The sequence below is a fragment of the Sphingobacterium sp. xlx-130 genome (assembly GCF_011007405.1).
Lineage (GTDB): Bacteria > Bacteroidota > Bacteroidia > Sphingobacteriales > Sphingobacteriaceae > Sphingobacterium > Sphingobacterium luzhongxinii.
Map to the genome: position 1 here is coordinate 461,371 of NZ_WFKN01000004.1, position 115,343 is coordinate 576,713.

The window sequence follows — 115,343 nt, forward strand, 5'->3', positions numbered from 1 at the left end:
AAAGCACAAAAAGAGTTGGAGGTATTTTCTTATGGTCATAAGCTTAGTTGCTTTAAGCGAGTGAAATTTTGGTATAAAAGTCTGTCGCTTTATTTTTTAAACAGAACCTTTAAGGTAGAAAGCGGCTACGATTGCCGAGAAGATCAAGACCGGTAACGCTATATTGAGGATTGCCTTCCAGATCGAGAACTTCTGCGTTACCGCGATTCCAATGATAAAAAAGAAAACAACATTAATTGCCAGAATACTCTGGACGACTTGGTATACCATTTTAAACGTATTTATACCCTGATCTGTACTTACTGCCCAGAATGCTTTGGTAAAATAAGATGGGCCAAATAAGGAGACACCGACTATATGCAAAACAAGGAGCCCTATGCCCGGTATTATAGCATAGCACATGATACGGAATATATCTTTGCTTTGGGCAGATCCCGAGATCCATTTTCCTGTTAACGAGAGTATAAATGCAAATAGTTGATAAAAGATTATGGTGAGGATGGCGTTTACAAGAAAAACCTTTATGAAGATAGACATTGGTGTAATGTTGTCAACCTCAATCTCTCTAAATCTACTGAGATTTCCTGCCAGTACGCCGAAATAGAAAAGAATCCACATGTACTTTTCAAAACGTTGATCTGTTATATAGTTGAAAAACCAGCGCGGTTTGGTCCATATATTCGATATTATAAAACGTAGAGTACCTTTTTCTTCAATTTGTTGTTGCATCGGTTTGTATTGTTTTTTTTTTAAGTTTACAATTATGTTTAAATATACAAAATATTTAGATTTTTGAAGTTTTATCTCTGCTTTGCTCTCTGTAAAAGCCATTATTCTGTTATTTTGCTTTTTACAAAGAGCAAAATTTGATATATTTGTTTTTTGTAGAGAGCAATATGGACACCTTATTTGAAAAGTCTTACCAGAAATTTCGACGTATCAACGTACAGCACAAGCGTTATTTAATGGACGGAATTGATTGGAATAGTAGATTAATTGGGATTAAAGGGGCTCGTGGAGCTGGTAAAACGACTTTAATGCTTCAATATGCAAAATTGAATTTGCCTATTGGCAAGGAGACTTTATATACTAGCCTAGATAGTCTTTATTTTACTGCTAACACCTTAGCCGATCTAGCTGACCAATTTGTTAAAAAAGGCGGTAAGTATCTCTTATTGGACGAGGTGCATCGTTACAGCAATTGGTCTCAGGAGATAAAAAATATCTATGATGATCATCCTGAACTTAAGGTGATTTTTACGGGTTCTTCAATCATGCATATCAATCGTGCAAAAGGAGATTTAAGCCGTAGAGCTGTGATGTACGAGCTGTTTGGTTTGTCTTTTAGGGAATATCTTAATTTCGTATTGGAAGAATCTTTCAAGCCGATATCCTTCGATGATTTAATACATTCTCATACAGCTGTAGCTATGGATTTTGTCGAAAAAGTCCAGCCACTTGCTCATTTTAGTAGCTATTTAGAACATGGGTATTATCCTTATTTTTTGGAAGGAACTTCCGTATATCCTCAAAAGTTATCAGAAACAATATCACTTGCTATCAACATCGATCTTCCGGCATTTCATGATATTAATCCGGGGAGCGTTGAGAAAATTAGGCTTCTCTTATACATCATTGCGCAGTCGGTCCCTTTTAAACCCAATATTTCAAAATTGAGCGAGCGAATAGGAGTGAGTCGCAATAGTTTGGTTCAATATATCCGATACTTAGAAGATATGCGTATCATTAGAGGGCTTTACTCGGATGCCAAGGGAATTGGGATGTTGCAAAAGCCTGAAAAGATCTTTCTTCAACACCCTAACCTCCAATTTTCATTAGCAAAAGAAAACAGCAATCTTGGCAATGTACGCGAGAGTTTTTTTATCAGTCAACTGTCCAACCTTGGAGATGTGAACTACACGTCCGACGGCGATTTCGCTTTTAGAGATTATGTTTTCGAGATAGGTGGTAAGAATAAAACCAATAAGCAGTTAAATAATATAAAGAATGGATATGTCGTGGCTGATGAGATGGAGATCGGACACCTTCATAAGATTCCTTTGTGGTTATTTGGCTTTTTGTATTAAATGAAAATAGCTCGTTTTCAGCTCTCTTTAGTAGCTTAAGCATATACACTATTAAGCTCTTTTTTAATATCATCCCAAGTTTTGGCAGTAGATTTTCCCTCTAAAAACTCTTTTTGCGTCTTTTCAAAATCAGCAATCTGAGCTTTCGAAAGTTTATAATCTTCAGGGGATTCATTGACGACATACGATATACCGAAGCGTTCTAAGATTTCTCTAAGAACTTTTACATCTTTCTCGTTCGATATTTTTGCAGTACTTGTAGTCATACTCTGTTGAATTTGAGTAGTATAGTGTAAATAATATACAGATTATTTCTTGAACTCTTCCCACACTGTGGTAACGACCGCTACCTCTTCAGGATTCTTGCTGGTCACTGCCAAATGCTTCAAAAGTTCTTTTATATCTATCAGCACATAGGCTTTGGGACTTGCGTGTATTCCAGCTATGACTTCTCGCGCAAATGCAGGATCAGTAAGGGATACGACGACCTTGTCTACTTTCTCATGCGAATCACTCACCTGCCAATCATTCGGAGGGGGGATATCGGACACGAGTTAAAACTTAAGCGATTTCGTCAGATTCAACCATATCCTTTTGAATATAGACTGATCTTCGGTGATTATTTCGGCATCTGCCATTATTCCCGGCTTTAGCTTGATGACCGAATCCTGATCGGTACGTATCAGCGTCACCCTAGAAAAGAACAAACTGTCTTTGACCGGTATATCCGATATATAATCCACCTTACCTTTCAGATAGCCGTATTCCTGATGCGGGTAGCTCCGTACCTTGATCAATACCTCCTGCTGCGCTTTCACTCTGGAAGACGCCTGTTGCGGTATCAGTATCTCTCCATAATAGTCGTCCTTGCCTGCATTGATATAGAATAGGACGTCTCCCGTCTTTACCAATTGGTTTTCCTGCAGGAAGTCCCCATAGACCAGTTGACCGCTGGAGGGCGTGCTAATCACATATTGTTTTTTCCAGTTTTCGGCATCGGATATAAACGTGTTCAGCGACTGGAAGAATTTTTTCTCTTCCTCTATCATCTGGTTGTTGATTTCCGATAGCTCCTTGTCTTTGGCCAGTAAGCTGCTCTGGTTGCCGATCAGTGTGTTTTCCATCTGCGGTATGGCCTGTCTCTTGGCCAGGAGAATAGCCTCCTTCTGCTGCAGTTCCAGTGGACTTATGATTTTCTTGTCGGCCAGTAACCTGTATTTTTCATATTCCGCTTCGGCCAGCGCCAGTTCCTTTTTCTGAAGCTCATAGGTCTGCTTGATACGGCTGTTCTGATCATTGACATACTGCACCTCATGCTGGATAAAATCCTTTCTTTTCTGAAATATACCATCCCGGTTTACCGCCTTATAATTCAGGTAGGAGAGGTAGAAGTTCTGATAGCTGCTCTGCAATTCGCCCAGATCAAGTTCGGTAGGAGAGACCAGATCTTCCAGATCCCGTACGGAGGAACCTTCATTACGGATGGTACGTAGACGTTCCAGTATATCGATGACCTGCTTATGGTCTGCTATACTTTCCAGATAAGCGACATCCGTTCCTTTCTCGATCCATTGTCCTTCTTTAACCAGTATGCCGACCAGATTTCCGTTGACCTTGCTGACCAAGGCCTTTGGGGCATTGCTGGTGTTGAATTTCATGGATACCGGAACCATCTCCGGATAGCGGATAAATACCGAAAGGCCGATGATCATCAGGATCGTCAGCAGGACAAAAGAAATTCCCCTACGCAAAAGCCAGGAAGGTGGTTTTGCAATGATTTCCTGTAGATCTTCCGAGTGTATATCTTCGTCTATATAATTTTTCTTAGCCATGCTCCTAGTTTCCTAATTCCAGTTGGTTCTTTACCAGTTCATAATATTTACCCCGTTTTGCGGTCAGTTCAGTGTGTGTACCCTGTTCGACCACATTACCTTTTTCCAGTACGATGATATTGTCCGCATTGCGCACGGTGCTGAGACGGTGTGCTACCACAATGACGGTACGCTGATCAAAGAACCGGTCCAGTTTCTCCACGATTTCCTTTTCGTTGTTGGCATCGAGGGAGTTGGTCGCTTCATCCAGAAAGATAAATGCCGGATCCTTATATACCGCACGGGCTATCATCAGACGCTGGCGTTGGCCCTGACTTATGCCCTTGCCCGCAGTCCCGATCTTGGTGGTCAGTCCAAAAGGTTCATCCTGTATGAACTCTTCCATATTGGCAATGTGTACCGCATTCTGCACCTTCTCTTCATCCGGAAACTCGTCATTGATAGCGATATTCCGCTCGATGGTATCGGCATAGACAAAGTTTTCCTGTAGAACCGATCCACAGCTATCCCGCCACAGTCCGAAATCGATCTGATCCAACCGCTTGCCACCGACCAGTATCTCCCCCTCTTCGGGGTTGTAATAGCGGAGCAGGAGCTTGAGTATCGTCGTCTTTCCACTACCACTGGCACCCACGATCGCGGTGGTACGTCCTGAAGGAAAGGATAGATTTAACTTGGAGAAGACCGGTTCATTACCGGCACCGTAGTACCGGAATGTCAGATTGCGCAGTTCAATGGTTCTATCCTCCGGCAGTTTGGTCAGGTAATCTTTTCGGATGTCCTCTTCTTCCTCGGTTTCATAGATCTCATTCAGCCGTTCCAGACTGATCTTGGCATCCTGATAGGACTGCATAAATCCAAGCAGGGATTCTACCGGATTGGATACCATACCCACGATATATTGTATAGCCATCATTCCACCGAGGGTAATGTCGCCATCGATTACTGCTTTCGCCGATATGTAGGTGATCAATATCCCCTTCACCTGGTTGATCGCCATGGATCCCACAGATTGATATTGGGATAGGGCGAGGCTTTCCACCTTGAATTTAAATAGTTTGGCCTGTAGGGCTTCCCATCCCCAGCGCTTTTGTTTCTGCGCATTATTGAGCTTGATATCCTGCATGCTCTGTATCATCTCCACCATGTAGGTCTGGTTTTCCGAGGCGATTTTGAAGCGTTTATGGTCCAGCTCCCTTCTATACTTCATAAAGGCCAGTATCCAGAGCGTGTACAGGGCTGTTGCGATAAGGAACACCATGAAGATGGTTCCGTTATAAACGATCAACAGCGACCCGAATATCAGCATATTGACCAGCGAGAAGAGCGTATTCAGCGTACTGCCGGTCAGGAAAGATTCTATGCGCTGCTGGTCGGACATACGCTGCATAATATCCCCGTGGGTCTTCAGATCAAAGAAATTCATGGGCAGCTTCATAATCTTGATCAGTAGGTCGGTCAGAATGGATATATTGACCCGGGTACTGATATGCAGCATGATCCAGGAGCGGATAAAGGACACGGCTGTACTGCCTACAAAAAGCATCAGTTGGGCGATCAGTATGAGGTTGATAAAACTGATGTTCTTGGTATTGATACCGATATCGACAACGGATTGGGTCAGGAACGGTGCGATCAGCGATAGGAGTGTGCCTAGCACCATGCCCAGTATTAGCTGGACAAAGAGCTTTCTGTATTTGTAGAAATAGGTGAACATTTTACTCCAGCCTAGTTTTAGATCAGGCTCCTCTTCATCGATCTGATAGAAATCGGGGCCGGGGCTCAGCAGGAGTGATAGCCCTTCATGCAGCTCTTTGGTGGAGAACCAGTTCTTGGCAAACTCTTTTTCATCATAAGACACGAGGCCAGATGCGGGATCGGAGATATAGTACCGACCACGCTTGATTTTATAGAGTACCACAAAATGGTTCTGGTTCCAATGGAGTATAGCAGGTAGTTCGATCTGGTTGAGCTGTTCGAGAGACAACCGTACGCCATAGGTACGGAAGCCAAGCTTTTCAGCCGCTTCGGATATACCAAGTAGGTTGACCCCATTCTTAGTCGTTTGGCAAAGCTTACGGATTTTATGGATGGATACCTGCTGCCCATAGTATTTGAATACGATACGGAGACTTGTGGCGCCGCAGTCCATCTGGTCCATCTGTTTATAATGGGGGAAGCGTTTTAGCATGTTGTTTCAAAAGAACAAATAGACTTAATAGAATACAGTTATATACGATTTTAAATTATAGTGTTAAAAATGTAGTTGTTTAAACTAAAATTGGAGCACTACATTTTAATTTTTTTTATAAAAACTTCTAAATATTCAAAACTCAGGTCATCGAGTTGTTTGTCATCGTAAATAATTTTTCCTGACTCATCTATTAAAAAGTAATTTGGAATGCCTCGAATATTAAACATCTTAGTAGTTTCAATCATATTTGTTTCAAGTAATTCGGAGACATTTATCCAACTGTTTATATTTTTATCGTGGATCATTGTTAACCATTTTTCTTTGTTTGTATCTAGACTAAAATAAACAACTTGAAGTCCTTTGCTTTTATATTTATTATGAAGAGCTTTTAGTTTTGGTAAGCTTTGCATGCAGGGGCCGCACCATGAAGCCGAAAATGCTAATATGTAAGGTTGCCCTTTTAATGACTCATTTGTAAAAGATGAACCATCAGCTTTGGAAGCTTTAAATATTGGAACCTTTTTCCCAATTTTGTAGATGTCGTTATAATTGATTTTTTTTTGTATCATATTTTCCAAAGCTTGGCTTTTAGGGTCATTTTTTATGAATTCAGGAGAAATCGATTTAAATGTTTCTAAATATAATATCATATTTTCTTTAATATCCAAAAATGATTTATCTTGGTTAAAAATATCAGTTAGATATTGTATTTTAAAGTTATTTGTAACGTTCGAGTTTTTTAAAGTTGATAATATAAAGGGATAACAGCTATAGATAAGTGAGTTAGGGATATATCCTTTAGATGAATCACTTGCTAAATATTCTAAAATTAAATTACTTTTCTTACTTTCCCATTCCGCGTTTAATTTATTTGACAAAGAATTAGAGTAATCTACGTTATCTGTTGAGTTAGGTTGCTGAATTGAGTCGATAGCACTAAACAAAATCTGATTCATTTCAGGATCAACAACAAAGGGTATCCATGCAATCCTTTGATTTTCAAATGTATCTATTACTATGATTTTGCCTTTTGAGTAATTTAAGTAAGATGGAGTTTTGATTACGAAGTCCTGTTTTATGATAGTATCGATATTTAAATTTTTGTCGAAGTTCTCTCCATCGTAGACAGTTACAAGAAGCTTTGCATTTTCTAATGTAGTGATTGATCGTAAAAGAATATCCGTTGTTTGTGCTCTACTGAAATTTAATATAAAAGTTAGGAAACTTATGATTATTAATTTTAGATACATTAGTCAAGATTTTATTATATATACGTTGTTCAAAAAACAACGTATATATAATTAATTAAAACGAAGGTTTTTATACACTACCTTTTTTTACACATGGTTGATGAAGGGCCTGGCCGCTGCTAGCTTTACACCAACATTGACCAGTCTGGACATTTTCTACACATTTACCTGTTTGTTCCCCTACAGTACTATTTACATAGATAGTACACGATTCACCTGTGTAGCACCGACTTTCTCCAGCACCTTCATCGCTTCCATCAGGACAGTCTATTATTCCATCCATTTGTAAAGCGGCATCAATGCACATTCCATTTCCACATTGAAACTCACCAGGTCCACAGGTATTTCCGCCTTGTGTCATTTTTAGAATTTCCCTAGACAGTGTTTTAATGCCCAAAGCATCTAGATCATTTACTGTAATCTTTTTCATAAGTTTTTAATTTTTTTGTAGTCTTAAGAATTGTCTATGACATTTCATTTTGATTACATTTGTTTATTAATTTTTGCATTCCGCTCACTTCGGATTGCTTGGTTAATAAATAGAGAGAATTGTGAGCTCTCTTTTGCCCGAGTACATTTCGAACTGGCTCGGGCTTTCTTTTCTGACAGAATTTGTCTTTTATAGACAGAAAGAATCTATCGGATTTTTCTAGAAAAAGTTCTTAAGGTCTGCTATATTGTAATTGTCTGGTAATTCTCTACCGTTGATGTAGATAGTAGGAGTAGCTCTGATCTTCATGTCATTACACCAGTCTCGCATAGCTTGTATTTTTTCTGTCTGTTGCTTTAATTCGCCATTCATTGGATATTTTTTAGCAAAGGCTTCATAATCTTTGCTAGGAGCCATATACCAATCGTCTAATGCGGTGTGTACCGTTTCTACTCCAAGTTTCTGCTGTATAGCCAACAGGTGTGCTACAGGTGGTGTTTTTATATCTTCTTCTTCTCCTGAGGCTGTGAATATAATACGTACTTTAACATCGTTATTTGAATTGACAATATGTTCCAACTCAGGGTGTGCCTTTGCACAAGGCCCACAGTACGGGTTACACACTTTTATGATTTCATTTGTAGCATTTGGGTTTCCTACTACAATACCGAGATTTTCTACCGAATAATTAACAGTCTCAGCTTTGTCTAATAAAGCGTTGAATATCTCCGGATTATATCTTAGGTTTTTCCATTTCTTTTCATAAGACTTACTGTCGTTTGCACTTTTGAAAATAGGAATGGCTTTATAAGCTGCGAATAAGAGAGACGATCCCAACAACAGAACTATTATGGTGCTATAAGGTGTTATGGCCGTTAAAGCATAAGTCCCGCTTACCATAAATACAACTGCTATAAGCGCGTTGACAGCTAATACAGCCTGAACAGCAATACATAGCGGACACCATTGTTTTACTATTTTCCCTTGATAATATATGGAAAATAGGATGTATGGCGCAGCTATGATTGATAGAGTTGACCATAATGCTATAAAAGATATATTAGCTGGAAACAGGATTTGCGTCACAAAGAAGCATGCAAAATAGGCGAATCCCCATGTCGACCAACTCAAGCCAAGGAAGGAAGCTTTGGATGAGGTTAATACCGCATTGCAGTTCATCTTTTTGGCGTTACCACCACAGACCTCTTTAAGAAAGGGATTGTGTGCGTCTATATCGTGCCATAACAGTAGAGACGATGCAAGAAGCCCAATGAAAGAGGTTAGAATATATCCTATTCCTATTCCGTTCTCTATTCCAAAAGGGGAGGATAAACTAAAACCAACTGAGGTGATAAGTGCTAAAATTGTCAAATAGACTGGAACTCGCTTGGATACTTTACGTGCGCGTTCTTTTGTTCTATTTGTTTCCAAATTTGGCTCATCCTTGGCAGCGGATGTGTCCATCAAGAGGATAATGTTCTTGTCTATCTTTTCAAAATCTTGTAAGGAGATGCTTTGAATTGAATTTGATAGGGGTTCAAGGTATTCTATACCGTTATCTTCTGCCTTAGTGACTATGGTAAAGCTTGGTTTTGACCATCCTTCTTTTTGGATCGAACAGATAAAAGGCGTTTCAAAATCACTATAGCTATATTCTCCTTTTCTAATAGCAGCAGATTCGATACTATAGTCGAAAAGAATATCTTTTAAAGAGAGTAATGAAGGGTATTCCGCGTGGTTGACTAATTTGTCGGATAAGTTTTTGCTTGTGAATTTGACATTCAATCCCCGAAGCAGAAATTTGCTGATGTTTAAAATGTCATTCTCTTTTTTAACAGTGAACAGATTTAGTATGCTCATAACAGTTTCTTTGATTTCTGGTTATTTTGTATTCAATCTGAATAAGCAAATGAATCTTCTCAAATTATTTTTATTAATAGAAATAATGTTTTTGGGATAAATATTCCTTTAATAATGTTTACTATGATTATTTTTATAATTTTTAAAATTTGCTTGCCAAATTGTTATTTGATGTAGTTTAGGTCGGGAGTTAGTTGTTATTCCTGACCTAAACTACATCATCTCTTACCCCATGACACATCCATCACATCCAACCATGTACCAAGAACCGCTCTGCCCAGGGTACACTCTCTCACATAGAGAGGAAGGGGAGTCTTTTGTGAACCAACAACTTGACATTCCACTTTCGGAGACACAAGCAATACAGTTGTCTTTAGTATCACCATCATCAATAGTTCCAGTGCCAGGAGTATTACCCCCCATAATTCCTTTTAATTCATCTCTTGTCAATGTTTGTTCGTTTGACAAGCTTTTAAAACTAATTTTTTTCATAAATTTGAAAAATTAAATTAAGTATTGATATCCACTCACTCTTGGATATCTTAAGAGGGCCTTTTACAGAGAGCCTTCTGCTAGTCCAAGATCGTTTGCAACCGGCTTGGACTTTTTTATTCGAATTTTTATAAACAAATTCTATAGTTCTATCGTGAGTTCTATCTTGGGAAAATTTTTATATTACAATTGGGTTCTATTTTGACACAGCTAAATCTTTGATCGTTTTGAAACATGACAATTTTTAATAGTATTTAAAAGAGCAATAGCCAATGAAAAACTCTTATGTTCCCAAATAAAAACTTTGATGCTTTCATAGATGTTTGTTTATAAGAAGGTTATTAATTCTAAAATTATAAAATATTTTAAATTATTCAAATTTTTTTTAATTTTTATTGTGAAATAATTTCTTTTTGAAGAAAAAGCACTATATTGAAATGTTTCTAAAAAATTATAAACCGAGAATACTGTTCAAGTAAACCAAAAGACAGAAAAGCAACAGATGCCCAAAAACCTATTAATAATCCTTTTATTTTCTTATTTAACCCAGTTTGTACAAGCGCAGACTAAGCTTACCTTAGATCAATGCCTCGACCTGCTGCAATCGCAGAATGAAGATATCCGTCAGGCCAATATCAATATCTTACTGGCCGAGGTCGATGTAAAGGATGCGAAGAATGCCTATATTCCTACGCTTTCGTTCGGGGCGGGGCATAGCTATAATCTAGGTCTTGCCTTTGACCAGGTGGCGGGGCAGCTGATAACGGGCAATAAATGGTCCAATAATGCAAATGCCAATATCAGTACCCGTGCTACTTTATTTCAAGGATTTGCATTACGGAATAAACTCAAACAGTCGCTCATAGGGCTAGAGAGCAAAGAGGTGCAGAAGAATCGGTTGGAACAATCCCTTAAACTGGAACTACTGGCCAAGTACTTCGAAGCAGCAGCCAATAAATCGCTGCACCAAACGAGTCTGAGGCAGTTGCAATTTGCACAAGAACAGTTAAATCAGGAACAGACCAAGTTTCAATTGGAGACCAATACACTCGTCGATGTAGCACAGGCGGAGAGCCAGGTGGCCAGTAGCGAATTGACTGGTATTGTGAATATGACTTCTTATACCAATAGTCTGGTCGCTCTAAAGCAGCTACTTGGATTGCCGCTGACAGATTCTGTCTCTATTGAAAATCCTAACCTCGAGTTAACTACTGCGGCATTGTTACCACCGGGACAGACGAGTGTCCTCGATGATCCGACAATCCAACTTGCCGAACTATCTTTAAAACAATCGGAACTCCATCTTAGATATGCCAAAGGACCTTACTATCCCACGGTCAGTTTTTCGGGCGGATACGGTACGAATTATTCTTCCGAGCGAAAGGACTATCTGACAGGAGCCTATATGCCCTTTTTTAATCAGCTCAACCAGAATAGGAATCTCAATTTTGGTCTATCATTGAGTGTTCCTGTATTCGATGCCTTCAAGACCAAGAATAATATCAACCGACTGAAGCTCGATCTGGAAAATAAGCAGTCCGAACTAAATAAGACAAAAGTAGAGCGGGAGAAGGTATTGACCCTGGCTGTACAGGAGTATTACAAATCGGCGAAAGAATATCAGGTGTTACAGGTGCAGTATGCTGCCCAGGAGAAAAATTATGGCGCTATGAAGGAGCGTTACGATATTGGTGTGACTACTGCTATGGAATATAACAAAGCTTTGCTGGATTACAATCTTGCCGAAGCCAATGTGATTAAAGCCAGATATACGCTGATGTACAATGGCGAGGTGATTAAAGTGTTGAGAGGAGAGAAGTGATAAATGTTTATTTGGAATTTTATTAATAATAATCGCTTTCACTTTTTATTTTTGCGGTTCTTCCAGGGTATCTTCAAAAATGGTCGCAACTTATTGTGTTTCTTTAATATGATACTTTTATCTTTGTTCATACTTTCTGTTTAAACGTAATCCAGAATTCAACAAAGATTCATTAAGCTTTTTAAATGAAGAACTTTCAACAGTTATGTCATATTTAGATTCTAATAATAGCTTATCGATATCCCTTAAATCGACTTTGGCGCCTAAAATCTTTTCAATTTCTATTTTTAAATATTCTAATCTGACCTCTCCCCAAATTTAAACAAGATGATAGAAAAAACAAATTGTATACATATGAAATCATTTTTTGCAATATTTATTACTTTATTGTCTCTTCCTTTTGTCTCTTGCGTTGAGAAAAGGCAAGCAAACCAAGATGGTGAATCTGTTGAAGAGCCAGAAGTAGAATATTTGTTCGACTCAAATTCGAACAGTTATTTAAAAACTGAGCAAACGGATTCGACTATGACGATTTTTGTCTGTAATCTCGGGGATAGCTCTTTTGTACGTAAAGTTGTTAAAAGGGAGAAGCTTTCTAAGACGCGAGAAGCATTAGCAATACTAGATAGTACCACAACAATTGATTCGAATAGATTTTACAGCTCGGTTTATCCAGTTATTGAATTTAAGGTATTCTCTTTGCCTGGCGATCGTAAGATATTAGATCAGACCTGGCATAATACAGGTTCAAAAGAATTGGTTATGAATATAGATCGAATAAAAATTGATGCTAAAAGGTTTACCCGGATGAATACAAGTTCTTTAGGATTAAAAATAAAAGTAAATAAAAAAGGCAAGATAGTAGATGCTGCATATTATTCTAAGGTCAAGGATTTAGATCATTTGTTGATCCCAATTATATCAGACGATTTATTAATCCTAATTATAAAAGAGTTGAAAACGAAGTCAATTCCCCCTTACTCACTGTTAGGTATACCGGTGGATGTGGAGATACCGATTACAGTGAAAATTATAGATTCAGTTACAGTTCCCTCGAAGACTGTTGTTCGATGAAATTTTTGAAATACAGTTCAGACTTTCTGGTAGTAAATTGCAAATAAATATAGATTCAATTACTTGGCCTTTCTTTACTCTAACGTAGAGTGCCGTCACCATCCTCGCTGTAAATGATATGCGAAAACCCTTTATACCCATCTTCGTTAATCTTTTTGGTATGATGGAGGTGTATATTGCCCGATGGTGTGCCATTGACGATGATTCTCGAAAATGCCCCTATCTCATCAACTATCTGTTTTACGGATTTTTCTGTTCTGAATAAATCGTCCTTAATCAAGGAAATCAGTTTTTCTTTTATAGCATTAGCTTTCGCTAGGGATTGTTTTGGGTCTTTTTTTGGAAGTATTTGTTGAACGGCATTTTCAGGATAAAAAAGTTGTGGAGATATATTTAGGTTAAGTGCAATTGCATTGATTTGGTCATGAGTGTACATTTCTCCTCTACCTGGATTTTCAACGTGACCAATATAACCATCACTAACATCTAGGAGCGTAGCAATGTAAGACTGTGATTTTTTCTTTATTATTCTGCATAGCGTTATTGTCCCTATTGTTTATCGGTTCTTAGGCCCTCGGAAGCCTGCACGTCGGTAACATAGGGCTCGCTATAGTTGTTGTCCGATTTAGAGACTCATAGCTGATAAATTTAATTTATGAGTATGAAAAATAACTGTACAAAAATCTAATTTCAGCACCCGAGTAACTTCGGCCGCTAGGGCGGTCTCGCAGTGACAGGATGGAGGGTAATGCTGAAAACAGGGAAAGTCTTCGTTCTACTCAAGACATGCCTTTGTCCGGCCTTGATTCTGCCAAAACACGGTCGATCCCCGATGAATCCCCGGTCACCATCGGGGCGCGATCGGAGAACCATCGGAAGTTCATCGGGGAAAAGTAGTATTTGCCCAGATCCTGGCAGGTACCCAAGGGGCTAGCGCTGCTTATCTGTCGCCTAATGATGGGGTATCAGAGGGTCCACAACCAAGAATGGGCCAAGCGCCTACAAAGCCCAGAGAAAGAGCAGCAGATAGGTAATGCTTTTGCAAGCGACAACGAGGTGTCCGACAGGAGGGAGGTAGTGACTTTCTTCGCCCTTTGTTCGCCCCTTGTTCGCCCCTTGTTCGGCAAATGTCTACCTATTCTCTACAGATTGTCTACAGATTGTCTACTGTTTCTCTATGTATTCTGTAGAGAAACAGTAGACAAACATAAGACAGAAGGTAAAGCAGTTCCGAAGCTGTTGCGAAGCAGTTCCGAATAAGGTATGGACAGGGGCCTCTTCGAGCATCTTTGGCTAATACTTAAGCATTACATTAAAAGTGCTTCGGCGTATCCCCTGCTTCTAACAATAACGAGGATGTGGTAAATAATATCTATATGGATTGATTGGTTTTAAGGGTTTTTCGCGCGTTTTGTGAGGGTTTTAGGGTCAATATGGACTTGTGGTTGTATAAGAAAATAGAGGTCGGCAAATCGCTTTAAAAGAGCTTATTGGTTTTAAAGTAAAATTAAAGCTTTTTGCGGATAGCCTACAGCATCTAGTGTTTATTGTTGTTTTATTATATATTATGGCTTATGAATTAGCCTTTAACTCGATAGTCTGCCCTTTCTTTAAGGTGAAGGTATAATACCCATCTTTTTTGACGGCCCAATTTTGAGTTAATTTTAAGCCCACAAGTGAGTCTTCTTTAATCCTGAGGACGCCACTGTGTGTAGCTTTAATCTTAACGTATCGTAGTCTTCCCTTGGATTTGGCGGCACTGACCAAAAAGCCGCCTTCGGTCCTTAGGTCATCAAAAGAAACATCCTGCCAGCTGGATGGTGTAGCCGGGAAGATCTCGATATAACCGCTTTTGCTCTGTAAAAGCAGTTCGTGGATGCCTTGTGCAAAGGCAAAATTGCCTTCTAGTGTAAAAGGTCTATACGTAAAACCTGAATATTGACCGCCCTTTTGGTCGCCGTTGAGATGAAAGGAGTTGATCGAACAAAAATTGCTTGCGAAACGTTGTAGATTGGTTACCGCTTGTTCACTTTGTTTGGCCCTCGCATGTAGACAGGCCATCCATCCGAAAGAATAGCCGACCCAAGCTTTTGTCCCCAGACTTTCTAAATGACGCAGTGACCGGGTGATTAGTTCATGATCGGCGGCGTTGTTGATATCCAGTAGGGATAAGGGATAAATAGCCATATAAGGCGACATATGTCGATGCGAATGCTCCATAGCGTGATGGACAGCGACCAATATTCCGCTTTCGTCTGCCGCAAAATCAGGTAGCTCTTTTTTGATTTTAAGCCAGGTCGTTGCTTCGCTGCTTTGGTCAAGAGCTGTGCTTACCTCGGCTGCTGCTGAAAATATAAAGTGGGCTAGTCCCAGATCGAAATTGGTCCAATTGCTAAACCAGGCATCCACACGATTGTCGTTATACTCCGGGCTGCTGCTCAAAGGGATATACCGCTTCCCATCTTTTAAGTAACTGATGTTTTTCAGAAAGGTAGCAGCTTCGATGATATAAGGATAGGCTTGGCTTTTAAGGAAATCATCGTCCATGCTGTATTTCCATTGCCAATAGAAATGCTGCGCTGTCCAGGCACTTACCGTAGGAGAAAGGGAATACTGGATCCAGCCTCCCATGGGGTAGCCATTCAGGGTGAGTACGCCGGGGATATTCAGCCCTTCGACCCCAAAATATTGTTTGGTGTATTTCAAATTCTCAGGTCGGACTTTCCAAAGCCAGTCGGTAAAAGTTTTTGCTTCGGAAAGATGATTGGAAGTATAAGCCGGCCAGTAGCTCAGTTGTGTGTTTAGATCATTATGAAAGTCTCCTTTCCATGGAGGAAGTCCACCATTATCGGCCGTCCAGATGGCTTGTAAAGTGATGGCGGGGGCACCGGGTCGCGCTACGGCGCCTAGCTTGTAGATATCCAGGTAATATTGTTTTTCGAGCAACGGGTCTGGAATGGATACGCTGGATCTCGACCAGTATTCTTGCCACCAGGCTTGGTGGCTTTTGAGGAAAGATGAACCGATATTGGTCTCCAATGTAGCTGTGGTATTATTGGTGATCGTCCAAAAGCCAGTCACTTTCTTCGCCGATACCTGCTTCCACTGCAATAGCACTTCAAAGTACTTGCCGTCATAGGTCGCTTGATGAATACGTTGCTGATCAGGATCGCTTACAAGTTTTCCTTGGCTATAGCCCAGTCTGGAGAGATTTTGGCCACTTACCACCGATGCAGCACCCGCATCGTGGTGGGTAGACTGGTATTGGTGCGGAACCAACGAAGGTACCGCATGTGCGGCATGGACTCCTTCGATCTCAAAGTATCCGATAGGCGCTGTCGCATGTATGAAGCTTTTTAAAACGGTACCGTTGTCAAAAGTAAGGGTATGTGTCGCCGTATGGATATCCAATATGTTGGAGGTCACTTTGCCCAAGGCCTTTAAATCAAATGTCAAAGCAGCTGCTGGAAGCTTGGTCGGATAGGGCGAGGCATCGTAGGGGCGATCTCCCCATTGATGGACCTCGGAGTAATCATTTTTTTTAACCTGTTGTACGACCCAGTTGAAATCGTGTTCTTCAATATTAAAAGCTTTCCTTTCGTCCCACAGGTCTGCTCTGTCCAGGGAAAAGCGTAAGGTATTTTCTTTTTGCCATACCAGCGCACCCAACATCCCATTTCCTAGAGGAATGGCTTCGTCCCATCGGGAAGCTAGATGGTCAAATGTTAAATGATGTTCTTTAGCTTTTTGGGCAGAGGTAGGTAGGCAGTATATCCATATAATTACGACTAAGAAAAATTCTCTCATAATGAAGTCTATAAATGTGTCTAAAGCAAAAATAGAGAATGATTATTTTCAGGGATATAACGATGTTACCCATTGTTAGTCCAAAATTACCATTTAAGACTAGACTAGACTAGACTAGACTAGTGCCAATAACAAATGCCTGTATCAACTGCGATATATACAGTTACGACAGTGTATCTGCTAAATACAACATAACATGGCGCGCCAATAATTGGTCTTAAATTTATCTAAGATGCGAATGATCTAAAGGTTTAATTACGACAATTAATTTCGCTTATGTTAATATTGATTATCGATAAAATTTATGAAAGTCATTTTGTAGCCGATCGGCTACAAAAGTAATTATATAGAATCGTATTAGTGGCGGTGGTATTCTTTCCTTATTTACTTTTGCAACCGTTAAATATGAATATAACGCCTAGTTACACTTTTTCAAATACCTATTACGAAAAATTGTAAATCGTTATTATAAGATTTTATGAATTTATTGCAACCTATGTCTTTGCCATTATTTGAGCGAAGTTTTAAGATTTTGTTCTGCTTTATTGCTGCGCTTGCCGATAGCGTATGCTCGTTTTGCTGTAGTGATCCCAATCTATTGCGCGAAGCAGAGAGGACTGTGGTTGTATCGCTCATTCACGTATCATAAATTATATAACTATATGAAGTTGATGACTATCTTTTCGAAAGATGCAGAAAGATTGGGACAAAGTCGCTCCAGCGGATTAAATCCTTTTGTTTTATGCATGTTAACGCTTTTTCTAGGTCTTGGACAGTTGTCCGCGCAAGTAACGGGTCCGCCTATAAAAGTAGATTTGGACATACCGGCACTGAGTGTTTGTGGCGACTATGAAACGGTCAAGCTTCAGGTATTGAGTACAACTGTTAAGCAGACTGGGGCTACATTAAAAATAGCCTTACCAGCCGGCTTTCAGTTAGCACTACCTGCTGATCAGACCAAAACGGTACAGGCTACCTTTAACTCGATGGCCACGGGAACAGCTGTTCCTGGAGCTCTTACTGGACTAACGGCAACAGGTCCACCCCAGGCTAGGGAGGTGACTGTTACTCTTCCGGAATTAGAAGCAACACCTGCAGGGCAGGCGAACCCTGACTTTCTTGAAATTGAATTCAAAGTGCAGGCCTTATGTGAAGCGATCAATACATCTGGCAATGTAGCCAGCGTCGCTTACACCCTGATCAATAATACAGGAAACTTTCCTGCAGAAAGTGAGGCGTTGAATGTGATATTCGGTGTTTTACACGTTTCTGTTGTATCCTCAACTTTATCTGGGGTTAAGGGGGACGTTATAACAAGAACGATTACGATTAGGAATGATGGTAATGGCACGGTTAATACTTTTAAATTAGAACGTACACTAGGTGCTGGATTGAGTGTAGTATCTACAGATGCCAATGCGGAAAATTCCGTTTGGATCGAAGAGACCGCTGGCTCTGGTGTTTACGTATATAGAGGCGCAGCTATTCCAAATGGGCAAAAGGTTACCTTTACAGAAAAGGTGCGCATTGAAGATTGCGATATTTCTTTGATTACTAAGTATAAAGCATATTATGGTTGTGAGGGAGAGTGTGAAGTTGGTACAGGACTAGGCGAGTCAACAATCATATTGGATACCTCTATCAAACCCAGTATAAATGTTATCGATACCGACCCAACAGTAAAACTAACTTGTCTGGATGGTAATGAATTCGTGAAACTCTACGAGATTAAAAATACAGGTTCGGGGACTGCAAAAGATATCAAATTTATTATTGGTACTGAAAATCAAGAGAGAGCTGGATACGGTTCTACTTATTTTGAGCGTTTTGAATTTTCCACAACAAAAGACGGTACATTCACGCCTTTAACAACAACGTCGCTCCAGACCTGGTCTGCCGATAGAAGTGCGGTATATGGTACCGCAGGGAAAGATACTCGCGTAGAGGCAACTATTGATCAGATGTTAGCTCCTGGAGAGTCTGTGTTTGTAAGGGTCGTTCAAAAAAATAACCCACCTGTAGCGCAAGGTAATTGTACCGATTTAGAATCTAGTGTACGATTTGGTAATACCTATTTCGAAGGAAGCTATAGGCATGATAAAGCCTGTTCGGAAACAGACATCATTAATTTTGGCAAGACTAACTTTACTCCATCTAATACATTTTCATTTGATGGTATTAATATGGGGGGGCAAGAAGTTTTTCCGGGTGTATCTTATCAAACAGATTTTGTATTACGCGATCTTAGTGTTGCACATCACGGTCTAGCGCCAGGGGCACATTTAGATTTAGTTGTTGAGCTTTCACCAAATCTTACAGTTGTCTCCCCAGATGGTGTGCGTTTGTTTGACGAGAAAGGTAAGGTTGTAGGAACTGCATTTTCTTCAGACGGAAATACATATGTATTTCGCTTTTTGCCTGATCTGGACGGAAAGACTATAAATCTTAGTTCGTATCGATTATTATTTGATGCGAATATAAATTGTGGTGCCGCACAAGAAACTTACTATCGTATCAAGCCGGTATTATATCCTGAAGGAGATGGCGGTTGTAATATCGCTTTAAAATGCTATGAGCAGAAATTAACTAATAAATGCGATCCAGGGGATTGTGAAAATGGCGGACTCGTGAATGGCCCAGTAAGTTTAAAGCGGGTGAATTACGGTCTGAAGGAACAAGATCCTGACGCGGCAAATAACACGGGTGCACCGTTTCTGCCTTTGACTCAGGTCAATCCGGATGATTTCCCATTATTAAGGAGAACAGCATTCACGACAAATGATATCCTGGAAGTATCGCAGACCAATAAGGTAAAACTTATAGGTAACTCGCCGGCCTGGACTACGGGTAAGATGGTAGTGAAATTAACAGAGGGGGAAAATTTAGACTTTACGCCAGTAGCTAATTCTGGAAAGATTGTTATAACGAGAGGCGGTAATACAGCTACAATTACCGGCTTGTCGTCCTTAACTAAGGATACCGGATTAGGTGTTGCTGTGTTTGATTTTAATGCCACTACATTTAATTTAGCAAATGTTTCGGGAGATTTAGGCGAATTTTCAGGTTTTATAGATGCTGATATTGTTACACTCTCTTTTCAGGTACAGCCTAAACGGAATGGTAACAATGGACTTCGTGAATTTTCAGTAGAGTCTGGGTTTACACAAGATGGTACGAGCTACAGTTGCGGCGGAGCATCACATGCCTCAGGTTATTATGCAAAAGGTACTTTAAACTACTCGGGTGGTGGAACAGGAAATATATCTTCCTGTGATAATAATTCACCTGTTGGGGCTACTTTAGAGTATACCTTGTTGAACAATCACCGTAATGCCTTATTCCCATTTGAGTTTAGACAGTTTGTTTCACCAAAAACAGCCGTGTTCAATGTGTCGGCTGGATTAGAGATGACTGGGGTTAAGCTGGTATTGCGAAACCAATCTGAAGCTGCTCAAACTAAAGATATAGTATTAGGTATGCCACAAGGAGGTACGGTTAACTTTGATTTAAATGAGGGGTTAAAGCAATTACAGGGAGGGGCATATACGCAGGGCTATTTAAATGAAGGCTTTGTATTGGATATTTACCCAATTGTAAAAACACTTTGTGAAGCAGGAGCGCAAGAGACAGTTGAAGTAATGGTTACTTTAAATGGAACGGTTGAACATGCTTCTGTTAATTATTATGATGAAGATATAAAAACCGTTTCTCAAACATTAACGTACAATACAGGTGCAGATGCATTACGTGTCACCGCACCGGCGTCGCCACAAAGTGTAACGAATAAAATTCAGTGGATTGTTCAGGTACAAAACCGTTCATCGTTCCGTGATCTGAAAAATGTATGGCTATCAAAAACCGCTGGTCCAATCGAAATCACTTCTATTCAGAAGTTAACGAGTTCTTCGGATTGGAACGCGGTTGGTCAACCAGTGGCAGAAAGTAATGGTTTTTATCAATTAGGTGATCTTAATCATGGTGCTTCATCCTACTATTTAGTTACTGCACCTATTCCAACTACAACATGTGAGTCTAGTACATTAAAATTTGTATATGGAGAATCCTGCGAAGGATATCCTACAGACAAGAACAGCGCTTGTACTAGAGGATCAGCGACATTAGACTTGGTCTATACACCACGATCTGCCAATGTGCAGTCTCGTGTGATAGAGCAGATATCCTCGAGCGTTAGACCATTGTTATGTGAGCAATTCACTTATACCATTGAATTAAATAATGCGGGCGATGGAGCTGCGAAAGATATAAAAGTTACTGTACCATTTGTGAATGGTGATCCGCTTACTTATAAAGCAACATCTTTTGCTGTTACCGCGGCTTTCCAAGGTTCAACTGTGCCAGGTTATACAACAATTGATGATGTTCAAGTTAATATAACTCCGACTCCAAATGGTATTGTATTCACCATACCGGAAACAGCTTTGTTAGCGACTGATAAAACTTTACCTGCAGCGTATAAGATGAATGTAAAGTTTACACTGCTAGCAAACGGTTGTGAATTCCGTAGTGGTCAACGTATCGCATTTAATATAGATGCAAATAATATCTGTGGCTCCACAGCTAAACATAGTAATAGTACTTCAAACCGCGTTACCGTAAAAGGTGCTGAGAGAATAGATGCTGAACTTAAAGTGAATCAGTCAGATGCTGCTATTGTAGCAACTACTGCCCCAGGGAATGTTATCCGTGCAAAATATAGCTTCGATTTTTCGAATATTGACAAAGATGTAGTTTTAGTTGGTACAGATGGACAAGATATAGGTAACGGCCTTTATCCGCATAAATTTTCTATAAAGCTACCTGCTAACTGGGCGTTTGAAAGGGATTTGAACGATTTGTTTGCGGCTACTGTTGCTACGTTTGATTCAACAGATTCGGAAAAAGGTCATGTGTTTGTTTTGAAAGCAAACGTACCTAAAGGCCGTAAGATTTCTTTAGTAGATGCTGGAATTAAATTTACAGGCAATATTGCAGACTTTAAATGCGATGAGATAAAGCAAATCAAAGAGTCTGTATTCGGTAAATTCAAACCAGAAGGTTGTCCTACTTTTAACTGCGAAATGGAGCAGGTATTGTTAGAGCATGTTACATCGATGAGTTTAGCTGCTCCAGTAGTGGCTGCAGAAAATCAAGTATTTTGCGTTACTGACAAGGCTAAGCTGAAAGATTTGGTCGTAACAGGAGACAACTTACGTTTCTATGATCAAGCGGAGGACGGAAATCAATTAGATGCTAATACGCTATTAGGGCCTGTTGCAGGATCGAACCCTTCAGCAAACAATCTGTATACTTATTACGTGTCGGCATCGGTTTTAGCAACGGCTTGTGAAACACCAAGAATACCAGTAACGGTTTATATTCCTGTTGCTAACGCAGGTGCGGATCAATCTCGTGTTAATGGAAAAGAGTTTACATTAAATGGTAATTTTTATCAGGCACCAGCAAAGGGTAATTGGACTGTTGTTACGATAAGTGGTGCCGATATCACCGATATCGTAATTCAGGATCCTACCTCTCGCAATACGAAGGTGACTATGCCTATTGGAGCAGAGGTTATTTTGGAATGGACTTTGGCTTATGGCACATGTACCACTTCGGACAAAGTATTCATCCGTTCATTAATCAATCCAATTGTAGCTGATGACAACAACTATACGGTAACTAACAGTAAAACAGGTACAGGCTCTACGCCGTTAGAGACTGTTCTTAAAAATGATAAATTAGGAAATAACGAAGCAACAAATGGAAATGTTACGGTGACTCCGGGTGTACCGAATCATTCTGGCCTTACCATGAATCCAAATGGTCAGATTGCTGTTGCACCAGGTACACCAGCTGGAAAATATCAATACCCATATCAGATTTGTGAAATTGTAAATCCGAAAAACTGTGATGATGCGGTGGCTTACATCACGATCGTGCCTCCGGTTATTGACGCTATTGACGATGATTACACAGCTACACCTATTAATGGTATGACTGGCGGTAAGACGAGCAGTGTACTGAATAACGATAAATTAAATAATGTCGCTGTTATTCCATCGGAGGTAATTTTGACACCAGGCACTTCGAGCAATCCGGGTATTACGATGAATTCGGATGGTACGATTACGGTAGCTCCGGGTACACCAGCAGATACGTATACACATACCTACCGTATCTGTGAGGTTCTTAATCCGACCAACTGCGACAATGCTACAGCGACAGTACGGGTAACAGCAGCATCAATTGTTGCAAATCCTGATGCATTTGGTCCTGTTACCAGTACAAGTGGTAGTCCGAATGTGGGTAATGCATTGACAAACGACAAGCTTAACGGCTTGCCGGCAACGCTGGATAAAGTTACGGTAGCTGTTGTCACTCCAGCTACTCCGGTAAATGGAGCTCCAGTACCGGTCCTTGATCCGAATACAGGTATCGTGTCGGTACCTAAGGGTACACCTGCAAAAGATTATACGATTACTTATCGTATCTGTGAGGTGTTGAACCCAGCCAATTGTGCGAATGCGGATATTACGGTATCTGTTACGGCGCCACTTATCCAAGCTAATCATGATACCTATGGTCCTGTACGTGGTGACCAAGGTAACAGTAACTTGGGCAATGTTTTATTAAATGACGTTATTGACGGTCATTCTGTTATCAAAGAAAATGTAATCTTAACGGTTACGCAAGGAGCACAACCAGTCAATCCCGGAGCTAAAGTACCGGTGATAGACGCCAATGGTCAGGTGGCTGTTCCCGCAGGGACACCAGATGGAATCTACACGATCGAATATAGCATATGCGATAAGATAAATCCGACCAACTGTAGTCCAGCCACGGTTACTGTTACGGTAGCTGATGCGACTATTGATGCTATTGACGATATCTATGCACCTATAAACGGTAAAGTAGGAGGTCAGACTTCTTCGGTATTAGGCAATGACCTAATCAATGGTACAGCCGTAACATTAGGTACAGACATCACCCTTACACCGGGTACAAGTCCTTTACCAGGTAAACTTACGATGAATCCAAATGGTACTATTACGGTATCTGCAGGTACTCCTGCTGGTACGTATCAGTATCCGTATACAATCTGTAGTGTTCTTAATCCAACAGACTGTGATCAAGCGATTGCTACTGTAATCGTTACAGCAGCACCGATTGATGCCGTTGATGATAACTATTCACATACACCGGTTAATGGTAAAGTAGGAACAACTACGCCTTTATCATCGGTATTAGGTAATGATTTACTGAATAATGTAGGGGTAGTTAATTCAGATATTACGCTTACACCGGGTACAAGTCCTTTACCGGGTAAGATTACGATGAATCCTAACAATGGTACGATAGAGGTATCTGCGGGTACACCTGCCGGTACGTATATCTATACGTATCGTATCTGTGAGGTATTAAACCCAACAAACTGCGATAATGCTATTGCTACAATTGTAGTAGCAGCTTCTGCTATCCAGGCTGTCGAGGACAACTATGGCTCTATTAACGGTAAGACAGGAACGACGACAGCACTGCCTTCGGTCTTAGAGAATGATCTATTGAACGGTGTAAAAGTGGTGCCAAGCGAAGTGAAGTTGACTCCGGGCACACGTCCACATCCAGGTATTGTCATGGCAGCAGACGGTACGGTTACCGTAGCACCGGGTACACCAGCGGGCGACTATGTTTATCCATATACGATCTGTGAACTGTTGAATCCGACTAACTGTGATCAAACAGTGGCAAATATTAAAGTTGTAGCATCTACAATTGAGGCTGTAGATAACGACTTTACAAACACACCTATTAATGGTATGACTGGCGGTAAGACGAGCAGTGTACTGAATAACGATATATTAAATAATGAAGCTATTGTTCCATCGGAGGTAATTCTTGCTCCGGGTACTCCAAGCCATTCTGGTCTTACGATGAATTCGGATGGTACGATTACGGTTGCACCAGGTACGCCTGCAGATACTTACACACATGCTTACCGTATATGTGAAGTACTAAATCCGACAAATTGTGATGATGCTGTTGCTACTGTACGGGTGTTAGAAGCTGTTATAAAAGCAAATGATGAGAATTTCAAAGCTTCTAATGGAGCTTCGGGCAGTCAGAACGTAGGTAATGCGTTGACAAATGATAGGCTAAACGGTCTACCTACCGCGTTGGATAAAGTAACCATAGATATAGTTAGTCCAGCAACTCCGATGGGTAATGCACCTATCCCTGTTTTAGATCCTAATACGGGTATTGTTTCAGTACCAGAGGGTACTCCAGCAGGAGCGTACAAAATTGTTTACCGTATCTGTGAAATCCTGAATCCTACTAACTGTAGTCAGGCGACCATCACGGTGACAGTAGACAAAGCTACTATTATTGCACGTCCGGAAACTTACGGACCTGTTGCTACGGTAGATGGACATCCAAACTTGGGCAATGTATTACACAATGATGAGCTTAATCGGGAGCAAGCCTCATTAGATAAAGTGTCATTGACGGTAACAGCTACAGCTAAAGGTGCTAAACCAGTAAATCCAAATTTGATTGTTCCAGTTTTAGACCCTGCAACGGGTATAGTAAGTGTTCCAGTAGGTACACCAGCAGACACGTACCAAATTAAATACCGTATCTGTGAACTATTGAATCCAACAAACTGTGCAGAAACTGAAGTAACTGTAATTGTTACACCTTCGCAGATTAATGCGGTGAACGATGTTTACGAATCTGTATTGGGTTTACATGCTAATACTGTTGGTAATGCACTAGACAATGATAGTTTTAACAATAAAGGTGGATTGAGTGCCTTTAAAGATGGAAAAATCAAGTTTACAAATGTAACTCCAGCTGCTTCTCAACCAGGTGCACCAGCAGCGTATGCAGCCAATGTGCCTGTATTGAATACAGCGACAGGAGAGGTTACAACACCAGCGATGACTCCTGCTGGTAAATACGTAATAGGTTATGAAATCTGTGAAGTAGCTGATCCTACAAATTGTGATCAGACTTCAATTACAGTAATAGTTACTGCAGCCGAAATTGTAGCTAAGGAGGACTTTGCTGTTAATATATCCAGTGTTAGCGGAAAAGCGAACGCGGTCAACGTAATTGATAATGACAAGTTGAACAATGTTTATACGAATATTAATCAGGTAAGTATTCTTGTCAAAACGGCTGCAGAGTCATTGCCTAATGCGGTGAATACGAATGTTCCTGTATTGAATACGGCTACAGGGCAAATAAGTATACCTGCGAAAACTCCGGCTGGAGAATATAAGATTTTCTATGAAATCTGTGAATTGCTTAATCCAACGAACTGTGATCGTGCAACAGCATATATCCAAGTAGCGTTGCCGAAGGTTGACGCTGTAAACGATGCATTTGAGCCGGTAAACAGCTCAATTGGAAATGCCACATTGGGTAATGTACTTATCAATGACCGTTACAATGAAAGCGTAACTGCTGTTACCTTGAATGAGGTATCATTGAAAGTGGTGCAGCCAGCGCGATCGGTACCTAATGCGACTAATAATCTAGTTCCATTTATCGAGGCTAGTGGGAATATTAATGTTCCGGCTACCACACCAGAAGGTACCTACCAGATACAGTATGAAATCTGTGATCTGATTAACCCAACAAACTGTGACAAAGCAATAGCGACCGTAAAAGTATTTGCATCGTTAGTGGAGGCTATTGATGACCATTTCGGAACTACTATTGGAATGGATGGATCGACATCTGTTGGTAATATATTGACGAACGACCGTTTCAATAGTCAAACAGCAGGTAGTGCTACTACGGACAACGTGCGGGTTGAAGTCATGGTGCCAGGGGTACCTAACCACAACGCCGTAAATACGAACGTTCCGGTGCTTGATCCAGCTACAGGTAATGTAAGTGTGCCTAAAGGTACGCCTGCAGGGTCGTATCAGATTGTATATCGTATCTGCGACCTGATTAATTTAACACATTGTGATCAGGCGGTCGTCAACATCGATGTACGAGTGGCGCTTATAGATGCTGTTGATGATCAATTTACGCCAATTAATGGATATGATGGAGGTAAAACGGCAAGTGTTCTATATAGTAATGACAAACTGAACAATAAGTCCATTACGGCAGCTAACCAGTCTGATGTGATCTTTACGCCAGACGTTGATGGACCATATCCAGGTAAGTTGACGATGAATGCTGATGGTACAGTAACTGTAGCACCACAGACCAAAGCAGGTGTTTATAGATGGTGGTATACAATCTGTGAAGCGTTAAATCCAGAAAACTGTGACCGCGCTGTAGCAACCATCACTGTGCTAGCGGCACCTATTGATGCTGTCGAAGATCAGTTTACGACACAGATTGATCGTTCTGGAGCTGTAACATCGAGTGTACTGGATAATGATTTATTGAATGGATTAGCCGTTGTTGACAGCGAGATCAAGTTGACTCCAGGCACACCGAGTCATCCTGGATTAACGATGAATCCAGATGGATCAATCCATGTACAGCCGGGTATGAAAGTAGGTGCCTATACGTACCCTTATACGATCTGTGAGTTGTTGAACCCGACAAATTGTGATCAAGCTGTTGCTACGGTCGTTATCACTGCTGAGGATATATTTATTCCAAACGCAATAACGCCAAATGGTGACGGTAAGAATGATTTTTTTGAAATAAGAGGCTGGGAGGCTTACGAGCGTATCGAGCTGGTGGTATTCAACCGATGGGGTAATGAAGTATTCCGCAACAATACGTATGACAACCGTTGGAATGGATCAGGCTTATCCGATGGCACTTACTATTATATCCTTAAATTGATTAATGGAAGTACCGTAGAGCAACGTCAAGGATGGGTGTTAATTAACGGCGGTCGTTAATAGGAGGTACATCGTTAAGAATAGATAAAAATGAAAACAAAAGGAATAAAAACTATGGTAATGTTGAGCCTAACCCTTCTTGCTACGAAGGGTTACGGCCAGCAAAACATCCAGTTCACCCAATATATTTTTAATTCAATGAGTGTCAATCCTGCATATGCAGGATACAAGGGCGAATGGTTTGGGCAAGTGGGTTTGCGTAGTCAATGGACAGGTCTAGAAGGAGCACCAAAGACAGGCTCATTTTCGATAGATGGTGTACTGGATCCGGAAACGCAACGTCATGGCGTGGGGTTGCAGGCTACCACAGATGGACTAGGACCTCAGTCTGCGACCAGTATATTTGCGAATTATGCACTAAGACTACCTTTAGATGAAAGTAAAGACCATCGTCTTAGTCTGGGTGTAGCTGGAGGGGTAACACAGTATGGTTTGGACGGAACTAAAATATCAGTTAGCGATCCAGATGACCCTAATATTCCAGAAGGAAAACTTAGCACCTGGAAACCGGACATTCGTCTAGGCGTGTACTACAACAACACGAAGTGGTATGCAGGAGTTGCGGTTCACGATTTATTCTCCGGATCGGATAGCGGAGAAGATTTTGTATTCAATCAGAATACGCTTCAAAGTTTACGCCGTAATATTCACGGCTATCTTATGGCAGGAGCATTGTTTCAGCTAGATAGAGGTTTGCTATTACGCCCGAGTGTACTTATAAAGGATGATTTTAAAGGCCCCACCTCATTGGATGTAAATGCTATGTTTATTTTCAATGAAAAATTTTGGATAGGTGGGGGATATCGAACCCGAGCTAAATTTTTTGATCGTGATTATACCGATTATTCGGTTAATAAATTGAGTTCCATGAATTCTATCAGTGGTATCGCGCAATTTTATGTAAGTCAAAAGCTACGGATTGGATATTCATACGATCATATGCTTAACCGTTTGGGAGTGACACAAAATGGTACGCATGAAGTAACACTAGGCATCACTTTTGGAAAATTTGGACGTCAGGTTTTGAGCCCACGTTTTTTTTAGTAGAAAGTTATTCGAAGTGATCAAAGTTCTTCAGAACCTTTAAAAAATACAAGACAATGAAATTACGATATATCCTATATGCAAGCTTAACGGGCTTATTATTGTCAGGCCCTATTCAGGCACAAGAGCAACCGAGCCGGGGGCGGCAGGCCGACGAACTTTTTCAAAGCATGGATTATGCACGTGCAGCCGCGCTTTATGAAAAGTTAGTCGATATCAAACGCCCACGCACGTCAGATCTGGAACGCTTGGCCTATAGTTATTTGTACCTGAATAGGTATGATGAGGCGGAGAGTTGGTATGCAAGAGCTTTACAAGCGCCGAAAGCTAGTAAAGAAACCTATTTGAATTATGCGCGCGCACTACAGCAACAAGGCAAGTATGCGAAAGCAAAGGAGCAATATCAGCTCTATGCCTCTAAGTTTGGTTCGGATAAAGGGATTGACCGTGCTATAAAAGGTATAGATTCGGCTATAGTCTGGAGCAATAATCCGAGTGGGCATACTGTGAAAAATGAGGAAAAAATCAATACTGTTTATGCGGATTTTGGCTATTCTCCATCATCGGTTCATAAGGGATTGTTTACGACAGAACCTAATCGTGTACTCGGATCAAAAAGCGGAATGACAGGGCATTCTTATTTGCGGATGTACAGCGTAGAAAGTACGCCCGATGGTACATTAAATGTTCCTTTACATCTGTTCGGTAACTTTAATGACGCTAAATATCATGTTGGTCCGGTTTCTATCGATGCAGAAAATGATATTTATTATGTTACACGTACTTATCCAGGTATGAGTGACGTGCAACGTTTTCAGGCACACGGTAGGAGATGGGCTAAACAAAATTTAGAATTACTGATTTATACGAAAGAGGGGAATGATTGGCGTGCGGAAAGTTTCCCATATAACGATGCGAAAAGATATTCGCTGGGCCATGCTAGTTTAAGCGCAGATGGCAATACTTTGTATTTCGCTTCTGATATGCCTGGTGGTCTTGGCGGCGTAGATATTTGGTATAGTGAAAAACAGAAGGATGGAAGCTGGGGCAAGCCAAAAAATGTAGGACCAGAGGTAAATACCGAAGGAGATGAAATGTTTCCTTCTGTTTATGATTCCACCATTTATTTCGCGAGTAATGGGCATGTAGGTATGGGAGGGTTAGATCTATACAAGTCTAAAATACAGCAGCATACGTTCTCTAGGTCAATAAATCTTGGGTATCCTTTGAATTCCGCAGGCGATGATTTTTGCTTTGTGGTGGCCGATAGTAATCCGAGTTATTATCGTGGATATCTTTCTTCCAACCGCAAAGGGGGACAAGGATCGGATGATGTTTATTCTTTTTCGTTTAGAAAACCAGAGATAAAGGTTCTGCTTGAGGTGGTTGTGCGCAACAAAGCCAACGAGAGTCTTATTGAAGCAGGTACGGTTGCATTAATGGATAAAAACAGAAAAATCATATCGAGTGGGTTAACAGATGTTAAAGGTGGAATTCAGTTTAAATTGCAACCGGATACGGAATACGTGATATTGGGTCAAAAGCACGGCTTATTGCCGGATTCGCTATCCTTATCGGCGTTCCAAGCTAGCAAAGATACCACAATAAGAATTACGTTGGATCTGAAACCCGAGTTTACAAAAGGAGATCGTTTTGTACTAGAGGATATTCACTATGATCTCGATAAGTATTTTATCCGTAAGGATGCAGCAGTTATTTTGGATCGCCTAGTGAAGACGATGAAAGAACATCCTAGTCTCAAAATAGAGCTTTCAAGCCATACAGATAGCCGTGCATCTTCACGATATAATGAAGTGTTGTCACAGAATCGAGCCCAGGCTGCTGTTGACTATATTGTGAGTCAGGGTATTTCTAGAAACCGTTTGGTAGCAAAAGGATATGGCGAGACTCGTCTAGTAAATAGATGTGCGGATGGAGTGTCCTGTACGGAACAGGAGCACCAAGCAAATAGACGTACAGAAGTTGAAATCTTAGCGTTTTAATACAAGAATACAGCATGAGAAATGGGAAGAGCCGACTGAGGCCTTCCCATTTTTTCTTGAACATAATTTATCAGATACTTCTAATGGACAGGTATTTTTGTGTTTTTACCTTTATTTTTTACCACCTGTTATTCGCTTTGATATAGGTTGTCAAATAATCATTGTATTTGTCTGCTATTCGATGTGTAATTTCTTGTATTTTGTTTTATTTTTGTGGGTACAGTATCTGTCTGTTTATTAGAAGTTCATCCAATAGGAGGCAATTACCAAACAATAAATACCAAACAAAATTACCATATTATGAAATTTCTATCTAGCAGAATTGTTTAATACGAATGACCGCGAAGTAGCATGTACAACACTTTACGACCAAAAGCCGCATAAAACACGTAAGGTATTCCTTATGTCCCTTAAAGAACAAACCTATCTGTCAACTGACGGATCATGAAATAATTATATACATATGAACAGAATTATGAACAGAATACAACAGGAGATCAACATGCAACAGCTATTGTCACGGTATCTCAACCAATTAGCCTCCCTAATACAATCACGGATTGTAGGGGTGTCCTTTGCGAAATTAAAAGAAGAAAAACTCTTATCGGATATAGGCTAGTTATGACACGAGTTGTACAACCTAACCTCACAGGATGCAAAGAAATTGTATATTTCTTTGATCAGATACATCCGGTATCGCCCGATGCCGCCCAATTTTTACTAACGAATACAGATTATGTCTTTATAAAAAAAGGTAAATTTCTCCGAAGCCCAATTGATCAATCCGACGTCGTCTATTTTATTGTCCAAGGGTTGATACGTGGCTTTATCAAAGACGAGGGCGTGGAGATCACGACCTGGATCAATGAAGAACGGAATATCGTAGGTAGTATCCGTAATCTGGGACTGGACTATGAAACGGATGAATACCTCCAGGCGCTAGAAGATACGCTGCTGATAGAGATCAGTCGTGCCTCACTGGAAAAGCTCTATGATAATTTTTATGAGGCCAATATTATCGGCCGCAAAATTCTTGAACGCTATTATCGGGATGCCGAAGAGAGAGCTTACCTGTGTCGCTTGCCTAGTGCAGAAAAGAGATATCGTCGATTTGCAGGAACTCGTCCTGCGCTCTTAGGTAGGGTGTCTCTTAAGTACCTGGCGTCGTATCTAGGTATGAAGCAAGAAACGTTGTGCCGGGTCAGGGCCAAGTATCAACCTTCTGTCAAGCGGTAGTTGTAGTATAATATTGCATCGATATGGGGTCAAAAAAGTGATGTAAATCACTTTTTTAATGGTTATATGTAATTATGTATTGACATATGTCAATAAATAGATCTTGTCGTGAGAAAACATTATAGAAATAAAATACATTTATAATGTTTTAGGAACACGTCATCGATAGAGCCCGACGTGTATGCTATACCAAACTACTTATTGAAACGAATAACTTGACTATGAAAACTACTTATTGGCTATCATCATTTATTTAATGTATTAATTATTGCTATCTCAGGAACCTGATTGGTGGGTGCGGATTGGACGACTTAAGCTGTCTTTAGGAATTTTTTATATGCCTATCATTTAATGGTTTAAAGTCTATGTCTTGAAATTGTCCCCTATTTGTCCCCCCCTTCAGATAGTGGTTTTTGAAGGTTTTTAAATTAATTTTAACCACCGTAATTATTAAGCAACGTGTGTAATTCGATCAAATTCAATAGAAACTATGAAGTGGCTATGCTGCAAGAAGAGCTACAGGCTTGTGTGCAGTATAACTGGGTTCAGCATTTCAACCAGAATGATTACGAAGGTAACTGGGCGTGTATTTCTTTACGGTCCGTAGATGGTCGTAATCAAACTATCGTAGGTTTCGGTGGTGAGGGATCATATTGCGATACCCCCTTGTTGGATCAGGTTCCTTATACGCGTACGGTGATAGACAGTATTCCTGGTGCTAAAGAATCGATCCGGTTAATGGCGCTGCATCCCGGAGCAGAAATCAAACCACATAAGGATCCCGGCTGTGCATATGCGGACGGCGTATACCGGATACATATACCGATATGTACGCATCCTGCTGTAGCGTTCTATTTAGAAGGCGAGCGTATCGTTATGGAGGAGGGGAGTTGTTGGTACCTGGATTTTTCAAAAACACATCAGATTATAAATAAAAGTGATCAAGTACGGGTTCACCTGGTTGTCGATGGCATAAGAGATGAAGAGACGGATACGTGGTTTTTCGAAAATGGCTACAAAGAAACACCTAAGCCCGATTATGATAAGGCTACAAAAAGAGCGATGATAGCGCAATTGGAAATGATGGAGGGTGAAGGAGCTAGACAATTGGTGCTGCAACTCAAAAAGGAACTTCAGGATGCTTAGCAATTGGATCCCATATAAATTAGAGATAATAGACCTGGAGGTACGGGTGCTATGGCTCGATCTCGAGGATCGCTTTATAGCGGAACCGTTCTTTGATGAAACGATTCTTGAAAATAGAATATGTGCCAAAAATACAGGAAGAGGCCGACTGGTATCGCAGTCTGATATCCGGAGCCTATGCGAATGGGCGTCGCGGATTGAAGCGAGTTCGGTTACGGTGTTTATTTTTCATGTGAGTCGCTGTGGTTCTACCTTACTGTCGCAATGCTTAGTAGCAGATCAAAAATACGTAGTTATTCCAGAGGCACCTTTATTGGATGAGATATTGCAAATGGACGAGGTACTATTGCCCAAGGGAATTTCAAAAGAGCAATTCTTTAAGGCTGCATTGATCTTTTTGGGACGGAAACGCTTAGGACAGGAACAATTGTTTATCAAATTGGACAGTTGGCATATCCATAAATATAATTTATTAAGAGGGTGGTTCTCGAATACACCTTTTTATTTTTTAAGTAGGGAACCTAAAGCAATTATCCAATCGCATGAGAAGCGAAGGGGAATCCACATGATACCGGGGTACTTATCGGAGAAGGCAAATCCAGTGCAAGTGCACCCTGGGCATTATGCGGATTTTTCGCTCTTTACAGCCGATGTGTTGAGCAGCTTTTATAAAGGACTAATAGATGTTAGGCTGCAGCAGAACCCCTTGGATAGTTTTTATGATTATGCTTGGGGTATGATGGGATTATTAGCTGATTTTGATGCGCATGTGGGGACAACGCTGAGCGCGTCGGAGGCTGCTCTGGCCCGGTTAAACAGACACAGTAAATATCCCGATCAGGTATTTGCTGAAAATGAAGGGTTTCGGACTACTGATTTATATAAGCATTGTGTTGAAACTTATAAAGTGTTTCGCTCTGGCGCGAACCGTCAGGATATAGGACAGGGTAGGGATGTAATGCAAAGAGAAAGGATTTAAGTAGATGTCAATGGATTGGATAGTAAACATAGTAGCATTTTTAAATAGGATAGGTATTCCCGTTGAAGAGCGTAACCTAGATAACAGTTGTTTTCTGCCTGGGGTAGCGATAGAATTTGGAAAGTTGATATTGGACAGGTCCAAATTAAAATATCCGGGAGATCTGTTACATGAAGCGGGGCATATTGCTGTAATGACGGCTGAGGAGAGAAGATCTTGCTCAGGAAATCTATTGGAGCATATCTCATCTAGTACATTGGATGGGTATGAGTTGTCTGCAATAGCTTGGAGCTATGCGGCTGCACATTATTTGAAAATGCCAGTTGATATGTTATTTCATCCGTATGGATACAAAGGTGATTCAAGGATGCTAATTGACAATTTTACTTCAGGTAATTACTTGTTTACACCGTTGCTTCAATATTATGGACTTTGTAAGCTCAAATATGTAGACCATGAGGAAGATTATTATCCGACGATGATACAATGGTTAAGAAATTAAAAGATGATAATTCGATGGCTAAAAGAAGAGGTATAATTATCCAAATGACAGGAATGTCTGGTGCAGGTAAAACTACACTTGCCGCTGAGGTGAAAAAGAGCCTAGAAGCTGAGGGTTATAAGGTGGCCGTACTGGATGGTGATGTATATCGGCAGACTTTATGTAGCGATTTAGGATTTTCAAAAGAAGATCGGCTGGAGAATATAAAACGATTGGGCCGTTTCGCATACGCGATGGCTCCAGATTTTGATCTGGTGGTTCTGGCAGCTATAAATCCTTATGAAGAGGCTAGGCAGGCATTGAAAGAAGCTTATAATGCAAAATTGTTGTTCGTGGATTGTGCATTGGAGGAACTCGTGCAGCGAGACACAAAGGGACTATACAGAAGGGCGTTGCTTGATCTGCAAGATCCAGATTATATTCCCGCTTTTACAGGGATTTCTGATCCTTTTGAACGACCGGTAAATGCTGATTTGGTTGTGGATACGGAGCATCAAACCATAAGGGAGTGTGTAGATGCAGTAGTTGAGTATTTAAAGAATGATCTCGCAAAAAGCGACGAGGACAAGACGTTTCAGGATTTTCTCACCAAGCTGAAAGAACAGGCTTTTTTGTTCGGTGACAAGAAGGATAATTCGCGGGATTACGTGTATAAAGCCAGATTATTTAGGGGATTGTTCGAATTGAATAACCAGGAACTGTTTCAGTTTATTTTTGGTGAATGTAGGGATAGCTTACATTTTGAAGATTGGCTAAAGAATAGGATAGGTGAAGCTGCATTCGGTGAGGCAAAGCAATCATTTTTAGCTATAGATACAAGGGATGTTAGAATTTCCGAAGCCTATACCTATCAAATACTGACTGCTGACCAACTTGATTTTTGGAAAGACGAAGGATTTCTTGTCGTACCGCAGGTTGTGGATGCTGCAGATTGTGATCGGGTAAGAATGGTAATCTGTGGACAACTGGGGGTTAATTTGAAAGATAGGAATACCTGGTGTCCTTCCGTTGCCAACTGGCAAGGGATACTCTTATTTTCAGCAAAAAGTGAAGCGGAGGAAGCCATCCGGCACCATCCAACTATCAGAGCGGTGTTTGAAGATCTGTACCGTCAGAAAGATATTTTTTCGATGCGCTCTCCGTTGGGATATATGCCACCGCTCTCCACAGGTTACTCCTTTAAGGGAAGTCCTTTGCATTGGGATATAGACATGGAGATCGGGCCTCGCTATCATATACAAGGTATGGTGTATCTACATGATGTCGATGAAGAGGGCGGTGCTTTTAGCTTAATTCCTAAAATGCACGATGAATTTCAATCACTTATCGAAGAGCATAAGGGTATGCATGAAGCAGCAGAGGTGTTGCGAACCCAGAACAGGGGAGTTAAAATAGCAGGAAAGAAGGGCGATCTGATCCTTTGGGTGGAGACTATGCCCCATGCTGCTACACCGAATGAATCGGATATCCCTCGATTTGTACAGTATATAACCTATGAACAATTTAGGCTTACATAATATGGAACCAACATGATTTATTGAACCACACAATGGAACGAATAACCGAATGAAGTGAACTCATGAATGCTACTTAAACATATCCTCGATGATTAAACCTGATAGCTTCATCACAAATGAAAGAAAAATTTAAACAGATGAAAATGAATAATAAGGGACGGAGAGATTTCTTGACTAAAATAGGACTGTTATCTGGAGCGATGGTAGTTGGAAGCCGATCCTATGCGTCCGAACTAAGCCGTGCCGCCCGGTTTAATCTGCGACCTAAAATGGATGCTGTGCATATATATAGTACCGGTAATCTGAATAACCGTGCTAACTTCCTGACTGATTTACCAGAAGCTGTACAGCCTGAAAATGCACTATGGTTGAGTACGGGTAATTTTGTGCATACCAATGGCCAATATCATGCTACGGTCGCTAAAATGAATCAACAAGGCTATCAGGTGGCAGCTATAGGCGATAATGAATGGGCTTTGGGAGATAGGAAGTTTCTTGATCTGGCCAAAAAATGTGATTTTACATTCGTAAAGAGCCATGGGAAAGGGTTTACGTCCGATTGGAACACTTGGGTTAAACCATACGAAATCATCCATCTAAATCATAAAAGCATAGCGGTGGTCGCTATGGGACCAACAGAAGGTCTCGAAAGGGATCTTCAGGCCTGGAAAGAAACAGAAACTTGGGCCGAAAGATTAAAAGATGTTAGGGGCTGCGATATGGTACTCTGCCTCCTGCCGCAGGGGTATGATAAGCGCTTTGTCTCGGATTGTGTACGTGCAAGCAGATCCATAGATGTGATGAATTGTGCTAGCTTAACGGGGCAAAAAGCTTCTAATAGAATAATGAAAAATGCCAATAACGAGGATGTCGTCGTGCTAATAGGGAGTGAAATAGGGGATGCAATCGCCAAACAGGTATATAGCTTGGAGAGAGACAGATTGGTATTGCCACAACAAGTGACGCATAAAGATTTAGCAAAGAGATAAATTAACAATTCAATAAATATTAACTAAAAAAAAGATATTATGGAACCATTTATAGGACAGATTCAATTATTCGGATTCAATTTTGCGCCAAGAGGATGGGCGCAGTGTAACGGGCAGATTTTGTCAATAGCTCAGAATACGGCTTTATTCTCGCTGATAGGGACATATTATGGAGGGAATGGACAAACAACTTTTGCATTACCGGATCTTAGAGGGCGGGTGGCTATCGGGCAGGGACAAGGCCCTGGACTGTCTCCATATACTATGGGGGAAATGGCAGGTTTTGAGCATGTAACACTATTATCAACCCAAATGCCTATGCATACGCATCCATTAATGGTTTCGAATGCAACCGGTACTACGGATGTGGCTAACGGGAATTATTTGGCCAATGGTGCGGTGACTATAGCCCGAGGTAATACCGTTTCAGCAAATGTGTACGGCACTAGTCCAGGTGGGCAGTTAAACCCTGCGACAGTTAGTATACAGGGGGGAAGCCAACCACATGAAAATAGGTCGCCCTATCTGACACTAAACTATTGTATTGCATTGGTAGGGATTTTCCCGTCCAGAAACTAATTTTATTTTATACCGACTATTATTGAAAAATTGAAGATATGAAATGTCCACGTCGCATAACTGCACAAGTACAGATGAAAAAAATCTGGACATTCCATATAACCAATAAAAGACAAACCGATCCGCCAACTGGCGGATCCTGAAATAATTATTAACATATGAAATTATATTCTATTTTGCTCTGGCTGTGTTGTTTGCTCTTGCTGCCTGTAAAATCACTATTGGCTCAGACGACGGTAGACTTTGATGGGGTGGGCTTTGATCCCGTAACTGGTGATGGTTATGGATATGGTAAAGCGTTTGGTGTTATTGAGAGCGGTGATAATCCAGACGAGCTGCCGCTCGCCGCTGGGTTTGTCTTTCGTATTAATGCAACCGGCCAGTATGACTTTATTGTGGCTACAGCAGGAGAAGGCTATCAAGGTTCTAATGCTTTGTTTGATAGTAATTTTGATGTTGGTGGTATTACGCAGTGGAGCATAAAGAAAAATGATAATTCAACATTTCAGTTCAAAGGAATATTTTTAAAAGATGCGGGACTTGGAGGATCGATAAGTGGTACAGTATCGGCTTATAAAGCAGGAGCTAAGATAGGGAATTCGGTAGCAGTAAACTTTAACGGTACGTTGAATCAGTCTTTTGCAACCAACCCTGACTTTTATGACATAGACGAGGTCCGTATAGAGGGATTAGATCTCAATATCTATGTGGATCAATTTATGGCGGGACCGCCTTATAGCACGAATGTGAATGCACCTGCGCAAGTGTCCAGTATTGTGATAGAGGGATCTCCGAATTCGTCTGCAACGACCATGAATTTCTTGGTGACGTTTGACAAACCCGTAACGAATGTAAGTGCCGATGACTTCACGCTCATAGGAAGTGGTGCTACAGGGACAGTAGGTACTATTACGGCATTATCCACTTCAGTGTATAGGGTAACCATTACGGGGATTACTGGAGAAGGGTCTATAAGATTGGATCTGAATGGAGGTACTAATATTGCTACGGTGACCGGAAATATCACAGGGTCAACGTCATTTAGCGCAGGAGAACCCCATGCGGTAGGTCCTTGTGGTATAGAAAATTTTGATCAAGGGGAGATTGATAACGCAAGCTCTTTCTCGAATAATGGACTAACCTACCAACTTACTGGTAATTGGAAAGTGAGAAAGTATGGTACAGCACGTGGACTAAGTGGTTCTGACTTTCATCTCTCAGGTACGGGTACCGGTGCGATGTCATTGAAGGTTAGTACATATGCATTCAAGGTCGGTAGTTTCTATTTATTTCTATCCAGCGATTTGCTCGGAAATACACCTACTATAAATGGTTCGGTAACTGTAACTGGTAAGTTAGCGGGCAATCAAAAATTTACCCAATCGATAAGTTCTGGATTTAATGCAAATTTTGCTAGCAATAGTGGTTATACTTTTATTGATCTTGGTGCCAATGGATCCATTGCGATTGATGAATTGGAAATTCAGCTCGGTGGATCGTTCCAATACGTCGATATGGATAATATAAGTCTTTGTGCGATCCTAAATAATCCTCCGGTCAATAGCGTAGTTCCTACTATTTCAGGTACAGATAAGGTAGGTAACGTGCTTTCTGCTACGACAGGTAGCTGGACAGATGCCGACGGACATACGTTGTCTTATACCTATCAATGGTACCGGGCGGATAATGCAGGAGGAATGAATCGCGTTCCTATAAGTTCGGCAACCAATGCCACCTATACCTTAACTACAAATGATGCGCATAAACACATACAGGTGGTGGTAACAGCCAATGATGGAAACGTTGGTACTGCACAAGCGAATTCACTTTATACAGCTATTCAGAATTCTACTCCGGTTAATTCTGTAGTTCCAACGATTTCGGGCACTGCTTTAGTCGGTAATGCGTTGATTACTACAAATGGAACATGGTCTGACGTTGATGGTGATGGCCGTACGTACACCTATCAATGGTATAGAGCGGATGATATGAGTGGGACTAATGAAGTGGTTATAGCTGGAGCAAATAGCGCTTCGTATACCACAACGACTAGTGATGCACACAAATATGTCAAATCAAGAGTTACGGCCAATGATGGAAACGGTGGTATTACGCAAGCGAATTCACTTTATACAGCTATTCAAAATTCTGCTCCGGTTAATTCTGTAGTTCCAACGATTTCGGGCACTGCTCTGTCCGGTAATACGTTGAGTACGACAAATGGAACCTGGTCTGATCCTGATGGAGACAGTCGCACGTACACCTATCAATGGTATAGAGCGGATGATGCTATAGGTAGCAATGAGACGGTAATATTAGGAGCGAACACGGCGTCTTATATGCTTGTGCCAAATGATGTAAATAAATACCTTCGAGTGGGGGTAACAGCGAATGATGGCTATGGTGGAACGAAAGTTGCAAACTCTACTTATGTCTTAGTATTGAATACTGCTCCTGTTCTCAGCAACCTAAACGGTGACGCAGTTATTTATACAGAGGGGGACGCGGCTATATCTATCGATGCAGGTTCCAACGCAACCGTAACGGATTCGGACTCTCCGGATTTTGATGGAGGTAATGTGCGGGTTGCTATTACAGCTAATCGTGTAAGTGCCGACGATGTACTTTCTATTCGCAATCAAGGAACAGGTGCTGGGCAGATAGGGGTATCGGGTAGTAATGTGACTTATGCTGGTGTGATAATCGGTACTTGGTCTGGTGGAATAGGTGTTAACGATCTGGTTGTCAGCTTTAATGGTAACTCTAGTATGGCTGGTGCACAGGCATTGGTTCGTAATCTGACATATATTAATACCAATACGACGGATCCTTCCACGTCAGCGCGTACCGTAACTGTAACGGTTAATGATGGCGATGGTGGTACAAGTACTCCGGCTAACGTTAATTTACAGATTACGGCCGTAAATGATCCGCCAACACTTACTGCAACAGCCTTAAACCCGACGTTTACTGAGGGAACTGCTGATGTTTCCTTATTCAACGGAACTTCTATAAGTACGATTGAATCAGGGCAGGCAATAAGTAACCTAACGCTTACTGTAGCGAATGTACCGGACGGTAATAATGAGATATTGAAAATAGATGGTTTTGATGTTCCGCTAGTAAGTGGCACAAAGACCACAGGAACAAACGGGCTTACAGTAGAACTTTCTGTAACTGGATCATTTATGACTGTGCAGCTCAGTAAAGTTGGTGGTATCTCTCCTGCTATTATGCAGGGTATAGTTAACGGAATAACTTATCGTAATACAAGTGCTAATCCAAATACAGCAAACCGGGTTATAATGTTATCTTCTATACAGGATAATGGTGGTGTCGATATAACACCATTATCGATAGCATCTACCGTAAGTGTCGTCGCGGTGAATGATGCGCCGATAGTTACTACTAGTGGTGGCAATACAACATATACTGAAGGAACAGCAGCTGTCGTAGATGTTGCTCTTACAGTTTCTGATCCGGATAATACAACCTTAGCCTCGGCGACTGTAGCGATTATGGGGAATTTTCAAGCTGGACAAGATGTATTGGAATTTACCAATAATGGGACTACAATGGGGAACATTACCGCTGCCTATAATGCCGGTACTGGAATGTTGACACTTAGTTCCGCTGGATCCACGGCGACTTTGGCGCAATGGCAGGCGGCTTTGCGTACGGTTAAATACGATAACTCGTCGCAAAATCCGTCAACAGCAAACCGTACGATAAGCTTGAAAGTACACGATGGTGGTCTGGAATCTGTGGCCGCTACGAAAACTGTCTACGTGATCGCTGTCAACGATGCGCCGGTCAATTCCGTACCGGGTGCGCAATCTGTGGATCAGGATGCTACATTGGTATTCAACAGCGCAAATAGTAATATGATCTCCATATCGGATGTGGATGCTGGATCTTCAGATGTTCAGGTCAATTTAGTCGCAACGAATGGACGAATGACGCTTGGCAGCACTAGTGGACTTTTGTTTTCTGTGGGTAATGGTACAAATGATGCATCCTTGACTTTTAAGGGAACTATTGCAAATATTAATACGGCGTTGAATGGACTTGTATTTACGCCAACCCCAGGTTATAATGGACCGGCTTCCTTACAGATAATAACAGATGATCTGGGCAATTCGGGCTCGGGCGGCGCTAAAACGGATACCGACTATATAGCTATTACAGTCAACTCGGTTAGTCCGAAAGTAATTTCGGTCAGCGCTTCGACGGCTAATGGTACCTATAAAATAGACGATGTCATTGCGCTGACAGTGACTTTCGATCAGACCGTGATGGTCAATACAGTTGGAGGTACACCTACACTTTTATTGGAGACAGGAGCAATCGACCGGATGTCAACTTATGTAAGTGGTAGCGGAAGTAATACGTTAACGTTTAGCTATACGGTACAGCCTGGTGATATCTCTGCAGATCTAGACTATACATCGACTGCGGCACTTTCTTTGAATGGTGCAACTATTGAAAATATCCACAATGACATTGCTATATTGACTTTGCCAACTGTTGGTGGATCTAATTCAATTGCTGGCCAGCGTGCTATTGTGATAGATGGAGTTGTACCTACAGTGGCAATGGTAGCTGTGCCTACCAATGGCTATTATTTACTTAATCAGAACCTGGACTTTACGATTTACTTCTCGGAGGCTGTGCTTGTAGATGCGATAGGAGGAACGCCTCGACTATCGCTGACGATCGGAGGACAGACGGCATATGCGGATTACCTGTCTGGTTCTGGAAGCCCTGCACTCGTATTCCGATATACAGTGGCTGCAGGATTGGAAGACCATGATGGTGTTGCAGTGGGCGCTTTATCATTGAATGGGGGTACAATCACAGACGCTGCAGGCAATAATGCGGTGTTGACGCTAAACTCGGTTGGAAATACTACAGGTGTAAATGTAGATTCTAATCCGCCAGTTGTTCCTGCTAATTTTACAGCTACAGGTCAGGATGCGCAGATATCGCTGGCTTGGGAAGCGAATATGGAAACTGACTTTGAGAAGTATATACTCTATGTTAAACCTGATGGTGGCGTAAAAACGTATTTGACAGATATAGCAAAAGGAACAGAATACTATACGTATTCGGGGCTTCCTAACGGAGCTTCTTACGAATTTTTCCTAATCGCTATAGATCAGCGAGGTCATCAGAGTGGGGAAGCATTAGCATCTGCAAAAACGATGGGCGAGCAGTCGATCAGTTTTGCGGCATTGGCCAACCTAACTTATGGTCAGCAAGGGGTAGTATTGACGGCCTCAGCAACATCGAATCTTCCTGTGTCGTTCGTGTCGTCTGACTCGAATATCGCTGAAGTATACCAGGACAACAATGATGGCGGTAAATGGAAAGTCAATGCTAAAAAGGTTGGAACGGTGACCATTACAGCTGCTCAAGGTGGAAATAATGTATACTTGCCTGCCGCATCTGTTCCGCAGTCATTAACCATAGTTCCAGCTATGCTTACTGTAACAGCGGATGCGAAGACTAAGGTCTATGGCGAAGTAGATCCTGCGCTGACCTATATGGTGAAGGCTTCGGATCTTCGTAACGGCGATGCAGCGACAGTAGTAAGTGGTAGACTGACACGTGCACAAGGTGAGGCTGTGGGCAACCACGATATCACGAATGTGGATCTTGCAGCAGACAACTACGCGATAAACTATGTTAAATCCCAGTTGAGCATCACGAAAGCGGTATTAACCGTAACAGCGGATGCGAAGACGAAGGTCTATGGCGGAGCAGATCCTGCACTGACCTATACGGTGAAGGCTTCGGATCTCCGTAACGGCGATGCAGCAACAGTAGTAAGTGGTAGCTTGACACGTGCACAAGGGGAGGCTGTGGGCAACTACGATATCACGAACGTGGATCTTGCTGCGAGTAACTATGCGATCAACTATGTTAAATCAGCATTGAGCATCACGAAAGCGGTATTGACCGTAACAGCGGATGCGAAAACGAAGGTGTATGGTACAAACGATCCTGCTTTGACGTATATCGCTACCGGATTCAAACGGTCAGACAGTAAATCAATACTGATCGGAGGTCTTACACGTGTGGAAGGTGAGAATGTCGGTAGTTATGCTATCCAAAGAGGTACACTGGCGGCAGGTGATAACTATACCATCAGTTATACAGGTGCCAATCTGATGATCACCAAGGCGACCCTATCGGGATTGAGTTTTGTGAACAAGGATGTGGTCTATGATGGTGCTGTTAAATCCATCCAGCTAAACGGTACATTGCCTACTGGGGTGACCGTAGTCTACCAGAATAACGATAAGATCAATGCGGGAAGTTATGATGTGAAAGCAATTATAGCAGAAACAGCAAATTATTTTGGTACAAGTTTTAATGCGACCTTATTGATCCGTAAGGCCAAACAGACGATTAGCTTCATGGCACCTGAGGTCTTGGCCCGCGACGCTGGTAAAATCTCTCTGGATGTGCAGAGTAGCAGTAATCTTCCGGTTCAGCTGATGGTCGACGATCCTATGGTCGCCACGGTTTCGGGAACTGATCTGAATGTGTTGCGCCTTGGTACGGTTCGTATCACAGCGACACAGGCTGGTAATGAAAATTACGAAGCAGCAGCTCCAGTAAACGTATCGGTGCGTGTAGCAAATGATGCATCGGCTAAGTTGCCTATTATCGTACATCAAGCGGTATCGCCGAATGGAGATGGTATCAACGAATTCCTTATAATCGAAGGTATCCGTGATTACATAGACAATAAGGTGACCATCTTTGATAAAAATGGTGTTGTATTGGCTGAAATACAAGGGTATGACAACAGAGATCGCGTGTTCTTTGGAAAAGATCACCGTGATGGTACCTATTACTATTACATCGATGTAAAAGATGGAAATACCTGGAAACGTGAAAAAGGATTTTTTGTGATTAAGAGGTAAATTAAATGAACAAGTTATCAAGTGGAGAAGTTATCCAGCGATCTAGATAACTCGATGACATGATAACTCGATAACGTGATAACATGAAAACATTAAACATAATTATGAGCCTGTTGATCCTACTGCCCCTGTGCAGTAGGGCGCAGCACGGCGTGAGTTACAACCAGTTTGGCCAGTTGCGCAATTCATTTAACTCGTCCCTGAGTACGATGGATGAACAGGGTAATTTTTCCTTATTGGGACGTAGCCAATGGATGGGAGTCGATGGTGCGCCTCGTTCGCTATGGGCGTCGGGACATGGGATGATATCTAAATTGGGATTGGCCATCGGTGGTGATATCAAACATGCATCATTGGGAGTTGTCAAAGAAAATGAAGTGACAGCATTTGCCTCGAAAGCTGTACGATTAGATAGAGATGAGTACCTGAGTCTTTCTATGGGGGGCGGGCTATTGTTTTATCAAGGCGATTACAACCAATTGGATCCCAACGATCCGACATTCAAAGAAGATATTCGTGAAACGGCAGGTATCCTTAGTATAAGTACCTCGTATTATAAAAAAGATAAATACTACTTCGGTGTTTCGATGCCGCGATTTTCGCTGAATAGGAGTGGGGACCAGGAGTATGAATTTCGTAATGTGTATTACGTGACCGGGGGAGCATTATTCAAACTGGATAATAGCTTTTACCTCCGCCCCTCGTTTTTGGTCAGCCATATGGATAATATAACGCCGAGATATGATGTCAGTGCCTTGGTATTTATGGGTACTAAGCTTGGACTCGGTATGGGCGTACAGAATCAAGGGGATCTTTCGGGATTGCTGCAATTGAATTTTGGGTCTTTCGGGATAGGGTATAGCTATCAGTTCAGTCCTAAAAGCAATACGCTCAATCAACGTATCTCGAATAATACCCATGAAATTGGGTTTCGCTATAGAATTGGTGGTATTGGGTTGTTATAGATATAATACCAACAGCTCTAATTATAATAAATGCCTGAAGCGGAGAGCTTCAGGCATTTTAACTAACCAATTATTAACCTAAATTATGAATACTTAAATAACCACCATAACTGTGCCAAAAAATTATCCTGTGCGGTACTGTCTTTGTAATAAATCTGTTGTATACTAATTTTATCTTCAAGTAGCTTCGTTTTGTTTCGATTTTTACTTTTGATTTGCTTTATATTTGTTCAGTAACCTTAAAAGTAACTATATGAACACATTTCGTCCCTTTGTACTCTGGATAGCATTAAGCCTATTCGTCGCATCTTTTGCGATAAGCTGTTCGCAGCGTGTTGTTAAGTCTACAGATAAGATGCTTGCGGTATCCATCCCCGACAAAGAAGGAGCTACAGTAAAAGGAAGGGTTTATGCCAAAGGAAGAGGGCTGGCCAACGTTGCGGTCTCGGATGGGGTAGAAGTGACCACTACGGATGAAAATGGTATCTACTATCTGGCTTCTGGGAAAAAACAGGGCTATATCTTTATTTCGATTCCGGGCAATTATGAAGTGAATACCGTAGGCAATCTGCCGCAGTTTTTTAAGTATCTGCAAGCAAGTCGCGAAGTGGTCGAAGTTGTAGATTTTGAATTGACACCTGTTCGTAATGACAATCACAGTGTCGTGGTGATGACAGACTTTCATCTGGCTGATCGAACGGACGATCTGTCGCAGTATGCCCGATTTGTGAAAGATGTAAATGGCAGTATTCAGGAACTTCGTGCGCAAGGTAAAAAGGTTTATGGGTTGACGCTGGGTGACCTGTCTTGGGATAATTATTGGTATTCAAGATCCTTCGCCCTACCGGAATATGTCTTACAGATGAACAAACTGAATACGACAGTATTTAATACGATTGGCAATCACGATAATGATCCCTACATAGCGGGAGATTGGGATAGTGGAGCTGCTTACCGCAAATATATAGGCCCTACTTATTATTCCTTTAACATTGGAAAGATACATTACGTGGTGTTGGATAACGTGGAGTACTTGAATAAAGGTGGAAAGCTGGGCAAAATCGGCGAACGTAATTATAAAGCCCGAGTGCTGGAGGATCAGATGGAGTGGTTGAAGAAAGATTTGGAGACGGTACAGGACAAATCCACGCCTATTGTATTGGCTATGCATGTGCAACTTAATAATGCCCCTAAAGCGGACCAGTCTGCTACCCAGCGATTGGATAATGCTTCAGAATTATTGACGGTATTGGCCCCATTTAAAAGGGTTCAGGTACTGACAGGTCATACGCATGTAAACTATACAGTCGAAAATACACCCAATCTAATGGAACATAATATTGCTGCGGTATGTGCTACATGGTGGTGGACCGGCAAAAATGGCTATACTGGTAATCACATTTCGCAGGATGGTTCGCCCGGCGGATATATGGTCTGGAACATGTCGGAACGGAATATCGATTGGTACTATAAAGGAATTGACAAGTCTAGAGATTATCAATTTAGAGCCTATGATCTGAATAAAGTTAAAATTACGGCGGCTAAGTTTGCACCGAATAGTACCGATGCCAAGTTAAAGAACTACACCAACGGTTATGAGGTCGCGAGCAATAAAAATGAGGTATTGATTAATGTCTGGGGGTATGACCCGCAATGGAAAGTAAATGTAACGGAGAATGGTGTACCCCTGAAGGTGACGCGGGTACAAGCCTATGATCCATTGCATATCGTGTCTTATGCAGCGATGCGTCTCCAAGATAATGCGACCCCGTCGAAGGGTTTCGTGACTTCAAAGTCCGCCCATTTTTTTAAGGCAACGGCCTCGTCGGCAAACAGTACGCTGGATATCAAGGTGACAGACCGCTTTGGTAATGTTTATAAAGAATCTATGGTGCGACCAAAAGAATTCTCGACTAAGATGATGTAAAATAGAACTACAAAAAAATGCCTGAAGCGGGGAGCTTCAGGCATTTTAACTAACCAATTATTAACCTAAATTATGAATACGGAAATGATATCCAATAACGTGCCGAAATAGTATAAAAGGATTTTTTTTCTGTAACAAAAATATGCTGTAGTCATATCGTTAACTCAGAAAGAAAACGTTTTCGTAGTTAATGCAATCGATTGTCTACTGTTCTGTCATTTGAAAGGGCTGGGTTATGGTTTATACTTGTGTCAACATTATACACCACAATCTTATGATAAGACGTTTTATAAAGACACAGGGAAGACGGTATCTATGCCAAAATTTAATCCTGATCAGTCCCGCCTTTTTCTTGGCTGTACCTAACCTTGTACAAGCGCATAATGCTTCCTTTTTCTCGGAGTTGATGCAGGCGGTTGTGAGGGGAACCGTGAGGGATACGGATGGGAAGCCGTTGGCCGGAGTTACCGTTGTGCAAAAGGGAAATACAGCATCGACATCGACCAATGAACAGGGCGCATTCGAGATCAAGGTATCTTCGATGGACGTAATTTTAGTGTTTAAATCGATAGGTTATCAAAATCAAGAACTAAAGGCATCTGCCGCAACGAATGTAGAGATGATATCGGATACAGAAAACCTCGAAGAAGTGGTCGTTGTGGGATATGGTGCCCAGAAGAAATCGGACCTTACGGGGAGTATTTCGACCATATCAACGAAATCGTTGGAAGGTATAGGTGCTCCTAATATCGTGGATAAATTACAAGGAAGAGTTGCGGGACTTAATATCAATACCGGCAACGCTGCTCCCGGAACAACAGCAACATTGTCTGTGCGTGGTGAAAATTCTATTTCAGCCTCAAACGACCCTTTGATTATTTTGGATGGAATTCCTTTTAGTGGCTCCTTGGGAGATATTGCTTCCAATTCGATCGAGAGTATCTCCGTATTGAAAGATGCTTCTTCTACAGCAATCTACGGTTCGCGTGCAGCGAATGGGGTGATCCTGATTACCTCGAAGAAGGGAATGGCCGGGAAACCGAGGATTAATTATAACGGTTATGTAGGAATACAGAACGTCGAGAGACGTCTTAATTTAATGAATGGTGCTGAATATATTGAATACCTGAAGGATTACCAACGTGCAAAAGGTAAGACTGGAGATGATTTAAATCCTGAAAAGTACTTGTTCGCCAATGTATTGGAACAATGGCAAAAAGGAATAGAGGTAGATTGGCAAGATGAGATTTTCCAAAGAAATGCTCCAATCACCGAACATCAGCTGAGCTTTTCCGGTGCCGGAGAGAGATCGGATTACTATGCAGCTATTTCCTACTTGAATCAGGATGGAGTCGTTAAAAACTCCCCATTTGAAAGAGTCAATCTTAATCTCAATCTCAACCAACAACTGACAGATTGGTTAAAATTGGGGCTTATGATGCAAGGAAGCCAAGGTAATCGAAGTGGTGTACAGCCTGGGATAGACAATGCGATCAAGATGAGTCCTTACGGCAAAAACTATGATGACAATGGGAAGATGGTGATGTACCCGATGTATGCGCAAACATTATTTTACCATCCTTTTGCGAATCAGGAGGGTACTAAAGATTATTTAAAGCGTACAGTATATGCCAATACATTTCTGGATGTGAAACTACCTATCGAAGGTTTGAGTTTCAAAACATTGTTCGGAACCAATTATGAAAACCTGGAAGACAATTATTATTATGGATCAAATACATTCGATGGTCAAGGAATACGAGGTAAGGGAGAGATCAATAATAAAAATAGGTACGATTGGACCTGGGAGAATATTTTGACGTATGACCGTACATTTGGTGATCATAAAATTAATGTTGTCGGGTTGTATAGTGCCTCCGAGTCGCAGGAAAAATGGTCTAAACTGTATGGAGAGGACTTTGTTTCCGATGTCGGCTACAACAATCTAGGATCTGCAGCTAAGAACCAGAAAATTTCTTCAGGTATTACCAATACCGCATTGGTTTCCTATATGGGGCGTATCAACTACGGGTTGAAAGAACGTTATTTCTTGACGCTTACAGGACGTACAGATGGTTATTCCGCATTTAGCCGAAATGATCGTTACGCCTTCTTCCCATCGGTAGCGTTTGCATGGGCTTTGTCCAAAGAAGATTTCTTTCAAAGCGAATCGATCAATAATCTGAAGTTACGCGTGTCCTATGGTAAAAACGGAAATCAGGCGGTGAGCCCTTACCAAACTTATAACAGGCTATCGAAAATCGAGTACATCTTTGGTGATGGAGCACCGGTATCCAATGGTTTGGTAATGAATTACAACGGTAGGGGCAGTTCGAGCCTGAAGTGGGAAACAACCAAAGCGTTGAATGCAGGTATAGATTTTGGACTGTGGAACGATAGAATCAGTGGAAATGTGGATTTCTATACCTCTCGTACAGAAGACCTATTGATGAGCCGTCAGGTACCTGTTATGAATGGATATAATACCATAATGAGCAATATTGGTATCACCGAAAATATTGGTATTGAGACGGGACTGAATACCCGAAATATGGTGAAAGACAATTTCTCGTGGTCGAGTAGTGTCACTTTTGCCTGGAACAAAAATAAAATTGTCGAATTGCGTGGGGATGGAAAAGATGATTTGACGAACGCCTGGTTAATCGGACAACCTATTCGGGTGTTTTACGATTACAAAGTCATAGGCATATGGCAAGAAGGGGATGATATCAAAAATTCGCATCAACCTAATGCCAAGCCGGGAGACGCTAAGCTGGCTGACATAAATGGGGATAATAAGATCTCCGCTGCGGATCGTACCGTGATGGGTAAAAAGCTACCCGCATACACCCTTGGTATAGGTAATGATTTTACGTATAAGAACCTCTCTTTATCTATTTTTATGAACGGCGCATTTGACGTGACGAAAGAAGATAATTTTAGAAACATCGAACGCTTCTTACCTAATAATGGAGCCAATTATTTATCGGATATGGAGTACTGGACACCAGAGCACCCTAGCAACGAAGCACCTTCACCAGGCTATACGCCGGTAAACAACCACAGCTACTATATGAATGCATCATACTGGCGGATTAAAGATGTGTCCTTGGGATATACATTCTCAGGTGCAAAGTTGGAGCGGTTGAATATTAATTCTATCCGTGCATTTATTAACGGAAGAAATCTATACACATTTACTAAGGTACGAGGCTTTAATCCAGAAGCGATAGGTGTAAGTTCGGTAACAGGTAATCCGACAACAACGAACGTATTGTCTCCGTATCCTGTTGCTAGAACGTTCTCGTTGGGTGTTAATGTACAATTTTAATGATTTGGAAGATGAAGAAGCTTAATAAAATAACAATAATAGCGCTTGCCGCTCTGACAACTATAGGTTGTAGTGAGAATTTTCTGGATGAGGATACCAGCGGATTTCAAGCTCCTGACAATACTTACACCAATACAAATGGCTTTGAAACAGGGTTAACTGGTCTGTACGCCTTTGCGAGACTGGAGTTTCAGACCTGGAATAACCCTTTCTTCAGTCAGGGGGCTACCCCGCAAGAGGCACTTCAGGTAGGAACAGATATTGTGGCCATCAAAGGGACGGGTACCGATGCTACGTTAGCCCCTTTCTCGAATTATACGCTTAATCCGGCTTCATCGTATGTTCGCAATTATTGGAAGTTTGCCTATGGCCTTATCGGTAATGCCAATTTGATACTGGAAGCACTGAACAACACCGGTATTGATTGGAAAGATCCACAAAAGGACCCAATGTTGGTCAAAGGGACAGCATCGTATTTTAGGGCATACGCGTATAGGTATCTTATCAGCTTGTATGGCGATGTGCCATGGGTGGACAAAGTGACAAAGGATCCAAGGACTGACTTTACAAGGACTCCTAAAATGGAAGTTGTACAACACATGATTGAAGATCTGAAATCGGCGGCAGCGAACCTCCCGGAGAATCCAGCGAATGTTGCAGAAGGTAAATTGACTAAATGGGCAGCATTGCATTATCTGACCGAGGCCTATCTATGGGCGAATAAGCCCGACTCTGCTATTTGGGCGGCCAATCAAGTGATCAATTCGGGATTTTATAGACTCAATGATCAGCGGTTTGGGGTAGGAAAAGATAATGAAGGGGACTATTTTCACGACATGTTCATAGAGAACAATCAAAATAGAAAATCTGGAAATATGGAAACCATTTGGGCTATGCAATTGGAATATAATGCGCAAGGTGGGGGGGACTTATATACGGATTGGAGCAAACGGGCTTGGGTTCCTTTTTACGCGCAGCAGGCTGGTTTTCTGTTGGCAGATTCCTTAGGTGGTCGTGGATTGGGACATATAAGGCCTTATGATTGGTGGTTGAATAGCTATGAAACTAATGATGTACGTAACTCCAAATACAATATCAAGCGCGATTGGTATCATAATAACCCTAAAAGCTCTTTGTATGGAACTAAACTGAATATCACAAATGCTATTAAAGAATCGGGAAATGTGTTTGCTACCACAACGAAGTTTTTCTATGGAAAGACGACTGACAATCCTGCGTACGAAGGAAATATGAAAGACCGTGTTAAAATACGTCTTGGCGAAACTTACCTGTTATTAGCGGAAGCCTATCTGCAAAAAAATGATCCGGCAATGGCAGCCAAAGCGATCAATGAAGTAAGAGGCCGTGCGAAAGCAACTCCAGCTCAAGCATCGCAAGTCAATGTGGATTATTTACTGGATGAGCGGGCTAGAGAACTTTTAGGGGAGGAGATGCGACGAATGACACTCTCCCGGTTTGGCAAGGACGTCTTCTTAAGAAGGCTAAAAATACTGAATACGCAATCTAGTGCGATTATAGCGGGTAAAGAAGATATGGTGCCACTATGGCCTATACCTCAGGAGGTTATCGATGCAAATTCCGGTGCCGTTCTTCCTCAAAACCCAGGCTATAATTAAGAGGAGTCGAATTTACATCCATCGTTTTAAAAATTTCAATACCCATCCTTTCTTTGAATAGGGTGGGTATATTAGTTTTGAAATAGGAATCCGAGATTGGTACATCACTGAACGTTCGTGTGAGAATGCTTTAAAGCCAAAATATCCGTGGCTACCACCCATTCCACTGTGGTTAACTCCCCCAAAGGGAAGGTGTGGATTCGATACGTGGAGTATGACATCATTGACACAAGTACCCCCGGCAGAGGTAGATTTAATGATGTGTTGTGTAGATTTTGTGTTGCTGCTAAATATATACAATGCCAATGGTTTGGGTTTTGACTGAACAAAATCTAGCGCTTCGTCTAGATCGGTATAGGTGACTAGAGGTAATAAAGGCCCAAAAATTTCTTCTTCCATTATACGGCTTTCTATGTTTACTTTCCGCAATAATGTCGGTGGAATACTATCCTCCAAATCATTGTCTCCCTGCCAGACGACTTCTGCCCCCTTTCCGATGGCGTCTTCCAAAAGGAGCTGAAGTCGGCTCATATGTCTGGTATTAATAATCTTTGCATAAGTGTCTGGATCAATCATACCATTTTCCCTATATATTAATCGAGTGGCTGCAGCACTGAAGTAATGGATGAATTCTTTTTCTTGGCTGTGATGGAGAAGAACATAGTCCGGAGCAATACAAGTTTGTCCTGCATTGATCAGCTTACCCCAAGCGACCTTTTCCGCCGTTTTCTCCAGGTCAGCACTCGGGTCTATCAGCACAGGAGATTTGCCGCCTAATTCTAATGTGATGGTACTGAGATGTTCGGCAGCAGCCCGCATAACAATCTTGCCGACCGGAGTACTTCCCGTAAAAAAGATATGATCGAAAGGTAGTTTTAGCAGAGCTTCTGAAACCTCCTGCCCCCCCTGAATGCAGGCAACAACGGATTTGTCAAAAGCTTCGTCTAGAATTGTAGCGAGGACGGCAGCAGTGTGAGGACTATATTCCGAAGGTTTGATAATCACGCTGTTGCCTGCAGCGAGAGCAGAAACCAAAGGACTCATCGTTAGCTGAAAAGGATAGTTCCATGGAGCTATTATCAGACAGTTTCCTTTAGGTTCGTAGATAATTCTATTTTTGGTGAATAGACTAGAGACCGTTGATTTTGCCCGTTGTGGTCGAACCCAACGTGATAAATTCTTAAGGGCAAAATCGATTTCCGAATAGACGAAATAGATTTCGGTGACAGCCGCCTCAAACTTACTTTTGCGGAGGTCCGCAGACAGCGCTTTGAATATTTCCGGTTCATACCGATGGATTACATCCTTCAGTTTTTTCAAATGATGGATACGTTGCCGAACTTCCAATAGCGTGTTGGAAGTTCGGGACGTTTTCTGTTGATGAAATAGTAGATCTACGCGCTGCTGCATACTGTAATTATTTTAAGCAAATTTAGTGGTTAATATTAATATTGAATGCTTTATGATCTCTAATTCCAAGTTGATTTGACACTTTTCATCACTTTCCTGATTAATTGTTGGCTTTGTTTTAAAAATGCTGAAAATAAGGTAATAAAAGCTTGAAGTAGGTTAATATTCTTTAATAATACAATGTTTGTTTTATATATTTTTAAGCATTGCTGAGGAAAGCCCTAATTTTATAACATAAGTAGATACCATGACAATTTTTAATCAAATACTATGGGCGGGTTGCGGAGTGTTCTTCTCTTGGCACGCATTTGCTCAACAAAAGAATGTCGCAAATATACTTCCAACAAAGAATACCTATGCTATTACTGCCGTTGATTCACAGGCCGATATTATTCAAAAGGCAGCGCACGTGGTGCCCACGGCTAGGCAATACGAGGCATTACAGGACGAATTCATCGCCTTTATACACATGGGACCCAACACCTTCACGAAAATGGAGTGGGGGAACGGTAAAGAAGATCCACGTATTTTTGATCTGAAGGAATTGGATACAGATCAATGGTGCCGTACCATGAAATCTGCCGGGATGAAAAAAGTGATTCTGACAGTCAAGCACCATGACGGATTCGTTTTATGGCAAAGTAGGTACACAGATCACGGTATCATGTCTACGGGGTTTAAAAATGGGAAAGGGGATATATTGAAAGACCTGTCTTTTTCTTGTCAAAAGTATGGATTGAAATTGGGTATATACCTTTCCCCGGCAGATCTGTTTCAGATTGAAAATGAAAAGGGATGCTACGGTAATCTAAGTAAATACACCAATCGGACTATTCCCAGACGGGTTGAAGGTAGACCATTTGAGAACAAAACCACCTTTCAGTTTGAGGTAGACGATTATAATGAATATTTCCTGAATCAGCTTTTTGAATTGCTTACAGAATATGGCCCCGTGCATGAGCTCTGGTTTGATGGCGCCCATCCGAAAACAAAAGGTGGGCAAAAGTATAATTATGCCGCCTGGAGGGAGTTAATTAACATGTTAGCACCCAATGCTGTTATTTTTGGAAAGGAGGATGTCCGTTGGTGTGGTAATGAATCCGGTGCTACACGTAAGACGGAATGGAACGTGATTCCTTATGATGCCGACCCGCACAGCTTGGAAGGATTTAAGGATCTCACCGATGAAGATTTAGGAAGCCGGGAGAAATTATATTCTGCCAAATATCTTCATTACCAGCAGGCAGAGACCAATACTTCTATACGTGAAGGTTGGTTTTACAGAGATGATGTGTATCAGAAAGTACGAAGTGCTGATGATGTTTTTGATATTTATGAACGGGCCGTTGGGGGTAACAGTACGTTTCTTTTAAATATTCCTCCAAATCGTGAGGGGAGATTTTCTGACGAAGATGTGCAGGTGCTGACAGAAGTGGGCAAGCGAATCAAAGAGGGATATTCTACTAATCTCCTTCAGAAAGCAACAGCGCCTAAACAACTCTTGGATGACAATCAAGCTACAGTATTTAGAGTAAAAGAGGATGCAATAGAATTTAAAACAGCACAGCCCATACGTACGAATCGCTTTGTATTGCAGGAGGCTGTACAGCAAAATGGGGAGCGTATCGAAAGACACGCGATTGATATCTGGAAAGACGGGGGCTGGAAACAGATTGCCGAGGGTACGAATGTGGGGTACAAAAGGATATTACGATTCCCTATGGTGGAGGCTAGTCGATTCCGATTGCGTGTGTTAGAAAGTAGAGCAATCCCTGTGTTGACAACTGTAGGAGCCTATTTGGTTCCGGTGGGACCTCCTCAGCTTGCTATTCACCCGGATTTGGACGGTAAAGTCGAAATTAGACCTCACCGACACGAATTCGGCTGGAAGCCGCATGGTGAAGATGTGCTGGCCAACTTGCAATCTGAATACCGTATTTATTATACAATAGACGGTTCTGAACCAACGAGTAAATCGCCGTTGTACACGGGACCTTTCTTACCTACCACTAATAATATAAAGGCTGTGGCCATAGATAGCGATGGGCAAAGAGGGGCTATTGTAGAGGAAATTTTAGGTATAGCCAAGAGGGATTGGAAAGTGCTGTCGAGTAGTGGAGCGCGTGAAAAGTTCGCTGTGGATAAAGCTATCGACGGAAATGAAAATTCATTCTGGCATTCGCCATCTAGGGGGGCAGATCAATTTGTAGAAATAGACTTAGGTCGTGCCTATGATGTCTCTGGATTTGCATATACACCCCAACGGAAGCATGGGGAGGGGATGATGGCCAAGGGGGTATTAAAAGTAAGTCTGGACGGTAAAAATTGGCAGGGCGCCGGGAGTTTTGAATTCGGTAATTTAATTAACGATCCTTCGAAAAGAAAGCATCTATTCGGAAATAAGGTGAATACACGTTATATTCGTATTATATCAACCGAAATCACAGGAGGAGGCAACTCATTGAGTATCGCCGAACTGGATTTTTATAACTAGTCACTAAACTTAATGTATATATCTTGAAGACTTTAGTAAAAATAGGAATAGTAAGTCTCGTACTGTGGTGCCAAAGTGTTACAATACAGGCGCAAACGTCTGCGAAAGGGAGGACATTCGTAGAGATGGCAGACCCAACGGCGGATACGCTTTCAGACTGGTCTACTGTAAAACCAGGACTTAACAGTTCTTTTGTTTCGCTGGACAGGCGCTATGCACGGTCTATAGCACCACAGGTTCCCTTGCAAAAGAAAATGTTGATAAAAGGATGGAAAGGTGAGCGTGTCTCTGCACAGCTTCTTTTATGGTCCAGCGCAGGCATCGGGAATGTCTCTTTAGATGTTGGTGATTTTCGTTCATCAAAGCGCTCTGAGATCAAAGGTAATGTGGCAGAAGCCCGTTTTGTACGCTACGTGATGACTGATGAGTTTGGACCTGGCTGTGGTTATCGTAAGCCAAAGGATTTTGCGGCGTCATTGTCACCGGATATGCTGGATGACCTGGATAGTTATGATATTAAGGGGAAGGAAGTACGGCCAGTGTGGGTGACTGTGGATATCCCCCGAGATAGCGAAGGAGGTATATACACCAGTACGGTCGTGGTTAAAGCAGGTGAAAAGAAGATCGAGACGTTGACATTGGAATTGGAAGTGATCAATGAGATACTGCCGCAAGTCAGTCAGTGGACATTCCATCTGGATCAATGGCAGCATCCATCAGCCGTGGCACGTGTAGAAGGGTTGACGATGTGGTCAGACGCGCATTTTGCGGCATTGAAGCCTGTGATGAAGCGCCTCGCAGATGCAGGACAAAAGGTGATCACAACGACGCTTAATAAAGATCCTTGGAATGTACAGACCTTAGATCCTTACGCGGACATGATTATCTGGAAGAAGAAAAAAGATGGCTCTTGGCAATATGATTATACCGTCTTTGATCGCTGGGTTACACTTATGATGGATCTCGGTGTGAAGAAAATGATCAATTGTTATTCTATTATTCCATGGAATAATAGGATTCATTACAAAGACGAAGCTACAGGCAAATTTGTGGATGTGGAAGCTAAACCCGGAACATCCGTTTTCGAAGAAATGTGGACACCATTTCTTACTGATTTTTCTGCGCATCTAAAAACAAAAGGATGGTTGTCGATTACTAATATTGCAATGGATGAGCGTGAACCCGATCAGATGGAAGCAGCTTTCGCCTTGCTGAAAAAGATCGCACCAGAATTGGGTGTATCGTATGCGGATAATCAAAAAACCTACAAAAAATTTCCGGATAGCAGAGACATCAGTATCGCTTCGGGACACCCTTTCTCTAAACAGGATCTAATCAATAGACGGGCAATGGGATTGAACAGTACATTTTATGTCTATTGTGGCAACTCTTTTCCTAATCAGTTTACGTTCTCTGATCCTGCGGAATCGACCTACCTTGCCTGGTATGCTTTAGCAGCAGGTTTTGATGGGGTGTTACACTGGGCCTATAATTCATGGGTAGAAACTCCATTGCAGGATTCGCGGTTTCGGACATGGCCCGCTGGAGATACCTATGTTGTATACCCGCAAAACAGAAGCTCTATACGTTTTGAACGGATGCTAGAAGGTATTCAGGATTATGAAAAAGTACTTGTATTACGTAAGAAATGGACCGATGCCAAGGATCAGGATAAGTTGAAAGCACTGGAAACTATCATCCAAAAATTGGATAATCCGAAACGTACCGAGACCTGGAATGAAGACCTTAATATGGCTAAAGCGTTATTGAATTAAAAAACAAATAGCTGAATGAGAGTAGGTCAGATTACTTATACTATATTAGGAGGAGTTAGTATACTGTTAGGCTCGTGTTCTGTATCCAACAGACTGGCTGAGCACCCTCAGGTCTATATTCAAAAGGAGGGGCGTGAGGCGAAAGAGTGGAAGTTGATTTGGAAAGATGACTTTAGTGAAAGTACATTAGATACGAATAGGTGGAGTAGGATACCTGCTGGAACAGCCGATTGGAATAGGCACATGAGTACTGATGATAGGTGTTTTGAACTAAAAAACGGACAGTTGCATCTTCTGGGGATCAATAATCCCGATACTGTTCATGATAAGCGTCCTTTTATCACCGGAGGTATCTGGAGTAAAGGGAAATTTGCTTTTCAATATGGACGAATTGAGATTCGGGCCAAACTCGGAAGTGCTCAGGGAGCCTGGCCTGCTATGTGGATGTTGGCAGAGTTGGATAAGTATGGTAAGTACCCCAAAAACGGAGAGATCGATATTATGGAGCACCTAAACTTTGATAAAATCATTTATCAGACGACGCATTCCTATTATACATTGAATTTAGGCCAAAAGACAAAACCACCGCATTATGGAACGGCAGCTATTGATGCGGGAGTCTATAATGTGTATGGCATAAGTTGGTATCCGGATCGTATCGTATTTCAACTGAATGGCAAAGATACGTTTACCTATCCCCGAGTGCAGGGCGTAGATCCTTCTCAATGGCCCTATGATCAACCGTTTTTTATTCTGATTGATCAACAGCTTGGAGGTAGTTGGGTGGGCAAAGTCGACCAAAAGCAGCTTCCTGTAGTGATGGAAATCGACTGGGTCAAAGTGTATCAATAGAAGGGGAAATAAGATAATCATGATATAGGGGCGACAGGAAGTGTTTTAACTTTCTGTCGCTTTTTTGTGTTTGATTGCGACAAAAACTGAATCTAATAAGTTTGGAAGGTTAATATAGTTTTAAAAACTGTCAATATAGTGTTAGTTGCTTCTCTGTAAACTTCCTATTTTTACGTTAACCAGTGGATAAACAAAAGTTCCATAAGCTAAATCGTTTCCTATAGTTATTAATACCAACAAGGGGGCGTGGAACGTATGTATGCCAATTGTAAGAGAATGAAGGTGTTCAAAAAGTAAGCAATAGTGTGCATTGCAAACTTGAGGAAAGAAGGTATACTTAATCTACTTCGTTATAGTGTAGGTTGCCGTGTCTTACCTCCTTGCAAGGGCACGTTTAAGATTGGGTAAAATACTTTTTAGATCCCCTCACTACGTGAATATTTAAAACAATGAAGAAACGTGCTTTAGTAATTTCGATAATACTTATTGGAGTTTTGGGTATCGCATTTTTTTCCATTCGGAAAGAAAGCCCCGTTGATTTTAGTGCAGAAGTAAAACCAATAATCAACAAACATTGTATTTCCTGCCATGGAGGTGTGAAAGCCAGTGGTGGTTTAAGTCTATTGTTTGAAGAAGAAGCTTTTGCTAAGACAGAATCTGGTAAATCTTCAATTATCCGTGGAGACGCTGATCATAGTGAACTTTTCAAGCGGCTTATTACGGACGATCCTGAGTTAAGGATGCCCTACAATGCCGCGGCTCTAAGTGAAGATGAAATCGATGTAATGAGACGCTGGATTAATGAAGGTGCTAAATGGGGGGAGCATTGGGCGTACACCTTGCCAGAAAAGGTCGATGTACCAAAGCCATTTTCCTTTGCAGGTCTGTTTGGATTTAATCCTTCAGGGATAAGCAATAATATAGATTATTTTATTCAGGATAAGTTGTCCGAGAAGGGACTTTCATTTGCTCCTGAGGCTGACAAGTCTACCTTGTTGCGCCGTGTGTATTTGGATATTATTGGAGTTCCCCCAACTTTGTTAGAAGTAGAATCTTTTCTCGCGGATGAGCGGGAGGATGCCTATGAAAGACGTGTAGATAGCTTACTCAATCGGGATGGGTACGGAGAGAAATGGGCTTCGTGGTGGTTAGATATGGCTCGATACGCCGATACAAAGGGATATGAAAAGGATGGGGCACGACAGATATGGGCTTATCGTGACTGGGTGATTCGAGCCCTAAATACGGATATGCCCTTCGATCAGTTTACCATAGAACAACTTGCCGGGGATTTATTGCCTGAACCGTCAAAGGAGCAGCTCATTGCTACGGCATTTCATCGGAATACGATGAATAACGATGAGGGCGGTACCGATAGTGAAGAGTTTAGAATGGCGTCTGTACTAGATCGGGTGAATACGACCTATCAGGTTTGGTTAAGTACGACTTTTGAATGTGTGCAATGTCATAGTCATACCTATGATCCTTTTAAATTTGAAGAGTATTATAAGTCATTGGCTTTCTTTAATAATACACGAGATGAGGATACACAGGGTGATCACCCTAAATTGCGCTTTTACCGGGAGGAAGACGAAAGACGGATTGACAGTATCAAGTCTTGGTTGGGACAGCATGGTGATAAGCAGATGCAACGGTCAGCAGATCTGTTTTTACACACCTTGGAGCCCAAGATACATGCTCACTATAGTGATCAACTGGTGAACGCAGCCCTGTATGATACAAAATGGCTAGGCGTTAGAGATGGAGGTCATGCGCGGCTTAAGCAAATTGCTTTGGATGGTAAGGAACAGCTGTACCTTAACTACTGGACTGGACTAGAGGGGGGCTCTATGGAGATTCGAAAAGGTACCCCTCAGGGTCCTGTATTATTGCATACCAAGCTGGGCAGTACCAAGGGACGTCAGGTGATAGCCTTAGATTTTAAAGCAGAGAAAGGTGTTCATGATCTGTATCTTGTTTTTAAAAATCCAACTGCCGCCAAAGATCAGCCGGTATGTATGATTGAGTGGTTTGCTTTTAGAGAACCCCTCCCGAAAGCGAATGAAGTCGAGGCTGGCAGGATGCAAGACGTGTTTCTGTCGCTTATTAATACACACCCAGAGTCGGTACCTGTTATGATTGAAAATCCCTCGGATATGAAACGCAAGACCCATGTTTTCGAAAGGGGGAATCGGTTGACCTTGGGTGAGGAGGTGCAGCCTACTGTGCCGGCAGTACTAAATGATTTTCCAAAAAATGAACCGAAAAACCGTCTTGGATTTGCTAAATGGATTGCGAGCAAAGAGAATCCTTTAACGGCTCGAACCTTAGTGAATCGTGTATGGGCACAACTGTTTGGCCGCGGGCTGGTTGAGCCATTAGGCGATATGGGTACGCAGAGTAATCCGCCTATATATGGTGCTTTACTGGACTATCTTGCACTGGATGTGATGTATAAGAAGAATTGGAGTATAAAGAGCCTGATTAAGGAGATGGTAATGTCATCCACCTATAAGCAGTCGTCCGATCTGAATACCGATGACAGCAAGAAAGATCCGGATAACCATTACCTCGCTAGAGGGCCGAGATTCAGGCTTACTGCCGAACAGATCCGCGACCAAACACTGTCCGTGGCAGGGCTATTAAGCAAAAAAATGTACGGTCCCTCTGTCATGCCTTATCAGCCCGATGGTGTTTGGATGACGGTGTACAGTGGTGAATCTTGGAATAAAAGTCAAGGAGAGGATCAGTATAGAAGAGGGGTGTATACCTTTTTGAAGCGTACAAGTCCTTACCCGTCTTTTATTTCTTTTGATGCGTCGAGTCGAGAGGTGTGTCTAGTGGATCGGATACGGACAAATACCCCGCTACAGGCGTTGACCACTTTGAATGACCCAGTGTATCTGGAAGCAGCAAAGCATCTTTCTGAGTTTATGGAAAAGGAAAGCAATGGTGATCTGCAAAAGGCGTTAGAAATAGGTTACAGAAGAATAATGCTCCGTAATCCGGTTAAAGAGAAACTTACAGCATTAGAAAAATTATATGGGAATGCGAAACTCGATTTTAATAAAAAACCAAAAGATGCGGAACGATTTTTAGGCGTAGATTCTGGAAAGTTGACTAGTGAACAGGTAATTTCAAGGGCAGCCTACATGGTTGTAGCGAACGCACTATTGAATTTGGATGAATTTTTAACAAAATCATAACGTGGAAAGTGATGAAAGACTTTGATAGATTGTTTAAGGAATTAGAGCAGCAACAATTACAGGCTGTGACGCGTAGACACTTTTTAAAAGACTGTGTCGCAGGAATCGGTAGTATTGCTTTAGGTAGTTTTCTCGCGAGTTGTGCAGGTTCAGGAGGAACAGGGTCCAGTATAGATCTGAATGCGCTGAACCCGCTAATTCCTCGAGCGCCACAATTTCCAGGTAAGGCCAAGAGTGTGATTTATCTCCACATGGCAGGAGCTCCTTCGCAATTGGAACTTTTTGACTATAAACCAGCATTACACAAATTACACAATCAACCTTGTCCAGAATCACTTTTAGCTGGAAAGACTTTCGCTTTCATCCGTGGCGTTCCAAAAATGTTAGGGCCTCAGGCTACCTTTGCCCAGTATGGACAGAGTGGTGCTTGGATTTCAGACCACTTACCTCATTTTACAAAAGTAGCCGACGAAGTTAGTTTTTTAAAAGCAGTACACACCGATCAGTTTAACCATGGTCCCGCTCAATTATTTATGCATACCGGTAGTCCTCGTTTGGGTAGACCGAGTATCGGTTCCTGGGTCACCTATGGCTTAGGTTCTGAAAATAGTAATTTACCGGGTTTTGTGGTGCTGACCTCGGGCGGTAAAACGCCCGACGCAGGAAAGAGTGTGTGGGGATCGGGATTTTTGCCTTCGGTATATCAGGGGGTACAATGTCGTTCTAAAGGAGATCCTGTATTATATCTTGCCGATCCAGATGGAATGGGAAGGGACTTGAAGAAGCAAACAATTAATGCGATTAATGAAATTAATAAAGCAGAATATGATACCTATAAGGATCCAGAGACACTCTCTAGGATAGCACAATATGAGATGGCTTATAAAATGCAGGTTGCCGTCCCTGAAGTTATGGATATCAGTAAAGAGCCGGAATACATTCACGAATTATACGGTACAGAACCAGGTAAGGAATCTTTTGCAAATAACTGCCTATTAGCGCGTAAATTGGTAGAGCAGGGTGTGCGCTTCGTGCAACTTTTTGATTGGGGATGGGATAGTCACGGTACAGATTCTTCTACGTCTATTGATCTTGGTTTCAGAAATAAATGCAGGGAGATAGATCGGCCTATGACAGCTCTTTTGTTGGATCTAAAGCAGAGAGGTCTTTTGGACGAAACATTAGTGGTTTGGGGAGGAGAGTTTGGACGTACACCGATGCAAGAGAATCGTGATAATAGCGATATGCCATTTCTAGGAAGGGACCATCATACGGATGCCTATACCATTTGGATGGCCGGTGGAGGGGTAAAGAAGGGAGTGACCTATGGCGAAACGGATGAAATAGGGTTTGCCGGAGTTTCGGGAAGGGCATCTGTACATGATGTGCATGCTACTATGCTATATCTATTAGGGTTTGATCACGAGAAGTTTACTTACGAGTTTCAAGGTAGACCTTTTCGACTTACCGACGTACACGGAGAGTTAATTCGTGCAGTCGTGTAGCTTGTTGTTTATTTAATATTAAGGAATTTTATTACATATATGAGGAGGATGCGATATTCTATATTATGGTTGTTATTGTTGGTTAATGCAATGGCGGGTAGTGCACAGTCGAATACGGGATTAAAAATTAAAATCTATTGCACAAACTGGGGAATGACAGATACCTGGGAGGTATTTTGTGCCAAGGTAAAGGATGCCGGATTTGATGGGGTAGAGACTTGGCTGCCCGGAACAGATACTGAACGTAGTGACATGTTGGAGGCCTTAAAACGATATGAATTGTCACTTGGCTTGCTATGCGGCGGCGGTGGACGATCATTTCAGGAATATCACGATAGTTTTGTGAAGAATATTGAAACGGCTATTCGTGTCAAACCAGATTATATCAATTGTCATACCGGCAAAGATTATTATACGTTTCAACAGAATAGTACATTGATCGATGCGGCAAGTACGATCAGTAAGTTAAATAATCTGCCTATCTACCATGAGACACATCGTGGCCGCTTTAGTTTTGCAGCCCATGTTACCAAGCGGTTTTTGGAAGAGCTTCCCGCACTTAACCTTGCTTTGGATATCTCGCATTGGTGTAATGTTCACGAGTCCCTATTGAGTGATCAGAAAGAGACGGTAGAATTAGCACTTCAACGTACCGGGCATATACACGCACGTGTTGGACATCCTCAGGGCCCTCAAGTCAACGATTTTACGGCTCCAGAGTGGAAAAGTACGTTGGAACAGCACTTGGCTTGGTGGGATAGAATAGTGCAGTTGCACAAAGAAAAGGGACGCGGGACCCTAACTATTACGACCGAGTTTGGCCCTGCCGGTTATCTGCCCACGTTGCCCTATACCCAGCAACCTGTGAGCAGTCAATGGCAACAAAACGTATCCATGTTGAAACTTTTACGAGCGCGATACAAATAATGGGACAGTTTTTTGAAGAGTTAGGCGAATTTATCGGTCGAGCCCATCCATTGTTGGTGCATCTTCCCATAGGTATGTTGGTTGTCGCTTTTTTTATGGCTGTTCTTGCCAAAAGAGAGCAATATAAAGAGATACATGTTGCTATTCCAGTAGTGTTATTTTTCGGGAGTATGGCTGCTATTTTAGCCAGTATTGCGGGATACCTACTGTCCTTGCGAGGGGGATACGAACAACAAACTTTAGATTTTCATCAATGGTTGGGGATAGCAGTTGCGGTTATTTCGGTATCCGTATATTGGATGTATCGAAAAAAATGGAGTTATCGATTGTTGGTATTCAGTTTACTGTTTCTACTAATAGGGGCGACTGGTCATTTTGGAGGGACACTGACACACGGCGAAGGGTATTTTAAAGAGGCAATCCCAACAGTGATAAAGGATATGCTGGGCCTAAAAAGTGAGGAATTCCAAATGGCTAAAATTGAGAATGTTCAGGAGGCAGCTTTATATCAAGAGATAATAGCACCGATTTTGATGCAGCGCTGTGCCTCTTGCCATGGAGAGAGAAAGAAAGAAGGCGGCTTGGCAATACACAGTCAGGAATTTCTTTTAAAGGGGGGAGACGGTGGCGTCGTACTAAAACCAGGAAAGATGCCCGAAAGCGAGTTGTATGCTCGATTAGTATTACCAGAGGGGCATGACAAGCGGATGCCCCCGAAAGGTAGGACTCCGATTACTGCAGAGCAGATCCAGTTGATCGGATGGTGGATTACCGAAGGAGCCAGTTTTACAAAGAAGGTGAGTCAAACAAATCAATCTCCTGAAATAAAAACACTGTTAGCACAACTGGAACAAGGAGGGAATGAGGCTGAACAATCGGAGTACGCCGATCTGCCCGGAGGAAGTGATCTTCCCGAAGAATTCGTTCGAAATCTTCAGGCGAAAGGTATTAAAGTATTGCCTGTGGCGGTTAATAGTCCTTATGTAACCATAAATGCGATCAATTATCCAGAATTTTCAGATAAGGATTTAGAGGAGCTTTTGCTGATAAAAGATAATATTGTACAGCTTAAACTGGCGCGAACAGCCGTTACCGATGCGGCTATGGCGAATGTTGTAAAAATGCCTTATCTGAGGAAGCTTCATTTGGAACATACAAAATTGTCTGATGAAGGACTTGCTTTGCTTAAAGCAAGCAAATCGCTGCGCTATATTAATTTGTTTGGGACAGTTATTTCCGATAAAGGGCTTAGCCATCTCGGACAGTTACAAGGTTTAAAGCAAATTTATGCTTATCAGACTAAGGTGACGGCTAAGGGAGTTGAAGATTTAAAAGCTGTGGAATTGTATGTGGATTCGGGAAAGTATCAACTTCCTTTTTTAAACTCAGACACGATGAAATACTAGTGTTCTGTATTTTTACGGTACAGGAGACTCATATTTTTTAGGGCAGATAAAAACATAATGTATATGTTCGATGGGGAAGAAGCGGTCTGATGCAGGATTGAGAAGCAAAGAGACCGCCAAACGAGGCTCTTTGCGTGCGTCACTAATAACTTAGCTCTCGATTATCGATTTCGGCAGTGATTGGATAGGTATCTGCTATACCTGATGGTGCTGTCTGATCGTCGCCAGCGAATCTACTTTTCTTGCCATTAATCTTTATTTTGTTTTTACCATCAATTTCCACAATGGCCCATATCGGGTCTTCATATACGATGGTATGACGTAGTATGGGGTGTTTTTTGTAGAAATCTTCAGTAAATGCAGTACTCTTGTAAGACTCGTCCACCCAGTAGTAGGAAGAACTGTTAATTTGTACGTAATGAATATTATTAATGGTGTTGTGATAATTGGAATGATGATGACCAGTCAAGACAAGAATGACTTTATTAAATCCAGCTTTCTGATTAATCTGCTCAAACAGGTAGCGGACTTCCATGCCATTGTCTAAACCATTGTTGGTATTGTCTAGTCCTTGATGACAAAAAATAACAGTTCTCAGATTGGTCTTTTGTAGGTCTTCCTTAAGCCATGCAAGTTGTTTCTTGTCAATAGTTCTTGGATAACCTTGAAGTTTAGAATTAGCAGGTTTCTCGTTGCCATCCAAAATTACAAAATGAAAGTCTTCTTTGTCAAAGGAATAGTATGGGCGATTGATATTCCAAAAACGTAAGGCCTGATCTTTTGTAAAACCTCCGTCGGTGTCATGATTGCCCAGTACATAGTGCTTTTCGCCTTTAAATTTATTCCAGGTATCCATTAGCGGTTGGTTCTGTGGTTTTGGCACACAGAAGTCGCCAAGGCTTATGATGAAATCGGGTTGTTCCTGGTTCATAGCATTGATAAATGCTTCTGCACGTTCTCCAGCATCATGCATCAGGTCATAATGTAAATCGGTGATGACGCCGAATTTAAGGCCCTTCTTTTTTATGGTGTGGTCAATCTCATTCAGAGATGATGCTAGGCTACTGTTTAAAAAAAAACCGGACACCCCCAGGGTGCCGATCTTGATGAAGCTTTTTCGGTTTATCATGGTGTAATATGCTATTTAAACTCTTGTTCATTTAGTTTTTTGATGATATCAATCATTTCGATTGGCTTCGAAATGAACTGATCATGTTTATAGCTTTGTAGCTCTTCATGACTATGCGTGCCATATAGAGAACCTATAGAATACAGTACGTTAGCAGCCTCTGCTGACTGAAGGTCAGAGGGAGTGTCACCCAGGTTGATTACCTGTTTCGGGTCTTCAATACCACACTTTTTCATCGCCAATTGAATCATATCCGGTGCTGGTCGTCCCTGTTCCACATCGCTGCTGGCGATAGAGCAGTTGATGCTATTTTCGTTGCTATTTTCTATGCATACGTAATCATTGTTCAATCCTTTGTCCCAACCTAGCTTTGCTAAGATAATATTGGTTACTTTTCTATAGAAGCCCGTAGTCAATGCTATTTTGATATTGTTTGATCTACAGTAATCAAATACCTCCAATACGCCTTCATAAGGTTTTGCACCGACTGTTTCGTAGTGTTCTTCCAACGTTTGGGTGAAGTAATTGTAGGACTCTTGGACTCTTTTCGAATAATCTGGATGATCTTCACCTATTTCTTCTTTCCATATAGTCTCAAACACAAGAATTTTGGACCAACCCATCATGCTATTAATCTTTTCTCGCGATATATGCAAATTAGTAGCTTTTATGGCGTCATAAAAACACTTTTCAACTTCACGTTCATCCTGGACTGTTGTTCCGGCCATGTCAAAGATGGCTAATTTTACTTTACTCATGATTATTTATGGATTCTTTAATTTTAACAAATGATATGATACATGCACACAGCGCACAGATAAGGGCTACAAACAAAAATATATTAGCCGTATCTCCCGTGTAGTCAATCAGTTTGCCAAATAGTGGCTCTCCCACAGCTGCAAATACATAGGCAAACATATTCATAATACCTATACCCGTTCCGACCAGTTTGGTGCCCAGTAAGTCAGGACTCAGTGTCCAAAAATTGGCTTGGGGTCCGTATACAAAAAAGCCTGAGGCAAACATGAGTACCCCCATCATAAGGTGGTTTTCGATCGGAACGAGGTATATAAGTACTGCAATGACACAGCTGATCAACATACCCGCACGTATCGACTTGCTCCTGTTTTTTTTGAACACGAGGTCCGAGATATAACCAAATGAAACTGCGCCAAGAGCCATGCCAATAGGAATGAGGAGGGTAAGCCATAGGTTGCCACTCGATTGTTTATAATCATTTCCAAGGAAATGTATAGGTACCCAAAATATGAGACCGTATCGTGCCATACTTTGAAAGCCTATCGCTACAGAGGCGATCATAAAATTTTGGTTCCGAAATACGGTTTTATAGGCTTCCTTCCAGTTTTGAGTGGCCGCAGTTGATTCCGATTCATCCTCTTCAAGGGTGGTGTATCCTTGGTGTTTAGGATGACTATACGCCAGAAATAGAAATAATAAAAGTGCCCCCGCTAAAAATAGAATTGGGTAGCGGAATAAAGTTCGCCAACTCTGATCTTGATGAACTAATACAAGAGCCATCAAAAATGTGAGGACAGAGGAACTTCCTGCTGCCATGGTATAAAAGCCAAATGCTTTTCCCCGTTCCTCGCTGCTCCACCAATTGGATATTAATCGACCTCCGGCTCCCCAGGCCATAGACTGGAAATATCCGTTCAATGTCCATAGTAAGAGTATTGCCGTATAGCTATTTGCAAAACTGATGGAGAGATTGCACAGTATGGAAAGACCACCTCCTGTAATGATCATCGTCTTGGGGCTAAGTCGATCCGCAAGGTTTCCGTTGATCAGCTGACCGATGGCATAGCCCATCAGCATCGCAAAACTGATCCAACCTATCTGTTGAAAACTGATGTCGAGCTCTTCAGCAATCCCTTTCGCAGCCCAGCCAAAGTTATGTCGTCCTGTGTAGAAGAATAAGTAACAGAACATGGTTACAAAGAGCATCTTCCACTGGTCTTTTCTAAATGCAGTGTCCATTATTCTTCGGTTTTCACGGGTGGGTGAGACATATATAGACCGGCACGTATCGGTTTGTTTGTTATTGCAAACTGGATAGCTTCGTTGATATTGGATAGTGGAAAGTCACGTTCAATTAGCGATTCGAAAGGATATGTCTTCCAGTGTTTAATAATAAAATCCACTGCATTGGAGAAATCCGTATAGTTGTAATTATGTAGACCTTTGATCGTAAGCATTTTTCGTATCATCTGTTCGGCATCAATACCTGTCTTACGTTGGTTGAATACGGCTCCAACAAATACAGCTTTGCCATGTTGTTGTAGCGTATCTACACCAAGTTCCATCGCATCAGGGGATCCGCTCATATCTATAAAGCAGCCTATAGAAAGCTTTTTCAGTACCGTGTCAGAGTCCTGTTGTTTCAGGTTTAGCGTATGTGTCGCTCCGAACGCTTTAGCCAGTTTTAACCTATCTTCATTTATATCCGAAGCAACGATATGATGTGCACCCATTTCTTTACACATGGCGATCGCGACAAGCCCGAGTAGTCCGATCCCGGCAATATGTACGTTTTTGTTAGCGACCGATTCCGTAAGACGGATTGCTCCTGCTGAGGTTGCTATCGCACAGTTGATAGTCGCCGCTATTCCTAAGGGGATGTCCTGAGGTAATACCCTAAGACAGGTATGTGGTCGTAAGATTATGTGTGAGGCTAATCCTCCGTGAAAGCTGTCTTTAGCTGTTATCTGCCGATGACCATATTTATAAAGATCAGAGTTTTTCTGAGGAGTTTCGACCTGGTAATCGAGCGTGTTTGGGTCGCTTGCAAATACTGTCCAAGTCACGAGGTCGCCAATATGAAGCGGTGTCCCGATAGCGTCCACACCGCTATGACTTGGAGAAATCTGCTCAATTACGCCAACAATCTCGTGGCCTAATATGGTTGGGCATGGCTCTTGTCTAAAGCCACAATAAGTATGTAGGTCACTGCCACAGAGCGTGGCGTAGCTGATGTTTACTAAAATTTCGTTCTCTCGGAGGTCCGGCAGGGGCATTTCAACCTTTTCTAAAGGTTGAAATGCCTTGTGGAATATGTAATAAGTGCCTTGTTCTTTCATATCATTGTATAAATATACATATGTTTTGCAATACTAAACAAAGTTTATTTATGCTATATTTTTATAGCGTTAATTTATTATTAAGTTTTATGGGGGTGGAGATATTTGTACGAAATCTGCTTTAATAAATTAATATTAATTAGCGGATATATTTACCTATTTTTGAAGAGTAACATGGAAGACAATACATTATTTAAGATAAGTCAAAAGCTGAAGGAGATACGTAAAGAGAAAGGTATTACTATTCAGGAGCTGGCAGATCGGGCAGGAGTTAGTAAAGGTTTGATTTCCCAGATTGAAAACAACAGGACGATTCCTTCTCTTTTGGTCTTGATCAATATTATAAAATCGCTCGAAATAGACCTTAATGAGTTTTTTAAAGATTTTAATTCGGATGAAGACTCGGGGCCGATTATTGTCCGTAAGAAGGATTCCTATACAGCATTTGAAAAGGAGCAAGCATTAGGTTTTTACTATAAACGTATTTTTACTACCTCCATAGACAGTTCAACATTGGATATTGTGTTGTTGGAACTGTTGCCAGATGCCAGTCGCCCTATGGTTGAGACAGAGGCTTATGAGTATAAATATATAATCAGCGGTAAGGTTGAGTATGTATTCGACGATCAAGTCATTGTATTGGAAGAAGGTGATTCAATTTTCTTTAATGGGAGACTCGCACACACACCTAGAAATATTGGTGAGCACAAGGCCTTGATGCTTATTGTCTATTTTTTTGACCAGAAGCTTAAATAGAAAATGGACTTAGAATTTATAATCAAAGCCCTAAACGATCCGTTTAGGGCTTTTTTAGTGTTTTACAAATGCTAAAATATATTGTTATTATTGTTTACAAATACTTAACTCTAGTTTAGTGTTTTGTTAATAGCATAACTATACTTTTGGTTGCTTAATAAGATTTTTTACCAATAAGTATACGGTTATGTCACTGAAGCATACTCTAAAAAAAAGGTTTACAGGTTTAGATGAACGATCTGTCGCAATTGTTCTTGCATTGGCGGCTTTCTTTTGTTATACGAGTATGTACTCTTTTCGGAAGGCCTTTACAGCAGCGGGATTTGCGGATGAACAACTATTAGGAATCAGTTTTAAGGTATGGCTTGTAATTGTTCAAATGTTGGGATACATGTTAAGCAAATTTTATGGCATTCGATTTATCGCTGAGAGTAAAAATAAAAATAGAGCGCGTTATTTAGTGGTACTTATTTTGATCTCTTGGTTTAGTCTATTTCTGTTTGCATTGGTATCTAAACCTTGGAATATCGTATTCATGTTTTTTAACGGATTTCCATTGGGAATGATTTGGGGCTTGGTTTTTTCTTATTTGGAAGGAAGGCGTTTTACGGAGATTATGGGGGCTGTTATGGCTGTGAGTTTAATCTTTGCTTCGGGCTTGATTAAGACAGTAGGCCGTTGGTTGATGAGTTCCTTTGCTGTCACGGAGTATTGGATGCCTTTTTGCACCGGATTGTTGTTTTTTGTGCCTTTTCTATTGTGCGTTTGGGTATTAGGAATGGCTCCTGAACCGACCTCTGCCGATAAGCGTTTAAGAACAGAACGTGTCGCTATGGACGGAAAGATGCGTAAAAAGTTTCTGAAACGTTTTATGCCAGGGATCGTACTGACGGTGCTTGTTTATATGTTATTGACTATACTTCGCGATGTGAGAGATAATTTTGAGATAGAAATCTGGAACATGTTGCATATTAAGGATAATGGTATTTATGCGAAGGTCGATGGGGCTATAGCCCTAATTGTGCTGTTTATGATTTCGATGCTTATCCTTGTAAAAGACAATCTGAAGGCATTTAAATTGATTCACCTACAGATTATAGCGGGGTTCCTTATTTCCGGCCTTTCTACGTATTTCTATACTCTTCATCTGCTGGATGGTCTTACTTGGATGTTGTTAGTGGGACTGGGGTTGTACATGGCTTATATACCCTACAATGCCATCTTTTTTGAACGGATGATAGCTACCTTTAAGGTGAAGAGCAATGCGGGATTTGTTATGTATCTAGCGGACTCTATAGGTTACTTAGGTAGTTTTGTTATTATGATCAATAAAGAGATGCTGCCCAATACGCTGAGCTGGGGAGGGTATTTTATACAGCTGGTGTTCTTTGCATCTTGTATAGGGGGCATTTTGTCTGTTCTTTCGCTGATTTATTTTGTTCGCAAACAGAAATCTCCTGTAAAAGTGCGGCGTCCCAAAACGCGGGTTTTGTTATGGGGATGATCTTAGATTTTTAAAAATGTAATAAATATAGAGTTGATGAAATACAAGAAATATGATCTTATAGTTGTGGGAGGAGGGGTGTTGGGTACATTCCATGCCTATCATGCCTTGGTAAAAGGCCTTCGCGTACTGCATGTCGAGAAAGACAATTACCCGCAGGGATCTACGGTTCGTAATTTTGGACAGGTCGTACCGTCCGGCATGGCTGGAGAATGGTTTGGATACGGGGTAAGAGGATTGGACATTTATCAATCCATACAGCGGGAGACGGATATATCCATCCGTAACAATGGCAGCATCTACATTGCTTCAGATCAGGATGAAGTACAGGTTATTCACGAATTGAGCGCACATTATCAGCAGGTAGGTTATGCCCACGAACTTTGGTCTAAAGAGCAGGTTCTAAAAGCTTATCCTATGTTGAATGGGGGGTATGTGAAAGAAGCTATTGTATTTAAGCAGGAACTCAGTGCAGAACCGGATTTAATGATCAGGAAGATTCACGATTACCTGAAAGGGAAATTTTACAATTATACCTTGCGTTACGATACCGCAATTGTGGGCTGTGAAGAGGTGGGAGATACTGTTTCTCTAAGATCCAGCAAAGGCGAAAGTTTCGATGCGGATAAGGTGGTGATTTGTAATGGTTATGAGTTTAAATTGTTATTTAGAGATCTTTTTGAAGACAGCGGTTTGAAAGTGAGTAAATTGCAGATGATGCGTACCAAGCCTCTGCCGCATTTGAGGATGCCGGGGAATATTCTCACCGGACTTACCGTACGTCGGTACGAGAGTTTTGAAGCTTATTGTCCGTCTTTCCATACCATACCTGTTCCCACACACTATGAAGAATTGCGCAAATGGGGGGTGCATATTCTTTTTAAGCAGGCGGTAGATGGCAGTATCATTATAGGCGACTCGCACGAGTATGCTTTAGGCAGTCAGATCGACGACCTTGGTTTTTCTATTAATAATACGATCAATAGGCTGATGCTGGCGGAAGCGAATAGAATCATGCCAGTAGATGAAAGTATGATCGAGTCAACTTGGGCCGGTTATTATGCGCAGCACGATAAGCAGATTTTTGAAATCGATGTGTCGGAGCGTATACATGTTCGTACGGGGATAGGAGGGAAAGGGATGACGGCTAGTGCCGGTTATGCGGAGAAGAGTATTGAAAAGATTATTTTTAATATATAAGCCAAAGATGCTTGCGAAATGCACTACCCCATAAAGTGTCTAAATTTTTTGGGGCAGTGCAAAAAATGCCTTACTTGTTAGCTTAATAAAGTAAAGTCTATCTGTCTTTTCTCTAGATCAACTTTCTTGACTTTAATCTGTACAGTATCCCCCAGTTGATATACTTTTTTCTTTCGTTGCCCAATGATTGCAAAGTTCTTTTCATCAAGCGTATAGAAATCGTCCGTGATGTCGCGTAAGCGTACCATTCCTTCACACTTGTTCTCCTGAATTTCGACATACATTCCCCACTCGGTAACTCCCGAGACAAGCCCTGTATATTCGACGCCTACCTGATCTTGTAGGAATTCTGCTTGTTTATATTTTATGGAGGCGCGTTCTGCTTCAGCTGCCTTTTTCTCCATTTGTGAAGAATGTTCGGCCATCTTTTCGTAATGCTCTACATTGACTTTTGTGCCTCCATCCAAGTAAAATTGGAGTAGACGATGCACCATGACATCGGGGTAGCGACGTATAGGGGAGGTAAAGTGCGTGTAGTAGTCGAATGCTAAACCGTAATGCGATGACTGTTTTGTGGTATAGATTGCTTTTGCCATCGATCTGACAGCAAGGGAAGTCAGTAAGTTCTGCTCTTTACTACCTTCAATTTTGGTCATTAGAGCATTTAATGATTTTGCTGTTTCTTTGTCTGATTTTATGGTCAGTCGGTGCCCAAATCGAGATGCAAATTGAGAAAAGCTCGTTAGTGTCTCTGGGTTGGGGGTATCGTGAAAACGATAAACAAATCCAAGCTTATTTTTTCCTTTTCCTTGTTTGCCTATATATTCGGCTACCTTTCGGTTGGCCAATAACATAAAGTCTTCAATCAATTTGTGAGCATCTTTTCTAATTTTGGTGTATACACCCAACGGCTTCCCATTTTCGTCAAGATGGAATTTGACCTCCTCACTTTCAAAACTTATTGCTCCATTTTTAAATTTACGATCGCGAAGTATATGGGCCAATTCATTCAATTTCAAAATTTCGGAAACAAAGTCTCCGGCTTTATTTTCAATGATTTCTTGGGCCTCTTCGTAGCTGAATCTTCGGTCTGAGTGTATGATAGTACGGCCGAACCATTGATCGATAATATTTGCTTTTTCGTCCATCTCAAATACAGCAGAAAAGCATAACTTATCTTCATTCGGACGTAGAGAGCATAAATTATTGGATAAGCGTTCGGGCAGCATGGGGATTACCCGGTCCACCAGGTAGACAGATGTTGCCCTCTCGAAAGCTTCTTTGTCAAGAATACTTTCTGGGGTTACGTAATAGGATACATCTGCAATATGTACGCCGATTTCATAATTTCCATTTTCTAATGTTTTGAATGATATGGCATCGTCAAAGTCTTTGGCATCGGCGGGGTCAATGGTGAATGTAAGCGTATCCCTAAAATCTCTACGTTTGGCAATCTCTTCTTTACTGATTTCTTCGGGGATCGCATTTGCAGCATCGTCCACTTCCTTGGGAAACTGTAATGGAAAACCGTAGTCTGCAAGGATGGCATTCATCTCAGTGTTATTTTCACCTTTGACACCTAATACTGTCTTGACTTTACCTATCGGATTTTTTGCGTTTTTTGGCCATTCGATAATGGTAACTAATACCTTTTCTCCGTCTTTCGCTCCGTTCAAACTGTCTAAAGGGATAAAGATATCGTGGAGCATTTTTCGGTCATCAGGCAGGAAGAAAGCATAGCTCTGAGAGATGTCTATTGTACCTGTAAAATCTGTCTTTGCACGCTGCAATATTTCGACAACTTCGCCTTCTCTTTTGCGTCCTTTTTTTCGCTCGTATACATGCACTTTTACCAGGTCTCCGTGTAGTGCCTGTCGTAGTTTTCGAGGAGCTACAAAGATGTCGTTTTCGAACTCATCTTGAGGGACGATATAGGCTGACCCATCCGCCGTCATGTCTACTTTTCCGGTGACGTAGACCTGTAGTTGACGTAGCTTAAATTTGCCTCTTTCAGGTTGAGCGAAAGGACTGCTTTTGGAAGTGTCGCTAAGGATGTCGGCAATGGCTACTTTAGCATCGGTATCTGTTACATTCAGCTTTGAAGCTACCTGTTTATAGTTGAGATGTGGGTTCCCCGATTTTTCAAAAACATCAATAATCAGTTGGGTTAAAACTTCCTTGTAGGGATTTTCTTTTTTTGATTTCATTCGTTTTTCTGTTGTAAGTACTGAAGCCTCTAGTTGGACTAGGTTCGCTTTATTATATCAAAGGGGAGTCGTGTAAATGGGCAGAACAATTCTTTACGGATGCCCGTGGTACTCTCTCTTGAAATATATAGGAAATATACAAAAATGATGCGGGAGTTTGAGGAAACAAGAAGATTTTTATTTTTAAAATATTCTTTATTAATTTATTGTTTGTTTTAGCGTTATGAATTACTTGATAATTAGTTTCTTAATTTTATTTAGCTAAAATTCAATGGTTTTGGTGTAGGCTAACTAAGGGAGTTAAGGTTGTTTTTGTCTTTTTACCTGTTTTAAAGGTTTTTTGCTAATATTTTTTAGTTATATTTTTGATATATTTAGTTGGTTATAATAATCTTATTGTTAGATGTTTAATTATTTGTTTGCTAATTTTGTGTTGTTTGTTTTTTAGCTTGTTTTTAGCTTGTTTTTTCTCTTTTGAACTCCTGTTTTCGGACTAATGCTGAAAAAGATGGTAAGGGGATTTAGCGGATGGAAATAATGGAAATTAACGTATCTGAGTGGAGGTTTTATTTAGAGTAAGGGTATTGGGAAAGGAAAATGTAAGCAGCAAGGTATTATGCGTTGCTGCTACATTTGTCACACAGACCTACAGCATTTATAGCTATGGAATGCAGTGCAAAATTATTGGGAAGGGTAATTTTGGGAATGCTGACTTCGTCGAGACAGTACACACTGTTGCAAACCGAACAGATAAAATGTATGTGCTGGTCGTGGTGGTGGTGGGCTGTGCATTTGGTTGAACAGATGGCGTAGGTTGCTGTGCCGTTAAGATCAAAAACCTTGTGCAGAATTCCCTTCTCATCGAAGCTTCCAAGGATACGGTAGAGGGTTACTCTATCGATATCTTTGCCTACAATTTTCTCTAACTCGGGTTGGGATATGGCAGACTTTTTTTCGGAAATAATTTCTAAAACGCGTAGACGTGGTTGGGTTATTTTAAGTTTATTTCTTCTTAAAATGTCCACAAATTCTTCGTTGATTGTAATGTCTTTTACCTGTTTTTTTTCAATACTCATTTTGCCTGTCTTGGTATGTGTTTTTTCGTTTGGTTCAATGGCTGTCTTAAAGAGTAAACTCAATTTTTTTTTTTCTGAAAGTGTATGTTTTATTGATTCGACTCGACTCTTCAAGGCATCAATGAGCTCTCTTCGCTCGGTTTAATGGCCATCAAGAACTTTCATGTCTGTTGGCGATTTGCCAGCTGGCGGATCATGAAAGTTTTCTCAACGTCATTCCGATTGAAGCGAGGCGGAATCTAAGAGTTAGAGTTTCTAGATTTGCTTCTCAGAGCTCTTTGAGGTTTCTCGACTACACTTCGTTTCGCTCAAAATGACGATGTTGGGTCACAATTGGAACAATACCTATTATTTGCCAGAAGCCTTAGCATGGTCTGCTAAAAATTGGGCAAGACCGCTATCTGTTAATGGGTGTTTCAAAAGTGCTGTGATCGCCGATAATGGGCCAGTCATGACGTCAGCTCCGATCTTAGCACAGCCTAGTATATGTGCGCTATGACGTACCGATGCCGCTAAGATTTGTGTAGTGAAACCATAGTTGTCATAAATTAATCTTATCTCTTCGATCAAGCCCAGTCCATCGACAGAAATGTCGTCGAGACGCCCGATAAATGGGGATACGTAAGTTGCTCCTGCTTTAGCCGCCAATAAAGCCTGACCAGCAGAGAATACCAGTGTACAGTTTGTTTTGATACCTTTCTTGCTGAAGTATTTGATGGCTTTAATACCATCTTTGATCATAGGCACTTTGACAACAATTTTGCTATCTAAAGCTGCAAGAGCCTCGCCTTCTTTAATCATGCCTTCGTAATCGGTAGAAATAACCTCTGCGCTGACGTCGCCGTCCACGATGTCGCAGATTGCTTTGTAGTGATTGATTACGTTCTCGTCTCCACTGATTCCTTCTTTAGCCATTAAGCTTGGATTAGTCGTTACACCGTCTAATACACCTAGATCTTGTGCTTCTTTAATCTGTGCTAAATTAGCCGTGTCTATAAAAAATTTCATGTTTTTGATTGATTATTGTTTACAAATTATTGTCAGTGTCTAAAAACGATCTCTTGTTTTAGCTGTTACAAAGGTAGTTAATTCTTTAGAGTTTTTTGAGAAGACTACGTTTTCTCAAGGTCATAATGTCTCACGAATTAGGTTTCACTCCATCGATTTAAGTATATTGTTCATATGGATATTTTCAGGTCGCTTCACTACCCCAATTTTAGGCTACATACTATAGGTCAGTCTATTTCTCTGTTGGGCACCTGGATGCAACGTATAGCCATAAGCTGGTTGGTTTATAAGCTCACAGATTCTGTATTTTGGCTGGGATTTGTCTCTTTTATTTCGTTGTCACCTTCCTTGCTGTTTTCTCTTTTCATCGGAAGCTTTGTGGATGTACGTTCTAAGTACAAGCTGGTCGTTGTTACTCAGGTGCTTTTAATGATACAGGCTGCCTTACTCACCACCGTAGTTTATATCGATTGGGTGTCTGTGTATTGGCTTTGTGTATTGGGTTTTGCACAAGGCGTTATCAATGCTTTTGATGTGGTGTCCAGGCAGGCCTTGTTGGTTTCCTTGGTAGATCACAAAAAAGATTTGCCCAATGCCATTGCGCTTAATTCCTCTGTTTTTAATGCAGCACGAATGGTAGGACCGGCTATCGGAGGGATTCTTTTGAGTACATATGGTGAGTTGATTTGTTTCTTTATTAATTTCTTAAGTTTTATTCCAGTCCTATTTACCTTGTCTTTAATGCGCATTGAAGAATCTTATTTCCCCCACACAAAGCAATTGTCCAATTGGCAGGGAATGAAAGATGGGTTTGATTATTTAAAGCGCTCTCCGCATATAGCGTCGCTTATCATAATAATGGTTTGTTCTAGTTTTTTGGTGATTCCTTACACCTCTTTATTACCCGCTGTCGCTAAAGATCTGTTTGCCGGTGACGAACGTACTTTTTCTTGGTTTGAAAGCGCTGCAGGGTTAGGAGCTATGATTGGAGCAATTAATATGGCTCGGTTGAAATCTGGTGAAAATCTGCGTTATCGGGTCTTATTTTCTGCTTTGATCATGGGGATTGCTCTTTTATTACTCGCTTATGCGCATTATCTGGTTTCCGCATTGCTATTTACTGTTGCTGTATCTTTTGCGATGATGATGCAGAATTCGAGTATCAATACCTATATTCAGACACATGCCATTCCCACATATCGAGCGCGAATTATGTCTTATTATGTTATGGCATTTCAAGGGGTTTTTCCTATCGGAAGTCTTCTTATAGGTGCCGTTGCAGAAGGCGTGGGAATTAAATATACCTTGTATTTAATGGGAGCTGCAGGAGTTATGATAGCACTGGGCTTTTATATCTATCTCCGGCAGCATATACATAGACGTCTGTTTAAATTTCCTCTTCCGCTACCCAAAGGCCGTCATTCTTGATGATTTCTATCAGCTCGTCAAGAGCATTGACCGAACTGACGTTTTTCTTGACAACTTCTTTACTTCTATACAGCGTTATTTTGTCCGGTCCCGCGCCTACATATCCGTAGTCGGCATCGGCCATTTCTCCTGGGCCATTAACGATGCAACCCATGATGGCTATCTTGAGGCCTTTGAGGTGGTTTGTTCTGCTGCGAATCATTTGGGTAGTTTCCTGCAGATCAAAAAGGGTACGACCACAACTAGGGCAGGAGATATACTCTGTCTTAGAAATTCGTGATCGTGTGGCTTGAAGTATGCCAAATGAAATAGAAGATAATTTATCTGTAGGAACGGATTTGGCATCAATCCAGATACCGGAACCTAACCCGTCTACCAATAAAGCTCCAAAATCGGTAGCTGCATACAGCTGCAATTTAGAGATGGGTTCTTCGGGATTCATAACGTCACCAATCGGACCAGAAAAATCTGCGGTAGCATAGCTGCGTTGTAGGATAATCGGAGTATCAATACCTATTTCCTGTAAGTTTGCGAAAAACTGACGTTGATCTGCCATCCCATGTAGATGGCTAGTCTCCAGTAGAAAAACAATACTATCGTCTAATTGCAGTAATTCGAAATGTGTTGACTGCAAGAGTTCGTTGCTGATCCGTATGATATTTAACACCGGATCTTTGGAGCCAGCTGCGTTAAATTCTTCTAGGGTGAATATCGGGTGAACGTTTGTTCTGTTTGTCAGTTGGCGCCAAGTAGGGTAGTTGTATAACTGCTTCAGGTTGCCTGGCATCGTAAATGAGGGCAGCTGGTCGCCCAGGTATACGAAATCTACAGACTGATCGCCCATATGGTATTTGTCGTTGATGAGATCGTATCGGTAACCTACATCCGACAAGATAAAAGGGTCTTTTAGGTTTTTGTCCGAAATATCTACGATAATACGTGGAACCAAAGATCCTCCTACGAATGTGTTGACTTCTTTTGAGGTGTAAGGAATAGTTTCCGTAGCAGCAGAGAAGACAAGAATTGGGTGTTGTTCTTGTGCCTTTATTTCTTGTTCTCTTTTCGAATAGCGATTTACTAAAGCAATTGCTACCGGTGCTTCTTTTTCGGGTTCTTCTGTCAATGATACGCGTACGGTATCGCCCAATCCATCTTCTAGGAGAGTGCCTATGCCGACAGCAGACTTGATACGCCCATCTTCGCCATCACCGGCTTCAGTGACGCCCAAATGTAAAGGATAATTCATTCCCTCGGCTACCATTCGCTCGACAAGTAAACGGTAGGCCTGTACCATGACCTGTGGATTGGAAGATTTCATGGATACGACAAGATTGTAATAATTCAAATCTTCGCATATACGCATAAATTCCATAGCAGACTCGACCATGCCCTCCGGGGTATCACCATAACGACTCATTATCCGGTCTGATAGTGATCCGTGGTTGGTGCCGATACGCATTGCTGTACCGTATTCCTTACAGATACGGACTAGTGGAGCAAATTTTTTGTGTATCCGTTCCAGTTCAGCCTGATAGGCTGTATCCGTGTAGTCAATTTGATCAAATTTTTTCTTGTCGGCGTAGTTGCCTGGATTGACCCGTACCTTTTCGACAATGCGAGCCGCTACTTCGGCTGCATTGGGGGTGAAATGTATGTCGGCTACCAGAGGAACTTGATAGCCTCGTGCCCGAAGTTCACGTTTGATGTTTGCTAAATTTTCGGCTTCTTTGATGCTCGGAGCAGTGATGCGTACATATTCACAGCCTGCATCTACCATTCGGATGGTTTGCTCCACAGAACCTAATGTATCCATCGTATCGATGGTAGTCATGCTCTGTATGCGGATCGGGTTGTCCCCGCCCATAGGAATGTCACCTATATTTACTTCTCTCGTTTTGAATCGTGAATATTCGAGTTTCGAATTGCAATAACCTCCCGGTAATATCAACTTTGTGTTTGCCTTCATCGTAAGGACAAAGTTAGGTATTTGTAGGGTTAATATCTACTTATGTTTAGAGAATTAGCAGCGCCGGTAATCTTGATCAGGTACTTCTTTTCGGCGGTGTCGTAATTTTCGGTTTGTTGGGCATTTTCTTTTTTGTGAAAGCCCTCGAATTTTTTAGAAGTTAGAATGCTTTCCATTTCTAATCTACAAGCAGCATCTTTTGGAATACTTATTTTACAACTAGAAGCCGCGCTATTTATTTCGATTACCGATGTCTTGGTTTGCGGTAAGCCAAATGTCATGTTTATGGATGCCGCCCCTGCGTTGATTTCCATCTTATCCACTTTATGATTCCTAAAATCACCTGTAAAGCTTGCTGCACCCATATTGATGGATAAATCCCAGATAGGCGAGCTGTGGAGACCTAGATGTATTTTGTTATTGTTATTATTATTGTGTTTTACGACAGAATTAAGTTCTAATTCGGGGGAGAGGCTATCTCCTCTAGTTACTAATTTTAAACCAATATTCCCATTTGGAGTAGATGCCTCCAGTAGTTGGGAAGAAGGGACTGTGTCTAAGATGGTGGCTGATGCACCTACGTTAAACTCTAATGAAGCTGTTTCTGTGCCCTTGATAAAGGGCGTATTTATAGATGAATTCGTTCCAATAGTATCGCTGTTGGTACTGTAATTGATTTTATCTCCTAAGTTAAAGCGTTCTGTAGAGGTCAGTCCTTTATAGCCTAAGAAAATACATAATACAATATTGATCACGCTGAGAATCAATGTTCCATAGGGACGCTGTTGGAAAATCAGGTTAGCTCCAAGTGCTATTACTAATAGCGGCCAATAAGGAAGAATAGCCCAGAAATTAAAGTTAATCACATCAAAATTATGAAGTAGAGCTATGATCCCAAAAAATATAAACCATATGCCTGTTGAAATTTTCCCTTTCATATCGTGAATAAATATAGTATTTAACTTTGTTATTTGCTACAAATGTACTGTGCTATTTCCAACTTTACCCATAGAATCAGGCTATCGATTTAGAAAAATCGGTAAATCAAAAGGTTTTGTCGGTGAATGGAATGACCGGTTGAATAAATTAGGATAAAAGAAATGAACTTTTTTGCTATTAATATGTATTTTAGCATAAATAGTAAACAGCAACATATGTTTTTTTATCATTTTGGAGAGTATGTACTTTTGCTAAAGAAGGTGTTTAAAAGACCTGAAAAGTGGAAGATTTATTGGCGGGAGACTCTACACGAGATGAACGAGATTGGAGTTGGCTCAGTGGGACTGATCGTTATCATTTCTACTTTTATCGGTGCGGTAATGACGATGCAGATTGCATTTCAGTTGGTGTCCGATTTGATTCCGAGCTCAGTCATCGGTCAGATTAATAGGGATTCTAATATTTTGGAGTTAGGCCCTACGATATCAGCATTGGTTTTGATGGGTAAAGTGGGATCTTCAATATCTTCTCAAATCGGATCTATGCGGGTCACCGAACAGATTGATGCTTTGGAGATCATGGGGATTAATGCGGCGGGATACCTCATATTACCGAAATTGATTGCCGGTGTTGTTATGGTCCCAGTTTTGGTTACTGTAGCTATTTTTTGTGCTATCGTCGGCGGGCTTTTGGGAGGTGCGCTAACCGGTGCAGTGACTGCTAATGAATATATCATGGGGATTCAGGGGGGATTCAATGGATTCACTATTGTAGTGGCTATGGTAAAAGCTTTTTTTTACGGTTTTATCATTACGACAGTGCCTGCTCATAAAGGATTTCACGTGCGTGGCGGTGCATTAGAAGTTGGACAAGCAGGAACACACGCAGTCGTCATCGGTTGTATCGCAATATTGGCAAGCGATTATATCATTACTGCGTTGATGCTTTAAGAATTCGCGATGATGCAAATACGCAGATTCGCAAATTTGCGAATAGGCAAGTTCAATAAGAAAAATATGATTGAAATTCAGAATATTCATAAAGCATTTGGTGATAATGTGGTGTTGAAGGGGATAGATGCGGTTTTTGAACCGGGTAAGGTGAGCCTCATTATTGGAGGCTCGGGTTCGGGCAAGAGTACATTGTTGAAATGTATTGTCGGATTGCATACGCCGGAGCAGGGGAAGGTTTTTTTTGATAAGGAAGAATTTACAGCGATGGACTTTGAGGAGAAAGTGCCGATAAGAAAGGAGATCGGAATGCTTTTTCAGAATTCGGCGCTTTTTGATTCTATGACTGTCGAACAGAATATCATATTTACGTTAGATATGTTTTCGGATATGAGTAGGGCGGAAAAGGTAGACCGTGCTAATTTTTGTTTGGAACGTGTCAACTTGGCGGGTAAAAATAGGCTTTATCCAGCTGAGCTTTCGGGCGGCATGAAAAAGAGGGTGGGGATAGCCCGGGCGATCAGTATGAGTCCGAAATACCTTTTTTGTGATGAGCCCAACTCTGGGTTAGATCCTGCAACAGCGATATTAATTGATGAATTGATCCAGGAGCTTACCCAAGAGTATGACTGTACCACTATTGTTGTGACGCACGATATGAACTCTGTCATGGGAATCGGTCAGTATATTCTATTTTTGCATCAAGGGCAGAAGTTTTGGGAAGGATCGAGTCAGGACATGTTAAATTCGACAACCAAGGAGCTAAATGATTTTGTCTTTGCGAGTCCTTTAATGAAGGCTGCAAGAGAGGTCATAAAATAATGGGACTTTTGTTTACCTTTGCTCCAAATTAAATATTAGTATTTTGTCTACAACTACGAACATACAATTATTAACACCGCAGCACTGGAAAGATTACGAGTTGGTTGATTGCGGTGATTTCGAAAAATTAGAACGTTTTGGTGATTTGCTCTTGATTCGCCCTGAACCACAGGCTGTTTGGCCTAAGGTATTAGGCGATTCGGAATGGAATAAAACGCACCACATAAAGTTTAAAGGTAGGTCTGCAACCAGTGGAGAGTGGATGAAAAAGAATCCCAAAATAGCTGATCGCTGGCATATCAGCTACAAGAATAATGATGTTGCGATCAAGTTTCGATTGGGGTTGACTTCATTCAAACATGTAGGGATATTTCCGGAACAGGCCGTAAATTGGGATTATATTTCGGAAAGTGTAAAGTCATTCAAAACACCCAACCCCAAAGTGTTGAACCTTTTCGCCTACACAGGTGGAGCTTCTTTAATCGCGAGAGCGGCCGGTGCTGATACGACACACGTCGATTCTATCAAACAGGTCGTAACCTGGGCCAATGAAAATCAAGAGCTTTCCGGTGTTTCGGATATTCGCTGGGTAGTGGAAGACGCTTTGAAATTTGTTAAAAGAGAATTAAAGCGTGGGAATAAATACAATGGTATTATATTGGATCCGCCTGCTTATGGGCATGGACCTAAAGGGGAAAAATGGAAGTTAGAAGATCACATTATGGAGATGATGCGTGATGTGGTTCAGCTTTTGGATCCGGAAGAGCATTTTCTAATCTTGAATACCTATTCCTTGGGCTTTTCTTCGGTTATCGTGGAGAATCTGATTAGGGCGTCTTTTCCGAAGGTGGAAAACTTGGAGATAGGAGAACTGTATCTGCAGGCGACAGCAGGTCCTAAACTGCCTCTCGGTGTGTTTGGGAAATTCAGGAAATTTAAATAAAAGAAAGAGGCAATTAAAAACTGCCTCTTTCTTTTTTACAATGCCGTTAGTTTTATTTGTCCATCGACCAATTGTTGGGTGAAGGTGTTTCGTTGGGCCAGGTCTGTTGGGAAAAGCTGCTCTGCTATTTTGTTATAATAGGCAATACCCGAGTTTAGTTCTTTCTTAAATCGAGCAGCAAACTTTTCTTTTTTATCATCCATGCGCAACTCGTTATCCCGCAGGTATTGCTCGAGGTATTCGATGTAGAGATTCAACTCGTTGATGAATAAAGATGGCCTATCCGAACTGGCCAACAGATTCTTACGCCCGTAGATATGATCCACCATATCCTGTAGGCTGTAGATACTGTTGAAGTAAGCGGTGTTTGGACCCGGGCAGATAGCTACGGCATCATCTTCTTTTTTTTGTAATATATCATATTTTAGGTAGGCTGAAGTGGCTAGCCCTTCACAAAGGCATGTTTTTTCGGTGATTTCTTCTAGTTTTTTTTGGTAATCGGAGGTTTCTCCTTCAAAGATTTCCAGTTCTTTTAATTTGGTATATTGGTAGATGCGTGATGCGGTACAGATCGGTTCATCTGAATATTCTGCATTTGAGATCAGGTATTTCTTGGTGCAGGGAGCGCCTGGACGTCCTTTCTGTATGCGTTGTAGTCTGTTTAATTCAGCTGAGCTTTTTTTGAAATTGTTAAACGGTACTCCTAATGGTGATGCCCCGCTGGTATAAAAATCTTCTTTCTGGGCAGAGGCTAGTGCCTGTAAAGTCTGATCGTCTACTGTTGTCGCTTCGGGAACTAAAAGGAATGGAGATCCCCAGCCCGTAGCGGCTAATCCATAATGACTCAATAAAAAGCTTTGTTCGGCAGCTGTTCCTATTCCCCCTTGCGCCGTGATACGTATCTGAGGATAGTTATCGAGTACATGACCTTTTGCCTTTAAGCTATCGGCGTAGATACTGCTTAGTTCGAGCTGTAACGCCGGGCCGTTTGTTTTGAATTCCTCAAGTATAGGGCCTAACAGAAGCCCTTCGGTGGCAAAAGCATGACCTCCGCAGTTAAGTCCAGATTCGACGCGGAATTCCGAAACCCATACGCCCTTTTTTGCTAGAAATTTAGCTTGTATAAGAGCAGACCGATAATCCGATACTTTTAGAATGACTCGTTTCTGAAACTCTCCTTTTTTGTTTGGAATGAATTGCGGTAATTCGCCTAGATAACTGTATAGTCTGGGGTTCATACCCGCAGAAAGGACCAGACCGCCCTGAAGATTGCTCATGGCAAATCCGCGTAATGCAGCACTCGCATCGGAATATAGATGATCTAGAACATTTCCTGCCGCGTCTATATTGATTTTATCAACCTTGGACATAATATTGACATTAATATCTCCCGGTTGTACGTTCATCATTAAAGTCGCTTTAAGGTGAGCTTTCTTGTTGGGTTCTATCTCTTGGAGGTAGTCACTATATATCTTTTTGACACTTGAGGTCTCTGGGAGGAGCTCGAAATACTTTTGCAGATCTGTACTGTGATCCAGATCTGCAGTGCGAAGTTGCTGTATCTGTTTTTTCACGATCTCCTGTACGAGGTCAAGATAGGCTGTTATTCGTAGTGAACGACTGTCTGTAGCTTTGGGGCCAATAGGGATGTAGGGTAGAAAATGTTTTTTTGCGTAGTATTCTCGCATACGCTCGACGAGCTCGTCGTCTACGATAGACATGACAGAAGCTATACCGAATTGAGCGACTTTAAGCGGACTATCTATAGAAAAAGCTAGACCAAGTACAGGGATATGAAAAGTGTGTTCCATTGCGATCTTTTGATATGCAAAGAGCCATAAAATTGGTGGAATAAAAAATGTTGCACACCATTAAAAAAGGTGTAATTTATCACTTTTAGCGACTTTGACTTATTTTTACGAGAAGTAAACTGTTCATCGAATCGATCGGAAGGTTCTATGCCAAGGAGATAGCGTCTATTCGTTGTCGGGTAAAGAGGAAGAGTAGGGTAGCGCTGAAAATGGGAAATATACCTGCAGAAAATGTGATTTCTGCAGGTAAGTATATGTTTTTAGCCTGCTTTTTGTGCGAGCTCAGCTTCAAGATCAATTTCAACACGGAGATTGTCTACAATATGGCGTTGTCTATCCGGTGTGTTTTTGCCCATATAATACTCTAATAGCTGTTGTAGTCTATTGTCTTTTGAAAGTATTACAGGTTCCAAACGCATGTCTTCTCCAATGAATAAACCAAATTCGGAGGGAGATATTTCACCAAGACCTTTGAATCGCGTGATTTCAGGTTTATTACCTAATTTAGCAATGGCACGTTGACGCTCCTCATCCGAGTAGCAATAGATAGTTTCTTTTTTATTACGGACCCTGAATAAGGGTGTTTGTAAAATAGAAACGTGGCCCGCTTTAACCAAGTCTGGAAAAAATTGAAGGAAGAAAGTCATCAATAACAAGCGTATGTGCATACCGTCGACATCGGCATCTGTCGCTATCACAATATTGTTATAACGGAGACCGTCTAAACCGTCTTCAATATTTAAAGCGTGTTGCAGTAGATTGAACTCTTCATTTTCGTAAACGATCTTTTTGGTCAATCCATAACTATTTAATGGTTTTCCTTTGAGACTGAATACGGCCTGTGTCTGTACGTCACGTGATTTGGTGATAGAACCGGAAGCTGAGTCTCCCTCGGTGATGAATAGCGTAGTTTCTAGGTTTCTCTCACTTTTGTCGCCGAAGTGTAATTTGCAGTCGCGAAGTTTTCTGTTGTGTACAGAAGCTTTTTTTGCCCGTTCGTTGGCTAGTTTTTTGATTCCGGCGATATCTTTGCGTTCACGCTCTGATTGCATAATCCGCTTTAATAAGGCATCTGCCGTGGTTGAATCTTTGTGTAGGTAATCGTCTAATGCTTTCTTAACGAAGTCATTGATAAAAGTCCGTACTGTAGGACCCTCAGGACCTATACTTTGCGAGCCTAGTTTTGTTTTGGTCTGTGACTCAAAGACAGGTTCCTGTACTTTGATCGCGATAGCTCCAATGATAGAGGCCCGGATGTCTGAAGCGTCAAACTCTTTTTTGTAGAATTCACGAACTGTCTTTACCAAAGCTTCACGAAATGCCGCTTGGTGCGTTCCTCCTTGTGTGGTATGCTGTCCGTTGACAAATGAGTAGTATTCTTCGCCATACTGTTGACCGTGGGTCATTGCGATCTCGATATCTTCTCCTTTGAGGTGAATAATCGGATAGCGCATGCTTTCGGTGTCCACGTTACGTTCAAGAAGATCTTTTAGTCCATTCTCTGAAATGAATTTCTGCCCGTTGAAGTTAATGGTAAGTCCCGAGTTGAGGAAAACATAATTCCAGATCATGTTTTCAACAAATTCTACTCGGTACTTATAATGTTTGAATATACTTTCGTCGGGGTAGAAAGTTACCGCAGTACCATTTCGCTGTGTAGTTTCTTTTTGTTCGTCTTCCATGAGTTCACCTTTTGCAAATTGCGCAATGCGGGTGACACCTTGTCGGTAGGATTGAACCGTGAAGTTTGCCGAAAGAGCGTTGACGGCTTTCGTACCGACTCCATTCAGACCAACGGACTTTTGGAATGCTTTACTGTCGTACTTACCTCCTGTATTTATTTTTGAAACGACATCCACCACAGATCCGATAGGGATCCCGCGGCCATAATCCCGTACCGATACCTTATTCTCATTGACTGTGATATCGATGGTTTTTCCTGCTCCCATCACAAACTCATCGATGGAATTGTCTACCACTTCTTTCAATAAAACATAAATGCCGTCGTCATAGGCAGAACCATCTCCCAACTTACCGATGTACATACCAGGCCGTAATCTGATATGTTCTTTCCAGTCGAGGGATCGTATACTATCTTCGTTATATGTAGTCATGTACCGTAAAATATGAAGTATGTACAAACTTAGATAAAATGCTTTGGATTCACGAATGCCGCAAGCAAAAAATAGCCGCTAAAATCGGTAACCAATGGAAATTGCAGACGTGATTCCGATGTTTGCGCCTTTAGGTTTTAGCTCGACACTATTTTCCGAAACGGTATGGGGAAAGGAATAAAAAGGCAAGTCATCCAATTTTTGAAGTGACTTTCGGATCTCTTCTTGTAAGTCCTTCGGTAGCGCTTCGGTTGATGTTACAGATCCTTTGCCAAAAAGGAAACCATAATGGGTGCCGATGATTTTCCAGTCTAGGTAAAGTGATTTAAGGATCTGGAATTGTAGTCCCACTGCTATACCAGCGCTTAATGTGTTAATATTTCCCGAAATTGGGACTTCAATAGGAATAAGCGTTGAGGTTGCTGTATTTACGACGTTGGAGTTGTAGAATAAAGTGCTACTGGTTTGGTAGCGAGAATATTTGATATAAGGAGAGGTGTAAAAACGGGTGAATACGTCTCGATCTCCAAAATAAAACCGAGCTTGGGGAATTATTGAAAACTGATTAAAACGCGTTTCTTCGACGCTTTTCTTAGCGTTTTCATTGGTAATTTTGTCTATTATAGAACCTTTTAAAGGTAGATCCCGTTTGGGGGTGAAAGATACATCTACGCCGATACTGATGTTGGGCCTGAATGAACGTTCGTATTCAAGATTAAACGTCTTTAAGGGAAGGTTTAATAAATTGGTTTTTAAAAGATGATCAGTTCCCTTGTCTCCCCATTTACAATACTTCTGCGCCAAGGTAGGTGAAACCATAGAAATTAATAAACCTAAAAAACAGAACTTTAAGTATCTGTAGGGAAACATAAGACGTGTTTTAAGGTTGTAATAAGATATATGGTTTCACTGCGATGGAATAAGGACTTAATTATCTTCCAAAGTCGTCTTGAACGCGTACGATATCATCTTCGTCGGAAGGACTTTCTGAATCAGTGTGTTGCCATATTTCTGCTATCACACCATATTCGCCTAAGCCTACCAAACGGTGGCGCTCGCCTTGTGCCAAGCGGATGAATTCGCCTTCTTTTAATATTTTTAGTTCATGTTCGCTATCATCCGGACTTGTTACTACGCCGACTTCTCCTCTAATGACTCTCCAGATTTCGGCTCTGCGGTGATGATATTGCCAAGATAGTCTCTTTGAAGGTGCTACAACTAGGATTTTGGGGCTTAACTTGCCAGATATCTTCAGGTCTTTAATGTCTAGACCATCGAAATATTGGTTCGCAAATTGTTGAGCTTGATCTTCGTTGATTACGAAAAATCCTCCCCAAGGCCTGTTTTGGTCAATGTTTTCGATCGTAAAACCAGCATCGGTAATTTTAGTTTCAATCTGGTTGAATAGTTCCGCTTTATCTATATACGTCATGTTTTTTATATTTCTAAAGGTTAAGTTAATACTTCTAGTCGAAAGTACATAAAGTTAATTGTTTTTTTGAGAACTTCAAAACGCTTACTTTTGCAGTATATCATGAAGCAACAATACGATAACGAAAATAAGATCTTTAAGAAAGCGGTAGCATTTGTCAATCAGACAAACCAAAATCTATTTCTTACTGGAAAAGCCGGGACAGGGAAAACCACATTTCTTCGCTACATACGCGACAATTGCTATAAGAAAATGGCGATTACAGCCCCTACAGGGGTAGCGGCAATGAATGCAGGAGGTACTACGCTCCATGCTTTGTTTTGGTTACCCTTTGGTGTTTTTATTGAGGATTATGCTTTAAAATGGGACGAGCAGGACCATAATATTTATAATAAAAGCCGTCTTTTCAGTACGATTAAATTAACTAAACAACGTCGGGCTATCTTACAGGAGCTAGAATTGTTGGTTATTGACGAGGTTTCTATGGTGCGGGCTGATACCTTGGATGCAATAGATGTTATTTTGAAATCTGTACGTCGGGATATGCGGCCTTTTGGGGGAGTTCAGGTACTGTTTATAGGTGACCTCTATCAGTTACCTCCCGTGGTTAAAGATGCCGAATGGCAAGTGTTGCGTGGTCATTATTCCAGTATGTTCTTTTTTGATGCTAAGGTGTTGCGAAATAGTGCCTTGGTTAAGTTGGAGCTGCAGCAGATATATCGTCAACAGGATACAGGGTTTATATCGGTGCTCAACAATATTCGGAATAACCAGTGTACGGCTGCCGATCTGGATTTGTTGAACAGTCATTATCACGATGCGTTCGTGCCGGCACAAGATGACCAGTATATTACCTTGACTTCGCATAACCGTATCGCGGAGCAGATAAATCAAGAAGAACTGGTGAAGCTTGCGGGAAGAATGCATAACATTAAAGCTATTGTCAAAGATGATTTTCAGCAAGGCGCTTTTCCGACAGAGGAGACCTTAGCGCTGAAGGAAGGGGCACAGGTCATGTTTATCAAAAATGACGTGGGTGAAGATCGGAAATATTTTAACGGAAAGATCGGCTTTGTTAAGGAACTGTTGTTGGATAAACATCAAATCGTGGTGGGGTTCAAAGACGGAGGGGAAGATGTGGTGGTAAAGCGAGAAACCTGGGAGAATATAAAATATAAGTACAATAAAGGGGAGGACAAAATAGAAGAGGAGGTTTTGGGTACTTTTTCGCAATATCCATTACGTCTGGCTTGGGCGATTACGATCCATAAAAGTCAGGGGCTTACGTTTGAAAAGGCGATTATCGACGCCGGTACTTCGTTTGCTTCTGGACAGGTCTATGTTGCACTCAGTAGGCTGACTGGTCTAGAAGGGCTGGTGTTGCGGTCAAAAATAGCAGCACATGCGATACGGACAGATTATCAGGTAGTTGATTTTATGAAGCAACTGCTTGATGAAGGAGAAATGGATAAGGTTTTGGTACAGTGTCAACGCGTTTTTTTAGGACAGATTTTACTCCAGAGTTTTCGATGGACTACACTCACGGAGGCTGTTCAGGAATTGAGTGATTCGTTAGCCAATCGTAATATTGATAACAAGCCTGGGGTGGAAGCTTTTATGTTGGGAGTGATGACCGCTGTTAAGCAACAAGAAGGGGTGGCTCATAAATTCGTTACGCAGTTGTATGGTATGCTGGCCAATCCGGAAGATGTTGATTATCAAAAAATATGTGACCGTACATCGTCTGCTGTCCAGTGGTTTTTACCACGTATGGAGTCTGAATTGATCGATGCCACCTTCCAGCATATTGAGGAATGGCAAGTGCGCAAACGTACCAAAAAATATATTCAGGAGTTGAAGGCCCTACTTTTGGATTTTAAAAGAAAATATGAAGTGTTGAAGCATTGTCTGACCATCGCTACAGCTTTGACCAAAGAGGAGGGGATTGAAGATTTGGCTTTGGTGGGGAATATTGTGAAGGATGACACGGTAGCCATCGCCGATGAAGGGGATGGTAAGGAGCTCGATACCAAACAAGTCACCCTGGAAATGTATCTTGACGGATTTGATATAGCCCAGATTGCTGTCAAGCGAGGGATGGTAGAGGGGACTATTTATGGTCATCTGATTCATTATGTAGGTGCAGAAATCGATGCCGAAGATCTTATCTCGAAAGAGAAATTGGATCATATCTTGATGGTGCTAAAGACCAATGAAGGTAAGTCTTCTTCAGAAATTAAAATGATTCTTGGTGATGCGTACGGATACCCGGAGATTAAGATTGGACAGAAGGTTTTAGAGACCTCCGATACCAATCAGGAAGTTGGTGCTGGGAATTGAATTATTTAGGCAGATATAGCACGAATACCAAGCTTTTTATCTAAGTTTGCAGATCAATCTTTAATCATTTGAAAGAAGAAAAGTCTCCTAAGAAAGTAAGTAAGTGGATTGTTTTTACGTCCATGCCCTTTCAGATGGGGGCAACAATTTACTTGTGTTATTTGCTTGGAGATTGGGTTGATGAACGATTTGGAGTTGAAGGAGGGTGGTGGACAAAAGGGTGGACCATGTTTGGAGTGTTAGCTTCGCTGGTGCAGTTCATCCGGCAAGCCAAGAGAATTAGTAAAGATGAATAACCGAACGAAGTGAGCTCATGGCTTCCTTTAGATACAAACAAAAGATGAATAACTATATTAAGAATATTTTGATGTTGGTGCTGCTTTCAGTAACTGCTTATTTTGCACATTATCTGGTTTTGGATGGTATGGAATTGAGTACGCTTTGGTCGCAATCGGGGTATAGCTTATTGGGCATGTATGCTGTTGGGGCTGTAGGTTCTTTGTTCGCATTAGTCTTAATTATGCTTACCAATTGGGCTATGCCCAAAAATTTGGGTTTTGTCTTTTTAGGGATCATGACGATCAAAGTTATTGCAGGGTATATTTATATTCGAAAAGGGCTGGGCGTCTTTGAGAATGATTTTATAGAGTATAACTTTTTAGTTGTGTTTTTTCTGTTTTTGTTTTTCGATGTTTTCATTGCCTTTCAGGCTTTGAATCAAGAGGATAGAACTGTTGAAAAAAAATAACAAAAAGTTTTAGTCATTTGGTATTTTATGCCAAATAAAGTTGTATTTTTGCCCAAAATTTTTCATTATTCATATAGTAGTCTAAAATGGTGAGTCTTAAGAGAGCAATTTTGCTTTTTACAGTAATCTTCTTTACAGTTAATCCGTTCACAGTTCGAGCTCAGGCTTCGGAAATTTCTACGCCGGAGGAAATAACGGCTTATTCACAACATCACGTCAAAGATGATTATTACTTTTCCTTGTTCAGTCACAAAGCCTCAGGCAAACATTATGGTTTTGCGTTGCCGGTTATTTTGATTGATAATGGTTTGAAAGTATTCTCTTCTGCTGAGTTTCATCATGGTGAAGCTATTGTTGAGAAGGATGGACAGTTTTATAAGTTATACCACGGCAAAATTTACAAAACTGATGTGGCAGGTACTATAACTTATGATGAAAAAGGTCACCCGACCAATGCAAAGCCATGGGATTTCTCGATCACGAAGAATGTGGCAGGTTTAATTATTGCTACAATCTTATTGTTTTGGGCATTCTTGAGCTTGGCGACAACATATAAAAAGAGCGTTAACGCTATCCCGACTGGTATTGGACGTATCTTAGAGCCATTGATTATTTATGTGCGCGATGAAATGGCTCGTCCTAATATTGGACACCGTTACAAAGAGTTTATGCCTTATTTGTTGTCTGTATTCTTTTTGATCTTCTTGTTAAATCTGATGGGCCTTACCCCAATTGGCTTCAATGTGACAGGAAACATTACTGTAACATTTGGTTTGGCTATTGTTACGTTCTTAATTACCAATATTAAAGCAAATAAAGCATATTGGAAGCATATTTTTTGGATGCCAGGTGTTCCTGTTCCTTTCAAGATTTTGTTAGCACCGATCGAGTTGTTGGGGATCTTTACGAAACCATTCTCGTTAATGCTTCGCTTGTTTGCAAATATGACTGCGGGTCACTTTGTGATCATGGGTTTCATTGCTGTAATTTACTTGTTTCAGAGTCAACTGACGTTAGGTGGTAGTATTGGTATTTCCATGTTATTGACGTTGATCATCTTTGTTTTAAAGCTATTGGTTTCTTTCCTACAGGCCTTCATTTTTACAATGTTGTCTTCGCTATTTATAGGTATGGCGGTAGAGGAGCACCCAGAGCATCATTAATCAGAATTTTTTGTTAAATTTTATAAAATAATTATTATGTACAACTTAATTGGAGCAGGATTAATCGTAATCGGTGGAGGTTTAGGCTTAGGTAAAATCGGTGGTTCAGCTATGGAAGCTATCGCTCGTCAACCAGAAGCTGCTTCTAAAATTCAAACTGCGATGATCATCATTGGTGCATTAGTTGAAGGTTTGGCACTTGCTGCCCTAATCTTAGGTAAATAAGCCCATTTTTGACACAAGTACAGGACATCATTTGCAACGGTTGGTTGCAAATGATGTTACTTAACAAAAAACAAACATTAAAAAATATTAAACATATATAATGGAAGCATTAATTCACGATTTTTCCTTCGGTTTATTTTTCTGGTTGCTAATCGTATTAGTGATCGTAGTGGTTTTATTGGGTAAATTTGCTTGGAAACCAATCATTAATGCATTAGACGAACGTGAACAAGGTATTTCTGATGCTTTAGCATCTGCAGAGAAAGCTAAATTAGAAATGGCGCGTTTGACGAATGAAAATGAGCAGTTGTTAAAAGAAGCCCGTGTAGAGCGTGACGCAATTCTTAAGGAAGCAAAATTATTGAAAGATAAGATTGTTGCTGATGCGAAAGAGGCTGCGCAAACAGAAGGTGCTAAGTTGATAGAAAACGCTAAGCGTGAAATTGAAGATCAAAAGTTGAAAGCTTTAGCAGAAGTTAAGAACCAAGTTTCTTCTTTATCTTTAGATATCGCACGTAAGGTTTTAACTAAAGAGTTTGAAGATCAAGGCAAGCAAGAGGCGTTAGTTTCTGACTTGTTGAAAGATGTTAAATTGAACTAGTGATCAGCTCACTATTTAATTTTTAATTTTTAATTTTTAACTTTTTTAACATGTCAGTATTCAAAGTTGCTTCTAGATACGCTAAGTCTTTATTAGATTTGGCAAAAGAGCAAGGCCATGTAGAGGCTGTAAAGGCCGATATAGAGCAGATTGTAGCGATAATTAAGTCGAGCTCCGAATTACAGGCTGTTTTAAGTAATCCGATTATTAAAACAGACAAAAAGGAGAATATTTTATCTGCTCTTTTTAAAGACAAAGCGAGACCTGAAATAATGGCTTTCTTTGGCATTATGATCCGCAAAGGACGTGGCGAATTGATTTATGCTACAGCTTTAGAATTCATCCGTGAATATAATGAGCTGAATGGTATTGTTAAGGCCGAGGTCCTTTCTGCAGCGGCATTGTCAGCAGAAAATATTCAAGCGTTAAAGACTGCTATTGGTCAACAGATCAATGCTGAAGTTATTTTAATCAATAAAGTAGATCCTACGTTAATCGGTGGATTTGTGGTTAAAGTAGGCGACAGACAGGTTGATGCAACAATCGCAGGCAAATTAAATAAACTAGAAAGACATTTCGTAACACAAGGTGTTTAAGCACTTGTACGAAATCGATAAATGTAATAGATTCTAAAACCCCTTATACGAAGTTAAAATGATAGAGGTAAGACCAGATGAAGTTTCGGCAATTCTAAGAGAGCAATTGTCGGGCTTTAAGTCAGAAGCCGAATTGGAAGAAGTAGGTACCGTACTACAAGTTGGTGACGGTATTGCTCGTGTTTACGGCTTAACAAAAGTTCAATCCGGAGAGTTAGTTGAGTTTGCTAATGGATTACAAGGTATTGTAATGAACTTAGAAGAAGACAACGTAGGTGTTGTACTTTTAGGCCCATCAGACGAAATTAAAGAAGGAGATACAATCAAACGTACTAACCGTATCGCATCTATTAAAGTAGGTGAAGGTATGTTGGGGCGTGTAGTAAACACATTGGGACAACCTATTGATGGTAAAGGACCAATCCAAGGCGAAACTTACGAAATGCCTATCGAGCGTAAGGCACCAGGGGTACTTTTCCGTCAACCTGTTACTGAGCCATTACAAACAGGTATCAAAGCTATCGATGCGATGATTCCGGTAGGTCGTGGTCAGCGTGAGTTGGTAATCGGTGACCGTCAGACTGGTAAGACTGCGGTTTGTATCGATACGATCATCAACCAAAAAGAATTTTATGATGCAGGTCAGCCTGTATTCTGTATATATGTTGCTGTTGGACAGAAGAACTCTACAGTAGCGAACATCGTACGTGTATTGGAAGAAAAAGGTGCTATGGCTTATACTGTTGTTGTTGCTGCTTCTGCTGCAGAGCCTGCACCACTTCAATTCTACGCACCAATGGCAGGAGCTGCGATCGGAGAGTTTTTCCGTGATACAGGTCGTCCGGCATTGATCGTATACGATGACTTGTCAAAACAAGCGGTAGCTTACCGTGAGGTGTCTCTATTGTTAAAACGCCCTCCTGGTCGTGAGGCTTATCCTGGAGACGTATTTTACCTTCACTCTCGTTTATTGGAGCGTGCGGCAAAAATCAATTCTTCCGACGATATCGCTCGCGAGATGAATGATTTACCGGAGTCAATCAAGCATTTGGTAAAAGGTGGTGGTTCATTGACTGCTCTTCCTATCATCGAGACACAAGCAGGTGACGTATCTGCGTATATCCCTACCAACGTAATTTCGATTACAGATGGTCAGATTTTCTTAGAATCCAATTTATTCAACGCGGGTATCCGTCCAGCAATCAACGTAGGTATCTCCGTATCACGTGTGGGTGGTAACGCACAGATCAAGTCGATGAAGAAAGTTGCCGGGACCTTGAAGTTAGACCAAGCGCAGTACCGTGAATTGGAAGCTTTTGCAAAATTCGGTTCGGATCTTGATGCTGCTACTAAAGCTGTATTGGATAAAGGTATCCGTAACGTTCAGATTTTGAAACAAGGTCAGTTCTCTCCGGTATCTGTTGAAAAGCAAGTAGCTATTATCTATGCAGGTACAAAGGGATTGTTGCGCAATGTTCCTGTGGATAAAGTAAGACAATTTGAAGAAGAATACTTGACACAATTGGAACAACGTCATCCAGAAGTTTTAGCTGCATTAAAAGCTGGTAAATTCTCCGACGAGTTGACAGATGTGTTAGAAACAGTAGCTAAAGAATTAGCTTCAAAATATTAATAAGTAAAAGGTATTTAGTGTTTAGTACTTAGATCTCTAAGTCTAAATACTAATTACTAAATACTTCCTACTTAAATTGGAATATGGCAAATTTAAAAGAAGTTAGAAACCGGATTACCTCGGTTACATCCACGCAACAGATTACCAAAGCGATGAAGATGGTATCTGCTGCGAAATTAAAACGTGCGACAAATGCAATCGTGCAGTTGCGTCCTTATGCCAATAAATTAAGAGATATTTTAGCTCAAGTTTCCTCTTCTGTAGAAGGTAGTGATTCTCCGTATACACAGGATCGTGTTCCTACAAAAGTACTGGTGGTCGTTATTACTTCGAATAGAGGTTTGGCAGGAGCTTTCAATGCGAATGCTATCAAAGCAACCAATAACCTTATCTTCAGTAAATATGCGGAGCAACATGCCCGTGGGAATCTTAGTGTCATCGCTATTGGTAAGCGTGGGCACGATTTTTTCACAAAGCGTGGTTTTAACGTTATTGGCAATAACAACGAGCTATTCAATAACCTTGATTTTGAAAATGTTTCTAAGGTTACGGAGTATATCATGACGGAGTTTAAGGACGGTAATATAGACCGCGTTGAAGTGGTTTATAACCGATTCCAGAATGCTGCAGTTCAGATTTTGACTTCAGAACAGCTTTTACCTTTGGTACCGGAGGAGAAACAAGATAATGTAGCTGAGCTTGATTATATCATCGAACCGTCTAAGGAGAAGATTATTGAAGAGTTAATCCCTAAAGCGATCAAAATTCAGCTATACAAAGCAGTTTTAGATTCTAATGCGTCAGAACATGGTGCACGTATGACTGCGATGGATAAAGCAACAGATAATGCAGGAGATTTATTGAAAGCATTGAAGCTGTCTTACAACCAAGCACGTCAAGCGGCTATTACCACAGAGCTTACCGAGATTGTATCCGGTGCAGCTGCATTGTCAAATGGTTAATAATAAAACAAACTAAATATGTAAAAGGCGTTGAAGATTTTCAACGCCTTTTTTATGTTTTAGCTTTAAGTTGTGTGTATGCTTTAAGCATTAGGCAATAAGCTATGAGCCCATAGCCTATTGCCCATACCCTATTGCCTAAAACGCTCTTTCTTCTAAGTGCTTTTCTAAGTCCATATAATCTACTCCTTTTGACCACCAGCTTGGGGCTTCTTTACCTTTCAAGTAGTAATCAAAGTATTCCATCATACGCACAGCGTAATCTTTTTTATTTACTTCCTTAGCCAAACCATGGTTTTCGCCGTTGTAGGTAAGCATTACCACTGGTTTATTAAGCCTTCTCAAGCCGTTGTAATATTCGACACCTTGCGTGTAGTCTACAGCGCCATCTTTATCGTTGTGCATGATGATTAATGGGGTGTTAACCTTTTTGATGTGAAAGATCGGTGAGTTGCGCGTATACGCTTCCCAGTTGTCCCAGTATCCTGTCGTCAGGCGTCCTTGACTGGATTCGAAGATCGCTTGGTTGGATGATCCGGAATTCCAATAGATTAAAGAATACATCGAAATCATATTGGTGAGTGGGGCACCAGCAACAGCTGCCTTGAAGATATTTGTTTGCGTGATTAAGAAAGCAGTTTGGTATCCTCCCCAAGAATGTCCGTGGATAGCAACATTTTTCTCATCTACAATACCTGTGGCTACGGCTGCTTTTACCGCTGGAATTACGCAAGCTACAGCTGACATACCGGGATCGTTCAATTTGTATTTGATATCGGGCATCAATACAGCATAACCATTGCTATTATACATTGCTCTATTAAATCCACCACCTGGATAGCCCGGCTGTGTGTACGTGTTTTTGTCGTCCGTCAATCTTTCATAGATATAGGTTATCGTAGGATAGGATTTGCCTTCTACATAGTTCGCAGGAAGGTATAGGGTAGCTTGCAGGGTGTCTCCGTGATCACTCACATAACTGATCAATTTTGATCCTGCCGAAAGATCGTATTTGTCTTTGTTACCTGTATTGGATGTTAGTTGGTTTTCGCTTTTTAGAAACTTATCCTGACTGACGTAGTATTCAGGCGCTTTGTTGCTGCTCTCTACGGTATAAAACAACGCATTACTGTTTTTTACTTTGTTTATTGGGCCGATATTAACATCATCCAATTTTAGAATCTGCATCTTGTTTTGACCAGCAGCTAATAGCGCAATTCCTTTTTGTTTGGTCTCCTGACTGATGATGCCAAAATACTGATCTTTTTTAAGATCTATATTTTCATCGTCTTCATAAAGTCTGCTAACAGCTATCGTTGCTAATTTTTTTCCTTTCCAGTTGTCTGTCAATGTGGTAGCTGATTTGCCGTCGGCAGATACTTTCCAAAGATCGAAGTTGTCTTTTAATAGAACAGACTTGCCATCTGCTGTCCAACCGTAATTGCCTGTCGCTACTTTTGATACATTGTGATCGTCATATATATCCACAAATGAAGAAGGAATATTCTCGGTAATATTCTTTGTTTGAAGGCTGTTTACATTCAACGTATAGTAGTTACCATCATTGTAATACAATAGAAAATTACTATTAGGCGAGAAGGAGAAGGCGCGCGAGGCATTAAGGTATACTTTTTTTACAGCAAGTCTTTTTGCTCCTGTCTTTACATCGATAATGTATAGATCACCATATCCTTGACCATCGAGATTAGACTCATACTCATAAGGTGTAAAATCTAAACCATAACCAATCGTTTGGTTTGGTGCTAATGCAATAGATTTAACCGCGCTATCTGCTAGTGAAACAAACTTATTGGAGGCAATGTTCCATGCGCTCATGATCATAAAGTTCTTATCTCTTTGCAATTGCGTGCGTTGAGCAGATTGTAGGCGTTTGTCTTGCCAGTTCCAGATAATCATATCGGGTTTTTCCAGATCTTTTTTGTTGACTTCAGGCTTCTTAGGCGCTGTTTTCGCTACTTTTGTTGCAGTAGCATCCTTACCAATACTGTCTTTCTGTGCGATAGCAAGTTTATTGTTCGTCGAATCCTTGCCTAAATTATCAATCTTTTTTTCTGTGCTTTTCGGTTCTTCTGTTTTTTCCAGCTTGGCAATACCAAAAAACACAGTACTTAAGTCTTTGCTCCAAGATGGAACCGTATTTTGACTTATTCCGAAGCCAGCCATGATCTGGTTTTCATCTAATCCAGCGTAGGTAAAAGTTTCTGCCTGTTGGCCTTTGATGTTTTTTACACCGATTAGGGAGTATACTGGTGTTTTGTATTTTTTGTCCTTTTTGGACTTTAGCAGAGCAAAAGCAGTTCCTTCTTTGTTCCAATTAATCTTTGAGAAGTTGGCATCGTCATTTTGAAGGGCAGTCGTCAAGCCTGTAGCCATATCCATCAAGAATATACCGTTGCCGTTTTTGCCGTTTGCGTCTACGGTATAAGCTAGATATTGGCCAGATTTGTTGAATTTATAGTCGCTGACATTACCTAGGTTGAAGCTCTTTTTTGTAGATAGATTATACAACAATAGATCCGTGCCACGGCCAGCATCTTCTCCTCTAGGAGTACCTGGAGCAGGGGGAGCACTTTCGAAACGGATTGCGATCCATTTGTTGTCATCGTTAGAAAAGTTAAAGCTTTGTACCTTGTCAAAGGTTATTGATGCCGTATCTTTTAAAGCTACAATTTTTAGTGTTTTGCTACTTGGTTTTTTTGCTTTTTCATTGGCTTTGATTGCCTTGAAATTTGGTGATTCGAAAAAACCAAGGTATTGACTGTTATTAGAGAAGGCTATTGGAGTGCTTTGCCCACCTATTTTATAACTGTAATTCAGTGTATCCTGTGTCTTTTTTAAAGTCAATGTAAGGTCGCCTTCCGAAGGTCCGGCTACATAAGCAAACCAATTCCCGTCAGCTGATGGCTGCGCTCCATTCATCCGAATATAGTGCCATGACGGAATCTCTTGCCATGTTAATGGCTTTTTACCTTCTTGCGCCTGTGGTATAAACCAGGACAGTTGACACGCTAAGAATAATAAAGTCTTTTTGTTCATTAAAGATAAGTTAGATTTTCAGCCTCTAAATTATTGATTTTTAGTGCTTGTTTTATAAGGAATATGCATTGTATAGAATATTTTACGATGTATTTGGTACTTTTGTACTTCAAAATAGAATTTAATGAAAATTTGGCAAAAAAATATAGATGTAGATTCCTTTGTCGAATCGTTTACCGTGGGCAACGATCGGGAAATGGATATACAGTTGGCAGAAGCTGATGTATTGGGTTCTCTGGCGCACACGAGAATGTTGAACAGTATCGGTCTAATGACAAATGAAGATTTGGCATTAGTTCAGCAGGCGCTGAAGAAAATTCATGAAGAGATACTGGAGGGGACGTTCGCGATTGAAGATAGTGTCGAAGACGTGCACTCGCAGGTGGAAATGATGCTGACACAGCGTATTGGAGAGGCCGGTAAAAAGATCCATTCCGGTCGGTCACGCAACGATCAGGTATTGGTCGATCTAAAGCTGTATTTTCGCTCCGAGATACAGGGTGTTTTTAACAATACCGAGCTTCTGTTTAATCAACTTTTGCGATTAAGTGAACAGTATAAAAATGTCCTCATGCCAGGATATACGCATCTGCAGATTGCTATGCCATCTTCCTTTGGGCTTTGGTTTGGGGCGTATGCCGAAAGCTTAGTTGATGATTTGCACCTGTTAAAGGCCGCTTGGAATATAAGCAATAAGAATCCCTTGGGCTCAGCCGCTGGTTATGGTTCGTCGTTTCCGTTGAATCGTACGATGACAACAGAGCTTCTCGGATTTGAGGACTTGAACTATAATGTGGTGTATGCACAAATGGGAAGAGGGAAGACGGAACGTATCGTAGCGCAGGCCATGAGCTCGATCGCTGCTACGTTGGCCAAATTTTCAATGGATGTGACCTTGTATATCAATCAAAATTTTGGATTTATAAGTTTTCCTGCTCATCTGACAACAGGGTCGAGCATCATGCCGCATAAAAAGAATCCTGATGTATTTGAACTCATTCGTTCACGTTGTAATAAAATACAAGCGCTACCGAATGAAATTGCTTTGATGACGACCAACCTGCCGATGGGCTATCATCGGGACTTACAGTTATTGAAGGAGAATCTGTTCCCAGCTTTCGAATCGTTGAATGATTGTTTGGCTATGGCTACTTTTATGCTAAAGCATATTAGTATCAAGGAAAATATACTGGACGATCCTAAATACGATTATCTATTTAGTGTCGAGGTGGTCAATAACGAGGTGCTCCAAGGTATTCCATTCCGCGAAGCTTATAAAAATATCGGTATGGCTATAGAAAAGGGAACTTTTCAACCCTCGAAAGAGGTGAAGCATACGCACGAAGGAAGTATCGGAAATCTTTGCAATGATCAGATCGAGCGGATGTTTGAAGAGGTCAAAGCGCAGTTTGGATTTGAGAAAGTAGAGAAAGCTTTGAATGAACTTCTGAAGTAAATATTAAGAAATAGAAGTAAATGATATCCCTAATTGCGAAAGGCAGTTGGGGATTTTTTGTTGTTGGATATTGAGTAATAATATGTTATAGTTAAAACTGTGTTAATGTGCTTGATAAGTAGTGTGTTGTTTTTGGTATTCCTTTTGAGCACTAATGTGTAGTGTATTTATATAATTTTATTGGTTATGGAAACCTTAAATTTTTTAAAAAAATAGCAGCATTAGCTGTGTTTGTAGCCACATTAGGAATAGGAGCTACACAAGCACAAACAGTTGAAAAGGTAGAGACCCAACCGGCTAAAGCAGAACAGAAAGCAAACGAGATCTCACCCAGGAAAATGGAACAGCATCCCAAGGCTGCCATTGAGAAAAAATCTTTAATAATAGAACCGAAAGCTCATCAAGCTGTCGGTAAAAAGGGTAGCAAAGCAGAAAAAGCTGTTGGTAATGTAAAGCCAATGGAATACAAGGAACCAACCAAAGTAAACCATGCGGTCAAAGCAGAGAAAAGTGCGGCGAAAGCTGAAACTAACAAAGCAAAATCGGTTACTAATGGGGATAAGCTAACAGGAGAGAAACATAATGGACATCCTGTCTATGAAGGTCCTAAAGGGGGGGGATATTATATTAACGCAAGCGGAAATAAAGAGTATATTAAATAAATCTGATTAAGATAGTGGTTACGAAGGTTTATTAGGAAGATTGAAGCGTAGCGGAACGAAAGTGAGGGTTCTTTTGGACCCTCACGTTTTTTATTTTCTTTCCCAGACCTCAAAGGTGTAATCATAGGCGTGTTTTCCGTCCTTGGAATGCCTGTCTTGACTGACCAATATCCAATCTGAAGGAGGTAACTCTGGGAAGAAAGTATCACCAGCTATTTCGGCGTGTACGCGAGTTAATAGTACTTTTTGTGCCAGCGGTAATGCCTGTTTGAAAATATCAGCACCACCGATGATAAAGATTTCACGTTCATCGCGGCAATAGGTCAGAACCTCCTGTATACTATTTGCGACATCTACTTCGGGATTGTTATAATGTTGATCTCTGGTGAGGATAATATTTCTGCGTTCTGGCAAGGGTTTTCCAATAGAGTCAAAAGTCTTGCGGCCCATTACAATGGAATGCCCCAGTGTAGATTTTTTAAAATATTTAAAATCATTGGGTAGGTGCCAAGGCATTTGGTTATCCTTACCTATGGTATTGTTTTCTGCGGCTGCGACTACGAGTGTTATTTGTGGCATAGTAAAGAAGTTACGAGATTACAAAGTTATGATGTGACAAAGCTACACGGCTACAGGTGCTTTGATATGTGGGTGAAATTCGTAGTTCACTAATTCGAAATCTTCAAATTTGAAATCAAAGATGTCCTTGACTTCTGGATTTATTTTCATCTGTGGTAGAGGCTTTGGCTCCCGGGACAATTGCAATTCTGTCTGCTCAAAGTGATTGCTGTAGATGTGTGCATCACCTAGGGTATGAATAAAGTCGGCGGCCTCCATGTCACAGACTTGTGCGACCATCATGGTCAATAATGCGTATGAAGCAATGTTAAAAGGTACTCCTAAGAAAATATCGGCGCTTCGTTGGTATAATTGACAGGATAGCTGAGGCTTCAGTAGACCTTTCTCCGGTTGAGCAGGAGCCACATTAAATTGGAAGAATGCGTGACAAGGAGGAAGTGCCATATTCCCGATTTCGGCAACATTCCATGCAGATACGATAATACGACGAGAATCTGGTGTATTTTTTAGTTGATCTATGATTTGAGCGATCTGGTCGATATGTCCACCGTCTGGAGTGGGCCAGGACCGCCATTGCGAACCATAAACCGGACCTAGGTTGCCATTTTCATCAGCCCACTCGTCCCATATACTTACTCCATTTTTTTTCAGATATTGGATGTTGGTTTCGCCTTTTAGAAACCAGATTAATTCGTGAATAATAGAACGCAGGTGAAGTTTTTTTGTCGTTACTAGTGGAAAACCGTCTTTCAGATTGAAACGCATCTGATAACCAAAAACACCACGGGTACCTGTTCCTGTTCTATCTGTCTTGTCAACACCCTCTATGTAAACGTGTTTTAGTAAATCTAGATATTGTTTCATTTTTATCTTTTTTTATCTCCCCTAAGGTCGATGATGATGATGATTTTTTAGGAATATCCAAAGCTAAGGAAATTACAGCTAATGTTGAAATCCTTTAATTTATTACTGTCATTGTCATCTCATATCTGCAATCTCTTGATCTAAATCTGTATTCTGAAATCTCATATCTATAAAAATGTGTATTTTTGCAGATCGATATGAATAAAAAAGTTGCTTTTTACACACTGGGGTGCAAGCTGAATTTTTCAGAAACATCCTCTATAGGGCGTATTTTTAAAGATGCGGGCTATGAAACCACGCCTTTTAATTCGCAGGCAGATGTTTATGTAATCAATACGTGCTCCGTAACGGATCACGCAGATAAGAAATGTCGTAAGGTGGTGAAAGAAGCATTAAAGCATTCGCCCAATGCTTATATTACCATTGTAGGCTGTTATGCGCAGCTCAAACCGAAGGAGATTTCCGAAATTCCGGGAGTAGACATGGTGTTAGGGGCGGCTGAGAAGTTTAATATCATCGAACATATCAATGATCTGACTAAGCAGGAAAAGGCTATCATTCATAATGCACCAATAGACGAAACGAATCAATTTGTGTCTGCATTTTCTATTGGAGATCGTACGCGAACGTTCTTAAAAGTCCAAGATGGATGTGATTATTCGTGTACATTCTGTACGATTCCATTGGCTCGTGGAGCGAGTCGCTCGGGCAAGATCGAAGATATCGTTAAGCAGGCCGAAGAGATAGCGGCCTCTGGTGTGAAAGAAATTGTATTGACAGGTGTTAACATAGGTGATTTTGGTATTAGGGATGGTAAGCGTCAGGACAAGTTCTTGGATCTGGTAAAAGCCCTGGATGAAGTTGAAGGCATTGACAGAATTCGTATTTCTTCTATTGAGCCGAATTTGTTGGCCAATGAGGTGATTGAGTTTGTGGCTCAATCGAAGCGTTTCGTGCCTCACTTTCATATGCCATTGCAGTCGGGATCTAATAAGATATTAGCACAGATGCGCCGACGCTATAAGCGTGAGTTATATGCAGAAAGGGTTGCGAAGATAAAAAGTTTGATGCCTAACTGTTGTATAGGTGTGGATGTCATTGTAGGATTTCCTGGAGAGACACGGGAGGAATTTATCGATACCTATAATTTCTTAAATGAAATGGATATCTCGTATTTACATGTGTTTACCTATTCTGAACGGGAGAATACAATTGCAGCTCAGATGGAAGGTGCGGTACCAGGGGCACAGCGATCAGACCGAAGTAAGATGTTGCATATTTTATCGGAGAAGAAGCGTCGTGCTTTCTATGAACAAAACCTAAGTGACATAGGAGAGGTACTGTTTGAGTCGGATATTAAGGATGGATATATGCACGGCTTTTCTAAGAATTATGTAAAGGTACGTACACCTTATGATCCATTATTGGTGAATGAGATTGCACCGGTTCGATTTGTTTCTATCTCAGAGAATGGGGAAGTCGATATTGAAGAGCTGCCGGAGGTATTGACACATTAATAAATAATCAAAGTAATAAAGAAGGGCTTGTGTAATTTACGCAAGCCCTTCTTTATGAGTATGTTAGATCTTTAAGGGTATCAAGAGCTTTCATGATCCGTCAGCTGGCAGATCATGAAAGTTTTGCTTATTTCACTTTCTTGTTATTTATTTTGAACTCTTCAAATTCTTTGTTTAATCGTAGTAATTTGAATGTAGAACTAATAAGTTCATTTGTCTCCAAGAGAATGGAAAAGTAGAGCTTTGTATTCTTTGGACTGTTCTCTGTTGTACGGATGTGATCAATCTGTTTGTCCAATAGGGTGTTGATGACCTTTTGCAAACGATCACGCTGTTTCATCGTATTGTCAATCTTTAAAAAGTCACGTCTTCTATACATATTATATACCTCGGCATACCAGTTGCCCAGTTCTGAAGCCACGAGTTGTAGATCATTGCCTTGGTAGTCTTTCAGCATCTTGTGGTTATTATCGACATGGCTTTGCGCATTGCCTGCGATGACATAAAGATTCTCAACGATATCTTGTAGATAACCCAAAGACATAATGTAAAACCGGCTGCCCTTTGCTGAATGGTCATCTAGATTGCGAATGAAGTTATAGAGATTGTCATTGGTCGAGTCCAAATCACGTAAGAATTTCTTGATCAACTTTTTGTTCATGGAAAGCGTAGTGAGATCATTCTTGATTAACCCGTCCACAATCTCTTTATAGAAGATATTCGATTTTGCAAAGACCTCACTGATCTGATCTGAACTAGCTTCGGTTACTTGTTGAAGAGTATGTATATCTTCTTTAGCAAGTTTTAGCTTTCTCTTGGTTTGTTCTGCTACTTTTTTCTTATGGCTTTTTGCATTAAATACCAGAAGAACAGCAAGAAGAACAAGTGCTCCTGCAAAGGTTATGATACCACCTATTTTAAGTAAATAGGCAATAATGAAAGCTCCTAAAAATGCACATCCTGCTGTAACAAACCATCCGCCTATAACATGAAATACTCCCGATACGCGGTATACGGCACTTTCTCTGTCCCAAGCACGATCTGCAAATGCGGTCCCCATGGCTACCATAAATGTTACATAGGTGGTGGATAAAGGTAGTTTCATGGATGTTCCTAGAGCGATCAAACTACTGGCAACCATAAGATTTACAGATGCACGTACCATGTCAAACATAGGTTCGTCTTTTTTATCTTTTTTTGATAGCACCCCCGTGTTGTCAAAACGGCTATCAAGTCTTGATTGTAGGACTCTAGGCATCAAATAGCTAATCCCTGTACCTAAATTTACAAATCCTCGGACAATGAGTCTCGAAAGCGTGTTGGGTTGGAACTTCTCAGTTGCACCAGACTGGCTACTGAGATTCATTTCCGTCTCAATGACCGTTTTAGCTTTCTTAGAGGTCCATAGCGTGAATAACATAATGGCTCCGGAGATGAACAAAATCCATATCGGTGCGACAATATCAGCAGATCCAAGCTCGCCCATCATGTAGGTGTCGGGATTTCCTCCTGCAGCCTGAAAAAAGCCGATGGCTTGAATGGCTGCTACAGGTACGCCAATAAAGTTGACCAAGTCATTTCCAGCGAATGATAACGCCAAAGCAAATGTTCCGATTCCAATAATAACTTTTAGTATATTAATCTTTAAGCGGATTAGTATAAAACTCAATACGGTGAATACTACAAAGCTCCCCGCAATGAGTAATAATTCGTGCGTATTGATCCATTCTTTTGTGGATTTGTCGATGAAACTAACGGTTTTTAGTCCTTTGATAATGATAAAGTAACTGATGGCCGCAAGTGCTATACCACCAAAAAATATACCAAAAGTCTTGATCTTTTTCTCATATTGAAAGGTGAAGATCAAACGGGATAGATATTGTACTAACATCCCTACACTGAAAGAAAGGATAACTGACAATAATATGCTGAAAACAATCTCGGAAGCTTTCTTGGTGTTTATAAATTGGGATAAGGTGTACCAATCTCCCGTGGTAGTGGCAATTTTATATAAGGCTAAACAAACAGCTCCTCCAAGTAGCTCAAAAACAATTGAAACAGTGGTGGATGTAGGTAAACCAAAATAATTGAATACGTCTAGTAAAATAATATCCGTAATCATTACTGCGAGAAATATGATGAGTACGTCATTGAAGCTAAACATACTCGGTACATAGATTCCGCTCCGTGCAATCTCCATCATTCCACTTGAAAATAGCGCTCCACACAGTATACCTGCGCTGGCTAAGATCATGATTAACCGGAAAGGAATTGCTTTGGAACCAATGGCAGAATTTAAAAAGTTGACCGCGTCATTACTTACACCAACCATAAGGTCTATCACGCCTAAAGTAATCAATGTGATGATGACTAAATATAAATAATTGTCCATAGTTTATTTTTTTGCAAAGCTATGAACAAAAAATGAAGCGTATATTAACTTAATGTTAAGTGTTGTTTTTTTTGGCTTAGTTTACCTAAAGCAATCGAGCCAATGTTGAGCCATTAAATTTGCTCCTGCAAGAGAAGTGTGTACACCGTCCGTGGTCCAGTAATCACCAGCAGACCGATCAGTCGCTTTGTCGAATATGCTTTGATAGGGAAGGAGTATCGCGCTGTATTCCTTAGCAATCTCATGGGCTACACGCTGATAGTCTGCAAATTCAGGAAACCAGCTGTCATCTACATGCTTCACATTTTTTACGGCAAAAGGTTCTCCGATTATTAGTTTTACGCTTGGTAAATTCTTTAATGTAGTGTCCAGCAGTTTTTGATATTGTTCTTTATAGAGCTGAGGTGTCCCCTCATAATTACCGTTTCTTGTATGCCAATAATCATTTACACCGACCAAAATGCTCAATACAGAAGGGGATATGTCAATACAGTCGGATTGCCATCTATCTTGCAATTGAGGTACTTTATTGCCACTGATGCCGCGGTTATACACTTTAATGTTCTTCTCGGCATGTCTCTGTAATAACGTGCTTGCGGCAAGCATAGCATATCCCCGCCCCAGTGCTTGGCTATCATTGTGTAGCATATTATCTCTGCTTCGACCGTTGTCTGTGATGGAGTCACCTTGGAACAGGATGATGTCCCCTTGTTGTATCTCTATCTTTGATCGGTTAGCAATAGATTCGGCTTTCAAAGAATAGCTAGACAGGCAGCTTGCACCTAGGGCTAAAGCTGAATTTTTGAGAAATGTTCTTCTGTTGTTCATGAATTAAAGGTTTAAATGGACCTGAAATTAAGGAATAACGAATAACTAACAAAATTTATCAATCGCTTCTCGAATGATTTTACAAGCTTCTATAATCTCATCGTTCGAAATTGTCAATGGAGGGGCGATGCGTAATGCTGTTTCGCAGTGTAAGTACCAATCGATCATGACACCGTGCTCGGCACAGTATTTACTGATATTATAGACTTGATCAAAGTTTTCTAATTGAAGACACATCATGAGTCCTAAGCCCCGAATCTCTTTTACTTTGGGGTGGGTTAGTTCTTTTCTAAACAAGGCGGCTTTAGTAGCAACTCCCTCGATAAGCTTTTCCTCTAGGATAACCTCAAGTGATGCTACGGCTGCAGCACAACTGACTGGGTGTCCTCCAAACGTCGTAATGTGACCAAGCATAGGGTTGTCTTTGATTACATCCATTATCTCTTTTGAAGAAACGAAAGCACCCAAAGGCATCCCTCCGCCGATTCCCTTTGCAAGCATCAGGATATCAGGGATAATCTCAAAATGTTGAAAGGCAAACATCGCTCCTGTTCGTCCAAATCCAGTTTGGATTTCATCAAAAACTAGAAGTGTCCCCGTCTCTGTGCATCTTTGACGTAAGGCCTTTATATAGGTCATGTCGGGGACGCGTACCCCAGCCTCACCTTGGATGGCTTCTACAATAACAGCTGCCGTGGCCGTTGTGATACGTGATATATCCTTGCTGTCGTTGAATGTGATAAACTCAATTTCGGGCAATAAAGGCGCATAAGCTTCTTGATAGGCGGGATTACCAATGAGGCTAAGCGCTCCTTGTGTACTTCCATGGTACGCTTTCTTAGCTGCTATAATCTGCCTTCGTCCGGTGTATTTCTTTGCTATTTTCATAGCTCCTTCTACGGATTCTGCTCCTGAGTTTGTCAAATAAACCGATTGAAAGAAGGAAGGAAGTTGTTCTAATAATTTGGTAGCGAATTTTACTTGTGGTGCTTGCACGAATTCACCGTAAACAGTGACATGCATATATTTGTCCAGTTGAGATTTAATAGCGTCAACAACCTTAGGATGTCGGTGACCAATATTACTAACGTTAAACCCCGATACAAGATCTAAATATTTTTGTCCTTCTGGACTGTACAAATACGAACCCTGAGCTCGTTCGATTTCAATAAGACGCGGGCTGTTTGAAGTTTGAGCGGTGTTTTGTAAGAATAACTCTCTATTACTAATCATGGCACAAAGGTAGGAATAAGATGTTGGAAAGTTATAAGGTTATAACCTTACAAGGGTTATTGAAATAAAAAACAGCAGCCACTTATTTTCGGAAGTGGCTGCTGTTTTTTATTTAATTCTTCGATTATTCCGCTATTATCAAAAAGTAGTTCTTTTTTCCTTTTTGTACTACAAGATACTTTTCGTTGATCAGATTCGTGGCGTCTATTGTTTGTTCCACATTGTTTAGCTTTTCTTTGTTTAAAGAAACACCGCCTCCGGTAAGCATTTTTTTAGCTTCTCCTTTTGAGGAGAATACCTGAGACTTGAGAGCTAATAAATCTAAAATATTGATACCTTCGATCAGCTCATTTTTGTCAATTGTAAATTGAGGTACACCATCGAATGCATCTAGTACGGCTTCGTGATCTAAACTTGTTAAGAATTCTAATGAACCATTTCCGAATAGGAATTCCGAAGTTTTGATCGCCATTTCATACGCCTCTAAAGAATGTGTACGGATAGTAATATCTTTGGCTAGAGCTTTCTGTACAACACGTAAGTGCGGAGATGTATCATGCTCGGAAATAATGGAATCCAATTCGTCTTTACTTTTTAAAGTGAAGATTTTAATCCAGTTCTTAGCATCATCGTCTGTCGCATTCAACCAAAATTGGTAATATTTGAACGGAGATGTCTTTTTTGGGTCTAACCATACAGCACCAGATTCCGTCTTGCCAAATTTCTGCCCATCAGATTTTTTGATTAACTGAGTAGTAACAGCAAATGCAGTACCTTGATCTTGACGTCGTATCATTTCGGAACCGGTAACGATGTTACCCCACTGATCCGATCCACCCATTTGGACTTTACAGTTATGATACTTCCATAGATAATAAAAATCATAACCTTGAATTAGTTGATAAGTAAACTCGGTGAATGATAAACCATTGTCACCTTCTAAGCGTTTCTTTACCGAATCTTTGGACATCATGTAGTTGACTGTAATCAACTTACCCACATCACGAATAAAATCCAAAAACTTGAAATCTTTAAACCAGTCGTAGTTATTTACCATTTTGGCGTCGTTTTCACCGTCACCAAAATTTAAAAACTTAGCTAACTGATTTTTTAAACAAGCTACATTGTGATTGAGTGTAGTCTCGTCCAGAAGATTTCTTTCCGCCGACTTGAATGAAGGATCTCCAATCATTCCGGTAGCACCACCAACAAGGGCTACAGGTTTGTGTCCGGCATTTTGAAAATGGATTAAGGTCATGATTTGGGTCAAATGACCAACATGTAAAGAATCGCCGGTTGGGTCAAAACCGATATATCCAGCTACTTTTTCTTTATTAAGCAACTCTTCGGTTCCGGGCATGATATCTTGAAGCATGCCTCTCCAACGTAATTCTTCTACAAAATTCATATGCGTATAAATTGTTTTTTATCTGTCATATGGAATACTCATGCGTGTTTTTGCTTCGCTAAACATGAACATTTCATATATGTATAATTTTTATTAAGATTGCAAAGATAAGATATTAAGATGTATATTACGATAATTTAAAATATACTCCTGTTGTGAACTTTTTGTCGCATTATTATTTTGAACGCTATGCTGTAGATCCTGAGCAAGTTTTGGGAGGGCTTTTGCCTGATCTATTAAAAAATGTAGACAAAGGGTATTCGTTTCAACTCCATAAATATGAGCCGGCGTTGTCATCAACACCCAAGTCGAAATCGATTACTGCGGGTTGGGAAAGGCATGTGGAGGTAGATCGTTTATTTCACAATTCTGATTTTTTCTATAAACATACCCATCAATTACGGATCGTGATTGAACAGGATATTCTTAATCTGCCGATTAGAGCCTCTTTTCTAGCTCATATTGCTTTGGAATTATTATTAGATCATGAACTTATCGCTCATGATTTATTGAATGTAGGACGACTGTATGAACATTTGGAGGAGGTGGATCGAAAAGCTGTAGCCATCTATCTATATGGGCTTGGAAAAGTCGATATTGACCGTTTTTTTATTTTTTATGATAAATTTATAGCTTCAAAATATATCTTTGAGTACGCTAAGGTTGAAAACCTACCCCATGCACTCTTTAGTATATGTAAACGGATATGGAAATTTGAAGTGGGTGATACGCATATACAACAATTGGGAGAAAGATTGGAAGATTATCAAAAGGAACATATGTCTGGTTTTTTGGAAATTTACAATTACATAACACAGAAGCTTTAATGAACTTTTTTATCTTTTAACCTTATAACTTCTTAACATTCTAACTTTATAAATATGAAGAATCAACTTTTCAGAAAGAAAAGTGTTGACCAGATACTAAGCGATGCTCAGAACCACGGTTCTGGCTTAGCAAAGATATTAGGTGTCCGAGACTTGGTGTCTTTGGGAATCGCGGCTATAGTAGGTGCTGGTATATTTAGTACCATTGGGTTGGCTGCCTATAATGGTGGTCCAGCTGTATCACTTCTGTTTGTTTTTGTTGCGTTTGCATGTGTGTTTACAGCTTTGTCCTACGCTCAATTTGCCAGTACAGTTCCGGTGTCTGGATCGGCTTATACCTACGCTTACGTCGCTTTTGGGGAGTTGTTTGCTTGGATAATAGGATGGGCATTGGTTTTGGAGTATGCTGTTTCTAATATGGTGGTTGCGATTTCCTGGTCACAGTATTTTGTGTCAATGTGTGAAGGGTTTGGGCTTTCTATCCCTAAATGGTTGACCATGGCTCCAGCGTATGCTTTTGAGGCCCATGCCAAGATGCTTGAGATAGGAGCCGATAAATTGACTGGGATTGATAAAATAGCACTTGAGGCGTACAATACCGCGCCCAAAATTGGTGGTCTACCAATTGTCTTTGATTTGCCTGCCGGATTGATTACCGTTTTAGTGACGTGTTTGGTATATATTGGAATAAAGGAATCGCAACGTGCCAGTAATATCATGGTTATGATTAAAATAGGAATCATAATAGCTGTTATCTTGGGTGGAGCTTTTTTTATAAAGCCAGAAAATTGGACTCCTTTTGCGCCTAATGGAATGGGAGGCGTGTTGAGTGGTATTGCTGCGGTCTTTTTTGCTTTTATCGGTTTTGACTCTATATCAACTACGGCAGAAGAATGTAAAAACCCGCAGCGTGATCTCCCTAAGGCAATGATTTACTGTTTGATAATATGTGCGGTATTGTATGTTCTTATCACGTTGGTTTTAACAGGAATGGTAAACTATACGGATCTAAATGTGAAAGATCCGTTGGCTTATGTGTTTCAGTATGTAGGATTTGATCATATGGCTGGTATTATCTCAGTAACCTCTGTTATAGCGATTACGAGTGCACTACTTGTGTTTCAATTAGCTCAGCCTCGTATATGGATGACTATGAGTAGAGACGGTTTGCTCTGGAAGAAATTTGCGACTATCCATCCGAAATATAAGACGCCTTCTTTTGCAACCATAGTAACAGGTTTTGTAGTTGCTGTTCCAGCATTGTTTTTCAAAATGGACTTCTTTGTTGACCTTACTTCTGTCGGTACTTTTTTTGCATTTATCCTAGTGTGTGGTGGTGTGCTTTATATGGATAAATCAGGGCTTTCAAAGAAAGCTAAATTTAGGGTTCCCTACGTTAATGGTAAGTATCTGGTGGGGCTAGGCTTTATCTCGGCTATGGTCCTAATGTATATTTATGGTCAAGACAGTTTGAAGGAATGGCAGACCTTAGGTACAAAGGATGTGATCATTCACAAGTCGCTCGTTGTGGTATTCTGGGGTACTTGGTTTATTTTAAGCATATACAGTTTTAAATATAATTTCTCGTTACTTCCAGTTATAGGGATACTTGTTAATTTGTATCTAATGAGCGAATTGGGAGCTAGCAACTGGATTATATTTATAATTTGGCTGGGAATAGGGCTGCTTATCTATTTTATTTATGGGTATAAGCACTCGAAGCTGAATAAAGATGCTAAAGAGGTGATTGGTTAGTGGGTAAGGTTGATAAGGTTT

General features: G+C 41.0%; 81 protein-coding genes (1 of these 81 running past the window's edge). 48 read left to right on the forward strand and 33 right to left on the reverse strand.

Translation table 11 applies throughout. The features are described 5' to 3' along the window. Together G7B18_RS08080 and G7B18_RS08085 are read right to left on the reverse strand one after the other, a co-directional pair. Nucleotides 1-39: the beginning of a TlpA family protein disulfide reductase gene (locus tag G7B18_RS08080; RefSeq protein ID WP_164122312.1), read on the reverse strand. The gene continues 1,014 nt to the left of window position 1, outside the view; 39 of the gene's 1,053 nt are visible here — the first part of the coding sequence; the start codon lies at nucleotides 37-39; its stop codon lies beyond the left edge, outside the window. 57 nt (nucleotides 40-96) lie between these two features. Continuing rightward, nucleotides 97-729, reverse strand: a complete 633-nt coding sequence (locus tag G7B18_RS08085; protein ID WP_164122313.1) for a YIP1 family protein — start codon at nucleotides 727-729, stop codon at nucleotides 97-99. Nucleotides 730-896: 167 nt separating this feature from the next. Between G7B18_RS08085 and G7B18_RS08090 the strand changes: the two genes are divergently transcribed. Beyond that, nucleotides 897-2,087, forward strand: a complete 1,191-nt coding sequence (locus G7B18_RS08090; protein WP_164122314.1) for an ATP-binding protein — start codon at nucleotides 897-899, stop codon at nucleotides 2,085-2,087. Nucleotides 2,088-2,122: 35 nt separating this feature from the next. Here G7B18_RS08090 and G7B18_RS08095 read toward each other — a convergent pair whose 3' ends face one another. The 8 genes from G7B18_RS08095 to G7B18_RS08130 all read right to left on the reverse strand — a co-directional run bounded on the left by G7B18_RS08095 (nucleotide 2,123) and on the right by G7B18_RS08130 (nucleotide 10,121). Continuing rightward, a complete protein-coding gene (locus G7B18_RS08095) occupies nucleotides 2,123-2,353 on the reverse strand; it encodes a hypothetical protein (protein ID WP_164122315.1) in 231 nt (76 codons plus the stop codon). A 42-nt stretch (nucleotides 2,354-2,395) separates the two neighbouring features. Beyond that, nucleotides 2,396-2,638, reverse strand: a complete 243-nt coding sequence (locus G7B18_RS08100; protein ID WP_164122316.1) for a hypothetical protein — start codon at nucleotides 2,636-2,638, stop codon at nucleotides 2,396-2,398. A 3-nt stretch (nucleotides 2,639-2,641) separates the two neighbouring features. After that, nucleotides 2,642-3,919 (reverse strand): HlyD family secretion protein, encoded by a 1,278-nt coding sequence (locus G7B18_RS08105; protein WP_164122317.1) that lies wholly within the window; start codon nucleotides 3,917-3,919, stop codon nucleotides 2,642-2,644. A 4-nt stretch (nucleotides 3,920-3,923) separates the two neighbouring features. After that, nucleotides 3,924-6,110 carry a peptidase domain-containing ABC transporter gene (locus G7B18_RS08110; RefSeq protein ID WP_164122318.1) on the reverse strand — a complete coding sequence of 729 codons (2,187 nt, stop codon included), beginning with the start codon at nucleotides 6,108-6,110 and terminating at the stop codon, nucleotides 3,924-3,926. Nucleotides 6,111-6,208: 98 nt separating this feature from the next. Beyond that, nucleotides 6,209-7,363, reverse strand: coding sequence for a TlpA family protein disulfide reductase (locus tag G7B18_RS08115; protein ID WP_164122319.1), 1,155 nt, complete (start codon nucleotides 7,361-7,363; stop codon nucleotides 6,209-6,211). 70 nt (nucleotides 7,364-7,433) lie between these two features. Beyond that, nucleotides 7,434-7,793, reverse strand: a complete 360-nt coding sequence (locus tag G7B18_RS08120; RefSeq protein ID WP_164122320.1) for a low-density lipoprotein receptor class A repeat-containing protein — start codon at nucleotides 7,791-7,793, stop codon at nucleotides 7,434-7,436. 219 nt (nucleotides 7,794-8,012) lie between these two features. Continuing rightward, nucleotides 8,013-9,653 (reverse strand): vitamin K epoxide reductase family protein, encoded by a 1,641-nt coding sequence (locus G7B18_RS08125; RefSeq protein ID WP_164122321.1) that lies wholly within the window; start codon nucleotides 9,651-9,653, stop codon nucleotides 8,013-8,015. A 225-nt stretch (nucleotides 9,654-9,878) separates the two neighbouring features. After that, nucleotides 9,879-10,121, reverse strand: a complete 243-nt coding sequence (locus tag G7B18_RS08130) for a hypothetical protein (protein ID WP_164122322.1) — start codon at nucleotides 10,119-10,121, stop codon at nucleotides 9,879-9,881. Nucleotides 10,122-10,647: 526 nt separating this feature from the next. Here G7B18_RS08130 and G7B18_RS08135 point away from each other — a divergent pair. Further along, nucleotides 10,648-11,967, forward strand: a complete 1,320-nt coding sequence (locus G7B18_RS08135) for a TolC family protein (RefSeq protein WP_164122323.1) — start codon at nucleotides 10,648-10,650, stop codon at nucleotides 11,965-11,967. Between the two features lie 354 nt (nucleotides 11,968-12,321). Further along, complete coding sequence (locus G7B18_RS08140) at nucleotides 12,322-13,041, forward strand: hypothetical protein (RefSeq protein ID WP_164122324.1); 720 nt, start codon at nucleotides 12,322-12,324, stop codon at nucleotides 13,039-13,041. Nucleotides 13,042-13,120: 79 nt separating this feature from the next. Here G7B18_RS08140 and G7B18_RS08145 read toward each other — a convergent pair whose 3' ends face one another. Next, entirely contained in the window at nucleotides 13,121-13,477 is a 357-nt protein-coding gene (locus tag G7B18_RS08145; RefSeq protein ID WP_164122325.1) for a hypothetical protein, read from the reverse strand. A gap of 464 nt (nucleotides 13,478-13,941) precedes the next feature. Here G7B18_RS08145 and G7B18_RS08150 point away from each other — a divergent pair, with 464 nt between their 5' ends. Continuing rightward, nucleotides 13,942-14,301, forward strand: coding sequence for a hypothetical protein (locus G7B18_RS08150; RefSeq protein ID WP_164122326.1), 360 nt, complete (start codon nucleotides 13,942-13,944; stop codon nucleotides 14,299-14,301). Between the two features lie 312 nt (nucleotides 14,302-14,613). Here the strand turns inward: G7B18_RS08150 and G7B18_RS08155 are convergent, their stop codons facing one another. After that, nucleotides 14,614-16,848: a glycosyl hydrolase family 95 catalytic domain-containing protein gene (locus G7B18_RS08155; RefSeq protein WP_164122327.1), complete on the reverse strand. Its 2,235-nt coding sequence runs from the start codon at nucleotides 16,846-16,848 to the stop codon at nucleotides 14,614-14,616. 662 nt (nucleotides 16,849-17,510) lie between these two features. On the opposite strand from G7B18_RS08155, the gene G7B18_RS08160 reads away from it, so the two are divergent. The 16 genes from G7B18_RS08160 (at nucleotide 17,511) to G7B18_RS08235 (ending at nucleotide 52,518) form a co-directional block, all read left to right on the forward strand. Further along, nucleotides 17,511-27,728 (forward strand): gliding motility-associated C-terminal domain-containing protein, encoded by a 10,218-nt coding sequence (locus G7B18_RS08160; protein ID WP_164122210.1) that lies wholly within the window; start codon nucleotides 17,511-17,513, stop codon nucleotides 27,726-27,728. 30 nt (nucleotides 27,729-27,758) lie between these two features. After that, on the forward strand, nucleotides 27,759-28,772 hold the full coding sequence (locus G7B18_RS08165; protein WP_240452801.1) for a type IX secretion system membrane protein PorP/SprF: 1,014 nt from the start codon (nucleotides 27,759-27,761) through the stop codon (nucleotides 28,770-28,772). Between the two features lie 56 nt (nucleotides 28,773-28,828). After that, the gene (locus G7B18_RS08170) at nucleotides 28,829-30,775 is read left to right on the forward strand and encodes an OmpA family protein (RefSeq protein ID WP_164122328.1); all 1,947 of its coding nucleotides are present in this window, start codon (nucleotides 28,829-28,831) and stop codon (nucleotides 30,773-30,775) included. A 463-nt stretch (nucleotides 30,776-31,238) separates the two neighbouring features. Continuing rightward, nucleotides 31,239-31,394: a hypothetical protein gene (locus G7B18_RS08175; protein WP_164122329.1), complete on the forward strand. Its 156-nt coding sequence runs from the start codon at nucleotides 31,239-31,241 to the stop codon at nucleotides 31,392-31,394. A gap of 2 nt (nucleotides 31,395-31,396) precedes the next feature. Next, complete coding sequence (locus G7B18_RS08180) at nucleotides 31,397-32,011, forward strand: Crp/Fnr family transcriptional regulator (protein ID WP_164122330.1); 615 nt, start codon at nucleotides 31,397-31,399, stop codon at nucleotides 32,009-32,011. 459 nt (nucleotides 32,012-32,470) lie between these two features. Beyond that, on the forward strand, nucleotides 32,471-33,157 hold the full coding sequence (locus G7B18_RS08185) for an aspartyl/asparaginyl beta-hydroxylase domain-containing protein (RefSeq protein WP_164122331.1): 687 nt from the start codon (nucleotides 32,471-32,473) through the stop codon (nucleotides 33,155-33,157). After that, entirely contained in the window at nucleotides 33,150-34,136 is a 987-nt protein-coding gene (locus G7B18_RS08190; RefSeq protein ID WP_164122332.1) for a hypothetical protein, read from the forward strand. Before G7B18_RS08185 ends, G7B18_RS08190 begins: the two co-directional genes overlap by 8 nt. A gap of 10 nt (nucleotides 34,137-34,146) precedes the next feature. Next, the gene (locus G7B18_RS08195) at nucleotides 34,147-34,638 is read left to right on the forward strand and encodes a hypothetical protein (protein ID WP_240452802.1); all 492 of its coding nucleotides are present in this window, start codon (nucleotides 34,147-34,149) and stop codon (nucleotides 34,636-34,638) included. Beyond that, nucleotides 34,623-36,155: an adenylyl-sulfate kinase gene (cysC, locus tag G7B18_RS08200; RefSeq protein WP_262886622.1), complete on the forward strand. Its 1,533-nt coding sequence runs from the start codon at nucleotides 34,623-34,625 to the stop codon at nucleotides 36,153-36,155. Before G7B18_RS08195 ends, cysC begins: the two co-directional genes overlap by 16 nt. A 116-nt stretch (nucleotides 36,156-36,271) precedes the next feature. Further along, on the forward strand, nucleotides 36,272-37,144 hold the full coding sequence (locus tag G7B18_RS08205) for a hypothetical protein (RefSeq protein ID WP_205601702.1): 873 nt from the start codon (nucleotides 36,272-36,274) through the stop codon (nucleotides 37,142-37,144). 39 nt (nucleotides 37,145-37,183) lie between these two features. Beyond that, nucleotides 37,184-37,723, forward strand: a complete 540-nt coding sequence (locus tag G7B18_RS08210; RefSeq protein WP_205601703.1) for a phage tail protein — start codon at nucleotides 37,184-37,186, stop codon at nucleotides 37,721-37,723. A 158-nt stretch (nucleotides 37,724-37,881) separates the two neighbouring features. Continuing rightward, nucleotides 37,882-44,658 carry an MBG domain-containing protein gene (locus G7B18_RS08215; protein WP_164122336.1) on the forward strand — a complete coding sequence of 2,259 codons (6,777 nt, stop codon included), beginning with the start codon at nucleotides 37,882-37,884 and terminating at the stop codon, nucleotides 44,656-44,658. An 83-nt stretch (nucleotides 44,659-44,741) separates the two neighbouring features. Beyond that, nucleotides 44,742-45,623, forward strand: coding sequence for a PorP/SprF family type IX secretion system membrane protein (locus G7B18_RS08220; RefSeq protein ID WP_164122337.1), 882 nt, complete (start codon nucleotides 44,742-44,744; stop codon nucleotides 45,621-45,623). Between the two features lie 253 nt (nucleotides 45,624-45,876). Beyond that, the gene (locus G7B18_RS08225) at nucleotides 45,877-47,550 is read left to right on the forward strand and encodes a calcineurin-like phosphoesterase C-terminal domain-containing protein (protein ID WP_164122338.1); all 1,674 of its coding nucleotides are present in this window, start codon (nucleotides 45,877-45,879) and stop codon (nucleotides 47,548-47,550) included. Nucleotides 47,551-47,824: 274 nt separating this feature from the next. After that, nucleotides 47,825-50,881, forward strand: a complete 3,057-nt coding sequence (locus tag G7B18_RS08230) for a SusC/RagA family TonB-linked outer membrane protein (protein WP_164122339.1) — start codon at nucleotides 47,825-47,827, stop codon at nucleotides 50,879-50,881. 11 nt (nucleotides 50,882-50,892) lie between these two features. Then, the gene (locus G7B18_RS08235; protein WP_164108657.1) at nucleotides 50,893-52,518 is read left to right on the forward strand and encodes a RagB/SusD family nutrient uptake outer membrane protein; all 1,626 of its coding nucleotides are present in this window, start codon (nucleotides 50,893-50,895) and stop codon (nucleotides 52,516-52,518) included. A gap of 12 nt (nucleotides 52,519-52,530) precedes the next feature. Here G7B18_RS08235 and G7B18_RS08240 read toward each other — a convergent pair whose 3' ends face one another. Then, a complete protein-coding gene (locus G7B18_RS08240) occupies nucleotides 52,531-53,928 on the reverse strand; it encodes an aldehyde dehydrogenase family protein (protein ID WP_164108656.1) in 1,398 nt (465 codons plus the stop codon). 247 nt (nucleotides 53,929-54,175) lie between these two features. Between G7B18_RS08240 and G7B18_RS08245 the strand changes: the two genes are divergently transcribed. The 7 genes from G7B18_RS08245 to G7B18_RS08275 all read left to right on the forward strand — a co-directional run bounded on the left by G7B18_RS08245 (nucleotide 54,176) and on the right by G7B18_RS08275 (nucleotide 66,093). Further along, nucleotides 54,176-56,422, forward strand: a complete 2,247-nt coding sequence (locus G7B18_RS08245; RefSeq protein WP_164122340.1) for an alpha-L-fucosidase — start codon at nucleotides 54,176-54,178, stop codon at nucleotides 56,420-56,422. Between the two features lie 23 nt (nucleotides 56,423-56,445). Then, entirely contained in the window at nucleotides 56,446-58,197 is a 1,752-nt protein-coding gene (locus G7B18_RS08250) for a DUF4091 domain-containing protein (RefSeq protein ID WP_240452803.1), read from the forward strand. A gap of 15 nt (nucleotides 58,198-58,212) precedes the next feature. After that, on the forward strand, nucleotides 58,213-59,049 hold the full coding sequence (locus tag G7B18_RS08255; RefSeq protein ID WP_164122341.1) for a glycoside hydrolase family 16 protein: 837 nt from the start codon (nucleotides 58,213-58,215) through the stop codon (nucleotides 59,047-59,049). A gap of 449 nt (nucleotides 59,050-59,498) precedes the next feature. After that, nucleotides 59,499-62,255, forward strand: a complete 2,757-nt coding sequence (locus G7B18_RS08260; protein WP_164122342.1) for a DUF1553 domain-containing protein — start codon at nucleotides 59,499-59,501, stop codon at nucleotides 62,253-62,255. 11 nt (nucleotides 62,256-62,266) lie between these two features. Then, nucleotides 62,267-63,760, forward strand: coding sequence for a DUF1501 domain-containing protein (locus tag G7B18_RS08265; protein WP_164122343.1), 1,494 nt, complete (start codon nucleotides 62,267-62,269; stop codon nucleotides 63,758-63,760). A 48-nt stretch (nucleotides 63,761-63,808) separates the two neighbouring features. Further along, nucleotides 63,809-64,687, forward strand: coding sequence for a sugar phosphate isomerase/epimerase family protein (locus G7B18_RS08270; RefSeq protein ID WP_164122381.1), 879 nt, complete (start codon nucleotides 63,809-63,811; stop codon nucleotides 64,685-64,687). Beyond that, nucleotides 64,636-66,093: a c-type cytochrome domain-containing protein gene (locus tag G7B18_RS08275; RefSeq protein ID WP_240452804.1), complete on the forward strand. Its 1,458-nt coding sequence runs from the start codon at nucleotides 64,636-64,638 to the stop codon at nucleotides 66,091-66,093. Before G7B18_RS08270 ends, G7B18_RS08275 begins: the two co-directional genes overlap by 52 nt. 142 nt (nucleotides 66,094-66,235) lie before the next feature. Here the strand turns inward: G7B18_RS08275 and G7B18_RS08280 are convergent, their stop codons facing one another. The 4 genes from G7B18_RS08280 to G7B18_RS08295 are packed head-to-tail and all read right to left on the reverse strand — an operon-like array spanning nucleotide 66,236 to nucleotide 70,320. Next, on the reverse strand, nucleotides 66,236-67,222 hold the full coding sequence (locus G7B18_RS08280) for a metallophosphoesterase family protein (RefSeq protein WP_164122345.1): 987 nt from the start codon (nucleotides 67,220-67,222) through the stop codon (nucleotides 66,236-66,238). Between the two features lie 11 nt (nucleotides 67,223-67,233). After that, nucleotides 67,234-67,980, reverse strand: coding sequence for an HAD family hydrolase (locus tag G7B18_RS08285; protein WP_164122346.1), 747 nt, complete (start codon nucleotides 67,978-67,980; stop codon nucleotides 67,234-67,236). Continuing rightward, on the reverse strand, nucleotides 67,973-69,220 hold the full coding sequence (locus tag G7B18_RS08290; RefSeq protein WP_240452805.1) for an MFS transporter: 1,248 nt from the start codon (nucleotides 69,218-69,220) through the stop codon (nucleotides 67,973-67,975). The genes G7B18_RS08285 and G7B18_RS08290 overlap by 8 nt, the downstream gene beginning before the upstream one ends. Further along, nucleotides 69,220-70,320 carry a zinc-binding dehydrogenase gene (locus G7B18_RS08295; protein ID WP_164122347.1) on the reverse strand — a complete coding sequence of 367 codons (1,101 nt, stop codon included), beginning with the start codon at nucleotides 70,318-70,320 and terminating at the stop codon, nucleotides 69,220-69,222. The genes G7B18_RS08290 and G7B18_RS08295 overlap by 1 nt, the downstream gene beginning before the upstream one ends. A 162-nt stretch (nucleotides 70,321-70,482) precedes the next feature. Between G7B18_RS08295 and G7B18_RS08300 the strand changes: the two genes are divergently transcribed. The 3 genes from G7B18_RS08300 to G7B18_RS08310 all read left to right on the forward strand — a co-directional run bounded on the left by G7B18_RS08300 (nucleotide 70,483) and on the right by G7B18_RS08310 (nucleotide 73,780). Continuing rightward, entirely contained in the window at nucleotides 70,483-71,076 is a 594-nt protein-coding gene (locus G7B18_RS08300) for an XRE family transcriptional regulator (RefSeq protein WP_317164372.1), read from the forward strand. 187 nt (nucleotides 71,077-71,263) lie between these two features. Next, complete coding sequence (locus G7B18_RS08305; protein WP_164108646.1) at nucleotides 71,264-72,580, forward strand: DUF5690 family protein; 1,317 nt, start codon at nucleotides 71,264-71,266, stop codon at nucleotides 72,578-72,580. Between the two features lie 36 nt (nucleotides 72,581-72,616). Continuing rightward, entirely contained in the window at nucleotides 72,617-73,780 is a 1,164-nt protein-coding gene (locus G7B18_RS08310) for a TIGR03364 family FAD-dependent oxidoreductase (RefSeq protein WP_164122348.1), read from the forward strand. A gap of 77 nt (nucleotides 73,781-73,857) precedes the next feature. Here the strand turns inward: G7B18_RS08310 and rnr are convergent, their stop codons facing one another. From rnr to fsa, 3 genes are all read right to left on the reverse strand, one after another. Further along, nucleotides 73,858-75,987, reverse strand: coding sequence for a ribonuclease R (gene rnr / locus G7B18_RS08315; protein WP_164108644.1), 2,130 nt, complete (start codon nucleotides 75,985-75,987; stop codon nucleotides 73,858-73,860). A 614-nt stretch (nucleotides 75,988-76,601) separates the two neighbouring features. Beyond that, the gene (locus G7B18_RS08320; protein WP_164108643.1) at nucleotides 76,602-77,063 is read right to left on the reverse strand and encodes a Fur family transcriptional regulator; all 462 of its coding nucleotides are present in this window, start codon (nucleotides 77,061-77,063) and stop codon (nucleotides 76,602-76,604) included. Nucleotides 77,064-77,411: 348 nt separating this feature from the next. After that, nucleotides 77,412-78,071, reverse strand: a complete 660-nt coding sequence (gene fsa / locus G7B18_RS08325; protein WP_079645082.1) for a fructose-6-phosphate aldolase — start codon at nucleotides 78,069-78,071, stop codon at nucleotides 77,412-77,414. A 174-nt stretch (nucleotides 78,072-78,245) separates the two neighbouring features. Here fsa and G7B18_RS08330 point away from each other — a divergent pair, with 174 nt between their 5' ends. Then, nucleotides 78,246-79,499 carry an MFS transporter gene (locus G7B18_RS08330; protein WP_164122349.1) on the forward strand — a complete coding sequence of 418 codons (1,254 nt, stop codon included), beginning with the start codon at nucleotides 78,246-78,248 and terminating at the stop codon, nucleotides 79,497-79,499. Here G7B18_RS08330 and ispG read toward each other — a convergent pair. After that, nucleotides 79,459-81,465 (reverse strand): (E)-4-hydroxy-3-methylbut-2-enyl-diphosphate synthase, encoded by a 2,007-nt coding sequence (ispG, locus tag G7B18_RS08335; RefSeq protein WP_164108641.1) that lies wholly within the window; start codon nucleotides 81,463-81,465, stop codon nucleotides 79,459-79,461. The genes G7B18_RS08330 and ispG overlap by 41 nt on opposite strands. A 29-nt stretch (nucleotides 81,466-81,494) precedes the next feature. Beyond that, nucleotides 81,495-82,403, reverse strand: coding sequence for a LiaI-LiaF-like domain-containing protein (locus G7B18_RS08340; RefSeq protein ID WP_164122350.1), 909 nt, complete (start codon nucleotides 82,401-82,403; stop codon nucleotides 81,495-81,497). Nucleotides 82,404-82,619: 216 nt separating this feature from the next. Between G7B18_RS08340 and G7B18_RS08345 the strand changes: the two genes are divergently transcribed. The 3 genes from G7B18_RS08345 (at nucleotide 82,620) to G7B18_RS08355 (ending at nucleotide 85,119) form a co-directional block, all read left to right on the forward strand. Beyond that, on the forward strand, nucleotides 82,620-83,354 hold the full coding sequence (locus tag G7B18_RS08345; RefSeq protein ID WP_164108639.1) for an MlaE family ABC transporter permease: 735 nt from the start codon (nucleotides 82,620-82,622) through the stop codon (nucleotides 83,352-83,354). 66 nt (nucleotides 83,355-83,420) lie between these two features. Beyond that, a complete protein-coding gene (locus tag G7B18_RS08350; protein WP_164109061.1) occupies nucleotides 83,421-84,176 on the forward strand; it encodes an ABC transporter ATP-binding protein in 756 nt (251 codons plus the stop codon). Between the two features lie 43 nt (nucleotides 84,177-84,219). Then, the gene (locus tag G7B18_RS08355) at nucleotides 84,220-85,119 is read left to right on the forward strand and encodes a class I SAM-dependent methyltransferase (protein ID WP_164108638.1); all 900 of its coding nucleotides are present in this window, start codon (nucleotides 84,220-84,222) and stop codon (nucleotides 85,117-85,119) included. Nucleotides 85,120-85,154: 35 nt separating this feature from the next. On the opposite strand, the gene G7B18_RS08360 is transcribed toward G7B18_RS08355, so the two are convergent. The 4 genes from G7B18_RS08360 to G7B18_RS08375 all read right to left on the reverse strand — a co-directional run bounded on the left by G7B18_RS08360 (nucleotide 85,155) and on the right by G7B18_RS08375 (nucleotide 90,476). Continuing rightward, nucleotides 85,155-86,930, reverse strand: a complete 1,776-nt coding sequence (locus tag G7B18_RS08360) for a hypothetical protein (protein ID WP_164122351.1) — start codon at nucleotides 86,928-86,930, stop codon at nucleotides 85,155-85,157. A gap of 260 nt (nucleotides 86,931-87,190) precedes the next feature. Next, the gene (locus G7B18_RS08365; protein WP_164108636.1) at nucleotides 87,191-89,044 is read right to left on the reverse strand and encodes a DNA topoisomerase IV subunit B; all 1,854 of its coding nucleotides are present in this window, start codon (nucleotides 89,042-89,044) and stop codon (nucleotides 87,191-87,193) included. A 78-nt stretch (nucleotides 89,045-89,122) separates the two neighbouring features. Then, nucleotides 89,123-89,914: a DUF3575 domain-containing protein gene (locus G7B18_RS08370; protein WP_164122352.1), complete on the reverse strand. Its 792-nt coding sequence runs from the start codon at nucleotides 89,912-89,914 to the stop codon at nucleotides 89,123-89,125. 61 nt (nucleotides 89,915-89,975) lie between these two features. Beyond that, nucleotides 89,976-90,476: a phosphoheptose isomerase gene (locus G7B18_RS08375; protein ID WP_164108634.1), complete on the reverse strand. Its 501-nt coding sequence runs from the start codon at nucleotides 90,474-90,476 to the stop codon at nucleotides 89,976-89,978. A 102-nt stretch (nucleotides 90,477-90,578) separates the two neighbouring features. Here G7B18_RS08375 and G7B18_RS08380 point away from each other — a divergent pair, with 102 nt between their 5' ends. The 9 genes from G7B18_RS08380 to atpG all read left to right on the forward strand — a co-directional run bounded on the left by G7B18_RS08380 (nucleotide 90,579) and on the right by atpG (nucleotide 98,744). Continuing rightward, the gene (locus G7B18_RS08380; protein WP_164108633.1) at nucleotides 90,579-92,816 is read left to right on the forward strand and encodes a helix-turn-helix domain-containing protein; all 2,238 of its coding nucleotides are present in this window, start codon (nucleotides 90,579-90,581) and stop codon (nucleotides 92,814-92,816) included. Nucleotides 92,817-92,884: 68 nt separating this feature from the next. Then, nucleotides 92,885-93,112, forward strand: a complete 228-nt coding sequence (locus G7B18_RS08385; protein ID WP_164108632.1) for an AtpZ/AtpI family protein — start codon at nucleotides 92,885-92,887, stop codon at nucleotides 93,110-93,112. Nucleotides 93,113-93,156: 44 nt separating this feature from the next. Next, nucleotides 93,157-93,564: a hypothetical protein gene (locus G7B18_RS08390; protein ID WP_164108631.1), complete on the forward strand. Its 408-nt coding sequence runs from the start codon at nucleotides 93,157-93,159 to the stop codon at nucleotides 93,562-93,564. An 86-nt stretch (nucleotides 93,565-93,650) separates the two neighbouring features. Further along, on the forward strand, nucleotides 93,651-94,727 hold the full coding sequence (atpB, locus tag G7B18_RS08395) for a F0F1 ATP synthase subunit A (protein WP_164108630.1): 1,077 nt from the start codon (nucleotides 93,651-93,653) through the stop codon (nucleotides 94,725-94,727). A gap of 36 nt (nucleotides 94,728-94,763) precedes the next feature. Beyond that, entirely contained in the window at nucleotides 94,764-94,952 is a 189-nt protein-coding gene (gene atpE / locus G7B18_RS08400) for an ATP synthase F0 subunit C (protein WP_079645055.1), read from the forward strand. 100 nt (nucleotides 94,953-95,052) lie between these two features. Then, nucleotides 95,053-95,553 carry a F0F1 ATP synthase subunit B gene (locus G7B18_RS08405; protein WP_164108629.1) on the forward strand — a complete coding sequence of 167 codons (501 nt, stop codon included), beginning with the start codon at nucleotides 95,053-95,055 and terminating at the stop codon, nucleotides 95,551-95,553. A 50-nt stretch (nucleotides 95,554-95,603) separates the two neighbouring features. After that, nucleotides 95,604-96,149 carry an ATP synthase F1 subunit delta gene (gene atpH, locus G7B18_RS08410; protein WP_164108628.1) on the forward strand — a complete coding sequence of 182 codons (546 nt, stop codon included), beginning with the start codon at nucleotides 95,604-95,606 and terminating at the stop codon, nucleotides 96,147-96,149. Nucleotides 96,150-96,207: 58 nt separating this feature from the next. Beyond that, nucleotides 96,208-97,782, forward strand: coding sequence for a F0F1 ATP synthase subunit alpha (gene atpA, locus G7B18_RS08415; RefSeq protein ID WP_164108627.1), 1,575 nt, complete (start codon nucleotides 96,208-96,210; stop codon nucleotides 97,780-97,782). Nucleotides 97,783-97,865: 83 nt separating this feature from the next. Continuing rightward, on the forward strand, nucleotides 97,866-98,744 hold the full coding sequence (gene atpG, locus G7B18_RS08420) for an ATP synthase F1 subunit gamma (RefSeq protein ID WP_164122353.1): 879 nt from the start codon (nucleotides 97,866-97,868) through the stop codon (nucleotides 98,742-98,744). Between the two features lie 138 nt (nucleotides 98,745-98,882). Here the strand turns inward: atpG and G7B18_RS08425 are convergent, their stop codons facing one another. Further along, nucleotides 98,883-101,801: a prolyl oligopeptidase family serine peptidase gene (locus G7B18_RS08425; protein ID WP_164122354.1), complete on the reverse strand. Its 2,919-nt coding sequence runs from the start codon at nucleotides 101,799-101,801 to the stop codon at nucleotides 98,883-98,885. Between the two features lie 124 nt (nucleotides 101,802-101,925). Here G7B18_RS08425 and argH point away from each other — a divergent pair, with 124 nt between their 5' ends. Together argH and G7B18_RS08435 are read left to right on the forward strand one after the other, a co-directional pair. Continuing rightward, nucleotides 101,926-103,257 carry an argininosuccinate lyase gene (gene argH / locus G7B18_RS08430; protein WP_164122355.1) on the forward strand — a complete coding sequence of 444 codons (1,332 nt, stop codon included), beginning with the start codon at nucleotides 101,926-101,928 and terminating at the stop codon, nucleotides 103,255-103,257. Between the two features lie 161 nt (nucleotides 103,258-103,418). Beyond that, nucleotides 103,419-103,919, forward strand: a complete 501-nt coding sequence (locus tag G7B18_RS08435) for a hypothetical protein (RefSeq protein WP_240452806.1) — start codon at nucleotides 103,419-103,421, stop codon at nucleotides 103,917-103,919. A 90-nt stretch (nucleotides 103,920-104,009) separates the two neighbouring features. On the opposite strand, the gene G7B18_RS08440 is transcribed toward G7B18_RS08435, so the two are convergent. Beyond that, nucleotides 104,010-104,498, reverse strand: coding sequence for a dihydrofolate reductase (locus G7B18_RS08440; RefSeq protein WP_164108623.1), 489 nt, complete (start codon nucleotides 104,496-104,498; stop codon nucleotides 104,010-104,012). A gap of 42 nt (nucleotides 104,499-104,540) precedes the next feature. Next, nucleotides 104,541-105,362 (reverse strand): thymidylate synthase, encoded by an 822-nt coding sequence (locus G7B18_RS08445; protein ID WP_164108622.1) that lies wholly within the window; start codon nucleotides 105,360-105,362, stop codon nucleotides 104,541-104,543. 197 nt (nucleotides 105,363-105,559) lie between these two features. On the opposite strand from G7B18_RS08445, the gene mtaB reads away from it, so the two are divergent. Then, nucleotides 105,560-106,879 (forward strand): tRNA (N(6)-L-threonylcarbamoyladenosine(37)-C(2))-methylthiotransferase MtaB, encoded by a 1,320-nt coding sequence (mtaB, locus tag G7B18_RS08450; protein WP_164108621.1) that lies wholly within the window; start codon nucleotides 105,560-105,562, stop codon nucleotides 106,877-106,879. 127 nt (nucleotides 106,880-107,006) lie between these two features. Here mtaB and G7B18_RS08455 read toward each other — a convergent pair whose 3' ends face one another. From G7B18_RS08455 to tyrS, 4 genes are all read right to left on the reverse strand, one after another. Next, nucleotides 107,007-109,271 (reverse strand): inorganic phosphate transporter, encoded by a 2,265-nt coding sequence (locus tag G7B18_RS08455; protein ID WP_164108620.1) that lies wholly within the window; start codon nucleotides 109,269-109,271, stop codon nucleotides 107,007-107,009. Between the two features lie 81 nt (nucleotides 109,272-109,352). Further along, nucleotides 109,353-110,099, reverse strand: a complete 747-nt coding sequence (locus G7B18_RS08460) for an SGNH/GDSL hydrolase family protein (RefSeq protein WP_164122356.1) — start codon at nucleotides 110,097-110,099, stop codon at nucleotides 109,353-109,355. 45 nt (nucleotides 110,100-110,144) lie between these two features. Further along, nucleotides 110,145-111,332, reverse strand: coding sequence for an aspartate aminotransferase family protein (locus G7B18_RS08465; protein ID WP_164122357.1), 1,188 nt, complete (start codon nucleotides 111,330-111,332; stop codon nucleotides 110,145-110,147). 124 nt (nucleotides 111,333-111,456) lie between these two features. Further along, a complete protein-coding gene (tyrS, locus tag G7B18_RS08470) occupies nucleotides 111,457-112,740 on the reverse strand; it encodes a tyrosine--tRNA ligase (protein ID WP_164108617.1) in 1,284 nt (427 codons plus the stop codon). A 155-nt stretch (nucleotides 112,741-112,895) separates the two neighbouring features. Between tyrS and G7B18_RS08475 the strand changes: the two genes are divergently transcribed. Continuing rightward, on the forward strand, nucleotides 112,896-113,567 hold the full coding sequence (locus tag G7B18_RS08475) for a hypothetical protein (protein WP_164122358.1): 672 nt from the start codon (nucleotides 112,896-112,898) through the stop codon (nucleotides 113,565-113,567). A 54-nt stretch (nucleotides 113,568-113,621) separates the two neighbouring features. Continuing rightward, a complete protein-coding gene (locus G7B18_RS08480; RefSeq protein ID WP_164122359.1) occupies nucleotides 113,622-115,322 on the forward strand; it encodes an amino acid permease in 1,701 nt (566 codons plus the stop codon). Nucleotides 115,323-115,343 lie beyond the last annotated feature (21 nt).

What these genes read in the sequence shown, in the direction of transcription:
- G7B18_RS08085 (WP_164122313.1), bottom strand. Translation starts at nt 729, where the DNA reads ATGCAACAACAAATTGAAGAAAAAGGTACTCTACGTTTTATAATATCG.
- G7B18_RS08090 (WP_164122314.1), top strand. Translation starts at nt 897, where the DNA reads ATGGACACCTTATTTGAAAAGTCTTACCAGAAATTTCGACGTATCAAC.
- G7B18_RS08095 (WP_164122315.1), bottom strand. Translation starts at nt 2,353, where the DNA reads ATGACTACAAGTACTGCAAAAATATCGAACGAGAAAGATGTAAAAGTT.
- G7B18_RS08105 (WP_164122317.1), bottom strand. Translation starts at nt 3,919, where the DNA reads ATGGCTAAGAAAAATTATATAGACGAAGATATACACTCGGAAGATCTA.
- G7B18_RS08110 (WP_164122318.1), bottom strand. Translation starts at nt 6,110, where the DNA reads ATGCTAAAACGCTTCCCCCATTATAAACAGATGGACCAGATGGACTGC.
- G7B18_RS08115 (WP_164122319.1), bottom strand. Translation starts at nt 7,363, where the DNA reads ATGTATCTAAAATTAATAATCATAAGTTTCCTAACTTTTATATTAAAT.
- G7B18_RS08120 (WP_164122320.1), bottom strand. Translation starts at nt 7,793, where the DNA reads ATGAAAAAGATTACAGTAAATGATCTAGATGCTTTGGGCATTAAAACA.
- G7B18_RS08125 (WP_164122321.1), bottom strand. Translation starts at nt 9,653, where the DNA reads ATGAGCATACTAAATCTGTTCACTGTTAAAAAAGAGAATGACATTTTA.
- G7B18_RS08135 (WP_164122323.1), top strand. Translation starts at nt 10,648, where the DNA reads ATGCCCAAAAACCTATTAATAATCCTTTTATTTTCTTATTTAACCCAG.
- G7B18_RS08140 (WP_164122324.1), top strand. Translation starts at nt 12,322, where the DNA reads ATGAAATCATTTTTTGCAATATTTATTACTTTATTGTCTCTTCCTTTT.
- G7B18_RS08145 (WP_164122325.1), bottom strand. Translation starts at nt 13,477, where the DNA reads ATGTACACTCATGACCAAATCAATGCAATTGCACTTAACCTAAATATA.
- G7B18_RS08155 (WP_164122327.1), bottom strand. Translation starts at nt 16,848, where the DNA reads ATGAGAGAATTTTTCTTAGTCGTAATTATATGGATATACTGCCTACCT.
- G7B18_RS08160 (WP_164122210.1), top strand. Translation starts at nt 17,511, where the DNA reads ATGAAGTTGATGACTATCTTTTCGAAAGATGCAGAAAGATTGGGACAA.
- G7B18_RS08165 (WP_240452801.1), top strand. Translation starts at nt 27,759, where the DNA reads ATGAAAACAAAAGGAATAAAAACTATGGTAATGTTGAGCCTAACCCTT.
- G7B18_RS08170 (WP_164122328.1), top strand. Translation starts at nt 28,829, where the DNA reads ATGAAATTACGATATATCCTATATGCAAGCTTAACGGGCTTATTATTG.
- G7B18_RS08175 (WP_164122329.1), top strand. Translation starts at nt 31,239, where the DNA reads ATGAACAGAATTATGAACAGAATACAACAGGAGATCAACATGCAACAG.
- G7B18_RS08180 (WP_164122330.1), top strand. Translation starts at nt 31,397, where the DNA reads ATGACACGAGTTGTACAACCTAACCTCACAGGATGCAAAGAAATTGTA.
- G7B18_RS08190 (WP_164122332.1), top strand. Translation starts at nt 33,150, where the DNA reads ATGCTTAGCAATTGGATCCCATATAAATTAGAGATAATAGACCTGGAG.
- G7B18_RS08195 (WP_240452802.1), top strand. Translation starts at nt 34,147, where the DNA reads ATGGATTGGATAGTAAACATAGTAGCATTTTTAAATAGGATAGGTATT.
- cysC (WP_262886622.1), top strand. Translation starts at nt 34,623, where the DNA reads ATGGTTAAGAAATTAAAAGATGATAATTCGATGGCTAAAAGAAGAGGT.
- G7B18_RS08205 (WP_205601702.1), top strand. Translation starts at nt 36,272, where the DNA reads ATGAAAGAAAAATTTAAACAGATGAAAATGAATAATAAGGGACGGAGA.
- G7B18_RS08210 (WP_205601703.1), top strand. Translation starts at nt 37,184, where the DNA reads ATGGAACCATTTATAGGACAGATTCAATTATTCGGATTCAATTTTGCG.
- G7B18_RS08215 (WP_164122336.1), top strand. Translation starts at nt 37,882, where the DNA reads ATGAAATTATATTCTATTTTGCTCTGGCTGTGTTGTTTGCTCTTGCTG.
- G7B18_RS08220 (WP_164122337.1), top strand. Translation starts at nt 44,742, where the DNA reads ATGAAAACATTAAACATAATTATGAGCCTGTTGATCCTACTGCCCCTG.
- G7B18_RS08225 (WP_164122338.1), top strand. Translation starts at nt 45,877, where the DNA reads ATGAACACATTTCGTCCCTTTGTACTCTGGATAGCATTAAGCCTATTC.
- G7B18_RS08230 (WP_164122339.1), top strand. Translation starts at nt 47,825, where the DNA reads ATGATAAGACGTTTTATAAAGACACAGGGAAGACGGTATCTATGCCAA.
- G7B18_RS08235 (WP_164108657.1), top strand. Translation starts at nt 50,893, where the DNA reads ATGAAGAAGCTTAATAAAATAACAATAATAGCGCTTGCCGCTCTGACA.
- G7B18_RS08240 (WP_164108656.1), bottom strand. Translation starts at nt 53,928, where the DNA reads ATGCAGCAGCGCGTAGATCTACTATTTCATCAACAGAAAACGTCCCGA.
- G7B18_RS08245 (WP_164122340.1), top strand. Translation starts at nt 54,176, where the DNA reads ATGACAATTTTTAATCAAATACTATGGGCGGGTTGCGGAGTGTTCTTC.
- G7B18_RS08255 (WP_164122341.1), top strand. Translation starts at nt 58,213, where the DNA reads ATGAGAGTAGGTCAGATTACTTATACTATATTAGGAGGAGTTAGTATA.
- G7B18_RS08260 (WP_164122342.1), top strand. Translation starts at nt 59,499, where the DNA reads ATGAAGAAACGTGCTTTAGTAATTTCGATAATACTTATTGGAGTTTTG.
- G7B18_RS08265 (WP_164122343.1), top strand. Translation starts at nt 62,267, where the DNA reads ATGAAAGACTTTGATAGATTGTTTAAGGAATTAGAGCAGCAACAATTA.
- G7B18_RS08270 (WP_164122381.1), top strand. Translation starts at nt 63,809, where the DNA reads ATGCGATATTCTATATTATGGTTGTTATTGTTGGTTAATGCAATGGCG.
- G7B18_RS08275 (WP_240452804.1), top strand. Translation starts at nt 64,636, where the DNA reads ATGGCAACAAAACGTATCCATGTTGAAACTTTTACGAGCGCGATACAA.
- G7B18_RS08280 (WP_164122345.1), bottom strand. Translation starts at nt 67,222, where the DNA reads ATGATAAACCGAAAAAGCTTCATCAAGATCGGCACCCTGGGGGTGTCC.
- G7B18_RS08285 (WP_164122346.1), bottom strand. Translation starts at nt 67,980, where the DNA reads ATGAGTAAAGTAAAATTAGCCATCTTTGACATGGCCGGAACAACAGTC.
- G7B18_RS08290 (WP_240452805.1), bottom strand. Translation starts at nt 69,220, where the DNA reads ATGGACACTGCATTTAGAAAAGACCAGTGGAAGATGCTCTTTGTAACC.
- G7B18_RS08295 (WP_164122347.1), bottom strand. Translation starts at nt 70,320, where the DNA reads ATGAAAGAACAAGGCACTTATTACATATTCCACAAGGCATTTCAACCT.
- G7B18_RS08305 (WP_164108646.1), top strand. Translation starts at nt 71,264, where the DNA reads ATGTCACTGAAGCATACTCTAAAAAAAAGGTTTACAGGTTTAGATGAA.
- G7B18_RS08310 (WP_164122348.1), top strand. Translation starts at nt 72,617, where the DNA reads ATGAAATACAAGAAATATGATCTTATAGTTGTGGGAGGAGGGGTGTTG.
- rnr (WP_164108644.1), bottom strand. Translation starts at nt 75,987, where the DNA reads ATGAAATCAAAAAAAGAAAATCCCTACAAGGAAGTTTTAACCCAACTG.
- G7B18_RS08320 (WP_164108643.1), bottom strand. Translation starts at nt 77,063, where the DNA reads ATGAGTATTGAAAAAAAACAGGTAAAAGACATTACAATCAACGAAGAA.
- fsa (WP_079645082.1), bottom strand. Translation starts at nt 78,071, where the DNA reads ATGAAATTTTTTATAGACACGGCTAATTTAGCACAGATTAAAGAAGCA.
- G7B18_RS08330 (WP_164122349.1), top strand. Translation starts at nt 78,246, where the DNA reads ATGGATATTTTCAGGTCGCTTCACTACCCCAATTTTAGGCTACATACT.
- ispG (WP_164108641.1), bottom strand. Translation starts at nt 81,465, where the DNA reads ATGAAGGCAAACACAAAGTTGATATTACCGGGAGGTTATTGCAATTCG.
- G7B18_RS08340 (WP_164122350.1), bottom strand. Translation starts at nt 82,403, where the DNA reads ATGAAAGGGAAAATTTCAACAGGCATATGGTTTATATTTTTTGGGATC.
- G7B18_RS08345 (WP_164108639.1), top strand. Translation starts at nt 82,620, where the DNA reads ATGTTTTTTTATCATTTTGGAGAGTATGTACTTTTGCTAAAGAAGGTG.
- G7B18_RS08350 (WP_164109061.1), top strand. Translation starts at nt 83,421, where the DNA reads ATGATTGAAATTCAGAATATTCATAAAGCATTTGGTGATAATGTGGTG.
- G7B18_RS08360 (WP_164122351.1), bottom strand. Translation starts at nt 86,930, where the DNA reads ATGGAACACACTTTTCATATCCCTGTACTTGGTCTAGCTTTTTCTATA.
- G7B18_RS08365 (WP_164108636.1), bottom strand. Translation starts at nt 89,044, where the DNA reads ATGACTACATATAACGAAGATAGTATACGATCCCTCGACTGGAAAGAA.
- G7B18_RS08370 (WP_164122352.1), bottom strand. Translation starts at nt 89,914, where the DNA reads ATGTTTCCCTACAGATACTTAAAGTTCTGTTTTTTAGGTTTATTAATT.
- G7B18_RS08375 (WP_164108634.1), bottom strand. Translation starts at nt 90,476, where the DNA reads ATGACGTATATAGATAAAGCGGAACTATTCAACCAGATTGAAACTAAA.
- G7B18_RS08380 (WP_164108633.1), top strand. Translation starts at nt 90,579, where the DNA reads ATGAAGCAACAATACGATAACGAAAATAAGATCTTTAAGAAAGCGGTA.
- G7B18_RS08390 (WP_164108631.1), top strand. Translation starts at nt 93,157, where the DNA reads ATGAATAACTATATTAAGAATATTTTGATGTTGGTGCTGCTTTCAGTA.
- atpB (WP_164108630.1), top strand. Translation starts at nt 93,651, where the DNA reads ATGGTGAGTCTTAAGAGAGCAATTTTGCTTTTTACAGTAATCTTCTTT.
- atpE (WP_079645055.1), top strand. Translation starts at nt 94,764, where the DNA reads ATGTACAACTTAATTGGAGCAGGATTAATCGTAATCGGTGGAGGTTTA.
- G7B18_RS08405 (WP_164108629.1), top strand. Translation starts at nt 95,053, where the DNA reads ATGGAAGCATTAATTCACGATTTTTCCTTCGGTTTATTTTTCTGGTTG.
- atpH (WP_164108628.1), top strand. Translation starts at nt 95,604, where the DNA reads ATGTCAGTATTCAAAGTTGCTTCTAGATACGCTAAGTCTTTATTAGAT.
- atpA (WP_164108627.1), top strand. Translation starts at nt 96,208, where the DNA reads ATGATAGAGGTAAGACCAGATGAAGTTTCGGCAATTCTAAGAGAGCAA.
- atpG (WP_164122353.1), top strand. Translation starts at nt 97,866, where the DNA reads ATGGCAAATTTAAAAGAAGTTAGAAACCGGATTACCTCGGTTACATCC.
- G7B18_RS08425 (WP_164122354.1), bottom strand. Translation starts at nt 101,801, where the DNA reads ATGAACAAAAAGACTTTATTATTCTTAGCGTGTCAACTGTCCTGGTTT.
- argH (WP_164122355.1), top strand. Translation starts at nt 101,926, where the DNA reads ATGAAAATTTGGCAAAAAAATATAGATGTAGATTCCTTTGTCGAATCG.
- G7B18_RS08440 (WP_164108623.1), bottom strand. Translation starts at nt 104,498, where the DNA reads ATGCCACAAATAACACTCGTAGTCGCAGCCGCAGAAAACAATACCATA.
- G7B18_RS08445 (WP_164108622.1), bottom strand. Translation starts at nt 105,362, where the DNA reads ATGAAACAATATCTAGATTTACTAAAACACGTTTACATAGAGGGTGTT.
- mtaB (WP_164108621.1), top strand. Translation starts at nt 105,560, where the DNA reads ATGAATAAAAAAGTTGCTTTTTACACACTGGGGTGCAAGCTGAATTTT.
- G7B18_RS08455 (WP_164108620.1), bottom strand. Translation starts at nt 109,271, where the DNA reads ATGGACAATTATTTATATTTAGTCATCATCACATTGATTACTTTAGGC.
- G7B18_RS08460 (WP_164122356.1), bottom strand. Translation starts at nt 110,099, where the DNA reads ATGAACAACAGAAGAACATTTCTCAAAAATTCAGCTTTAGCCCTAGGT.
- G7B18_RS08465 (WP_164122357.1), bottom strand. Translation starts at nt 111,332, where the DNA reads ATGATTAGTAATAGAGAGTTATTCTTACAAAACACCGCTCAAACTTCA.
- tyrS (WP_164108617.1), bottom strand. Translation starts at nt 112,740, where the DNA reads ATGAATTTTGTAGAAGAATTACGTTGGAGAGGCATGCTTCAAGATATC.
- G7B18_RS08480 (WP_164122359.1), top strand. Translation starts at nt 113,622, where the DNA reads ATGAAGAATCAACTTTTCAGAAAGAAAAGTGTTGACCAGATACTAAGC.